Genomic DNA, 112,856 nt, shown 5'->3' on the forward strand with positions numbered 1-112,856 from the left:
TTCGGGATCTCCGCTTCCAGCGCCACATAGTTCCACGAACGGCCGCGGAAGATCTTGTCGAGTTCCAGGTCGTAGACGGACTGGTTCGTGTACACCCAGTCCGGGATGAAATGCAGGCCGTCTTCGGGCCAGCGGCAGTCGGCCAGGCCGGTGTCCTTGCGTCCCAGCTTGTGCTGGATCACCGCTTGTGTCTGGTACATGGGTGTTCCTTTCAGAGTGTGGTGAGGCTGGCGGTCCGGCCTGACGCTTCCGACTGCACATCGCGCACGAGCCGGCGCAGGGGCAGGGCGGTGTCGCACAGGCGGGCCAGGTGTGCTTCGACGGGCAGGCCGAACAGCGCGCGCAACTGGCGCAGATCGCCGCCCGCATTGACGGCGATCGCGTGGCGCAGGTGGCCGTCCAGCGTGCCGAGCAGCATGAATCTCGGGCTTGCCGCGTCGCCGGGCGGGCGTTCCCGCCACGCATAGCGGATGCCGGCATGGGCGGCGCCAAGTATCTGCACGTTGCAGCCGAACTGGTCGGTCCAGAACCACGGCGTGGCCGCGGGCGCGGCCTCCAGGCCGAGCATGGATGTCGCGGCAATGCGAGCCTGTTCATTGGCCGATTGCCACGATTCCAAACGCATCTCGGTGCCGAACAGCGGCTGGAACTGGCTCGCGCAATCCCCGGCGGCGTAGAGGTTCGGGGCGCTGGTGCGGCCCTGTTCGTCGATCCGGATGCCGCCATTTCCCGGGTGCAGCGCAAGCCCGGCGCTCGCGGCGAGTTCGGTGTTCGGGGTCAGGCCGATGGCGACCACGAGCACCGGTACCTGCCAGGCGGTGCCGTCGGCCAGCCGCACCCGCACGCCTTGCGACTGCGGTTCGATTGCCGCGATCCGGCAGCCGAGCCTCAGGTCCACGCCGCGCGCGCGGATGCGCTGCGCCAGCCAGTCCCCAAGCTCCGCAGGGGCGGCGCGGCCGAGCAGTGTGTCGGCGCTTTCCAGCACCGTGACCTTGAGGCCGAGATCCACTGCTGTAGAAGCCGTTTCCAGTCCCAGGAAGCCACCGCCGATCACCAGGATCTCGTCGGCGCGCTGCATGGCCTCGCGCAGGGCACCCGCGTCGTCCAGCGTGCGCAGGTAGTGCACATGGGGCGTGCCGGGTGGCAGCGCCGGCAGCGTGCGTGCGCTGCCACCCGTGGCGAGCAGGCAGGCGCCGAAATGGATCTCGCTGCCGTCCGCGCAGGCGGCGACGCTGCGCGCGGGGTCGATCGCGGTCACCGTGGTGCCAAGGCGCAGGTCGATCTCGCGTTCCGCGTAGAAGCTCGCGGGATGCACGCCGATCTGGCCTTGCTGGCTGGCATCGGCCAGCACCGCCTTGGAAAGCGGCGGACGCTCGTACGGCGCGTGCCGTTCGCCGCCGACCATGACGATGCGATCAGCGTGCCCCAGCTTGCGCAGCTCGGCCGCGGCCATTGCGCCGGCCTGGCCGGCACCGACGATCAGGATGGGCGCTTGCTGTGCCATGCCCGGCTCCGTCACAGCTCGACCCAGACCCGGCTGTCTTCGAACTTGACCGGGTAGGTGCGGATGTCAGTGGCGGCCGGCGCGCACATGGCCTTGCCGGTGCGGATGTCGAAGCGGGCCTGGTGCAGCGGGCATTCGATGCAGCCGTCTTCCAGGTAGCCGTCGGACAGCAGCGCGTACTGGTGCGTGCAGACGTTGTCGGTGACGAAGTATTCGCCGTCGCTGCGGTAGACGGCCAGCTGGCGCTCGCCCAGCGTGAGCGGCATCACTTCATCGTTCTGCAGCGTGCCGGCGTCGTTGATTTCAATCCATGCCATGAAGCTCTCCGTTGCTGATCTGTCAGTACACTGACTATAACAGTCAGTGTACTGATGTTTCTTGCACGAACTATCCTCGTTAACCCTGTCCGGAACCGGCGGCGCCGGTGCGGGCCGCGCCAGTGGCCGTGGCGACGGGCCGCGACACGGGGCGAACCCGCCAGCGCGCCTCGATCTCGCCCATGATGCCGCGCCGGAACGTGAGCACGCAGACCACGAAGATGAGTCCGGTGACCATGCTGACGGACTCGCCGAGCGCGTCGAACCAGGAGATGCCCGTCAGCGCGGCCAGGGCCGTGCCGGCATCACCGAGCTTGTTCTCCAGCGCGACGATGACGACGGCGCCAAGGATCGGCCCGGACAGCGTGCCCATGCCGCCCACCAGCGTCATCAGGATCACCGAGCCCGACATCATCCAGTGCACATCGGTCAGCGTGGCAAAGCCGAGCACGAGCGTCTTGAGCGCGCCGGCCAGCCCCGCGAGCGCGGAGGAGAGCACGAAGGCCAGCAGCTTGAAGCGGTCGGCGTCATAGCCGAGCGAGACCGCGCGCGGCTCGTTCTCCTTGATGGCGCGCAGGATCTGCCCGAACGGCGAGTTGACGATGCGCATGATGCCCAGGAACGCCGCCGCGGTGATGGCCAGCACCAGGTAGTACATGGTCATGTCGGGTTCCAGCGAGACCAGGCCGAAGAGGCTGCCGCGCGGTACCGCCTGAAGGCCGTCCTCGCCGCCGGTGACCGGTGCCTGCAGGCAGAAGAAGTAGAACATCTGCGCGAGCGCCAGCGTAATCATGGCGAAGTAGATACCCTGCCTGCGGATCGCCAGCGCGCCAAAGGCCAAGCCCAGCAGCGCGCCGAATGCCGTGCCGAACAGCAGGCCGACTTCCGGTGTGACGTGCAGCGACTTCATCGCATAGCCGCACGCATAGGCCGCGCCGCCAAAGAACGCGGCATGGCCGAACGACAGCAGGCCGGTGAAGCCGAGCAACAGGTTGAAGGCGCAGGCGAACAGCGCGAAGCACAGCAGCTTCATCACCAGCACCGGATAGGCGCCCAGGAACGGGGCGGCCGCCAGGACCGCCAGCAGCAGCCCGTAAGCGAACGTAGCGCGGTTGTCGCGTGCCGTCATCATGCTTCCTTTCCAAAGAGACCGGCCGGGCGTACCAGCAGCACGCAGACCATGGCCACGAACACAACCGTGGCCGACGCCTCGGGGTAGAACACCTTGGTCATGCCCTCGAACACGCCCAGGCCCAGGCCGGTGAAGATCGATCCGAGGATCGAACCCATGCCGCCGATCACCACCACCGCAAAGACCGTGATGATGAGGTTCTGGCCCATCAGCGGCGACACCTGCATCACCGGCGCCGCTAGCACGCCAGCCAATGCCGCAAGGCCCACGCCGAACGCGTAGGTCAGCGTCACCAGCAGCGGCACGTTGATGCCGAACGCCTCGACCATGCGCGGGTTTTCGGTGCCGGCCCGAAGGTAGGCGCCAAGCCGCGTCTTCTCGATCACGTACCAGGTGGCAAAGCAGACGCCCAGCGACGCCACCACCACCCAGGCGCGGTAGTTGGGCAGCACCATGAAACCAAGTCCGGTCACGCCGGTGAGTGCTTCCGGCGTCGGATAGGGCAGACCGGAGACCCCATAGGCCGATCGCAGCAGGCCTTCCAGCAGCAGGCAGATGCCAAGCGTCAGCAGCAGCCCGTAAAGATGGTCGAAGCGGTACAGGTGGCGCAGCATCGTGCGTTCGAGCACCACGCCGATGGCGCCGGTTACCAGCGGCGCCAGCAGCAGCATCAGCCAGTAGTTGATGCCCAGGTAGTTCAGCCCCATCCAGGCCAGCACCGCGCCAAGCATGAACAGTGCGCCGTGGGCAAAGTTGATCACGTTGAGCAGGCCGAAGATCACGGCCAGCCCGAGACTCAGGATCGCGTAGAACGACCCGTTCACCAGCCCCAGCAGGAGCTGGCTGAGCAGCGCCGGCAGGGGTACTCCGAACAATTCCATTGGAAACTCTCCTTACACGCCGAGCAGTGCGTTGAGCGTCGGCATCTTGTGTTCCAGTTCCGAAGATTCAAATGCCTCGACGACGGCGCCATGCTCCATGACGTAGAAGCGGTCGGCCAGCGGCGCGGCGAAGCGGAAGTTCTGCTCCACCATGACGACGGTGTAGCCGCGCCGGCGCAGCATCGTGATCATCTTCGCGAGCTTCTGCACGATCACCGGCGCCAGCCCTTCCGAGATCTCGTCGAGCAGCAGCACGCTGGCGCCGGTGCGCAGGATGCGCGCCACCGCCAGCATCTGCTGTTCCCCGCCCGACATGCGCGTGCCCTGGCTTTTGCGGCGTTCGAGCAGGTTGGGGAACATCTCGTAGATCTCGGCGACCGTCATCGGCTCGCGCAGGCCCACGGCGCCGGGGGCGCGCGGGAACTCGGGCGGCAGCAGCAGGTTCTCCTCGCATGACAGGCTCGAAAAGATCGCGCGCTCTTCCGGACAATAGCCCAGGCCGAGCGGCGCGATGCGGTGCGTTTTCATGGCGATGGTTTCCTGGCCATGCACGCGCACCGAGCCCTTGCGCTGGCCCACCAGGCCCATGATCGCGCGCAGCGTGGTGGTGCGCCCGGCGCCGTTGCGGCCGAGCAGCGTGACGACCTCGCCGGGGTTCACCGTCAGGTTCACGCCATGCAGGATGTGCGATTCGCCATACCACGCGTGCAAGTCGCGGATTTCCAGTGCGGGGGTAGTGGCCTGGGTCATGCGGCCTCCGCGCTGGCGTGGAGGTCAGCGGCCTCGTCTGTGGTCCCCATATAGGCTTCCTTCACTTGCGGATCGTTCGAGACTTCGTCGTAGCTGCCTTCGGCCAGGATCGCGCCGCGCTGGAGCACGGTGATGCGGTCGACGATCGACGACACCACGCTCATGTTGTGCTCGACCATCAGCACGGTGCGCCCGGCCGAGACACGCTTGATCAGCGCAGTGACTGTCTCCACGTCCTCATGGCCCATGCCCTGGGTGGGCTCGTCCAGCAGCATCAGCTCCGGGTCCATCGCCAGCGTGGTCGCGATCTCCAGCGCGCGCTTGCGGCCGTAGGCCAGCTCGGCGGTCGGCAGGTGCGCAAAGCTTGCCAGGCCGACCGCATCGAGCAGTTCCATGGCGCGGCTATCCAGCTTCGACAGGGACTGCCTGCCCCGCCAGAAGTGGTAGGCGGTGCCAAGCTTGCGCTGCAGCGCCACGCGCACGTTTTCCAGCACGCTCAGCTGCGGAAACACCGCCGAGATCTGGAACGACCGGATCACGCCCATGCGGGCGACGTGCGCGGGCCGCAGGGCGGTGATGTCGGTGCCGTTGAAGTGAATGGAGCCGGACGACGGCGCGTGGAACTTCGTCAGCAGGTTGAAGCACGTGGTCTTGCCCGCGCCGTTCGGGCCGATCAGCGCATGGATCGACCCGCGGCGCACACGCAGGCTGACATCGTTCACGGCCGTGAAGCCCTTGAAACTCTTGGTCAGGCCGCGGGTCTGCAGGATGACGTCAGTGTCTGGCATCGGCACGCTCACTTCTTCACCAGCGCGCACTCGCTCGCCGACAGCGGGCGGAATGCCTCGTCGCCAGGAATGGTGCCCAGGTACTTGACCAGGTCCCACGGCCCCTTGGATTCGGCAGGCGTCTTGGCCTGGGCCAGGTACATGTCGTGCACCATGCGGCCATCGGCGCGTACCTTGCCGTTGTGTACGAAGGCGTCGTTGACGGGCAGGGCGCGCATCTTGTCTGCCACGGCGGGGCCGTCGACGGTCTTGGCGGCTTCGACGGCCTTCAGGTAATGCAGTACGCCCGAGTAGACGCCGATCTGGCCGTGCGTCGGGTAGGCCTTGTGGCGCTTGTAGTAGCGCTCGACGAAGTCCTTCGACTTCGCGTCCAGGTCCAGGCGGAACGGGTCGACGTAGGTCAGGCCCTGCGCGGTGTTCAGGCCCAGGCTCTTGATGTCGGTGATGAAGGTGGACGGCGTGATCACGGTCTGTCCGGCCTTGACCAGGCCGAACTCGCCGGCGGCCTTGACGCCGTTGATCATGTCATTGCCCGCATTGGCCAGCACCACGACCTTGGCCTTGGAGGCCGACGCCGCAACCACCGGGCTGCTGAAATCGCTCGCGTTGAGCGGGTGCCTGGTGCTGCCCACGTTCTTGCCGCCGCTGACGTCGACGGCCTTGCGGAAATCGGCTTCCAGCGACTGGCCGAAGGCGTAGTCCACGGTGATGTAGTACCAGCTGTTGCGGCCCTGGTCGATCATGCGCTTGACCAGCGGATACGACACGGAATACGTGTCCCACGCCCAGTGGAAGCCCGTGGGCGAGCAGTTCTGGTTGGTCAGCGCCATCGCGCCGCCGGTCGAGACGATGTCGATCTTCTGCTTCTGCTTCGCGACTTCCTGCACAGCCAGGGCCGTCGACGAGTTGGGGAAATCGATCACCATGTCCACGCCGTCGGTGTCGAACCAGCGACGCGCCAGCGACGAGGCGATATCCGCCTTGTTCTGGTGGTCGGCCGACAACACCGTGACCGGCTTGCCGAGCGCCTTGCCGCCGAACTCTTCCACGGCCATCTGCGCGGCAAGCACCGAGCCCTTGCCTGAGAGGTCGGCGTACGAGCCGGACATATCGGTGATGACGCCGATCTTCACGCCATTGGCATCCGCCCAGGCGGGCGCGGCGGCGGCAAGGCCCAGCAGGGCCGACGACAGGGCAAGGGTGCGGAGGGTGCGAGGTTTGGACATGGGGGCTCCCGGTTGTCTTCGCGGATCGTTGGTTGGATTGCGATGGTTGTAGCTGCAGCGCTCCGGCCTCATCGCCGTACCGGGGCGCTTCGTCATGAATTCAGTATGCTGAAGATGGGGCGGTAAAGAGGGCGGATCACTCCGCCCTTCGCTATGCTTGCGCGGTTCAGGCCGACAGGTCGCGTCCGCGCGTCTCCGGCACGAACAGCATGCCGATCACGACGGCCACGCCGGCGATGATCACCGGGTACCAGAGCCCGTAGTAGACGTCGCCGCTCGACACGTTCATCGCGGTGACGACGAAGGACAGCATGCCGCCGACCCAGCCGGCGCCTAGGTGGAAGGGCAGCGACAGCGAGGTGTAGCGCACCCGGGCGGGGAACAGTTCCACCATGAACGCCGCCATCGGCCCATACACCATCGCCAGGAACAGGATAGGCACGAGCAGCAGCAGGAACAGCATGGGCAGGTTGATCCGCGCGGGGTCGGCACGCTCCGGCCAGCCCGCGGTGACCAGCGCCCGCTTGATGGCGTCGCGGTCGAAGCCCTGCAGCGTTTGCGAGCCGATGCGCACTACGGCTTGCGCCGCATCGGCGGCCGGCACGAAGGTGTAGCCCACGCCAAGATCGGTCAGGTAGCCGCGGATCTTGTCGCAGTCGGACACCGGGTCACCGAACAGGCGGGCCTTGCAGTTGCCCGCCGCCACTTCGATGGTTCCCTGCTGCTGGAAATGCTCAAGTGCGGGGTTGGCGTAATGCGTCAGGCCCTTGAAGATGGGCTGGATGGTCAGCGCCGCCAGCAGGCAGGCCGCCATCATGATGTACTTGCGGCCGATGCGGTCCGACAGCCAGCCGAAGAACAGGTAGCAAGGCGTAGCGACGACAAGCGCGATGGCGATCAGCATATGCACGGTTTCGATCGGCACGTGCAGCGTCTTGTTGACGAAGAACATGGTGTAGAAATGGCCCGTGCCGAAGATCGCGCCAAGACCCGCCGCCACGACGAAAAGCAGCAGCACGGACTTGAGGTTGTGCCATTGCGTGAAGCTCTCGCGGATCGGCGCCTTCGAGGTCGCGTTGCTGGCCTTCATGCGCGCGAACACCGGCGACTCGTGCAGCTTGCCGCGGATATACACCGAGATCACCAGCATCACGAACGACACGATGAACGGGATGCGCCAGCCCCAGGCGCGGAATTCCGCCTCGGTCAGGAAGGTCTTGAGCAGGTACACGACCAGCAGCGAAGACAGCAGCCCGAGGGTCGCCGTGGTCTGCAGCGAACTGGTGTACAGGCCGCGCTTGTGCACCGGCGAATGCTCGGCCACGTACGTCACCGCGCCGCCGACTTCGCCGCCGAGCGCCAGACCCTGCAGCAGGCGCAGCAGCACCAGCAGCACGGTGGCGGCAATGCCGATCTGCTCGTACGTGGGCAGCACGCCAACACCGACGGTGGCAATCCCCATCAGCAGGATGGTGACCAGGAAGGTGTACTTGCGGCCGATGATGTCGCCGAGCCGTCCGAACAGCAGCGCGCCGACGGGCCGGATCAGGAAGCCCGCGCCGAACGTCGCCAGGCTGGCGAGGAAGGCGGCGGTTTCATTGCCCTTGGGAAAGAACAGTGCGCCGAAGTAGACCGCCAGGGCGGCGTAGATATAAAAGTCGTACCACTCCATCAGCGCGCCGAAGGAGGAGGCAAGGATGACCTTGCGCTCCTCCGCGGTCATGCCGGAAGCGGGGGCGCGCGCTTCATCGCGGGTCAGGCTCATCGTCATGGCGGGGGTCCTATGGTGAAGCCGGTTGTCTCAATTGTCTTTTTTCTTCCCGGGTGCAGTCGGCGCGATTTCGGGGCTCTGATGGCCCCTTGCCATGCCGCTACGCCTGTTACCGGTGCATCAGTCAGTATGCTGATGAGAAGCGCAGTATGCTGAGCAAAATGCGGGCCAGACCACGGAAGCCGGAATGCCTGCAATGCCTGTTATTAAGTAGCTGGCTAATATTGTCAGCATACTGAGCATGTGGGGCAGTGTACTGAGCGTGTTGGGCCATCGTTATAGGTGTTAACCCTCCGGAAGCCGTCTGGACTTTTGGAATTTCGCTGACTAGAATCCGCAATTAGTCAGTGTACTGAGCAAATCGCATCGCACCTTCGTGCACGAACGCTACTGCTGCGCTGCAACCCGTCATCAGGAGCCCCCACAGCATGACAAGAGTGAAGAAGATCGCCCTGGAAGAGCATTTCATGACGCCAGGGTTCCAGGCTTATTCCAAGGCATTCACGCAATATATCGACCCGGCGGTGTTCGCCGACCTGGGTCGCCGCCTTGCCGATTTCGACGAGCTCCGGCTCGCGGAGATGGATCGCGCGGGTATCGATATCACGGTGCTTTCGCAGACCGGTCCCGGCGTGCAGGGCGAAGCTGATCCCGAATTGGCCGTGGCGCGTGCGCAGCGGAGCAACGACTTCCTGGCCGAACAGATCGCGCGCCATCCGACGCGCTTCGCCGGCTTTGCGGCACTGCCCATGCACGATCCCGAACAGGCGGGCAGGGAACTGGAACGCGCCGTGCGCGAACTCGGCTTCAAGGGTTCGCTTGTGAACGGCCACACGCACGGCCGCTACTACGACGATCCCGCGTACGACGCGTTTTGGGAGCGGATGCAATCGCTCGACGTGCCGCTGTACCTGCACCCGACCGACGCCTACGTGAAGCCGCAGGTGCTGGCCGGACATCCGGAACTGGACGGCGCCGCGTGGGGCTGGGGCGTGGAAACGGCATCGCACGCGCTGCGTCTGCTGTTCGGCGGCGTATTCGACCGCTTCCCGCGGCTGAAGATCATCCTTGGCCATATGGGCGAAGGGTTGCCGTTCCAGCGCTGGCGCTTCGACAGCCGCTTCGCGGTGTACTCGCACGGAGTACGCCTCGCGCGCGCACCGTCGGAATACATCGGCAGCAATATCGTGATCACCACGTCGGGCGTGTGCTCGCCCGGCGCGCTGTCCGGCGCGATTGCCGAAATGGGGCCCGAGGCCGTGATGTTCTCGGTCGACTATCCCTATGAATCGACGGAGGTCGCCGCGAAGTTCATCGAGGAAGCGCCGCTCGACGACGCGACGCGCGCGCTGGTCTGCCACGGCAACGCTCAACGCCTTCTCAAGCTGTAATCGCTGCAATTGCACCACGCAAGGACACCCATGCAAAAAGTCTTTCGCATCGGCCAGATCGTGCCGAGCTCCAACACCACGATGGAAACCGAGATCCCGGCCATGCTGAGCGCACGGCAGCAGATCCGCCCCGAACGGTTCACCTTCCATTCGAGCCGCATGCGCATGAAGAAGGTGGTCAAGGAAGAACTGGCCGCGATGGATGCCGAATCCGACCGCTGCGCCGTGGAGCTTTCCGATGCACGCGTGGACGTGCTCGGCTATGCCTGCCTGGTCGCGATCATGGCGATGGGCCACGGTTACCACCGCAAGTCGGAGCAGCGCCTGAAGGCCCACACCGTCGAGAACGGCGGCGATGCGCCGGTGATCACGAGCGCCGGTGCGCTGGTCGATGCACTGAAGGTAATCGGCGCGAAGCGCATCGCGGTGGTCGCGCCGTACATGAAGCCGCTGACCGAGCTGGTGGTTGATTACATCCGCAACGAGGGCTACGAAGTCGTCGACTACCGCGCGCTGGAAATTCCCGACAACCTCGAAGTGGGCCGCCACGACCCGGCGAAGCTTCCGGCCATCGTCGCGCAGATGAACATTGCCGATGTCGATGCCATCGTGCTGTCCGCCTGCGTGCAGATGCCGTCGCTGCCGGCGGTAGCGAAGGTCGAGGCGATGACCGGCAAGCCGGTGATCACGGCGGCCATCGCCACCACCTACGCGATGCTGCGCGCACTCGACCTGGAGCCGGTCGTGCCGGGCGCGGGCGCGCTGCTGTCCGGCGCCTACTGAGGGCCGCGCCATGAGCACTTTCCTCTATGGCGGCAACGTCCAGGCCAACGGCATCCGGCTGCACTACCTGCGCTACGGCGGCAACGATGGCGAAAGGGCATCGCGCGATTCCGTGATCATCGTGCCAGGCATCACGAGCCCGGCCATCACTTGGGGCTTTGTCGGCGAGCAGTTCGGCCAGCGCTTCGATACTTATGTGCTGGATGTGCGCGGCCGTGGCTTGTCGGAAGCGAGCGACACGCTGGACTACAGCCTCGACGCGCAAGCTGCCGACGTGATCGCGTTTGCGCAGGCACTGGGTCTGCAGCGCTATGCCATCGTTGGCCATTCGATGGGCGGACGCATCGGCGTTCGCGCTGCGCGCCAGCACCCGGCGGGCCTGACGCGCCTGGTGATGGTCGATCCGCCGGTCTCAGGCCCCGGCCGCCGCGCTTATCCCGCGCAACTGCCCTGGTACATCGATTCCATCCGCCTCGCGCGCGCTGGCATCGACGCCGAGGGCATGCGCCGTTTCTGCCAGACATGGACCGACGAACAACTGCGCCTGCGCGCCGAATGGCTGCACACCTGCGACGAGCGCGCGATCCTCGCGAGCTTCAACGGCTTCCATGAAGACGATATCCACGCCGACCTGCCGCACGTGTCGGTGCCGACGCTGCTGATGCGCGCGGGCCGCGGCGACGTGGTGCGCGATGAGGACGAGCAGGAAATCCGCACGCTGCTGCCGGGCCTGCTGGTGAGCCACGTTGCCGATGCCGGCCACATGATCCCGTGGGACGACGAGGCCGGTTTCTATCGCGCCTTCGGCGATTTCATCGGTGCGCGGCTGCCGCTATGAACGCCTGTCACCAACCCCGTCACGCAAGGAGCCGACATGCCCGTCAGTGACCACCAAATGATTGATGCCTGGACCCAGGTGCTCAAGCTCTCAAAGCTCGAACGAGGGCAGACGGTGACCATCCTCACCAGTGCCGCCACGCATCCGCAGACCCTCTCGACTGCGCTGATCGCCACGCAAGCGATGGGTGCGATCGTGAACCGGCTGGACCTGCCGCCCGTCAACGGCGAAAAAGCGCTGAGCCGGGACGCGCTGGCCTATCTCGGCACCACGCCGCTGACCGGCAACCGCGCCGCCATCTCGGCGCTGAAGGCGAGCGATCTTGTGCTCGACCTGATGACGCTGCTGTTCTCGCCCGAGCAGCATGACATCCTGAGCGGCGGGACGAAGATCCTCTTGGCCGTGGAGCCGCCCGAAGTGCTGGCGCGCATGGTCCCGACCGAAGCCGACCGCGAACGCGTCAAGGCGGCTACCGAGCGGCTGGGCCGCGCAAAGGAAATGCACGTGGTTTCGGCTGCTGGCACCGACCTGCGCTGCCCGCTGGGCGAGTTTCCGGCCATCAGCGAATATGGCTTCGTCGACGAGCCGGGGCGCTGGGACCACTGGCCCAGCGGCTTCGTGCTGACCTGGCCGAACGAGGGCGGCGCGAGCGGCACCATTGTGCTGGACCGCGGCGATATCCTGCTGCCGCAGAAGGCCTACGTCACCGAGCCCGTCACGCTTACGGTCGAGAACGGCTTTGCCACGCGCATCGAAGGCGGCCTGCATGCGGAACTGCTGAGCGAATACATGGCCTCCTTCAAAGACCCGGAAGCCTATGCGATTTCGCACGTCGGCTGGGGCCTGCAGCCGCGCGCGCACTGGTCGACGCTGGGCCTGTACGACCGCGAAGCGACCATCGGCATGGATGCGCGCGCGTTCGAGGGCAACTTCCTGTTCTCGCTCGGCCCGAACAACGAGGCCGGCGGGCAGCGCACCACCACCTGCCATATCGATATCCCGCTGCGCCGCTGCACCGTGCGGCTCGACGGCGTGGACATGGTGAACAAGGGCAAGGTCATGGATGGATTCCAGTATCCGAAGGAGTAGCAGCCCATGCACAAGGAAATCGGCGCGTACCAGCGCCAGGGTTTCGGCAACCAGCTTGAACTGGCACCGCCGTTTGGCCTGCTGATCGTCGACTTCGTCAACGGCTTCGCCGATCCGGCGGTGTTCGGCGGCGGCAATATCCGCGAAGCCATCGCCACCACGGTGCCGCTGCTCGCGGCGGCGCGCCGCGAAGGCTGGGCCATTGCGCATAGCCGCATTGTCTATGCCGACGATGGCGCGGACCACAACATCTTCTCGATGAAGGTGCCGAACATGCTGACGCTGAAGGAGCATGAGCGGAACAGTGCCATCGTGGAGGACCTGGCACCCGCGCCGGGCGAACTGGTGGTGCGCAAGACCGTGCCGTCGGCGTTCTTCGGCACCTCGCTGGCCGCATGGCTCACGCAGCGCGCGGTGAAAACGCTGGTGGTGGCAGGCGCCGTGACCAGCGGTTGCGTGCGCGCCAGCGTCGTGGATGCCATGCAGTACGGTTTCCGTCCGCTGGTGCTGTCCGATTGCGTGGGAGATCGCGCGCTCGGCCCGCATGAGGCCAACCTGTTCGACATGGAGCAGAAGTACGCCACCGTCATGCCCCGGTCGGCCGCGCTGGCCGCGATCGGTGTGCAGGAATGAGCGCAGGCATGGCGTTTGCGCCGCTTGCCATGCGGTGAAGCCGCAATTGACAGGCCGTGGCGGGGTTCTTTAGCATTTTTGCTCAGCATGCTGAGCAAGTCGGGACCCGCGGTGGGCGCATCGTCCGCCGTGGCCGCCGGCCAGAAGACAGGATATCGATGGAACCGAATCATTCGTTGGAAGGGCAGGGCCAGGGGGTGGGCGCCCGCGTGGCGCGCAAGGAAGATGCCCGGCACCTGCACGGCAAAGGCCGCTTCGTGGCGGACATCGCCATGCCGGATCTGCAAGAGGTGGCATTCCTGCGCAGCCCCGTTGCGCACGCCCGGCTGCTCGCGGTCACCAAGCCGCAGGCGCTGGCCGCCTCCGTGATCGTGCGCGAGGACATGCAGGGCGCGAAGGACATCGTCGCCGACTCGGCCTTTCCTTCATACAAGCCTTCCGCGCAGCCACCGCTGGCCAGCGGCAAGGTGCGCTTCGTCGGCGAGCCGGTAGCCATGGTCTTCGCGCCGACCCGCGCCGAGGCCGAGGACATTGCCGAACAGGTCGCGCTCGAACTGGACGAGCTGACGGCGCTGACCGAAGTCGCGCAGGCGCGCCAATTGGCAGGCGACGTCCGCGTGCATGAGCACTGGGCCGACAACACCTTCCTGACGCTGACGGCCGACAAGAACTTCGAAGCCCGACAGCGAGAGGCCACGGTCGTTGTAAGCCGCAAGATCGACCTGGCCCGCCAGTGCATGGTGCCGATGGAAGGCAAGGCCGTTCTGGCCTATTGGGACCACCAGTTCGATCAGTTGGTCGTGTACAGCGCCACGCAGGTGCCGCACATGATCCGCACCATCCTGAGCCATTGCCTCGGGCTGGAGCAGGAACGCGTGCGCGTGATCTCGCCCGATGTGGGCGGGGCGTTCGGCTACAAGTGCGTGCTGCAGCAGGAGGAGTTGTGCATCGCGTGGCTGGCCATGACGTACAAGCGGCCGTTCCGCTTTATCGAGGACCGGCGCGAGCACCTGACCGCCGGCGCCAACTCGCGCGAACACCACTACGAGCTGACCGCTTACGCCGATGCGCGTGGCAGGCTGCTGGCGCTGGACGCAAAGATCGCCATCGACGGCGGCGCCTATTCGGTGTGGCCGTTCACCATCGGCCTTGAACCGGGGCAGGCAATAGGCAACCTGCCGGGACCGTATGCGTTCGATGGCTATCGCTGCGAGACGGTCTGCGTGGCGACCAACAAGCCCGGCTTCGTGCCATACCGCGGCGTGGCCCGCACGGGTGTGTGCTTCGCAATGGAACTGCTGATGGACGCCATCGCACGCGAGGTCGGCCGCGAGCCGTGGGAAGTCCGCAGCGAGAACCTGGTGCCGCCGCAGGCCATGCCCTATGTCAACGTGACCAACAAGCACTTCGACGGCGGTGATTATCCGGCCAGCGTGCGCAAGGCGATGGAGATGATCAATGTGCCGGCGATTCGCGCGCGCCAGAAAGCGGGCCCGGAAGGTAGCCGTTATGTAGGCGTGGGTTTCGGCACCTACACCGAGCAATCGGCCCACGGCACGTCGGTGTTCGCGGCTTGGGGCACGCCGGTGATTCCTGGCTTCGACTCCGCCACCGTGCGCATCACGCCGGACGGCGGGCTGGAGGTGCGCGTCGGCGTGCATTCGCACGGGCAGGGCATGGAGACCACGTTCGCACAGATCGCGAACGAGATCCTCGGCATCGACGTCGCGCGGATCAAGGTCGTGCATGGCGATACCGGCCTGACGCCGTTCTCGACCGGCACGTATGCATCGCGTTCGCTGGTGATGTCGGGCGGTGCGGTCTCGCGCGCATGCAAGGCGCTGCTGCCGCGCCTGCTGAAGATCGGCGCGCACATGCTGGGCCAGCCGGACGAGTCCGCGCGCTTCGAGGCCGGCGTCGTGCGCGCCGGCGAAGGCAGTATCGCCGTCGACCGCATTGCCGATGCCTGGTACATCAACCCGCACCTGTTGCCGGCCGATGTCGACGCACAGGGCCTGGAAACCACCATGGGCTTCAAGCCGGCGGTCGATACGGGCAGCTTCACCTACGCCACGCATGCGGTCGCGGTGGAAGTCGATATCGATTCCGGGCACGTCGAGATCCTCGACTACGTCGTAGTCGAGGACTGCGGCACCATGATCAACCCGATGGTGGTGGAAGGGCAGACCTACGGCGGCGTGGCGCAGGGCATCGGCACGGCCATGTTCGAAGAGATGCGCTATGACGGCAATGGCCAGCCGCTCGCTTCGACGCTGGCCGACTACATGCTGCCGGGGCCGACCGAGATCCCGTCGATCCGCATCCATCATTTCGAGACGCCGTCGCCGCACACGGAGTTCGGCGCGAAGGGCATGGGCGAGGGCGGCGCCATCGCACCGCCGGCCGCCATTTTCAACGCGGTGAACGATGCACTGCGCGACTTCGGCGTCGAACTCAAGGAAACCCCGCTGACCCCAAGAAAGGTGCTGGAGGCGCTGGACGCCGCCGCGACCCAATCCCAAAGCAGGAAGGCTGCCTGACCGATGAAAGCCGTTGCCTTTACCTATCAAGCGCCCGGCTCGCTGGCCGATGCGCTGGCCCGCCTTGGCGCGGGCACCGATGTGGCCAAGACCATGGGCGGGGGCCAGTCGCTCGGCCCGATGCTGAACCTGCGCCTGACGCGCCCGGAGGCTGTCGTCGATGTCTCGCGGCTTCCGGAGCTGCGCGAGGTCACAGCCACGCCCGACTACGTCCGCATTGGCGCGTGCGTGACCCATGCACAGATCGAGGACGGCGTGTTCGAACCACTGCGCGGCACCATGCTTCAGGCCGTGGCGGGCGGCATCGCCTATCGCGCGATCCGCAACCGCGGCACGGTGGGCGGCAGCCTTGCCCATGCCGACCCTGCGGCGGACTGGGTGGTCACCATGACGACGCTGGGCGCGCAGATTGAGATCGCCTCGGCCGCGGGGACCCGCGTGGTGCCGATGGATGCCTTCATGCTTGGCGCCTACACCACGGTGCTGGAGGAAGGCGAGCTGATCGCCGCGGTGCGCGTGCCGCCGGCCGGCGACGATACGCGCTGGGGCTACCAGAAGCTGTGCCGCAAGACCGGCGAGTTCGCCGAGGCGAGCTGCGCGGCTTACTTCGACGCCAGGCGCCGTTTCGCGCGCATCGTGCTGGGCGCGCTCGACGGGCCGCCGGTGGTGCTGCGCGAGCTGACCCGAGCGGTCGCGGCGCAGGGTGCCGGGGCACTGACCGAGCAGGCCGTGGATGCGGCCATTGCCCAGGCCGCGCCGGACAAGGACGCGATCGACCGCAAGCTGTGCCGTACCGTCGTGACACGCTGCGTCATGCAAATGCTGAACTGAGGAGCCTCGTGCAAACCATCGCATTCACCGTCAATGGCCGGCAGGTATCCGGCGCATGCACGGACCGTACCCACCTGGGCGACTTCCTGCGCGATACCCATCGCCTCACCGGCACCCACCTTGGCTGCGAGCACGGCGTCTGCGGCGCGTGCACGGTGCTGGTCGATGACAAGCCTGTGCGCTCGTGCATCACCTTCGCGGCCGGTTGCCAGGGCGCGGACATCGTCACGGTCGAGGGCTACGAGGACGACGCCGTGATGGCCGATCTGCGTGTCGCCTTCAATCGCCATCATGCCTTGCAGTGTGGCTTCTGCACGCCGGGCATGCTTGCCACGGCGCGCGATATCGTGCTGCGCCTGCCGGATGCCGATGAGGCGACCATCCGCCATGAGCTATCGGGCAACCTGTGCCGCTGTACCGGCTATATGGGCATCGTTGCCGCGATCCGTTCGGTGCTGGATGCGCGCCGGTCGGCAAACGGAAGTGCGGTACGCGCGGCCGCCCCGGCCATCGCCAGGGCGTTCACTGGTTTTGCCGTTTCGGACGAGGCGCTTGGCGCGGAATCCACGCAAGCTGGCCCCGCGGCCAATGAGGCGGGACGCGCGGCCGATCGCAAGGGGTGGTCGCGTATCGAAGGCGGCTTCACTGTGCCCTATGCAGTCGATGCGGTCTGGGCGTTCATGGCGGACCTGCCCGCAGTGGCAGGCTGCCTGCCGGGTGCCGTGCTGACGGAAGTGGAGGGCGAGAAGGTCAAGGGACACATCGCCATCAAGTTCGGCCCGATGTCCGCACGTTTCGAAGGCGCGGCACGCCTGCAGCGCGACGATAGCCGGAAGCGCGGCGTGCTCAAGGGCGCGGGGCAGGATTCGCTGAGCAACTCCAAGGCCGCCGGCGATATCGCTTACCAGCTCACCGCGCGGTCTGGCAGCGAGACGGAAGTCGCGGTGGATTTGCAGTATTCGCTGCAAGGGCCGCTGGCGCAGTTCTCGCGTTCGGGGCTGGTGCGCGATTTCGTGCGGCGCATGATCGCCGACTTCGGCAAGTCGGTGGCGCGCAGGATGGATCCCACGCTGAGCGAAGCGGAGCGCATGAAGACCGTGCAGCTCAATCCGGTGGCGCTGTTCTTTAGCGTGCTCTGGGAACGCGTGAAGGGACTCATCGGCAAGCGCGAGCGCTAAGCGCGCCAGCCGCCCGTCGCTATGCCGGCGCGGGCCGGCGTACGCGCTGGTCGATCTGCCGCCGCATTTCATCGGCAAGCGGATGCAGGTCATTGGTCGAATCCGCGGCAACCAGGCTGTAGCCGAGCCCCTGGTCCGCCCAGGAATACCCCGCCACGCCGGCCTGGCGATGCGCTTTCATCGGCGTGTTCTGTTCCACTTTCATCGGCCGCACCAGCATCGCCACGCGCATGCCGTGTCCGTCGTCATACATGAAGAGCCCGGCCGGCCCGTGCTCGGTTGCCACCAGGCGTCCGCCCATGTAGCGGTAGCCGGAGCGCGTAAGGTCCGGCACGGCGACGGGGCGCTGCAGCCGTGCCGACACCCACCTGACGAGATCGGCGCTGTCGTGCGCGCTGATCTCCACGGGCCGGTTCGGGTCGGAGGCAAAGACCTGGTAGCTCGCCGTGGCCTCGCGCGCCAGCGCGGCAATGCCTCCCGTCGCCGGCTCGGTGGCGTCGCGTCCCATCCAGCCTGCCATGCCCCCCACGCACAGCGCGACAAAGACCGACGCGGCCAGGCGCCATGGCGCGGTGCCGCGTGGGCGGCGTGCGGCGACCATGTGGCGCAGGTTCAGCTCGGGCGGAATCGGCTCGCCAGCCACGGGCGCGAAGGCAGCGCGCAGCTGCTGGCGTTGTGCGATAAAGCCCTCGACGCGATGCGCGACTTCCGGGTGATCGCGCAGGTAGGCTTCGATCTCCTTGCGGCGCGCCTCGTCCAGCGCGTTGTCCACGTAGGCCTGCAGGTCTTCTTCCTGCACGGGCCGGTTCTCGTTCATTTGACCCTCCGCAATGCCGTCTTCTGTGCCGATCCCGATGCTGCCGCAGCACTGCCATCCATGACCTTCAGCAACCGCTCCCGCGCGCGCGACAGGCGCGACATCACGGTGCCGATGGGAATGTCGAGCACGCGTGCGGCGTCCGCGTACGACATGTCTTCGACCGACACCAGCAGCAGCACGCTGCGCTGGTCCGCCGGCAAGGTATCGAGCGCGCTCATCAGGTCGCGGTAGTGCAGGCCGTCTTCCTGCGTGGCGCGCGCGCTCAGCGACTCCGTCACGTCTTCGATGGCGATATGCAGGCTGCGCGAGCCCGCCTGGCGGCGCAGTGCCGTCATCGCCAGGTTATGCAGGATGGCGAACACCCAGCTGCGGGTGTCGCCCTGACCGCGACGGCTGTCCCAGTGCGTGATGATCTTCTCCAGGCAGTCCTGGACGAGATCGTCGGCGGCAGCCGGTTCGCGCATCAGCGCGCGCGCATAGCGCCGCAACGCCGGAATCATCGGCTCGACGTGCTGCAGCAGGTCTTTCACAGCCAGTCCTCTCCGGTAAGCGCGGACAACGTGGTCACGCCTACATCGCCTGCACTTGCACGGGTGCCGCAGGCTTGCCATTGACGGCCGGCGCGATCACAAGATAGCGCCGCGCGTCGGTGCCGGCAATGCCCTGCACGACCTGCCGGATCGGTCCGATCGCGTTGACGATGGCCCCGCCGGCGGGATTCGCCGTGAAGTTCGCCAGCGGTTCCAGCGGCCCGGTACCATCGGCCTGGCCAGCCAGGGCGAGCACATACGCCTGCTTCGGTTGCAGCCCCGTTGCGGAGGCTTGCAGCACCTGCAGCAGGCCCTGGTCGAACAGTGTCACGGTGGTGGGGGCGCTGTCGCCGGCGACCGGCTTGCCATTGGCCAGCGCGACCATCTTCAGCTGCGTGGTCTGGCCCGCCGCGCCAAGCGGCTGCAGCCCTTGGGTGCCTGCGCCCTCTGGCACGGCACGGGGAACGTAGACGATGGCCTGCGGGGCCTGGCCAACGGGCACGTTGGCCACGACCTGATTGGTGGCCGTATCGATGGCCGCGAGGCTGTCCGCGTTCTCCAGGCCCACGTAGATGCGGGTGCCGTCGCCGGACGGCCACAGGCCATGCGGCAAGGCGCCCACGGGGATGGTCGCGACCGGGCTGAAGTCGTCCGTGCGGAAGACCTTCACCTGGTTCAGCCCGCCGATGGTGACGTAGGCAAACGTGCCTGCCTTGGTATGCGCGAAGTTCACGTGGTTGGTGATCGCGCCGGTCTCAAGGGTTTTGAGCGGGCTGAATGGCGGGCGGGCATCGAACACCTGGGTCTTGCCGATATCCTTGAGCGTGAACCAGACCTGCTTGCCATCCGGCGTGGCGGCGATGTTCGGGCAGAACGGGCTGTCCTGCTTCACGCGTGCGACGACCTTGTGATCGGCCACGCTGACCACCGCGACTTCCGGGTTGAACGACGAGCAGATGTAGCCATACTTGCCGTCCGGCGAGAAGATCTGCATGCCGGGGCCCGCCGCGACGGTGATGCGGGTCTTCTCCGCGAAAGTTTTGGCGTCGATGACCGAGATGTAGTTCTCGCCGCGCACCGTCACCCAAACTTCCTTGCCATTGGGCGTGTAGAAGGCCTCATGCGGCGAACGTCCCACGTAGGTCACGTGCTTGACGGCATTGGTGGCCGTGTCGATGAACGACACCGAGTTGGAGCCGATCGACACCACCGCCAGCGTGCGCCCGTCGGGCGAGAAGCCCAGGCCATGGACGAGCAACTGGCCGCGGTAGAGCGGGCTGAGGTTGCCCGGCGTCGGATCTCCCAGGCGAATCACGCCCAGCAGCTTGTTTTCGGCCGGGTCGGTGACCGACACCGTGTTGGAGAACTGCTCGGCCGCGTAGATGCGGTCGCGATGGCTGACGGGCACGTCGGGCGCGCTCAGCGGGCCGGGGGCCTGGCCGGCCAGTGCGACGCCTGACAGGCCGAGCAGCAGCGCAAGGGAAAGGGCGGTCTTGACGATCTTGGCGGGGTTCCGTTTCATGGCTTGGTCTTCTTGTCAGTGGGCGTGCGTGGCGTGGCTGTGCCCGGCCGCTTGCGGCTCGGGCGCGTCGGCGCTGGCGGGCTGGGTCGGCGCGGGGGCGGAGGGTGGCAGCGGCTGGCCGAGCGCGAGCCGCATCGCGGCGATCTCCTGCAATTGCTCGACGACGATTTCCTGCGCAATGCGGCGCAGCTGTTCATTGCGCCCGTAGCGCAGCTCGGCCATGGCCATGTCGATGGCGCCCTGGTGATGCGGGATCATCATGGCGGCAAAATCCTGGTCGATATTGCCGCTGGGCGGCACGGCCATGCCGTCCATCATCCGCGTCATGGCGGCCTCGTTTTCGGCGGCGAACTTCTGCTGGTCGGTGGTGCTTTGGGCCTTGGCGGCAGCCGGGAGAAGGAAGGCCGTGGTCAATGCCAGGATGGCCCAGGCAGAGGCGGGGGATCGCGGTAAGCGCTGCGGGAGTGCCATGGTTCCTCGTCGTTCAGACGGTCCGGGGAAGCGGACCAATGCCGGGTAGACGCGCGAGGGGGCGGGTTTATTCCGCAGGGGACGGAATTTTTTCGTTTGTCGAGATCAGCGTCCTGGCAGGCGCCGCTGACTCTGACAATCTGCCTGGTGAGCCGCGTAGCAGCCGAAGGCGATGATGCGATATGGCGGGCAGTGTCGGACCACGGACAGTTTCGGGGCTCGTTCAATCATTGCCTGAGAGCCTGTCTGCGGTCGCGCTCCACGCGGCAGGCAGCCGGGCAGACTCTGAAGCTCATACCCGTACGAAATTCTTCGCACGCTACGATCAATATTCGTCCGTTAGGACAAGTAAACGCGTTTTTGGTCACTTTTTGTCGCTCGGACAAAAAGTGACTCGCCGGCTACGCCTGCGAAACAGCCGCGCCTGCCAAGAGCGACGAGCCAGTCATCACTAAAGCGCGCAGCTTAACGTAACCCCCATGCCCAAACTCAATCCGGCTTGATCTGCGCCCGCGCAATAATCGGCTTCCACCGCTGCTGTTCCTGCGCGATGAAATGCGCAAACTCCTGCGGCGTGCTGCCCACCACCAGCGCGGCATCGGCGCTAAGACGCTGCATTGACGCCGGGCTCTTCACCGCCTTGGCCGCGGCGTCGGCGAGCTTGTCCGTGGCCGGCTGCGGCAGGCTTGCCGGGGCCAGAAGACCGTACCACTGCGTCATCTCGAAGCCTGGATAACCCTGCTCCGCGACGGTTCCGACATCAGGCAGCTGTGGAATGCGCTGCGTCGTGCCCGTGGCGATGCAGCGCAGCTTGCCCGCCTTGATGAACGGCAGGATGGCCGGCGCGCCGACCGCTGCCGCGTCAAGCCTGCCGGAGAGCAGGTCGGTAATCTGCGGACCGCTGCCGCGGTACGGCACATGGGTAATGAAGGTGCCGCTGGCCGCCTTCAGGTACTCGAAGGCAAGATGCCCCGCGCTGCCATTGCCGGCCGACCCATAGTTGAGCTTGCCGGGCTTGCTCTTGGCCAGCGCGATGAACTCCTTCAGGTTCTTCGCCGGCACGTCCGGATGGATCACGTACAGGCTCGGCACCTTGGACAGCAGCGACACCGGACGGAAATCCTTGTTCGGGTCATAGGGCAGCTTGGCGAAGATATAGGGATTCACCGCGAGGGTGCCGATATGGCCGAGGATCAGCGTGTGCTGGTCGTCGGCGCGCGCCACTTCTCCCATGGCGACGTTGCCCGCGCCGCCGGGCTTGTTCTCCACGAATACCGACACGCCGAGCAGGCGGGTCAGTTCAGCGGCGGTCGAGCGGGCCACGATCTCCGAGCTGCCGCCCGGCGCGAACGGCACCACCAGGCGGATGGGCTTGGCGGGCCACGCCTGCGCTCGGGTAAGCGAAGGCGCAAGAGCACCGGCGCCTAGCGCGGCGGCGAGCTTCAGGATGTCGCGGCGGACGGGGTCGAACTGGGTCATACATTTCTCCGAGGATTCTTGATGGCACGGGGCGTGCATTGGGTGATGGGCTCTCACCTTATTCGGGCTTGACGTTGCCGTCCTTGATGACCTTGCCCCACAGGCGGGTCTGGTTGTCGATATAGCGGGCTGCTTCCGCGGGCGGCGCGGCCACGACCTCGCCGCCCAGCTCTGCGACGCGCTTGCGCACGTCGGGGCTGTTCATGACTTTCTGCAGGGCCTCGGACAGCTTGCCGGTAATGGGCTGCGGCGTGCCGGCCGGGACGAAGGCGGCATTCCACTCATAGACCTCGTAGCCGGCCACGCCGGCTTCCTCCATGGTCGGCACGGAGGGCAACGCCGGCGTGCGTGTGTGGCTGGTCACCGCAAGCGGCCTGAGCTTGCCGGCCTTGATGTGCTGCAGGCTCGATGCCACGTTGGCGAAGAACAGCGGCACCTGGCCCGCGATGACATCCGTCATGGCCGGGCCGCCACCCTTGTAAGGGACGTGCAGCAGGTCCACGCCGGCGCGCTGCTCGAACAGCACGCCGGACAGGTGCTGGGCCGAGCCGTTTCCCGACGAGGCGAAGGCCACCGTGCCCGGCTTCTGCTTCGCGATGGCCAGGACATCCTTGACCGAGTGCGCGGGGAACCCCGGCGTGGCAACCAGCACATTGGGATAGCGCGCCAGCACGCCAATGGCCGTGAAGGCCTTGGCCGGGTCATAGGGCAGTCGCGGATAGAGGCTCGGATTCACCGCGTAGGACGAGGCATCGACCATCAGCGTATAGCCGTCGGGCGCGGCCTTGGCAACGTACGACGCGCCGATCTGCCCGCCGGCCCCGGGCCGGTTCTCCACGATGACGGACTGGCCCAGTTCCCGGCCGAGCCCGGGTGCGATCAGCCGTGCCATCAGGTCGGCGCCGCCGCCGGGCGGGTAGGTCACGACAATGGTGATGGGCCGGCTCGGCCATTGCGCGGCTGATTCGGTGGCCTGCGCCAGGGCAGGCGTCAGCAGCACGGTGGCTGCGATCACAGCCCCGGCAAAGCGTGTCGTCGAAAGCGTCAAGCTGGTCTCCATTTCGATGGAAGTTTTGTCTTGATGGGTGGTCACCGGATGTCCGCCTGGTAGCGGAAGGCGTAGGCATCGCCCCGTGTCAGCCGGTATTCGGCACAGTGGCCTTGCAAGTCATAGGCCCGCCGCGTTACCAGCGCGCACGGATGGCCATGCGGCAAGTCCAGCAGTCCGGCCTCTTCGGTATCCAGCGTGCGGAAGGTCACCTCGTCCACGGCGCGATGGATCGTGACACCGCATTGCGAGCCCAGCAGCGGATAGAGCAGGTCGCCCCATTCGCTCTTGGGCAGGCGCTGCAAGGGCTCGCAACGCGGCAGCGGCAGCCAGATCGATTCGAGCAGGCGCGGCTTGTCATCGAGCCAGCGCCGGCGGGAGATCGCCAGCCCACGCGCGCCGGCATCGAGCCCGAACAAGGCGGCCATGCTTTTGTCCAGCCGCGCCGTGCGGCACGACAGGATCTCGGAACGCGGAATTTCCACGCCCAATACCCCCGCATCCGCACGGAAACGGAAGAACCGCATCATGCTTGCGCCCGTGAGCCCGTTGCGCACGAAGGTGCCTTTGCCCTGTACGCGTTCCAGCAGCCCTTCCTGCACCAGCACGGCAATGGCCTGCCGGATGGTGCCCAGCGCCGTGCCGAATTCGGCGGCAAGCGTGCTTTCCGCCGGGATCGCCGCGCCGGGCTGCCATTCGCCGTCAACGATCTTGCGCTGCAGTTGCGCCGCAATCCGGCCATAGCGGCTCACGCCCGGGGCAGTCGCGGCACTGTGCAGCGCGTCGTTGTCTTGCATCTGGAGTCCGTGTTAGATTTGTGTCCTCTAGAGGACTAGATTAGCCGCGGGTCGCCTGGTGCCATATAAGGGCTTACCCGCAGGCAAGGAATGGCTGACGATGAAGCGTAATGCGACGCCCCTGGTGGATTGCCACTTTCACCTGTTCGATGCCGGGGCCGGCATGCCGTCCGCCCGCTATCGGCCTGCCTACGCCGCGCGCATCGCGGACTGGCTGCAACTGCTGGCACCGATGGGGGATCCATACGGCGTGGTCGTCCAGACCAGTTTCCTTGGCACGGACAACTCGGCGCTGCTGGCGGCGCTGCGCGCCCTGCCGGGACGGCTGCGCGGCGTGGCCGTGGTGGACCCGTCGGTCTCGGACATTGCGCTGGCTGACATGCATGCGGCGGGCGTGCGCGGCATCCGGCTCAATCTGTTCGACGATCCGGACTGGGCGCGCATCGGCACGGCGCCATGGCGCGCGCTGTTCGCACGGGTTGCCGGGCTGGGCTGGCATGTGGAGTTGCACACCGGGAACGGGCAGGGCGGCGCTATGCTGGCCGAACTCGACGCCGCGCTCGGGGGTTGCCCAGTTCCCGTGGTGCTGGACCACTTTGGCCGGCCCGGCGAAGAGGGTCCTTGCGATGCCGTCTTCGATGTGGCCGCACAGGTGCTGGCGCGCCGGCAGGTATGGGTGAAGCTGAGTGCTCCGTATCGGCTGCCGCCTGGAGCCGACTGGCGTTCGCTCGCCATGGCATGGGGCCGGATGGTGGGACATGACCGGCTCTTGCTGGGGAGTGACTGGCCATGGACCAACCATGAATCCGCTGCCCGCGCCGATGAATGCGCGGCACTGTTCGGCTGGCCGTGCGAGCCAGGTGCCGGCGGTGACGGATCGGAGGATCGCGAGTTGGCCGAGTCGCTGCGCTGGCGGAACGCGGCGGCGCTCTATGGGTTTGATTTGTAGCGCCACGTCGAGGGATGTCGCGCGAAGTCGCAATGCATGCGGAGCGTTTCCGGCTTTCGCCTGCACGTTTTCAGGGGACTGGCGCGTTGCTTTGGCATGCATATAGATGCTCTCGAGATAGCCTATTTCGTGAACATCTATGTTCATAAGCGGCGGACCGCCCTGGCTCCCATGTATTCAATACGCTGCCTGACCAGGCATTCTGAAACCGCTGCTGAACGGAACGAACCTGCCGATTCCGGGTCAATCGTAATCGTTAAGTTACAATTGCTGTCCCGCAGCACGGCTGGTACTCGTTTGCAGAGTATGGTTTCCGGCCCTGCTGAACGCCCCCAACCATGCGATTTCTCTTCCTGCTGCTGACTGCCGTGTGCTTGTCGCTGCTCTCCTTTGGAGCGGCCGCGCACGCGCACGCGGATTTGCAGGGGAATATCGCGTCGGTAGCCGTCCAGGCGGCCGCCGTGCCCGACAAGGTCACCGAAGTCGCGGCCTTGCCGTCCGTCGACGAGATGGGCCGGGTGATCGCCCCCGGCGATGACGGCCTGCACGACGAAGACGCCATCGACGACCCGCCGCCCGGCTACTGCAATATCTGGTCGGCGGACCTGCTCGATCCGCTGGACCTGCTGGACGAGATCGAAGAGTCCAGCGCCTTGTTCGACCTGCCGACCGCGAAGCTTGTGCTGCCCGCAGAAGATTTCTGGCAGGCGCCTTCCGAGCGCACCGCGCCACCCGCCACGGCTTTCTTCAAGCCGCCGATTTCCCTCGCCTGATCGTCTTCGCGCCCGGTGCGCGGCATTGCCGCGTCCGGGGAGCGTCCCATTGCCTGGCCAGACTTCCCGGCGCGCGTTTGCGCTAGCCGGCTGAATCCGTTGCGGTCGTCCGCCTTTTTTCGCGTTGCGTGCGCGAGGGGCGGGGTCGCGGCGTGGCGCAGGCAGCCGCATCGCTTGCTTTCCCGACTCAATGACAAACACCAAGCTGACCCTGATCGCGTCGCTGTCGCTGGTGGCGTTCGCCGCCGTGCCGGCGCAGGCCAGCGACGACGTGCGCCCGCCGGCCGCTGTCGTCCTTGCCGCCAGTAACACCCAGCCCGCGCCTTCCGCAGCTCCCGCCGGGCCGTCTTACGGCCTGCAAGACTTGCTGGGCATGGCGCAATCCACCAACAAGGGCGTCGAGGCCGCGCAGGCCAATGTCGACGCCGCCAATGCCGCCATCACCAGCGCGCGCGCCTATCCGAACCCGCAGGTCGAAGTCATGTACGGCCGCCTGCAGGGCAAGCAGCCAGGCGTTACCAGCGGCAATGCGCCGACCTACGCCATTACGCAGAAGCTGGACTATCCGCACCAGCGCAGCCTGCGCGAAGACATGGCCACGCGCGGCCTGGAAGCGTCGCAGGCGCTGCGCCAGGGCTTTCGCGCCGAGCTTGCGGCGCGCGTGAAGACGGCCTACTTCGAAGTGCTGCGCCGCGAGAGCGAGCTGCAGGCAGCCTCCGAAGACCTGGCGATGACGCGTCAGATCCATTCCCGCGCCCGACTGCGCGTGGAGGTGGGCGAGGCGCCGCGCTATGAACTGATCAAGGCCGAGACCGAACTGCTGGCGGCACAGAAGAGCCAGCAGACCGCCGAGCTGCGCGTGAACCAGGCCAAGGCCGCACTGCGCCAGCAGGTCGGCGGCGCCATGCCCGCTCAGTTCGCGCTGGACGGCAGCCTGGGCCAGGCGCCCGAGGTGCCGCCGTTGCCGCAACTGCGCGGCACGATGAGCGCGAGCAATGCCGAACTGAACCAGCGCCGCATGGAACTCGAGCGCGCGCGGCTGGGCGTCGATTACCAGCGCTCGCTGCGCTGGCCGGAAGTGGCCGTGCGCGCGAGTACGGACCGCCAGCCGGACAACAATGTCTCGCAGATCGGCCTGGTGCTGACCATTCCGCTGTGGGACCGCCGCAGCGGTCCGGTGGGCGAGGCCACGGCCCAGGCCACGCAGGCCCGCAGCGCGCTGGAAGCGCGTGAATTCGAACTAGCCCAGGAACTGGAAACCGCTTACCGCCAGTACGAGATCACCCAGTCGCAGGTGACCGCGCTGGAGTCCGGCATCGTGCGCGAGGCCGAATCCGCGCTCAACGTGGCCGAGTCGGCGTACCGCTTCGGCGAGCGCGGCATCCTGGATTACCTGGACGCTCAGCGCGTGCTGCGCGGCGCGCGCAATGACCTGATCGCCGCCCAGTTCGACCTGCAGGTCGCTGCCATCCAGATCGAAAAGCTCATGTCGACGGCGCCGGGCACATCGCCCGTCTCGCCCGCGGGCCTGCCGTCCTCCACCATCCAGAACCGATAACCATGCGTCCCAATTCCCTGCTTTCGCTGACGGCCGCCGCCGTCATGGTGCTTGCCCTGGCGGGCTGCTCGAAGGAGCCTGTGCAGGCCATCGAAGCGCCCAAGCTGCCGCCTGGCGTGGTCAAGCCCGAAGCCAACCTGATGAAGACGCTGAAGGTGTCGCCCCTGGCCACGTCCCCGTTCAGCGAGATGCTGCGCGTGGCCGGCCGCATCGATTTCGACGAGCAGCGCGTGTCCCGCGTCGGCGCCAGCGTGACGGGGCGCGTGACCGACCTGTACGCAACCCTGGGCGAGGAGGTCAAGGCCGGACAGGTGCTGGCCCGCCTGCACAGCACCGAACTGGGCGCCGCGCAGATGGCCTTCCTGAAGAGCGAGGCGCAGCACGAACTGCAGGCGCGCAATGCCGAGCGCGCGCAGCAACTGTATGCCGCCGACGTGATTGGCCGCGGCGAACTGCAGCGCCGCCAGAGCGAGCTGTCGATTGCCTCGGCCGAGATGCGCGCCTATCGCGACCAGCTCCGCGTGCTGGGCATGTCGCCGGCCACCATTGCCGAGCTCGCCAAGAGCGGCAGCATCAACTCGCATTCGCCGGTGTATTCGGGCATCAGCGGCACGGTGGTGGAACGCAACGTGGCGCAGGGCCAGGTCGTGCAGCCGGCCGATGCGCTCTACACCGTGGCGGACCTGTCGCGCGTGTGGGTGGTGGCCGAAGTGCCCGAGCAGCAGGCCGCGCAGGTGGCCGAAGGGCAGAGCGTGGAAATCGAGGTGCCTTCGCTGGCCAACGGCAAGGGCGCGCAGACCATTACAGGCAAGCTGATCTATGTGGGCCGCACGGTGAATCCGCAATCGCGCACGGTGCTGGTCCGCACGGAACTCGACAACCGCGAGGGGCGCCTCAAGCCCGCCATGCTCGCCAGCATGCTGATCGCCAGCAAGCCTGCGGACCAGCTCGTGGTGCCGGCGTCGGCGGTAGTTCGCGAAGGCAATGACGAACTGGTCTACGTCGAAATGGCAGACGGCCAGTTCCGCCAGACGCGCGTCAAGCTGGGCGCGGAGAGCGATGGCATGCGCGTGGTGCTCAATGGCGTCAAGGCCGGCGACCGTGTCGTGGTGGATGGCGCATTCCATCTCGACAACGAGCGCAAGCGTCTCGAACAGGGCTGAGCACCATGATGAAATCCCTAGTTGAAGCGGCCATCAAGCAGCGCCTGGTGGTCTGCGTGCTGGCCGTGGTGCTGTTCTTCTTCGGCCTGCGCGCGGCCACCAGGCTGTCGGTCGATGCGTTCCCGGACGTGACCAATGTGCAGGTGCAGATCGCCACCGAGGCCACCGGGCGTTCGCCCGAAGAGGTCGAGCGCTTTGTCACCGTGCCGGTGGAAATGGCCATGACCGGCCTGCCCGGGCTGGAAGAGATGCGCTCGCTGAACAAGGCCGGCCTGTCGCTGATCACGCTAGTGTTTACCGATGCCACGGACGTCTACTTCGCGCGGCAGCTCGTCATGGAGCGCCTGATCGAGGTGTCCGGGCGCATGCCCGAAGGTGTGACGCCGGTACTCGGTCCGGTCTCGACCGGCCTTGGCGAGGTCTACCAGTACACACTGGACCGGTCCGACGATGGCAACCGCGAGTTGACGCAGGAAGAACTGGCCGAGCGCCGCATCGCGCAGGACTGGGTGGTGCGACCGCTGCTGCGTTCGATCCCCGGCGTGGCCGAGATCAACTCGCAGGGCGGCTACGTGCGCCAGTACCAGGCACTGGTCAACCCGGAGCGCATGCGCCACTACGATGTCTCGATCCAGCAGGTGTATCAGGCGCTGGCGCGCAACAACGCCAACTCCGGTGGCGGCGTGCTGCCGCACTACGCCGAGCAGTACCTGATCCGCGGCGTGGGTTTGGCCAAGGGCGTGGACGATCTTGGCAGCATCGTGCTGAAGGAAGTCGCCGGCACGCCGGTCTACCTGCGCGACGTGGCCACTGTCACCATCGGCCATGAGGTGCGTCAGGGCGCGCTCGTGAAGAACGGACAGACCGAGGCGGTCGGCGGCATCGTCATGATGATGCGCGGCGGCAATGCCAAGGAAGTGGTCAGCCGTGTGAAGGCGCGCGTCGCCGAGATCAACGCCAAGGGCATGCTGCCCGGCAAGCTGCAGATCGTGCCGTACTACGACCGCAGCGAACTGGTCGATGCCGCGCTGTGGACCGTCACCAAGGTGCTGCTGGAGGGCGTGGTGCTGGTCGTGATCGTGCTGTTCCTGTTCCTCGGGGACGTGCGCTCGTCGGTCATCGTGCTCGCCACGCTGGTGCTGACGCCATTGCTGACTTTCATCGTCATGAACCGGATGGGGCTGTCGGCCAACCTGATGTCGCTGGGCGGTCTGGCGATCGCGATCGGCCTGATGGTGGACGGCTCGGTGGTGGTGGTCGAGAACGCGTTCGAGCGGCTGGGCCACAAGGAACCGGGACTGACCAAGACCCAGATCCTGGTGAAGGCCGTGCAGGAAGTGGCCACGCCCGTGATCGTCGGCGTGGGCATCATCATCCTGGTGTTCCTGCCGCTGATGACGCTATCGGGCATGGAAGGCAAGATGTTCGCGCCGCTGGCGTTCACGATCTCGATCGCGCTGGCGATCTCGCTGTTCCTGTCGCTGACGTTGTCGCCGGTGCTGAGTTCGTACCTGCTAAGGGGCGGCGCAGAGCATGACACGAAGCTCATCGCCTTCATGAAGCGGCACTATCTGCGCCTGCTGCACTGGGCGCTGGGCAACAGCCGCAAGACCGTGATTGCAGCGGTGGGGGCTTTCGTGATGACGCTGGCCATCGTGCCGTTGCTGGGCACGTCCTTCATCCCGGAAATGAAGGAGGGCTCGATCGTGCCGGCCATCGACCGCGTGCCGAACATCTCGCTGGAAGAGTCGATCAAGCTGGAGAAAGAGGCCAACAAGCTGGTGCTGAGCGTGCCCGGCGTGAAGTCGGTGGTGTCCGGCGTGGGCCGCGGCGAAAGCCCGGCCGACCCGCAGGGCCAGAACGAATCGACGCCGATCGCCAGCCTCAAGGACCGCGACGAATGGCCCGATGGCTGGACGCAGGATGACATCGCCAACGCGATTCGCGACAAGCTCAAGGCCATCCCTGGCGTGCAGATCGTGATGGCGCAGCCGATTTCGGACCGCGTCGATGAAATGGTCAGCGGCGTGCGTTCGGACGTGGCGGTGAAGGTGTTCGGCGACGACCTCGACAAGCTGCGCGAACTCGCGGGCGAGATCGCGCGGGTCGCCGGCGGCATTCAAGGATCGCAGGACATCCGTATCGAACGCGTGTCGGGGCAGCAGTACCTGTCGATCGAGATCGACCGCCAGGCGATTGCGCGCTACGGGCTCAATGTGTCGGACATCCACGACATCATCGAGATCTCGATCGGCGGCAAGCGCGCCACGGACATCTTCGAAGGCGAACGCCGCTTTGCCGCGGCCGTGCGCCTGCCCGAGGAGTTCCGTGGCAATGTGCAGGCGATCCGCCAGTTGCTGGTGTCGACGCCCAATGGCATCCAGGTGCCGCTGCAGAGCGTGGCGAAGATCGAGGTCAACGACGGCCCCGCGCAGATCAGCCGCGAAATGGCCAAGCGCCGCGTGGTGGTGATGATCAACGTGAAGGATCGCGACCTCGGCGGCTTCGTGGCCGAACTGCAGCAGGCCACCGGCGCCAGGGTCAAGCTGCCGGAGGGCTATTACCTCGAGTGGGGCGGCCAGTTCCAGAACATGGAACGCGCCATGGGCCACCTGAAGATCATCGTGCCGGTGACCATCGCGGCGATTTTCTTCCTGCTGTTCCTGCTGTTCAACTCGCTGCGCTTTGCCACGCTGATCATCACGGTGCTGCCGTTCGCGTCGATCGGCGGCATTATCGGGCTGTTCGTCACCGGCGAATACCTGTCGGTGCCGGCGTCGGTGGGCTTTATCGCGCTGTGGGGCATGGCCGTGCTCAATGGCGTGGTGCTGGTGTCGTACATCCGCACGCTGCGCGATTCGGGGCTGTCAGTGCATGAAGCAGTAGTGCAGGGCGCGACCCAGCGTTTCCGGCCGGTGATGATGACGGCGACCATCGCCATGCTCGGCCTGGTGCCGTTCCTGTTCTCGAGCGGCCCCGGCTCGGAAGTGCAGCGCCCGCTGGCGGTGGTGGTGATCGGCGGATTGATCACGTCGACGTTGCTGACGCTGGTGATGGTGCCGACGTTGTACCGCTGGTTCGACGACCGCAAGACGGACCCGACCCGGGATGTGCCGGTCTGACGCGGTGATGCGGTGATGCGGTCGCGATGACCGGAAAAAAGGCGCTTCGCAGCTGATGCGAAGCGCCTTTTTCTTTGGCTGCTTGCCCGTGTGCTACGACACCGAAATCACCTTGATGTCTTCCCATTGCGGATGCAGCAGCCGCAGCGTGGCCACGATGGCCTTCGGGTCCTCGGCATGGCGCTCGGACAACGCAACGGCTTCCGTGGTGGTGATGACCGGCTTGCGGCCCTTCTGGCGATATTCGATCTCGACGCTCTTGGTGACAAATGACATGGCTGGCTTTCCGCGAAGTGGTTGCCTGGCCAAGGGGACGACGGTCAGGCAGGAACAATAACGGCAGGCCGGCGCCAGACTTTTGATGCGGGCAAATACGGAGTTTGTGTCAGGTCATTCCCCGGAAGGCGCCGGTTCAGGGCCGTTCGGTGGCGAAGTACAGCAAGGCCAGGATCGGCAACGTGACACCGATGCCACTGGCCAGCGGCCAGCCGCCGTGCACATACGCCCAGCCGCCAATTGCCGAGCCCAGCGCGCCGCCGACGAAGAACATGGCCATGAACACGCCGTTCAGCCGGCCGCGGTGCTCGGCGCTCAGCGAGAAAATCGCCCGCTGGCTGACCACCAGGCTGGCCGAGACACCGAAATCCAGCACGATGGCGGCGACGGTCAGCATGGCCAGTGCAAACATCGATCCAGGCGTGCCGGCCAGCCCGAGCAGGAACGATCCCGCGCCAAGCAGCAAGGCAAGGGCCGTCATGCGCCGCCCGCGACCGCGGTCCGCCAGCCGCCCGGCGATGGGGGCGGCGATGGCACCCGCCACGCCGGCCAGCGCGAACAGCGCAATGCCGCGCTGCGTCAGGCCGAAGGCTGGCCCGGAAAGGTAGAGCGGCACCGTGGTCCAGAACAGGCTGAAGGCCCCAAACATGCTGGCCTGGTACGCGGCGCGCCGGCGCAGGACCGGTTGCGTGCGCAACAGTTGCCACATCGAGGCCAGCAACTCGGTGTAGTGCACGCCGGGCGGCGGCGCGCGCCGGGGCAGGCGGCGCGACAGGATGAACGACAACAGCGCCATGACCACGGCCGACAAGGCAAAGATGGCATGCCAGCCCCAGAGGTCGGCCACGATGCTGGCGATCGGGCGGGCCAGCATGATGCCCAGCAGCAGGCCGCTCGTGACATTGCCCACCGCGCGTCCGCGCGCATGGTCGGGCGCAAGGTGGGCGGCAAACGGCACCAGCACCTGCACGGCCACGGAGCAAAGCCCGATCAGCCAGGCCGCCAGCAGGAAGGTGACCGCATGCGAAGCATAGGCCGCAGCGGCCAGCGCCACGGCATTGCCGGCCAGCAGCCGGCATACCAGGCGGCGGTTTTCCACCAGGTCGGCCAGCGGCACCAGCAACAGCAATCCGAGGCAGTAGCCGGCCTGGACCAGCGTGACGATCAGTCCGGCCGAGCCGGGCGACAGCTGAAGCGCCGCCGCAATCGGTCCCACCAGCGGCTGGGCGAAGTACAGGTTGGCGACGGTGATGCCGCAGGCAGCGGCGAGCAGCGGTATCACCCAGGCGGGGGCGGACTGCGGCGGCCCGATCGGGCGCGTGCCCGATGCGGTGGCCCCGCCGGTGGCGGATTGGACGGTCATGGCGATCTTCAACTGGGCGGCAGCGGGTGCCGGTTCTGGTGTGTCCGGCGCCCGTTCGACATGGCGCCGGCGCCACCTTTACATCCAGGGTTGGATGCAGGCGGCTAGTAGTGGGCGGCAGGTTAGCACTGATGCGGCCGCCGTGCAGGCGGCCAATCGCCACGGTTCCGGAGGGGGGATGGGACCAGGCGATGCGCGGGACGACCCGGGACTCGCGCGATGCGGACCATCCGGGGGGCCGGATGATCCGGCGAGCCCTGCCCGTCAGCGCCGCTTCAGCTCGCCCAGGTAGTAGTTGACCTCTGCCAGCAGCGTGGTGTGGAAGGTCTCGGGCAACTGGCGGTCGTCGGTCATGCACAGCAGGTCGTCGACGCGCCTGCGGAAGGCGCTTTCCACGCCGTCGCGGCGTTCCGCCGGCATGCCCGCGCACAGTGCGGCCAGGAACTCGCGCAGCACCAGCAGACGCGCGCCGTACTGCACCATGGCATCGCCCTGGGTCTTCAGGCTGCGCGAAAACTGGTCGGGAACGGCGTCCGGCGCGGCTGACTCGTGGGTCGGCACCGCGGCGTCTTCCGTGCAAGCCTGCAGCTTGCCGGTCAGCATGGATTTCCTGAACATGGCGGGCCTCCGTGAGAGCCACTAACGCCCGGCGCGCGCCAGACGACGGTAACGTGAATCTTGATGCCCGCGACAATGCCAGACTGTTCGCTAGCCGACACTGAATCTTCGGGGCGGCAAGGTTGTCCCTTGCGGTGCATCAACGATCCTGGCGCCAGTCATTACATCGGGCAATCCGCTGCCGTTAAGGCCCGAAAGACCGCGCCGCGCAATGTCCGCCAAGGCGCGCACCGTGCCCGCACAAGCAGGCGGGCCGGGAATATCGGGGGTTCAACCGAGCCGGCAATTCAAGTATCCGCCATGAGTCAGTTTATCCATACGATCAAGTTCAGGATCCTCCTGGTGTTCGGCGTCTGTATTGCGCTGATGCTGGGCATCGGGCTGTTCGCGCTGCAGACCATCGCCAGCCTGAACCGGAACATGCACAACGCCTACGAGCAGAACACCGTGGCCATCGGCCAGCTGGCGGAGGTACGCGTGGCGCAGCTCCATATCCGCCGCTTGCTGTGGAAAATCCGCGCGACATCCGAGGGCGCCACCAGCGAAGACATGGCGTCGGTCCAGGCGCATCGCGCGAAGATGCAGAAGGGCTGGCAGGATTACTATCCCGCCCGGGTCACGTCCGGGGACGAGCGACACGTCGCCGACGCGCTCGACGCCGCGCTGGGCCGTTTCGCGGACCTGGTCGCGCAGGAGGTGCGTCTACGCGAAAGCGGCGACGCCGCCGCGGCGTCCCGGCTGCAGGACAACGAACTCGGCGCGGCCGGCGACAAGGTCGGCGAGCTGATCACGCGCAGCGTGGAGGTCAATCTCGAACAGGCCGCGGACTATAACCGCAGCAGTCTTGCGCAATCGCATACGGCGCTTTGGACCACGGGCGTGTTGATCGCGCTCGGCCTGCTGGTAACGGTGGCGGCGTCCTACCAGCTCCAGCGAACGATCACGCGGCAACTGCGCCGTTCCGTGGAAATCGCCGACGAGATTGCCGCGGGACACCTCGACCAGCGGATCGAGATCCGTTCGCGCGACGAGTTCGGACTGTTGCTGGATGCGATGGCGCGCATGAGCCGCCAGCTCGCGCAAACCGTGCGCGGCATCCAGGTGTCGAGCGAAGCCGTGCGCGTGGCCTCGCGCGAAATCTCCAGCGGCAATATGGACCTGTCGGCGCGCACGGAGCAGCAGGCGGCTTCGCTGCAGGAAACCGCGGCCAGCATGACGGAAATTTCGCAGACGGTCCGCATGAATGCGGACAACGCGGCCCAGGCCAATACGCTGGCCGGCAATGCCCGGGACCTGGCCCATGCCGGCAATACGGCGGTGCAGGCCATGGTGCAGACCATGGCCCGCATCAGCGGCAGTTCTGACCGGATCTCGGACATCACCACACTGATCGAAGGCATCGCGTTCCAGACCAATATCCTGGCGCTGAATGCCGCGGTGGAAGCCGCGCGAGCGGGCGAGCAGGGGCGCGGCTTCGCCGTGGTGGCGGGCGAGGTGCGCGCGCTGGCACAGCGCTCGTCGGCCGCGGCCAAGGAGATCAAGGAGCTGATCGAATCCTCTGCCGGCATGGTCCAGGACGGATCGCGGCAGGCCGCAGAGGTCGGCCACACCGTGGGGCAGGTGATCCGCGCCATCCAGCAGGTCTCGGACATCATGGGCGAGATTTCCGTGGCATCCGGCGAGCAGAGCCAGGGCGTGGAGCAGGTGCATGTGGCCATCAGCCAGATCGACACGGGTACCCAGCAGAACGCCGCGCTGGTGGAGCAGTCGGCGGCCGCCGCGCAATCGCTGGAAGAGCAGGCCAATGCCATGGCCGATGCCGTTTCCGTGTTCCGGCTGGCCGGGGCGGGCGGGGCCATGGGAGGCCATGTGCCGCGCGTGCCGCAAGCCTCCGCCAGGGGCGCCGCAGAGGCCAGCCGGAGCCATGCGCCGGCGCTTGCGCGCCAGGGGGCGGCTGCACCCCGAGCAGCCCGGTCCGAAGATGCCGTCCAGGATGGCGATGACTGGCAGACCTTCTGACGGGGCACAATCGCTCAAATACGGCAGGACAGCGGCAACTATTCGAGGCTTTGCAGCGATGGCAGATCCCTAGAATCTCTGGCGTGGCATCTTGCTACACCCCCCGATTTCCAGCCCTCCTCGCGAGGGCTTTTTTTTCGTCCTTCATGGGCCAGGGCGGTACATAAAACCGGCACGTTGTTCCAAAAATGGAACACAGTGTGCAGCCGACGAAGCTTCTGGGGGCGTGGTGAAAACCGCATAATGCCGGGTCACAGCCATTGCATCCGCTTCGCCGCGATGCGGCCGCAGATCCCCAACCCCGCCACACCGCCATGGTTAGCCCCCTTGCATCGCCTTGCCTGCCCAGCCGCCGTTTCGCGCTGGCTGCCGTCGCCCTGACCGCCGCGTTGTCGAGCGGCTTGTCCCATGCCGGGACGTGGTTCGATCCAGTGCGGCTGGGCGCGGCCGCCGGGGCTGGCAATGATGCCGCCATGGCGCGGCTGGAAGCCCGCTGGAACCTGAAGCAAGACCTCTGGGCCACGTCGTCGCAGTCGTTGCGCTTGCGGCTCGGTGTGGAAGCGTCGGCGGGCGTCTGGAATCCGCATGGCGGCAGCGGCCATGCACTGGGGGACTTCGGCGTGACGCCGATCCTTCGCCTGCAGGGCGCAGGATCCAGTGGCGTCTTTGTCGAAGCCGGCGTGGGCATGCATGTCCTGTCGCGCACGCACCTTTCCGACGAAAAGGTCTTCTCCACGGCATTCCAGTTCGGCGACCGCGTGGCCGTCGGCTACCGCTTTGGCGACGCGCTGGACTCGGAGCTGGCGCTGCGCCTGCAGCATTATTCGAACGCCGGCATCAAGGAGCCCAACCCGGGCATCAACTTCTTCCTGCTCCAGTACTCGGCGCGCTTCTGAGCGCGCCGGCATGGTTTTCCTGATGGCAGCGGGGCGGGGCGCCGGCGCGTAGAATGTGGCGCTGCCCCCTGTCCAGGAAATCCCCATGACTTTCGTCTTGTCCCACCGAATCCGTGCAGCGCTTTTGGCGGCAGGCCTGTTGCTGGCTGCCGGCACGGCGCTGGCAGCCGATCTCGAAATGCCGCGGCCGCGCGGCAAGGACGAAGCCCCGGGGGCGCCGGTGGCCTGCAGGAAAACGGTGCGGGAAAAGCTGCCGAATCCTGACCACTTCAAATGGGATGGCAGTACCTATCGCAAGGTCGCCGAAGACGCCTACAGCGTGGTAGCCGATGTCGAGTACATCGGCACCGACGGCGCCCAGCGCAAAGCCAAGATCCAGTGCGACGTGATCCGGGCGCCGGGCGACCGGTTCGTGGTGACCAAGGTCCGCCTGCCCGAATAGAGTTGCGAAGCCTTGTCCCAGGCGAACCGAGTCACAGTACTGCACCACCGGGAAGCCCTCAAGCCACGGCGCTTACGAAGGCCTCGAACGCGCTGGCGTCCACCGCCGGACAGAAGAAGTGGCCTTGCCCGTAGTCGCAGCCGGCCGCCAGCAGGATGTCGCGCTGGGACTCGGTCTCGATACCTTCCGCAATCACGCGGATGCGCAAGGCATGCGCCATGCTGATGATGGCGCGGCACAAGGCCACGTCGTCCGGGCCCCGCGTCAGCGAGCGGATAAAGGACCGGTCGATCTTGATGTAGTCGATGTCCAGGTGCCGCAGGTACGACAAGGACGAGTAGCCGGTGCCGAAGTCGTCGAGGGCGATCTCGATGCCGGCCGCCTGGAAGCGCGAGAGCTGGTCCATGACATCGGCGTTCTGCTCCATCAGCGAGCCTTCGGTGATCTCGATGATCAGGCTGCCCACCGGCACGTTCCTGCGCTCGATCATGCTGGACCAGGACTCGGGCCCGTTCGCCGGCGCGCAGAACTCCATGGGCGATTTGTTGACCGAGAGCTGGAAGTCCTTGCCCAGCAGCAGCTGCCAGCGCGCCAGCTGGTCCAGCGCTTCGGTCAGCACCCAGCGGCCGATGTCGATAATGAGGCCGGATTCCTCCGCAACGGCAATGAAATCGGCCGGGTGGATCGGCCCGCGCGTCGGATGGTTCCAGCGAATCAGGGCCTCGGCCTTGCAGACCTTGCCCGTGCGCAGTTCGACAACGGGCTGGTAGTGCAGCGCGAACTGCCCGCTCGCCAGCGCTGTGCGCAGGTCCTGCGTGATGCGCAGGCGCTCCTTTTCCGCCTGCAGCAGCGCCGGGGTGAAGACCTTCCAGCGATTGCGCCCCTCTTGCTTGGCGGCGAGCATAGCCTGGTCGGCGCACACTTGCAGGGCCTCGGCGTTGTCTGCGTCCTTGGGGCAGGTGGCCACCCCGATGCTGGCCGACACCACCACCAGCTCGCCGGCCAGGTGGTATGGCGCGGCAATTCGCTCCAGGATCGCCTGGGCAATGCCCTCGGCAACGCCGGCATCGCCCACCGCGGGCAGGATCACGGTGAATTCATCGCCAGCCAGCCGCGCCACGGTATCTGACGCGCGCACCGATGCCGCAATGCGCCGCGCTGCCTCCAGCAGCAACAGGTCGCCCTGGTCGTGGCCGAGGGTATCGTTCACCTCCTTGAAGCGATCCAGATCGATGAACAGCAGCGCCAGCACATCGTGCGAGCCGCGCGAACGCTCGATCTCCTGCTCCAACCGTTGGAAGAACAGGCGGCGGTTGGGCAGATCCGTGAGCGCGTCGAAATTCGCCTGGTGCAGGATGACTTCCTGCGCCTGGCGCTTCTCGGTCATGTCATGGATCAGCGCGACGCGGCGGCGCTCGCCATACGCATGGGCCAGGTAGGTATCCACGGTCAGGTAGGCAGGAAACTCGCTGCCGTCCTTGCGGCGGATTGAGAGCTCGCCGCTCCATCTGCCCCTGGCCTCCACGGTTGCACGCAGGCGTTCGACCAGCCCCGCCGCATTGGCTTCGCCGCTGATGCTATAGCCCGAGCGTCCCTTGATCTCGTCGACCGTATAGCCGGTCGCGGCGGCAAAGGCCGGATTCACGTCGATGATGGTGCCATCGAGCGACGTCACCACCATGGCTTCGCTGCTGGACGAATAGACCAGCGAAGCCAGCCGCATCTCTTCCATATGGCGCCGTCGCTCGGCCATGGAGCGGCGCAGGCTGTAGTACAGCAGGCCCAGCAGCAGGGTGGAAGCCATGGCACCGGCCAGGGCAATGCGGCGATAGACCTGGTAGGGCGCCAGCACCAGGCCGACTGACTCGCCCACCACGAAATTGAGCCCGAATTCCGGCATGCGGTAATAGCCGAAGACCCGCTCCATGCCTTCGGAGCCCGATACCGCCCGATAGCTGCCGGACAGCGGCGAGTCGCTGGCGAGATACGGCCTGTTGCTGACTGCCCTGGCCAGCGAACCCTCCAGGGCCGGCACGCGCGCGATGACCTGGCCGGAATTCTTGATGACGGACGCCACTTCGCCGTCGCGGTTCGTGAACGTCTGCGCAAAGCTGGCGAACTGCTCCGGACTGACCGAGACCACGATCACGCCGTCGAAGCTGCCCTCGCGCAGGATGGGGCGCGTGAACTGGATCGACCATTTGCGCGAGACCTTGCCCTTCACCGGGTCGCTGATGAACAGCATGTCGCGCCCGCCCGCCCGCTGATGGACCCGGAAATGCTCGCGCCCGCTCAGGTCGACCTTCTCGCCGGGCGCGGGCGGGGCGATGGACGAGTAGACGAGCAGGCCATGCTTGTCGATCACCGCCACCTGGAACGACAGGTCCACCACCAGGTTCTCCCGCTCACGCACCATGTCGGTGAATCCCCTCGGGCCGGCCAGCCAACTGGCCCGCAGGTCGAGGAGAAACTCGGATAGCCGCAGGATGCCGGATTTCGAGTACGCGCTGAACGCCTGAGCCTCGGCCTGGGTGCGCTGTGCGGCGTCATGCAGCAAGCGGTCCCGCTCGCTGACGAGTTGAAACGCCACGAATGCCCAGGTTGCAATGAGCCACGCCGCTGCCCCCAGGTTCAAGGGGGAAAAGACCTGCCGCAGGCGCCGTCGCGCCTTGCCATATCGGGTGGTCGAGGGTTCCGGCATCAAATGGGGTTCGCCGCACAGCGAGGAGTCGACATCGATAGCAGGCTAGTCGAGGTCAGCGAACCCGACAAGAGCCAGCGGCGGTTCCGGGCTCGGTTTGACTATCGTTATATAGGCGTCTATATTGCGCTGCATGAACCATTCCCTGCTTCTGCTGGATGCCTTCGCCGTGCATCCGGGCCATCCGGTATCGCGGGCCTTGTCCGGCGTGCTGGAAAGCGCCGCCGCAGGATGTTTGCCGCGCTTTGCCCAGTGGCTGGGGCTGTCGCCCGGCGAGTTCCGGGGCATGCTCGATATCTGGTTCCCCGGGGCCGCTTCGGCCGGATGGGAGCCCGACGCGCCGCCGGTGGACCTCGCCATGCTGCCGTGCGAGTTCGGCGACATCGTGGAAATGCTGTGGGACGGCCGCTCGCAAGGGGCGGATGGCGCCCATGTCCGCTGGGCCGCGCACGCGCTTGCCTGCGGCTGCTTCGGCCGCACCCATCTCTGGCAGGACATGGGCCTCTCAGGCAGGGACGATGTATCGCGCCTGCTGCGGCAGACGTTCGAACCCGTCTTTCTTGCCAACACCACGGACATGAAGTGGAAGAAGTTCTTCTACCATCGCGTCTGCGAACGGCTGGACCTTCGTCCTTGTCCCGAGCCGTCCTGCGCGGGCTGCGACCAGTTCGCGAATTGCCACGGCGCCGAGATCCGCGTGGCCGTGCCAGCGGTGGCGGCTGTGCTGCCGCTCGGCAAGGCGGTCTGAGCCGTCCGCCCGGCGTCCGCCACAAGCTGCGGCCTGGCGCAGGCAGTTGCAGGAAGGCGTCGCTGAGGCGGGTGACGGAGGGAGGCTATTTGCAGGTCAGCAAGGGCGGCTCGGGGTACACCACGTGCAGGCCATGCCTGGCACCGCATCAAGATTGCACGGGCCACTCCATTCAACGCCTTGCATCCGCCATCATGGGGGATGGCTGCCCCGGCGCGGGCTCGGCCGAGCGATGCCCCAGGCGTCCAGCAGGGGCTGGAAGCTCGGACCGCCTTCGGCGCCGCGCGGGGGCACGCGACGCGCCGGAGGCAAGGCCCGGCCGGTCAGGCTGAACAGGCGCTCGGCCTGCGCCATGTCGTCAGCGGCCGGAAGGTGTTCGACGATGCCCATCTGCCGGGCAGATTTCAGTGCGCGTGTGAGTTCGGAAGCGGAAAGGCGGCACGCGCTGGCGAGGTGGTCGCGGCGCAGGGGGCCAGCATCCCGCAGGCAGGCCATCAGCGCAAGTACACAATCCCGGGTTGGTCGTTTCATGGTGGCTACGTCGGAAGAGCTTGCCCCGCGGCCCAATCCTTCGCTGGCCACGCCGCATCGAGCTACCCATTCTTCCGTAGCCCCAGCGCCTTGCCAATCGCATATCACAGTTGTTCACAATTGGCGCGCGCATCTGGCGACGATCGTCGCCGTGGCTGCCACGTTCAGGCCGCGGCGGCCAGAGCCGCCAATGGCTCGTCACGGGGGGCGCGCATCTCGCGCACCAACGCCTGTGGCGGCATCATTGCCGCCCATCTCGGCCGGCACGCCGACCTGGCGCGCGTGGAGGCCATCAGCATGCCGAAAACACGCGCGCTCAGTGACGGGTGGGTGGAATGTCCTGGGACGCAGCGCCCTGCGGCAGCAGGGTGCCATGCTTGCGCCAGCGGCGCTCCTGGGCGCGCTGCACTGCGGCGGCGATTTCATGGAGTTCCGCCAGGCGCGCTTCAAGTGCGTCGGGGTAGATGTCGTGCGGGCTGAACCTGAGGCGGAAGGGCATGGTGTTGTCTGTCGTATTGGATAGATGGTTCGGCTGCGACGCCGCCCGGCCTTGACCATTGTCCCCGGGGGATCGGGCGCGCTCGCCTTGCTGTTTCCAGTATGGACAGCACACAGGGCCGCGCGCCAGGCCATCGTTGGCCGATTGACCTGACTCAACGCATTTTGCGCAATGACCTGTTGCGCAGGTGCTGTCCCGCGGCGCGCCGTTCCAGCGGCATTCGATTTCCGCTGCCCTCTGACACCGTTGTAGGACGAATGCGGACTGCCCGCACGGTTTGCTGCTTGCTACGCTCAACTTAGCTGTCCGCGCCCTTTATTCCGTTGCGGGAATCCCCGCATCCACACGAAGCAAGGAGAATCGTCATGAGAAAGTTGTGCGCACTATTCGCCCTCGCCGGCATGCTGGTGATCACGGGCTGCAATACCATCCACGGTGCCGGCAAGGACATCGAACGCGGTGGCGAGAAGGTGCAGGGCGCCGCGGACAACACCAAGCAGAAAATGTAGCGCGGCCAGTCGGTCAACCATCCTCAGGGGGCCCTTTGCGGCCCCCTGGCTTATTTGCGAGTCGCGCTTGGGCAAGCGACGAACGGGTCACTGTGCCGTTGTGGCTTCCGGCGCTTGCGGCGCAGCGTCGATGCGATGGCGGCGCCAGCTTGCCGGCGGCAAGCCAAATTCGCGCTTGAACGCCCGGCAGAATGCCGCTTCGGAGTCATAGCCGGCAATGCCTGCGACTTCGCCGATCGACTGGCTGCCATTGCGCAACGCCGTGGCGGCAATACGCAGGCGCCAGTGCGCCAGGTACTGCATCGGCGGCTGGCCGAGCAGGTCGGTGAAACGCTGCGCGAGCGCCGAGCGCGACAGTCCCACGCTGCCCGCCAGTTCATCGACGGTCCACGGATACGCCGGGCGCGCGTGCATGCGTGACAGCGCGCGGCCGACGTAGCGGTCGCGCAGCGCCGCCAGCCAGCCGCGTTCGCTTTCCGGCATGCCGTCGATGCAACGCCGCACCGCCTGCACGAACAGCAGTTCCGACAATTTCGCCAGGACCGTGGCACTGCCGGCCCGGGGCTCGGCTGCTTCCGATGTGGCGAACGCCAGCGCCGAGACCAGCCATGCGGATTCCACGCCGCCGTCCAACCCCACCTTGAACAGGCGGGGCAAGGACGAGAGCAGCGGGTTGCCCAGCATATCGTCGAAGGCCAGGAAGCCGCACACCATGCGCGTGGGGGTGCCCGCGCCGCCATAACTCACTCGCATGACCTCGCCGGGATTGCTCTCCATCATCCCGGCAACCAGGGGCCCGGCCGGGATCGGACTCAGGTGGAGATCGCTGCCGAGCACATGGGGTTCGCCTTGGGGCACGACCAGCAGTTCGCCGGCATCGACGCGCAGACCTTGTCCGTCGCCGTCGGCCAGGCGGGCCCAGCAACTGCCTTCGGTGATGAGATGGTAGGACACGACCGGCCCCGTGCCAGGCAGGAAGGCGGCACGCAGGCTGTTGTCGGCTTCGGAGATCAGGCACCACGGCGCCTTGAAATCGCCGTTGAGAAAGACGGCACCACTCAGTTGCACCGCGCGCAGGAGATCGGACAGGGCATCCACGGTCACTCCTTTCGCAAATCCGGCCAGATCTGGCCAAGTCCGGCGTTTTGCGCAAGAAAGCCGGAGGCCCGGTCAATGAAGTGGGCTGGCCGGGCTCCGATACTAGCACCGTGCCTGTCGCCAAACAACGGCGCGGGTACCCCGGCAATTCCGCAGGAGACCTATGCCATGGAAACGATCACCGCCCCCGATGCCAGCGCAGGTGCGCAGTCTGACTGGCTCGCGCTTGCCGCCTCGCTCGGCCGCACCTTCGACGAACGCGCCCCGGCCATCGATGCCCGAGACGCCTTCGTCAGCGCCAACTACGACGATCTCAGGGCGCAACGTTTCCTGGCCGCGGCGGTGCCGCAGGAGTTCGGCGGCGCGGGCCTTTCCCATCAGGAACTGGGAGAGGTGCTGCGCGAGCTGGGCAAGTATTGCGGCTCGACTGCACTGGCCTTCGCCATGCACACGCATCCGGTAGCCACCGCGGCCTGGCGCTGGCGCAACCAGAAAGCGCCGGTGGAAGGGCTGCTCAAGCGCGTGGGCGCAGAGCAGATCGTGCTGCTTGGCAGCGGCGGATCCGACTGGCTGCAAGGCAGCGGCACGGCGACACGCGTGGACGGCGGCTTCCGCATCGACGCGCACAAGGTGTTCGCCAGCGGTGCGCCGGTGGCGGACCTGTTCATGACCTGCGCCGTCCATGATGATCCGCAGGCCGGCCCTACGGTGGTGCATTTTCCGCTGCCGATGAAGACGCCGGGCGTGCGCATCGTGCCCACCTGGCGCGCCATGGGCATGCGCGGCACTGGCTCGCATGATGTGGTGCTCGAAAACGTGCTGGTGCCGGACAGCTCCATTGCCGCGCGGCGCCCGCAAGGCGTATGGCACCCGATGATGCATACCGTGGCGATGATCGCCTTGCCGCTGATCTATGCAGTCTACGTCGGCATTGCCGAGGCCGCGCGCGATATCGCGCTGCGGTTGGCGAAGCAGCGCCGCCTCTCGCCGCATGTGGTCGAACTGGCCGGCCGGATTGGCAACGAATGGGATGTCGCACGGCTGGCGCTGGACGACATGTTCGCGGCCGCGGCCAGCCAGGCGCCGGGTGCCGTGACCACGAACCGGATCATGTGCGGACGCGCGCTGGCGGCGCGCGCTGTGCTGGCGACCGCCGACCTGGCCATGGAGCTGGCCGGTGGCGCGGGCTTCTATCGCGATGCCGGACTGGAACGGCGCTTCCGCGATGCCCAGGGCGCGCGCTTCCACCCGCTGCAGGCGGGCGCGCAACACGAGTACGCGGGCCGCATGGCCCTTGGCCTCGATATCGACGCGCCGCCCGGAGACGTGCGGGCGGCCGCGCAATGATGCCCGCGCTCGCGCCGCTGCCGTATGCCACCGAGGCCAGCAACGACAGTGGAGAGGAAGGCGAGGACGATGCCAGGCGCGGCGCGCACTCGGCGGACGCGGTGCACTCGGTGCGCCGCGCCCTGCGCCGCGCGCTGGGGCAGTTCGCCACCGGCGTGGCGGTGGTGACGGCAACCGGGTCCGATGGCCGGCCCGTTGGCGTCACCATCAATTCCCTGGCCTCGGTGTCGCTGTCGCCGCCGCTGCTGTTGTGGAGTCTGGCCCTGGGCTCGGGCAGCCTGGCCGCTTTCCGTGGGGCGCCTTGCTATGCGGTCAACGTGCTGGCGCACACGCAGCAAGCCTTGTGCGAACGGTTTGCCACCAGCGGCATCGATCGCTTCCAGGGTGTAGCGCTGTCGCCCGGGCCGTGCGGCACGGCGCTGATCGACAACGCGCTGGCGTGCTTTGTGTGCCGTCCGCGCAGCGCGCGCAAGGTCGGCGACCATGTGCTGTTCATTGCGGAGATCGTGTCCTACCGCATCAACGGGGGTGAGCCCCTGGTCTTTCACGACGGTGGCTTTGCGGGCCTCAACGCTGCTTGCCCGCGATGACCAGTGCGATGCCGCCGAGCACGGCGGCGGCGCTGACCGCGAGCCGCAGCGACATGGTTTCGCCGAGCAGCGCCAGGCCTCCTGCCGCCGCGATCACCGGCACGCTGAGCTGGACGGTCGCGGCGGTGGCGGCCCTCAACCGCGGCATGACTGCATACCAGACCACGTAGCCCAACCCGGAAGTCACGGCGCCCGACACCAGCGCACACGCCAGCCCGGCGCCATCCAAGCTGCGCTGCGCGTGCATCAGCAACGCCAGTGCAAGTGCCGGCGGCACGGCGCGCAAGAAATTGCCGGCGGTGGTGGCAATGGCATCCGCCGCGCCACGCCCGCGCAGCGAATAGATGCCCCAGGCGATGCCGGCCACGATCATCAGCAGCGAAGAGCCCGGCGGCGGTGCGGCCAGCCCTGGCAGCACCAGCCATGCCAACCCCCCCAGCGCCAGGGCCAGCCCCAGCCATTGCCCCGCGCGCAGCCGTTCGCCGACATAGAGCCCGTAGCCGGTCATGGTCGCCTGCACGGCCCCGAACAGCAGCAAGGCGCCCGTCCCCGCGGACAGGTGCAGGTATGCGTAAGAGAACGCCGCCGCGTAGGCGAACAGCGCCAGCGCCGATGGCCAGTTTCCGCCGCGGGCCAGCCGGCCCGGGCCATGGCGGACCAGCAGGATCAGCCACAACGCTGCCGCCGCGCTGACGACCCGGACCAGCGTGAAGCTGGCTGCGTCGATCGCTGTGCCTTTGAGCGCGAGTCGGCACAGGATCGAATTGCCGGCAAAAGCCAGCATGGTCACGACCGTCAGCAGGGCGACGCGGCCCTGCGGCATGGCGGTCGCCGCGGCAACCGGCTTAGCCTGCATGCGCATCGTCCAGCGAGAACGAGGAGAGATGTTCGATCGCCCGCACCAGCGCGGCATGGTCCCAGCCCGCGCCGCCCATGCCGACGCAGACATTGAACAGCTGCTGGCAAGAGGCCGTGGACGGCAGCCCGACCCCCAGCGTGCGCGCCGTGGACAGCGCAAGCGCCAGGTCCTTCTGGTGCAGGGCGATGCGGAAGCCCGGCTCGAACTTGCGCTGCAGCATGCGTTCGCCGTGGACTTCCAGGATGCGCGAACTGGCGAAGCCGCCCATCAGCGCCTCGCGCACGCGCGCCGGGTCAGCGCCGGCGCGCGCTGCCAGCACGAGCGCTTCGCTGACAGCCTCGATAGTCAGCGCGACGATGACCTGGTTCGCAACCTTCGCTACCTGGCCGTCGCCCGCCTCGCCAACCCGCGTGATGTTCTTGCCCATGAGCTGCAGCAGTGGCAGCACGCGGTCGAAGGCGTGCTGCCGCCCGCCCGCCATGATCGACAGCGTGGCGGCACGCGCGCCCACCTCGCCGCCCGATACCGGAGCATCGACATAGTCGGCGCCGAGCGCTTCGACCTTCCTGGCAAATTCGCGCGTGGCAATGGGCGAGATCGAACTCATGTCGACCACGGTCGCACCGCGGGACAGGCCGGCAGCCACGCCGTTCTGCCCGAACAACACGCGTTCCACGTCGGGCGTGTCGGGCAGCATCAGGATCACGACCTCCGACTGGCGCGCGACGTCGGTGCCATTGGCGCAGGCGTGCATGCCCGCATCCTGCAGCGCCTGCGGCACGCCGCTGCGGCTGTGCGCGAACAGGGTGTGGCCGCCTTGCAGCAGGTGCTGCGCCATGGGCGTGCCCATCACGCCCAGGCCGATAAAGCCGATCTTGCTCATGTTCTTGTCCGGTGGGTTGCCATGGCCCGGCTGCGCGGCCCGCGCCGCATGCAGCGTCGTGATTGATCATAGTCACTGCAGAGCCACCACAAACAGCCGGATCAGCGGGCGGCGCCAGCCGGTGCCGCAAGGATGGCGCGAATGCGCGCCAGGTACTGGTCGCCGACCGCGCGGTGCGTGCGCGCCGCTTCCTGGGCGAACTCCCGGCGCGAGGGCGGCCGGATGCCGAGGCTGCGGCAGATGGTGGACAGATAAGGCTTGCGGGCGCCTGCCAGCCGGCCCGCCGCGGACTGGAGCGCGGCATCGCCGATGCGCGCGCGCAGCCACGCCAGCACCTGGCGGTCATAGTCGTTCTGGACGCGGATCAGATGTTCCATGGGGCCTCCTGACACTGTTCATCCATACAGTTACTGTAAATATATACAGTAATCCGATGGAGGCAAGGAGAATGTTCGTATGCCGCCTGGAACGCCGGATCCACCGATCCTTAAAGTGCGGAGGGTTCCACCTCGATCAACGCGTCCACGACCACCACGCCATCGGCGTTCACCATCACCGGATTGAGGTCAACCGACCGGATCGCGCCGCCAGCCTTTTGAACCAGCTCTCCGACTTGCACTGCTAACCGGCACAGCGCGGCGATATCCACCGCCGGTTCGCCGCGCACGCCGTGCAGCAGTGGCGCGATGCGCAGCGTAGCCAGCGCCCGGGCCACGTCGGCCTGCTGGCAGGGCGCGAGCAGCACGGCGGTGTCGCGCAGCACCTCGACGTACTTGCCGCCGTCGCCCACCACCAGCACCGCGCCGAATACCGGGTCCCAGTGCGCGCCGATCATGCATTCGCGCTGGCCGCGCGACATGCGCGCGACCACCACGCCCTCGCAGGTGGCGCCCATGGCCTGCAGCGTGCGAGTCTGGACCGTGAAGGCGCTGGCCACCGCTTCCGGGTCGTTGCAGTGCAGGGCCACCAGCCCGTGCTCGCTCTTGTGCGGCACCTGCGGGGAACTTGCCTTGACTGCTACCGGGGCGCCGATGCGTTGCCAGGCTGCGAGCGCGGCATCCACATCATGGCAGACGTAGTGTTCGACCACCGGCATGCCGGCAGCGGCAAGACGGGCGAGACTGGCCGCCTCGCTCAGCGTCGTCACAGTCTCGACGCTTGCTTGCGGCACAGAGGCCGGCGGTGCGGGCTCGCCCTCGGCCGCGATTTGGCGAAGGCGATCCTGGTGCGATACCAGTTGCGAGAAGGCGGATAGCGCTTCGGTGGTGTTGGCGTAGGTCGGCAAGCCGGCTTCGCGGAATACATCGGCCACGGGCTGCTGCCAGACCGCGACCGCAATGGGCTTGCCGGCGGTGTTGGCAAACGCGGCGGCGTCGCGTGCAAAGCGCGGCACGTCGTAGCCCATGCCGGAGACGGGAATGTCGAGCAGGAACAGGTCGGCAGCGGGATCGCTTGCCACCACGGGCAGCACCTCGCCGAACAGCGCGCTGTTGGAGAGCAGCGCCGCGGTGACATCGACCGGGTTCGTGGTGGTGGCGAAGCCGGGCAGGCGTTCGTCGAGCGCGGCCCGAGTGGCGTCGGACAGCGGTGCCAGCGTCAGTCCGAACGTCTGCGTCGCGTCGGCAGCCATGACGCAGCTCGCGCCCGAGTTGCTCACCACCACCAGCCGGTGCCCGCCGGCATCCCAGCCACGCAGGTACAGCGGCGCGCAGCGCGCCAGTGCGTGCGCATCATTCACGCGCCAGATGCCGTGGCGGTCCAGGAAGGCGTCGACGGCGCGGTCTTCGTTGGCGATGGCGCCCGTGTGCGACGCCGCGGCGCGCTGGCCGTCCTGCGAGCGGCCGGCCTTGACCGCCACGATCGGCACGTTGCGGACCCGCGCCACGCGCGCGGCTTCGGCCAGCACCTCGGGATCGGTCAGGCTTTCCAGGTACAGCAGCACCAGCCGCACGCCGGGATCATGCGCGACGGACAGCGCCAGTTCGCTGACCGTGACGTCGGCCTGGTTGCCGGTGGCGTGCATATGGCGCACGCCGATGCCCTGGCCGCGCAGCAGCCCGTAGACCATGGCCGCCACGCCGCCGCTCTGGCTGACCACCGCCACCGGCCCGTCCCGCGGCGGCACCTCGATGAACATGGTGGAGAAACTCGCGATGGCGCCACTGCCAAAGTTGGCCAGCCCCTGGCTGTTCGGACCCACCAGCCGCAGGCCGCTGGCGCGCGCGGCGCGCACCATCTCGTCCTGCTGGCGGCGGCCTTCGGCGCCGGCCTCGCCGAAGCCGGATGCGATCACGATGGCCGCCGCCACGCCGAGCCGCGCGCAGTCACGCACGGCCTGCACCGCGGCCTCGCCGGCGACGATGATGATGGCCAGTTCGGGGACCTCCGGCAGCGCGTCGAGCGAGGGGTAGGCACGCAGGCCCTGGAGGGCATCGCGCTGCGGATTGACGGGATAGAGCGTGCCGGCGTAGCCGTGCGTTTTCATGTAGTGGATGGGCCGGCCGCCGATCTTGTGGATATTGTCGGAGGCGCCGATCACGGCAATCGAGCGTGGGGAGAGCAGGGACTGGAGTGGGGCAGTCATGAGCAAGGCGTAGGTGTGGAGAGAGTTCAGTCGATGGTGGCGCCCGAGGTCTTCACGACCCTGGCCCACTTGTCGATTTCCTGCCCGATAAAGCGGACGGTGGCCGGGGGATCGGTCCATTCGGCGGCGAAGCCCTGCGTGGCGAAGCGCGCGCGCACGTCCGGGTCCTGCAGGACGGCCTTGAGCGCGCCGTTGAGCGTGCCGAGGACGGCGGGCGGCGTGCCGGCCGGGGCCAGCAGCGCGTTCCATGCGCTGGCCTCGTAGCCGGGCAGGCCGGCCTGCGCGATGGTCGGCGTGTCGGGCGCGGCCGGCGAGCGCGTGGCGCCCGTGATGGCGAGCGCCTTGAGCTTGCCGTCGCGCACGAACGGCATGGCCGAAAGCATGGTGTCGAACATCACGGTGGCCTGGCCACCCATCACGTCGGTCAGCGCGGGGGCGCTGCCCTTGTACGGCACGTGCGTCATGTGGATGCCCGCCATGCTGTTGAACAGTTCCGCGGCGAGATGGGTGGACTGGCCGTTGCCGGAACTGGCAAACGTGACCTGGCCCGGCCTGGCTTTGGCCAGCGCGATCAGCTCGGCCACGTTGGTGGCGGGGGTGGCCGGTGCGGTCACCAGCACCAGCGGGCCCCGCGTGAGCAGGCTGACCGGCGCAAAGTCCTTGCGCGTGTCGTAGCCGGGCTTGCTGAATAGCGTCATGTTGATGGCGTGCGCGGTCGTGGCGACCAGCAGCGTGTAGCCGTCAGGCGCGGCCTTGGCCACCGCTTCGGCGCCGATATTGCCGCCGGCGCCGGGGCGGTTCTCCACCACCAGCGGCTGGCCCAGCTTCTCGGACAGCTTCTGTCCGACCACGCGGGCGACGATATCGGTCGGGCCGCCCGGCGGATAGGGCACCACCAGCCGGATCGGCTTGTTCGGGAACGACTGTGCCTGCGCGGCCGGCAAGGCCGTGGCGGACAGGGCCAGACAGGAAATCAGGGCGAGCGTGTGCCGCCGGGATCGATTCGGTGCCAAAGGTTACTCCGGTTGTGGATGCCGGCCGGGACGGACAGGCGCTGCCGGCAAGGCGCCAGAGACGGCGCTGGGTCGCTATTCGCGCCGGAAACGCAGCAGCGTGCCTTCGCCGAAGCGCAGGAAGCCGGCCCGCACCCGCTCGCCGATCGCTACGCCGGGCTCCGCGTGGCCCATCACGCGCGGGCCTTCGTCGAGCGTGGCCAGCACCAGCGTGTAAGGCGCTAGCGCACGGAACGCTTCGTCTGGCGCACGGCTGATCTCGGTCACGGCGTGGACTGTCGCCAGTCCCCCGGCATCGCGCCAGCGTAGGTGCAGCCCGCCGCAGGCACGGCATGCATGGCGCTCCAGCGGCTGCCATGCGCCGCAGTCGTCGCAGCACTGGTAGCGCACCACGCCGGCATCGAGGCCCGCTGTGTAGGGATGGGTCATGACATGGCCTCCAGCACCAGGCTGACGTGGGATGACAGCACGCCGCCATCGGCATGGAACAATGCGCGCCGGCGCGTGCCGGCCTGGCGCTCGCCGGCACGGCCGGCGAGCTGCCGCGCGGCTTCGGCCAGGTGCATCAGGCCACCGGCCACGCCCGAGTGCCCGAAGGCCAGCAAGCCGCCGTGCGTATTGAGCGCCAGCGGGCCGCCGCGTCCGAAATCGCCCGCACGCAGCCGCGCCTGCGCTTGCCCGCGTTCGGCCAGGCCGAGTTCTTCCAGCAACATGACCAGCGTGATGGTGAACGAGTCGTAGATCGCCAGGTAGTCGATGCTCTCCACGCCGCCGCCTGCCCCGGCAAACGCGCGCCGCGCAGCGTCGGCGGCGCCGGTCTGCATGACATCGTCGATGGCGCTCAGATGCTGGTGCCGGTGCGCTTGCCCCGCGCCCGCGATGCGCACCGGCGTGCCGGCTCCAGGCTCGGCGGACACGACCACGGCGACCGCGCCGTCGGAGATCGGGCAGCAATCCGACAGGCGCAGCGGTGTGGCAATCGCGCGCGCTGCACGGGCGTCAGCCAGCGACAGCGGTTCGCGCAAATGCGCATCCGGGTGGCTTGCGGCGTGTTCGCGCATCAGCACGGCAAAGCCCGACAGCGCATCGGCATCCATGCCAACTTCATGCAGGTAGCGCGAGGCCAGCAACGCGTAGTAGGCCGGCACCGAAGCGCCGTTGGGCACCTCGACGTGCGGTTCGCCGACCTGCGCCAGCGTCTGGATCGACTGGTCGCGGCTCTGGCCGCTGAGGCGGTTTTCGCCGGCCACGACGAGCACGTGGCGGCAGCGGCCAGCGCGCACCAGCTCATGCGCGAGCATCGCCATCACGCCGCCGGTGGCGCCGCCCGCGGCCACGCCGTGCGCGTAGGCGGGCGTGAGCGAGGCGTACTCGCAGAAGCGGTCGGCCAGCATCAGGTGCGGCAGCGTGGTGGCGTAACCGCACAACACGCCGTCGATGTCCGCGCGCGCCAGGCCGCTGTCGGCCAGCGCGGCATCGGCGGCCTGCGCCATCAGCGTCAGTGGAGTGCTGCCCTCCAGGCGGCCGAAACGCGTATTGCCGGTGCCGCATATGTAGCTTTTTCCGGTCATTGCGCGCCTATCAACGCTTGAGCAGCGGGCATTGCGACTTCGACACCGGCATGAAGGCCTGGTCGCCCGGCACCGTCGCCAGCACCTTGTAGTAGTCCCACGGATACTTGGACTCGGCCGGGCTCTTTACCTCGAACAGGTACATGTCGTGGATCATGCGGCCGTCTTCGCGGATGCGGCCGTTCTTCGCAAAGAAGTCGTTGATCGGCATGGACTTCATCTTCTTCATGACCGCGGCGGTTTCGTCGGTGCCGGCGGCCTGCACGGCTTTCAGGTAGTGCATGACCGACGAATAGGCGCCGGCCTGGCTCATGTTCGGCATCTTCTTCACTTTCTCGAAGTAGCGCCGCGACCAGGCCCGCGTGGCGTCGTTCATGTCCCAGTAGAAGGCCTCGGTCAGCACCAGCCCGGCCGCCGTCTTCAAGCCGATCGCGTGGATATCGTTGATGTAGAGCAGCAAGCCGGCCATGCGCTGCGCGCCGTTGCGGGTCAGGCCGAACTCCGACGCGGCCTTGATGGCGTTGACGGTGTCGCCGCCCGCATTGGCCAGGCCTACCACCTGGGCCTTGCTGGCCTGCGCCTGCAGCAGGTAGGACGCAAAATCGCTCGCGCCGATGGGGTGGCGCGCGGCGCCCAGCACCTTGCCGCCGGTTTCATTGATCACCGCGGTGGCCGAGTCCTGCAGCGTGTGGCCGAAAGCGTAGTCGGCCGTGAGGAAGAACCAGGTCTTGCCGCCACGCTGCACCATGGCGCGCGCGGTGGTGTTGGCAAGCGCATAGGTGTCGTAGGCGTAATGCACCGACACCGGCGTGCACAGGTCGTTGGTGATGCGCTCGCTGCCCGGGCCGGAGAACACCACGATATGGTTCTTCTGCTTGGCCACATCCAGCACGGCCAGCGCCGGCGCGGAGGCCGCCACGTCGAGGATGGCATCGACATGGCCGGTGTCGAACCATTCGCGTGCCTTGTTGGCGGCGATGTCGGCCTTGTTCTGGTGATCGACCACCACCAGTTCGATCTTCTTGCCCAGCACGTTGCCGCCGAAGTCGTCAATTGCCATCTGCGCCGCTGTCGCGCTGCCGCGGCCCGTGACATCGGCGTACAGGCCGCTCATGTCGAGCAGCATGCCGATCTTGACCACGTCGTCGGAGATCGCGGCCTTTGGCTGGGCCTGCACGGCGCCGCAGGCAAGCGCGGCGGCCACGGCGAGCGTGCCGGCGGCCTTGCGGAACATCGAATGGCGTTGCTTCATGGGGTCTCCCTGGCGTTTCGTGCGTTTCGTGCGTTTCGTGCGTGTCGTGCGCATCGTGCGCGTCGCGCGTTTCGTACGGTGTCGTGTGATGCGGTCAGACCGTGGCGATGGGCGTTACCGGCGAGCCCACCGCGCCAGGCAGGCGCAGCGGCGGGGCGGTGAGCTGGAAGCGCGTGCGGCCGTTGGCGCGCAGCCAGTCGGCCAGTTCGCGCAGGTACCACAGCTCGCCCAGCGGCAGGCCCAGCTTGAACAGGCAGTGGTGGTGCAGCGGCAGCAGCGGGTGGCGCTTGTCGCCATCGGGCGCGGGGCGGGCCGGATAGCGCTCGACGGCGTAGTTGTCGGCGACCAGCGCGGCAATGCCGCTATCGGTGATCCATTGCAGCAGCTTCTCGTCGCGCCCGTCCAGCGCGCAGCAGCTGTGGTGCAGCACCGCTTCGTCGGGCTCGCGCTGCATCGACAGCACGATTTCGGCAAAGCCGGTGCGCAGCAGCAGCATGTCGCCGGGCTCGACCTCGGCCTTGGTGGCGTCCATGGCATGCATCAGTTCGTCGTAGCCGACGTTGCGGAAATCCATGCCGAAGATGTGCGCCAGGTCCACCAGCACGCCGCGGCCCTGCATGCCGCTGACCGCGAAGTTCTCGATGCCCAGCGCCTGCGCGGCGCTGTGGTCGTGGCCGTGGCCGCACGGGTGGGCCGCGAAGTGGTCGTCCTCGGCATAGTCCATCGGGCCGACGATATGCTCGTTGGCGCGGTAGCCGTTGTAGTAGACGCGTTCGGGCCTGCCGTCGCCATCGGCATCGAACAGCGCGCCCACGTGCGCGAGCGAATCCCATTGCGTGCTGTACTGCAGGCACATCAGCACCTGGTCGTCGCTGAGTACGTCGATGGCGGCGGGGTCGACCTTTGCCAGCGGAAAGTTCACATAAGGAATATCGTCGCGGAACGTTGGCCGCAGCACCGGCGCGTGGCGGCGCGGGTTGAGCTTGTTGCCGCCCGGGTAGTCGAGCGGCAGCGACAGGCAGAAGCTGCGGCCGGCCTGCACCTCGCGCGCCCCCTTCAAGACCTGCTCAGGCCCGATCAGGTTGATGCGGCCCAACTGATCGTCGGGCCCGAAATCACCCCAGTTGGAACCTTGCGGACGTTGCTTCCAGCGCATGTCATGCCTCCTGTCGGGCGCGTGGCCGGGCGCCCGGCCGTTGTTGTTCGGTAGCGGGGACGGCGCTCGTGAGCGGGCGCCAGTTCTGCTGGATGGCCTCGGCCTCGCGCCGCAGCGCGCGCGCCATGGCGGCTTCGCGGTCGGTGATGCGTTCATTGAGCGCGGCGATGCTGATGGCGCCAAGCGGATAGCCGTCGGGGCCGGGCAGCGCGATGGCGATCCCGCCCATGCGCTCGACCACCACGTCCAGCAGCACCGCGTAGCCGCGTTCGCGCGTGGCCTCGATATGGCCGAGCAGCATGGGCCGGCTGAAACGCGGATAGCGGCGCATGGCCGGCGCGATGCCGTCGAGCACGGCCTCGACCTCCGCGTCGGGCAGGGTGGCCAGCAGCGCCAGGCTGCCGGCGCCGATGCCCAGCGGCCGGCGGCTGCCGATCTCCAGGTAATTGGCGCGGATCGGGAACGTGCCCAGCCGCAGTTCGATGCAGACCGACTCGCAGCCGCTGGGCACGGACAGGATGGCACTATCCTGGAATGCGTTCGCCAGCCGGATCAGCGCTGGCCGGACCAGCGGGCGCAGGTCGGTGCGCTGCACGGTAGTGGCATGCATCGTCAGCCATTCCGGGCCCGGTGTGAATACCTTGGTGGCAGGGTCGCGTTCCACCAGGCCTTCTGCCACCAGCGTTTCCAGCAGGCGCAATGCCGATGCCTTGTCGACGCCGGCGGCGTTGGCAAGGTCGGTCAGGCGGCTGTTACGGGCATCGGTCAGCGCGCGCAGCAGGCGGCAGGCCTTCTGCAGCGAAGTGCTGGGATTGGTCACGCGGGGTTGTCTCCTTGTCAGGCTTTCATTACGTGAAACCTGTAGGAGCGGTTATAGGCCAAGACACAAGGGCCGTCATTCTGCGACGCAGAAAAATTTCGCCCCTTGAAACTCTGGCCGGGTCATCGATGCAACGCGAGGGCGCCACGCCATAGGCAATTGTCCCGGCGTCAAATTGCATTTGACATTTTGTCAATCACCATTGGGATTGTATAGCCAGCTTATCGAGGCAGAATGCTAGGTTGACCTCATCCGGAGACGAGCATGACCAACGAAGCACCTGTCGTTCGCGCAGTTCGCCAAGGCGACGTGCTGGTGATCAGCCTGTGCAATCCGCCAGTCAATGCCTTGGGCGTTGCCGTGCGCCAGGGCCTGAAGCAGGCCATCGAGCAGGCGCAGGCCGATGCCGGCGTGCGCGCCGTGCTGGTCGTGGGCGAAGGCAAGACCTTCATCGCCGGGGCTGATATCCGCGAGTTCGGCAAGCCGCCGATGCCGCCGTCGCTGCCCGAGGTTTGCAATCAGATCGAAGCGAGCGGCAAGCTGGTGGTTGCCGCCATCCATGGCCCGGCGCTCGGCGGCGGGCTGGAAGTCGCCATGTCGGCGCACTATCGCCTGGCGCTGCCGGGTGCCAAGCTCGGGCTGCCCGAAGTCAACCCGGGCCTGTTGCCCGGTGCCGGCGGCACGCAGCGCGCGCCGCGCCTGATGGGCGCCAAGGCCGCCGCCGAACTGATGCTCGGCGGCAAGCACCTGTCGGCCAAGGCCGCGCAGGCCGCCGGCCTGGTCGATCGCCTCGCAGAAGGGGATGATCCCGTGGCGGCCGGCCTGGCCTATGTCAACGAACTTCTCGGGCAGGGCGCCGCGCCGCGCCGCACGCGCGACCTGGCCATTGCCGACAAGGCTGCCGCGCTGGCTGACCTTGACGCCCTGCAGGCCGAGACCGCGAAGAAGAGCCGCGGCCTGTTCTCGCCGCTGAAGATCATCGAATGCGTGCGCGCCGCCGTGGAACTGCCGTTCGACGAGGGCGTGGCGCGCGAGCGTGCGCTGTTCGTCGAATGCCTGAACAGCCCGCAGCGCGCGGGCCTGGTTCACGCCTTCTTTGCCGAACGCGAAACCGCCAAGGTACCCGAAGCGCGCGGCGCCGCGCCGCGCGCGCTCAACCGCGTCGCCGTGATCGGCGGCGGCACCATGGGTGCTGGCATCACCGTGGCCGCGCTGGACGCCGGCCTGCCGGTCGTGATGATCGAGCGCGATGCGGAGTCCATCGCGCGCGGCCAGGCCAATGTCGAGAAGGTCTACAACGGCCTGATCGCCAAGGGCCGCATGACCGAGGAAGGCAAGGCCGCGATCCTGTCGCGCTACACGCCCGGCACGTCGTATGAAGCGATTGCCGACGTCGACCTGGTGATCGAGGCCGTGTTCGAGGACATCGAAGTCAAGAAGGCCGTGTTCCAGGAGCTGGACCGCGTGTGCAAGCCGGGCGCTGTGCTGGCCACCAATACCTCGTATCTCGATATCGACGCGATTGCGGGCAGCATCTCGCGCCCGCAGGACGTGATCGGCCTGCACTTCTTCAGCCCGGCCAACATCATGAAGCTGCTGGAGATCGTGGTGCCGGCCAAGGTCAGCCCCGACGTGGTGGTGACCGCATTCGAGCTGGCCAGGCGCATGAAGAAGATTCCGGTGCGCGCGGGCGTGTGCGACGGCTTTATCGGCAACCGCATCCTGGCGGTCTACAAGCAGGCGGCCGACTACATCATGGAAGATGGCGCCAGTCCCTACGAAATTGACGAGGCCGTGCGTGGCTTCGGCTATCCGATGGGCCCGTTCCAGGTGACCGACCTGGCCGGCGGCGATATCGGCTGGGCCACGCGCAAGCGCCGCGCCGCCACGCGCGACCCGAAGGCGCGCTATGTCGAGGTTGCCGACCGCATCTGCGAGCGCGGCTGGTTCGGCCAGAAGACCGGCCGCGGTTTCTACCTCTACCCGCAAGGCGCGCGCGTCGGCCAGCCCGATCCGGAAGTGCTCGCCATCGTCGATGCCGAGCGCCAGAAGAAGGGCATCGTGCCGCGCAAGTTCACGGCCGAAGAAATCATGCGCCGCTATATGGCAGCGATGGTCAACGAAGGCGCCAAGGTGGTGGAAGAGGGCATCGCGCTGCGTCCGCTCGACGTCGACGTGACGTTCCTGTCCGGCTACGGCTTCCCGCGTTTCCGCGGCGGCCCGATGCAGTACGCCGACATGGTCGGCCTGCCGAAGATCCTGGAAGATATCCGGACCTTCGCCAAGGAAGACCCGCTGTTCTGGAAGCCCGCGCCGCTGCTGGAAAAGCTGGTGTCGGACGGCAAGGATTTCGCCAGCCTGAACAAGGCGCGCTGAGCCCTGCGCTGGCCACAGTAGTTCATTGCGACGCGGCCAACCTTGCCACGTCGCAGCCCATGGAGACGAGCAATGCAAACTACGACGGAACAATCCCAGGGCATCGACTTCCCGCTTGAAGGGGTCCGTGTGCTGGACCTGTCGCGCGTATTCGCGGGGCCGCTGTGCGGCCAGGTCCTGGCCGACTTCGGCGCCGAGGTAGTGAAGGTCGAACACCCGGGCCGCGGCGACGACACGCGCGACTGGGGCATGCGCATCGGCAAGACCGAGACCACGTACTACAACAGCATGAACCGCAACAAGCGGTCCGTCACGCTGGACCTGCAGAGCAAGGAAGGCGTGCAGATCGTCTACGACCTGTTGCCGCAGTTCGACGTGGTCATCCACAACTTCAAGACCGGCGGCGCCGAGAAGCTGGGCCTGGGCTATGAACAGCTCAAGGCCATCAAGCCCGAGCTGATCTACTGCGCGGTGTCCGGCTACAACACCAGCGGCCCCGAGGCCAAGCGCCCCGGCTACGACCTGGTGATCCAGGGCGAGGCCGGCCTGATGGCGCTCAACGGAGAAGCCGATACGCCTCCGCTGAAGTTCGGCGTGGCCGTGGTGGACCTGATGACCGGCATGTACGCCGCCCAGGCCGTGCTGGCGGCACTCTTCCGCCGCGAGCGCAAGGGCAAGGGCCAGCTCATCGAGATGGCGCTGTATGACTGTGGCCTGATGGTCACCGGCTACTACGGCCTGGACGCCATGCTGCTTGGGCGCGACCCGGCGCGCTACGGCAATGCCCATCCGTCCATCGTGCCGTACGGCATGTTCGAGTCCGCCGATGGTCCGCTGATCATCGCCGTAGGCAACAACAGCCAGTTCGACAAGTTCTGCCGCCAGGTCATCGATCGCCCGGACATCGTCGAGGACCCGCGCTATGCGACCAATGTCGAGCGAGCGAAGAACCGCGAGACGCTGACCCCGCTGATCACCGGCCTGATCCACAGCTTTGCGCGCGACCTCCTGCTCGAACGCATGACGGCCTGCGGCATCCCGTGCGGCAAGGTGGCCGGCCTGCACGAAGCCCTGACCAGCGAGCGGACCCGCCAGGGCGGCCTGCTGCGCGAAATGCCGCATCCGGTGGCGGGCAGCACGCATGTGTTCGCGCCGCCGTACCGCATCGACGGCCAGCGTTTGCCGATCCGCAGCGCGCCGCCCACGCTGGGCGAAGGCACGCGCGCCGTGCTGCAGAACCTGCTGCAACTGAGCGACGCGCAACTGCAGGACCTGCAGGCGCGCGGCGTGCTGACGCTGCCGGAAACGCCGGGCAATGCCTGATCATTCGGGCCACGCGGACGTCATGAGCGTCGGCGCGGCCAGGCCTGGCAAGGGGGCTCAATGGAGACCTTGCACTGACTCAAACTGGAAGAACAAAGTGCGCATTCAACATCTCACCCGTATGGTCCATTCCCGCCGCCGTGCCATCCTGGCACTGGCCGCAGCGCCGCTGCTGATCAGCAGCGCGTTCGCGCAGGCGTGGCCGGCCAAGCCGATCAAGCTCGTCGTGCCGTTCCCGCCGGGCGGCCCGACGGACACCGCGTCGCGCATCGTCGGCCTGAAGCTGGGCGAGGCGCTCAAGCAGCCCGTGATCGTGGAGAACCGCGCCGGCGCATCGGGTTCCATCGCGGCCGCGCAGGTGGCCAAGAGCGCTGCCGATGGCTACACGTTCATGATGCTGGCCACGCCGACGCTGCTGGCCCCGTACCTGTACAAGAAGGCCGGCTACGACACCACCAAGGACTTCACGCCGGTGGCCACGGTCTATGACCTGCCCATCGTGGTCGTGGTGAATCCCACGCTGCTGCCCAACGTGACCGACCTGTCGAAGCTGATCGCGCAGGCCAAGGCCCAGCCCGGCAAGCTCAACTACACCAGTTCGGGCGCCGGCAGCTTCGGTCACCTGAGCATGGAACTGCTCAAGCAGATGGGCGGCTTCGAAATGCAGCACGTGCCGTACAAGGGCGGCGTGCCTGCGATCAGCGACACCATTGGCGGCCAGGTCCCCATCATGTACGCCGACCTCGTCGCCGCGCTGCCGCACATCCAGGCGGGCAAGCTGCGCGCCATCGCCGTCGGTTCGCCGCAGCGCGTGGCCATGCTGCCGGATGTCAAGACGATCGCCGAGCAGGGCTTCAAGGGCTATGACGCGGTGTCGTGGGGCGGCCTGATGGCGCCTCCCGGAACGCCGAAGGATATCGTCGACCGTGTTTCGACCGAAGTCGGCAAGATCCTGGCGGACAAGGATGTCCAGGACAAGCTGCTGAAGGCTGGCGCCATCGCCAGCTATCAGAATCCGGCGCAGATGGGGCAGCGTATCCGCCAGGATTACGCCAAGTGGGGCAAGGTGATCCGCGAGAAGGGGATCGCGGTCGAGTAAGGGGTGTTGGGGGCGTCATTACCAACGCCCTTAAAATACCCGCATGTTTGCTCCCCTCTCCCACTGCGTGGGAGAGGGGAGCAACCCGTCAGCCTTCACCGCCCCGGCCCGCGCTCCAGAATCTTGTACAGATGCGAGCGCGAGATCCGCAGCTGCTCGGCCGCACGCTTCTTGTTGCCGCCATGTCGCGCAATCGCATCGACCACTGCCGCATAGGCAAGCTCACTCATTCCCCCAGTCGTCTCGCTCACCGGCAACGCGGCCGCTGAGGCAGGCACGCTGCCCGACTCAGACTCTTCATGCGGATACGCCCGCGCCAGCGGATGCACCGCCGCATCGCTCTCCACACCCACCAGCCCGCGCGCCGCTTCGCCGCGCGCAAAATCCACGACGCGCAGCGTGCGGCCGTCGCAGAACACCAGCGCTTCCTCGATGCGCTGGCGCAACTGCCGCACGTTGCCGGGCCAGGGCTGGCCCGCGAGATGCCGCGCCACATCGAGATCGATCTTCGGCAAAGGCACGCCGTTGCGCGCGCAGAACGCGCTGACGAAATGCTGCAGCAACGCGGGAATGTCCTCACGCCGCTGGCGTAATGCGGGAATGCGCAGCACCACGCCGCTGAGCCGATAGTAGAGATCGAGCCGGAATCGCCCCGCATCGATCAGCGCGGGCACATCGCGGTTGGTGGCCGAGATCAGCCGGAAATCCACCCGCTGCGCGCGGCGGCTGCCTAGCCGTTCGACCATATGGTCTTCCAGCACGCGCAGCAGCTTGACCTGCATCTCCATCGGGATGTCCGCGACCTCATCGAGGAAAACAGTCCCACCGGCCGCGAGTTCGAGCTTGCCGGCCTGTCCCTGGCGATGGCTTCCGGTGAAGGCGCCGGGCGCGTGGCCGAACAGTTCGGATTCGATCAGCGTGGCGGGCAGCGCCGCCAGGTTGAGGCTGACCAGCGGGCGTTCGCTCACCGGTTCGCGTCCCGCACCGTGGATGGCGTTTGCCACCAACTCCTTGCCCGTGCCGCTTTCGCCGAGGATCAGCACAGGCACGTCGAGCCGTGCCACGGTCTGGATCTCGCGGCGCAGGCGCTGCATCGGCGCGCTTTCGCCAATCAGGCCCAGCGCTGGCTGGGTGTCGCGCAGGCCATCCAGTTCGCGCTGATAGCGTGCGACCTGCGAGCGCAGTTCCGACAACTCGTCGTGCATGCGGACCATGGCCTCCGGACCCTTGAACAGGACCTGGCCGATGGCCCCGACCACCTCGCCGTCCTGCCGGATCGGAATGCGGTTGACCACGCGCGTGATGCCGTTCATCTGCTGCAGCTGCCCGATCTCCGCCTTGCCACTCGCCACCACCTGCGGCAGCCGCGAATTCGGGATGACGCTGGCGGCGGGGCGCCCGATGCCTTCACCGGCGTCCAGACCCAGGAACTTCTCGTGTACGGGACTGATGAAGCGCACGAGGCCGTCCCGGTCGGCCACGGTGATGGCCTGGTACGGGTCGGTCAGGAAGTGGTCGAGGATCGCGCTGGCGAAAGGCACCGTGCCAAGGAAGTCGAACAGCACCGCGTGCGTGTCCGCGCGGTGCAGCAGGATCAACTGGTGGGCACCGTCCTCCAGGCACAGGCCGATGTAGCGGTGTTCGCCGGCATCGACCGGAAACAGGCGGCGGCCATGAGCGCGGTCGGAAGCTTGGTCACAGGCGGCTTCGGCGGCATTGGCCGTGGCGGAGTCGGCACAGACCCCGACGGCGGCGATGCGTTTGCCATCTGATCGGCGAACCACGACGCCGAGCGGGGCGGCTGCACCGGTCGTTTGTGTTGCCGTTGAGGACACAGCAGGTCTCCATTGGTGTCCTGTATGCGGACACGCTCTGTCGTTATGGCGGACATCATAGACCGTGAGAAAAAAATCCTCAATGAAATCAAAGAGGATCCGAGTGTCTTCAACATGGCACGGCTTGTGCGGTATTGAATCCGACACATCATCCGACGACATCCGGAGACACGCCGTGACCTGGCAACCCGAAATCGACGAACTGGCCTACCGGCGGCGCCTTGCCGAGCGCATGGGCGGGGAAGACAAAGTGACGCGCCACCGCGAGGCCGGCAAGCTGACCGTGCGCGAGCGCATTGCGGGCATCGCCGATGCAGGATCCTTCCGCGAAGTCGGCGGCCTCAGCGGGAGCGGCCGCTATGACAGCAACGGCCGGTTGGTGGATCTGGTGCCTTCCAACCTGGTGATGGGCCGCGCGCAGGTCGGCGGACGGCCGGTCGTGCTGGTCGGCGACGACTTCACCGTGCGCGGCGGCGCCAATGACGGCGCGGTCGGCGACAAGCTGATCCACGCCGAGAAGATGGCGCACGACCTGCGCCTGCCGATGATCCGGCTGGTGGACGGCACCGGTGGCGGCGGCTCGGTGCGCAATATCGAGATCAAGGGCCATACGCTGATCCCCACCATGAAGGTGTGGCAGCACGTGGTGGAAAACATGTCCGTAGTGCCGGTGGTGTCGCTGGCGCTTGGATCGGTTGCGGGCATGGGCGCGGCGCGCGTCGCAGCGAGCCATTATTCGGTGATGGTCAGGGAGACCTCGCAGGTCTTCACGGAAGGCCCGCCCGTGGTGGCGCGCATCGGCCAGCAACTCACCAAGAGCGAACTGGGTGGCAGCCATATCCACACGCGCAACGGCGTGGTGGACGACGAAGTCGCCACCGAGCAGGAGGCCTTCGCACAAGCGCGCCGCTTCCTGTCCTACCTGCCCGCATCGGTGCACGAACTGCCGCCCCGCACCCCACCCACCGATGATCCCGCGCGCCGCGACGAGTGGCTGCTTGCCGCCATTCCGCGCGATGGCCGCGCCGTCTACAAGATCCGCCCCATCGTGCAGGCACTGGTGGACGACGGCTCCTTTTTCGAGACCGGCCGGCAGTGGGGCTGCGCCATCGTGACCGGTCTGGCGCGGCTGGACGGCTGGCCCGTGGCCGTGATCGCCAGCGACCCGTACTTCCACGGCGGTGGCTGGGACAGCGCCAGCGCCGAGAAATTCACGCGCTTCGTCGATCTGGCGCAGACCTTCCACCTTCCCGTGGTCAACCTGGTCGATACCGCCGGCTTCCAGATCGGCCTGGAAGCGGAGCAGGCCGGGACCATGCGCCATGGCGTGCGCGCGCTGGCCGCGGTGTACCAGGCGACCGTGCCGTGGTGCTCGGTGATTTTGCGCAGGGCGTATGGCATGTCGGCCGCCGCGCACCAGCATATGGGGCGCTTCAACTGCCGCTACGCCTGGCCTTCGGCCAACTGGGGCGCGATGCCGATCGAAGGCGGCCTTGAAGTCGCCTACAAGGCCGAGATCGAAGGCGCCGACGACCCGGTGCAGAAGCGCGCCGAGATCGAGCAGCGCGTGCGCAGCCTGACCTCGCCATTCCGCAGCGCGGAGGCCTTCGTCATCGAGGACATCATCGACCCGCGCGAGACCCGCACGCTGCTGTGCGAGTTCGCCAACCTGGCAGCGCCGCTGCGCGAAGCCGGCATCAGCCGGTTCGGCATCCGGCCCTGAACGAGATCCACACACACCGTTGGACTGGCCACGGAAGCCAGGCCGCAATCTGCACGAGGAGACTGAATTGAAAAAGCTGTTGATCGCCAACCGGGGCGAGATTGCACTGCGCGTCCTGCGCGCCGCACGTGACCTGGAGATCGCCACCGTCGCGGTGTATTCGCAGGACGATGCCAGCGCGCGGCACCGCATGCTGGCCGACGAGGCGATTGCCCTCGACGGCTCGGGGCCGGCCGCGTACATCGACATTGCGGGCATCATCGCCGCGGCGAAGGCTTCCGGTAGCGACGCGATCCATCCGGGCTACGGCTTCCTCAGCGAGCGCGCGGATTTCGCGCAGGCATGCATCGACGCTGGCATCACCTTTGTCGGGCCGACCATCGAGCAGCTTGCCCTGTTCGGCGACAAGGGCCGGGCACTCGAACTGGCGATGGACAGCGACGTCCCGGTCATGCCGGCAACGCGCGGCAGTGCATCGCTCGACGAGATCACCAGCTTCTTTGACGCGCAGGGCGACGCCGGCGTGGTCATCAAGGCGGTCGGCGGCGGCGGTGGCCGCGGCATGCGCGTGGTGCGGCGGCGCGAGGACCTGGCCGAAGCCTATGCACGCTGCCGGTCCGAGGCGGCCTCCGCGTTCGGTATCGATGCGCTCTATGCCGAGCGGCTGGTCAGCCGCGCGCGCCACATCGAAGTGCAGATTGCCGGCGACGGTGCCCATGTCATTGCGCTGGGCGAGCGCGACTGTACCTTGCAGCGCCGCTTCCAGAAGCTCGTGGAAATCGCGCCAAGCCCTGTCCTCCGGCCGCAGTTGCGCGAGGCCATCATCAAGGCCGCGCTGCGGCTCGCGCGCCGCGTGAACTACCGCAGCCTTGGCACCTTCGAGTTCCTGGTCGAGGAAACCGCAGCGGGCGAGCAGAAGGACTTTGTCTTCATCGAGGCCAATCCGCGCCTGCAAGTCGAGCACACGATCACCGAGCAGGTCACTGGCGTGGATCTCGTCGCGCTGCAGATCGGGCTGGCTGCGGGGCGCACGCTCGGCGAGCTTGGCCTCGACGCCGCTGCGCCACCTCAGCCGAAGGGCTATGCAATCCAGGTCCGCGTCAATGCGGAAATCACCGATGCACAGGGCCTGGCGCGGCCAGCGTATGGCCGGCTGGAACGCTTCGACCCGCCTTCCGGTCCCGACGTGCGCGTCGATTCGCATGGCTACACGGGCTACGAACCGTCGCCCAACTTCGATACCCTGCTGGCCAAGCTGATCGTGACCAGTGCGGCCCCGAAGTTCGATGCCGCAGTACGACGCCTGCAGCGCAGCCTCGCAGAGTTCCGGATCGTCGGCGTGCCGACCAATATCGACTTGCTACGCGCACTGGTGCAGCGCGATGATTTCCTTGCGCAAGACGTGCATACGCGGCACTTCGAAGCGATCTTGCCGGAACTGGCGGCATCGGCCGCGGCCATCGCGGACGCCGGGCGTGCGCAGGAGGCGATGCTTGGCGGCGCAGCGCGCCCATCGTCGCACACGCCCCGCGCATCGGAGCCCGAGGAAGAACTGGAAGATGGGCTGGTCGCGATCCGCGCGCCGTTGACCGGCCGCGTGGTGGAGATCTCCGTCGCAATCGATGAGATCGTCAAGCCCGGCCAGACCGTGGCGGTGCTCGATGCCATGAAGATGGAGCACGCGATTGCGGCCGAGTGCGGCGGGCGCGTGGTCGACCTGCGGCTGGAGAAAGGCGCGCTGGCGTCGGAAGCCCAGATCCTGATCGTGCTGGAGCAGGTCGAAGCCGATGGCGTATCGGTTGTAGCGGCTCAGAAGGTCGATCCGCTCGCGATCCGCGCGGACCTGCAGCGCGTGCTGGACCGGCATGCCATCCTCGAAGACGCGGCGCGGCCCGACGCTGTCGCCCGGCGCCGCTCGCGCGGCCAGCGCACCGCCCGCGAGAACGTGGCCGACCTGTGCGATGCGGATTCCTTCGTGGAATACGGCGCGCTGGCACTCGCGGCGCAATCGTCGCGCCGCACCAGAGAGGACCTGATCGCCAACACGCCCGCTGACGGCCTGATCACCGGCATTGGCAACATCAACGGAAGCCTCGTCGGCACGGACCGCGCGCGCAGCGCGGTGATGGCCTACGACGCGACAGTGCTCGCCGGCACGCAGGGCAAGCGCAATCACATCAAGACCGACCGCATTGTCGAGGTCGCGCTGCGCGATGAACTGCCGCTCGTGCTGTTTGCCGAAGGCGGTGGCGGCCGGCCCGGCGACGTGGATTTTCCCTCGGTGTCCGGCCTCTACCAGCCGTCGTTCGCCGCGTTCGCGGAGTTGAGCGGCGAGGTGCCGGTGGTCGGCATCGTGTCGGGACGGTGCTTCGCGGGCAATGCCGCATTCCTCGGCTGCTGCGATGTCATCATCGCCGACAAGTCCGCGAACATCGGCATGGCCGGGCCAGCGATGATCGAAGGCGGCGGTCTCGGCATCTTCCGTCCCGAAGAGGTAGGCCCCGCGCCCGTGCAGTTTGCCAATGGCGTGATCGACGTGCTGGTCGAGAACGAGGCCGAAGCCGTGCAGGTCGCCAGGCATTACCTGTCGATGTTCCAGGGACGCGTCGAACACTGGAGCGCGCCGGACCCGCTGGCGTTGCGCCATGTCGTGCCCGAGAACCGCCTGCGCGTGTACGACACCCGCAAGGCCATCGAAGGCATTGCCGACGCGGGCAGCGTGCTGATGCTGCGCGGCGGCTTTGGCGCCGGCATCCACACGGCGCTGGCGCGCGTGGAAGGGCGGCCCGTGGGCATCATGGCCAACAACCCCTATCACCTTGGCGGCGCCATCGATGCCGATGCGGCCGACAAGGCGTCGCGCTTCATGCAGCTGTGCGACGCGCACGGGCTGCCGATCGTCTCGCTGATCGACACGCCGGGATTCATGGTCGGCCCCGAGTGCGAGGCGCGTGCGCAGGTGCGCCATGTATCGCGCATGTTCCTGACGGCGGCCAAGCTGCGCGTCGCGCTGCTGGCGGTGACCTTGCGCAAGGGCTATGGCCTGGGCGCGATGGCCATGGCCGGCGGCGGCTTCCGCTCGGCGAACTTCACCGTGTCGTGGCCCACTGGCGAGTTTGGCCCGATGGGTCTGGAAGGCGCGGTCCGCCTCGGCTTCAAGAAGGAGCTGGAAGCGGTGCCCGACGGCCCCGAGCGCAAGGCGCTGTTCGAGCAACTGGTCGCGCAGTCGTATGAACGCGGCCACGCGATCAACACGGCCGCGGCGGTGGAGATCGATGCCGTGATCGACCCGGCCCAGACGCGCAAGTGGATCGCGCAGGGCATTGCGTCGGCCGAGGTGCGCAGCCGCCGCGAACGCCGCGGGTTCGTCGACGCGTGGTAAGCGCGATGGCTGCGGCATCACGGTATCCGTCCATCACAGCCAGGGAGTTTCCATGATCATGAAAGGACCTGACCCGGCGCAGCTCGCGCTGGGCGGGCTGCGCGTACTCGAAATCGGCACCGGTGCGGCGCTGGCGTACGCGGGCAAGCTGTTCTCCGACTTCGGCGCCGAAGTCATCAAGGTCGAAAGCCCGGCGGGCGACGCGTGGCGGCAGATGCCGCCGCTGGTCAGCGTGCCCGGCGCCGCCCAGCCGGAAAGCGCGCTGTTTGCATGGCTGAACACGAACAAGCGCAGCGTCACCGCCAATGCGGCAGACGCCGATGACAACGCATGGCTGGCACAGCTTGCGCGCACTTGCGACGTGGTGCTCGACGCGCGCGCCCTGGATGCAGGGCCGGGCATCGTTGCCACGCCGGTCTGGTCAGGCGCGGCCGGCGGCCATGAGCCGATCGAAGTCGTCCTCACCTGGTTCGGGGAGAGCGGCCCCTACAGCGGCTACGCGGGCGCGGAAGCCGTGTGCCGGGGCCTTGCCGGTGCGGTGCACGGCAGTGGTCCGTCAGACGGTCCGCCCCATATGCCGCATGACGTGCAGACCGCGATCGTGGCAGGCCTGGGCGCGTTCTCGGCGGCAGTCGCCGGTCTTGTCGGCAGCGCGCAGGGCAGCCGCCGATACGTGCTCAGTGAACACGAATGCGCCTTCAGCGTGGTCGAGATGGAGGCCGGCATGGTGCCCGACAAGCGCCACCCGTTGCGTCGCCTTGGCGTCAACCGCTTCTGCGGCACCCATCCGGCCGGCATCTTCGAGACCGCGCAGGGCTGGATCGGCATCTTCACGCACACGCTGCCGCAGTGGAAGGCGCTGTGCGACGCGATCGGGCGCCCCGAACTGGGCAGCGATCCGCGCTTCGCGAACGGCCAGGAACGCATGGCGCGCGCGGACGAGATCGACGATCTGCTGATTCCGGCATTCCGGACGCGCACGGCAAGGGAATGGTTCGAGATCCTCGGGGACAAGAAGCATCCGGCGGTCATCGTGCCGACGATGGACGAGTTGCTGCGCCAGGACGTGCATCGTCAGCGCCATGCGTTCGTGCCGGTCGAAGCCGCGGGCGTTACGTTTGAAGGCCCAGTCGTGCCGCTGCGTCTCGATGAAGCGGGCCCATTGCATGGGGGTCCGGTGGCAACGAAGGGCGCTCACGATGGCTTCTATCGGGCAGCCGGACTGGATCACCAACCGTACCGCACACTCGGGAGAACGTCGTCTTCGGAACTACCGCTGAAGGGCTTGCGCGTGATCGACCTGACGATGGGCTGGGCGGGTCCGCTGGCGTCGCGGACGCTGGCCGATTTCGGCGCGGAGATCATCAAGGTCGAGAGCACCGGCTATCCCGACTGGTGGCGCGGCGCCAACTTCACCGAGGAGTTCTATCGCGAACGGCTGTACGAGAAGAACACCAACTTCAACCTGATGAACCGCAACAAGCTCGGCATCACGCTGGACCTGACGCGGCCCGAGGGCAAGCAGTTGCTGCTCGACCTGGTGGCGGGCGCCGACGCCGCCATCGAAAACTACTCGGCCGAAGTCCTGCCGAAGCTCGGCCTGGACTATGAGGCGCTGCGTGCCGTCAACGAGCGCCTGGTCATGGTGTCGATGCCGGCCTTCGGGCTTGGCAACGCGTGGAGCAACACGCGCGCGTATGGCGGCACGCTGGAACAGGCCAGCGGGCTGCCGCTGCACACCGGGCACCCAGATGGACCGCCGGCCATGACGTCCTACGCCTACGGCGATCCGATCGGCGGACTGAACGCCGGCGCCGCGATGCTGCTCGCGCTGTTCGCGCAGCAGTCGACCGGCAAGGGCCGGCATCTCAACCTGTCGCAGGTCGAGGCCATGTTGCCGATGGCCGCACCGTTCATCATCGAGCAATCGGTCAGCGGCGCGGTCTCGCCGCGCCAGGGCAACCGCCATCCGTTGAACGTGCCGCACGGCTGCTTCCGCTGCGCGGGCGACGATGCGTGGATCGTCCTGACCGTCACAGATGCGGAATGGCGCGGCCTGTGCCGCGCCATCGGCAGGGACGATCTGGGTGCGGATGCGCAGCTTGCCCACGCAACCGGGCGCCGTGCGCAGCAGGACAGGATCGACGCAGCCATCGCGGCGTGGAGCGCGGGCCGCGATCCGGAGGACGCCATGCGCGTGCTGCAGCAGGGCGGGGTTGCCGCAGGCGTGGTTCGCCCCATGTCGCAGGTGCTGCAGGACGCTCACCTTCGCGCACGGGGCTTCTGGCATGCCCTGGAGCGTGCCCACAGCGGCACGTACACCGCCAGCACACCGTGGTTCCGCACCGGCCACGACGCCATGCCGGTCCGCAGCGTGTCGCCGACGCTGGGGCAGCACACCGAAGAGGTGCTCGCCCGCGTGCTGGGGTTCGGCGCGGCGCGGATCGCGGAACTCGAACGCATGGGCATCACGGGCAAGACGGCGCAGCCGAAGCCATCAGGCAAGGCCGCGTAGGTCGGCAAGGCATTCAGGAACACCCAGCAAGAACAGGAGACAAGCATGCAGGAACACAATTTTTCCACGCGCTGCCGCCGGGCATCAGGCCGCTTCAGAATGGCCGCTGCGGCGCTGGTCGCGTTGACTTGCACGATCGCAGGCCCGTCCGCTGCACAGAGTGCGAACTGGCCGAACAAGCCCATCCGGATGATCGTGCCGTTCCCCGCCGGATCGTTCACCGACACGGTGGCGCGCGTGCTGTCCGAGCACCTGAGCAAGTCGCTCGGCCAGCCGGTGATCGTCGACAACAAAGCCGGCGCGAACGGGCTGATCGGCGTGGCCGAGGCTGCCCGCGCGGCGCCGGATGGCTACACGCTGCTGGTCACCAATTCCAGCAGCATCACCATCAACCACCAGGTCTACAAGAAGAGCAACTACAAGCCGAAGGACTTCACGCCGGTCACGCTGGTGCTGGAAGCGCCGTTCATCCTCGTCACGAATCCGGAGTGGTCGAAGAAGAACGCAGTCGGCACGGTGCCGGAGCTGGTGAAGTTCGCCACGCAGAATCCGGGCAAGATCAGCTACGGCTCGGCGGGCCCCGGCAACATCGCGCACCTGAGCTTTGCGATGCTGAACAACCGCACGAAGATCAAGACCACGCATATCCCGTACAAGTCCGCGGCGCAGGCGGAGATGGCCGTCATGAGCGGCGAACTGGAGACGGCGTTCGACACCTGGAGCGCGCTGCCGCAGATCAAGGTCGGCAAGCTCAAGCCGCTCGCCGTCAGTTCGTCCACGCGCATGACGCAACTGCCGGATGTGCCGACGCTGGAGGAGCTTGGCATTGCGCCGTTCAACGTGACGTTCTGGATCGGCATGCTGGCGCCGGCCGGCACGCCGCCGCAGATTGTCCAGAAGCTCAATACCATCACGCACGGCCTGCTTGAAGACGGCAAGGCAAAGACGGCGCTGGGGCAGCAAGGCGAGGTGGTAATGCTCGACCCGGCAACGTTCGCGAAGCGCATCGAGAAAGAGGATGCGAGCTGGGGGACCGTGATCCAGCGCGAGGGGATTACGCTGGAGTGACCCCCGCACGGCAGTCAAGGCAGCGGCTCAAGGGCCGCTGCTGTCATATTGCCAAAGCGATTGCCTGAACTCTATCCAACTCCGATAATCATTCACCTCCCATCCAGATTCCCAGGCATGAGCCGCATCCGCACCCTGAGTTCCCTCGTCGCCGAGGCCGGCCTGCCGGCTCGCAGCAAAGCCAAGGCCGCGCTGGCGGAGGCTGCGCAACCGGCCGGCCCGCAGCAAAGCGAGACCGCGATGCGCATGCTGGAAATCGCGGAGCGGTTGTTTGCCGAACACGGCATCGAACAGGTGCCCCTGCGGCAGATCGTGGTCGAATCCGGCCAGCGCAACCGCTCGGCATTGCACTACCATTTCGGCTCGCGTGAAGCACTGGTTGCCCATCTGCTCAATATGCGGCTGGCCCATATCAACGTGCTGCGCAACGCCTATCTGGACGAGGTCGAGGCCGACGGCAAAGCGGGCGATGTCCGCGCGATCGTGTATGCGTCGATCAGCGCGCTGGCCGATACGGTCGTCAAGACGACGTGGGGAGGAAGCTACCTGCAGGTTGCCGCGCAGACCATGTTCAGCCCGACGCTGTTCAGCGCGGACCTGCTCGACAAGAACGCGCTGACCGGCCTGGTCCGCACGCGGAAAATGATCATGGCAGCATTGCCTGATGTGCCGGCGAAGGTGATGGACTACCGCCTGATGTGGTTCAACCACGGCACGGTCTTCTCGCTGGCGGACTGGTACCAGCGCACGCGCGGCGAACACCGCGCGCCGCCGGTCGACGAACTGGCCGACTATTGCACCGCGGGGCTCACCGGGCCCGTGACACGGACTTCCGGCGGCACCCGCCGCGGCGGCAAGGCGCGCACGGACTGAGCGGCGGCGGCGACCGCCGCCACGGTCTTTATGACACGCCGCTGACGCGCCGGATCGGCGGATAGGCGAAGGTCTTGTCCAGGTGCGACTGGCGCGGTACGTACAGCCGCAGCGTGACATAGAACGGCTCGGCGGGCGCCGGCAGCCAGTTGCCCCGCAGCGCCAGCGCATCCGGCGCGCGCTCGCCCAGGAACAGGCGCAGGCTCCCATCCGCTTCATGACGCAAGTCCGGCGAGCGGTCCCCCAGCGAATACCGGCACAGCGCGTTCTCCACCAGCATGCAGTCGGACTTGCGGTAAAGCGTGAGGGACCAGAACGCGTCCACCTGCGGCAGTCCGCTGGCAGGAAAAACCAGCTCGTAGTCGCAGCGGCCATCCAGTGGCTGCCCTTCGCCATCGCAATCCGCGATCAGGTACATCGCTTCGTCCATGCCCAGCGCGCCGATGTAGTTGCGCGCGACCAGCGCACGTTCCACGTAGCGTTCGCCGAATGTCGACAGCAACTCGACCGGCAGCGACCAGCCGCCGCCGAGGTCAGACGGAATCGGCGCACCCAGTTCGGCCTCGAGTTCGGATAAGGCAGCGGCCATTGCGCTGCGCTGTGCCTCATCGAGTTCCATCGCGTCGCAGTCTGCGCCGATGCCGACGGCTGCAAAGCGGGCCACGTGGTCCGCCTGGCTGGCCGGCGGCGGGTTGTCGCGCAGCATCCGGTTGACCACGGCGGCAAAGCGCAGCGGGTCGCCCACGCGCTCGCCGGGCTGCATGCCCACGTCGAACGCGCGCGCGGCCGGCGTGCCGTCGGGGCGCGTCAGGCTGACGGCATCCTGCAAATGATGCACGGCTGGCAGGTCCGCTTCGCCATCGACCAGCCAGCGGCCGATCATCCAGACCGCGTCGGTCGGGCACGCAAGCGGCTGCATGCCGGGCGGGATCTCGCCTTGCCAGCGCGGCCCGTGGAGCAGATAGCGGCCCGCGCCGGTGCCGGTGGTCCGGCTGCCGACCGCATCGAACGGGTTGGTGTAGGCGTCGAGCAGGCCGAGCACGTAATAGCGCCCGGCCGTGTCCGGCACGCTGAGGCAGACCGGTCCTTCGGACAGGTCGAGCCAGGCGTTGGTATAGAGCGTGTCGTTGTTCGGCGTGACCACCTGACGGTGCTGCGGCCCAAGCAGCACGCGCGTGTGGAAAAACTGGTTGACCCAGCGCAGCGGGGTGTCGGGGGTATCGCCGGCAAAGGCGCCGTCGGGGCCGCGGCGCGGGCACGTGGCGGCGCGCATGCGTGCCATCTCGTAAAGCGGATAGGTGTACACGACGGCATCGCGCAGCAGCGCGGCGCGATCGGAAGAGGGATGCGGGGCGTTCATGGCGATCAGGCTCTCAGGCGAATTAATCTATCGTATTAAACGGTTGCGGACAGCTTAGGCGTCGGGCGCTGATGCGGGCATTGGGGTTTCCACCATCCCGCTCCGCGCAATCGCTCTGCTACATTTTCCCTCAGTGATTAATGCATCGTATTAAAAAAAGGAGCGGCCCGGCACTGTCGGCGCTGCCCTGCCAGTGGAGACAGCATGACGATTCACAGCGCAGTCAGCGCCGTCCGGCGCCGTACCTTGTCGATGTCCATGCGCACGCTGGGGGCGGCGGCCCTGGCGCTGACGCTGCTACCGTGCGCGGGGCAGGCGATCGAAGCCGCCTATCCCGCCAAGCCGATCCGCATGGTGGTGCCGTATCCGCCCGGCGGGTTGACCGATACGCTCGCGCGCACGGTGGCCGACGGCTTGTCGCGCCGGCTGGGCCAGCCCGTGGTGGTCGAGAACCGAGCGGGGGCAGGCGGCGGCATCGGCACCGATTACGTGGCCAAGTCGGCACCGGACGGCTACACCTTGCTGATGACGATTCCGGGGCCCATCACGGCCAATATCGTGCTCTACAAGCGGCTGCCCTATGACCCGCGCACCGACTTGCGGCCGATTTCCGACGTGGCCGTCGCGCGCACGGTGATGGCGGTGAACGCATCGGTGCCGGTGAAGACGGTGGCCGAACTGATTGCCTATGCTAAGGCGCACCCGGGCAAGCTGGTGATGGGTTCCTGGGGGCCGGGCACCCAACCGCATACGATCCAGGCGTATCTCGGCAAGACTTACGGGATCGACGTGCTGCATGTGCCGTACCGGGGCGAGGGACCCATGATCACGGACCTGCTCGGCGGCCAGGTGAACCTGACGGTGGGCTCGGTCACTTCGCTGAAGCAGCACATTGCCGATGGCCGGCTGCGGGCGCTGGCGGTAGTAGGCACCAGCCGTGCGCGCGCGCTGCCGGACGTGCCGACTTTTGCCGAGGCCGGCTACAAGGACAGTGCGTTCGCGCTGGTCGGCCCCGTGACCCTGATGGCGCCTGCGAAAACACCCGATGCGCTGATCGAGCGACTGGGCCGCGAGGTCAGCGCGCTGGTCAGGAGCGCCGCGGTGAGCAAGAAGATCGACGAGATGGGGGCGGAGCCGCTGGGCAACTTGCCCGGGGAAGCGGTGAGCGCCTACAAGGCATATTTGCCGGTGGTTCTGAAGCTGACGGCGGACACGGGAGTGTCGCTGGAGTGATTCGCGTGCCGGCGCACAGCATGCGCCGGCGATTGCCCGCCCCTTATTTGCGCGCCCTGGCGCGCACGGCTTTCTTCACCACGCCGGCGCGCGGCGCTTCCTTGACCGCCACGGCGGCGCCGCCGCCATGCATCTGTTCCAGCCACGTCAGCGCATCGACATAAGACAGGAACTGCTCGAAATATGCGGGCGACATCTCGCGCATCAGCGTCAGCGAGCGATGCACGAGATGGCTGGAATTGAGCGGCCCCGCATGCTCGGGCACCCGCTCCAGCGATTGCTGCAACTGTTGGCTCGCACTCACGCGCGTCCAGGTATCCCGGAAGTAATCGATCAGCTTCGGCTCGGCGCGCAATGCGTCGCGCGGAGCGCTGCGCGGCGCTGCGCCAGGAGCTGGGGCAGCATCTGGCAGCGTGGCCTGGCTCGCGATGTAGTCGACTACCTCCGCCAGCGCGCCGCGCGTGGGCAGGCGTGGTCGAGGTGCATCGCCGGCGTCCCGGGATGCCGCGCGTTCCACGGCCTCCCCGTATGCGCTGACCAGTTCGGACAGCCGGCCCTCGAGCAGGCCGCGCGCATCGCCACTGTGGCCAGCCGCGCGCCGTGCCATCGCTTCGATCAGGCGAAAGCGGACCGGATCGACGCGGTCGGCGCCGCGCTCGCGCCAGGCGGCCAGCGTGTCGAGCACGGCGTCGCTAGCCATGCGGCTTCCCTGTGCCCATGGACACGCGCGGAACGGGGGCGATCTCCACGCGCCGGTTGCGGGCGCGGCCGGCCTCGTCGGCGTTCGACGTTACCGGCTGCTCGGCGCCGAACGCGGCCGAGAACACGGACGCGGCCGGGATGCCGGCATCGATCAGCGCGCGCGTCACCGTCAAGGCGCGCTGGGCGGACAGTTCCCAGTTGTCGGCAAACCGGCGGTTGCGTTCGCGCACCTGCTGGTCGTCGGTGAAGCCGCTCACCATCAGGATCTCGTCGCGCGAGCGCAGGTAGGCCGACAGCGGCCCCGCCAGGCTCTTCAGCACGTCACGGCCCTGCGGCTGGAGCTGGTCCGAGTTGAGCGCGAACAGCACGCTGCCATTGATGCCGATGCGGCCGTTCACCAGCGTCACGCGTCCGGCGGCCAGCGGTGCCGCCAGCGCCTTTTCCAGGCTTTCGCGGCGCTGCATTTCTTCCTGGCGCTGCTTCGCTTCCTTCTCCAGCCTGGACGTGAGCTCCATTTGCGCGCCGATGACGCCCAGCAGGATCAGCACGAATGCCCCCAGCACCACCGACATCAGGTCGCCAAAGACGGCCCAGGCCGGTACGGACGGCTCGACGCCTGCGTCGATGTCGTCGTCTCTCATGCCGCCTCGGTGTTGGATGCCTGTTGCCCGGCAAGCTGCTGCAGGTCGTCAAGCACCTGCTTCTGCGACCGCATGCTGAGGTCGACGACCTCGCGCGCCTGCGCCACGTAGTAGGCCAGCTGCTCGTCGCTGCGCGCCATGGATTTGTCGAGCGCGGTCTCGATGCGCTCCAGGTGCGCCATCAGCTTGTCGTTGGACTCGCTGAACATCTGCACGGCCACGCCCAGCGCCTCGCCAAGGCTGGCCACTTCGACGGCGCTGCCCGTGACCTGCGCAGCCACGGTGGCGAGCTTGCCGGTTTCCGATTCGACCTGGTCGTGGAAGCGCGTGCCGACACGGTCGAGCAGGTCGGCCGTGGTGGCAACGAGGCTGTCGACGGCCACGCGCTGCTCGGTGGAAGCATGGTTGACCGCATCGAGCAGCGTGCCAAGCGTTTCGAGCAGACGGCCGCGCTCTTCGAGCATCGTGTTGTCGCGCGCCATGCTGTCGGCGAGCTTCTGGCGCAGTTCGGCGATGACCTCGGCCGCGGCCTTGGGCGCTTCGGTGGCGGCCTGCACCAGGCGCGAGACCTCGGCGATGGTGTGGCTGGCCTGTGCCTGCGTCTGGGCCGAGATGTCGCGCGTGGTCTGGGCCAGCGTGTTGCAGAGTTCCTGCTGGCGGTTGGTCGTGTGCGTCGTGGTCTGCTCCCATTCCTGTCGCAGCGACGCGGCCATGCTGCCGAGCGTCTCGGTCCAGGCGGTCATGCGCTGCTCGTCGCGCGCGGCCATTTCGGCCTGCAAGGCCACGGCGGCCTTCGGGGCCTGCTCGGCGGCCTGCACGAGGCGGTCGATTTCGGCGATGGTGGTGCTGGCGTGCGTGCGCGCTTCGGCCGAAATATCGCGTGCCGTCTGGGCCAGTGCGTCGGTGATGGCCTGTTGGCGGCCAGCGGATTGCGCGCTCTCCTGTTCGATCTGGGCGCGCAGCGTTGCGGCCATGCCGGCTAGTGCCTCGGTCCATGCGGCAAGGCGCTGCTGGTCGCGCGAAGCCAGTTCTTCCTGGAGCGCGACGGCAGCCTTCGGGGCCAACTCGGCGGCCTGCACGAGGCGGTCGATTTCAGCGATGGTGCTGCTGGCGTGCGTGCGCGCCTCGGCGGACATAGCGCGTGCGGTTTGCGCCAGCGTTTCGGTGATCTGTTGCTGATGGCTGGCGGCGTTCGCGCTGGCCTGCTCCATCTGCGCGCGCAGCGTCGAGGCCATGCCAGCCAGTGCCGCGGTCCATGCGGCCAGGCGCTGCTGGTCGCGAGACGCCAGTTCTTCCTGCAGCGCGACGGCAGCCTTCGGGGCCAACTCGGCGGCCTGCACGAGGCGGTCGATCTCTGCGATGGTACTGCTGGCGTGCGTGCGCGCCTCGGCGGACATGGCGCGCGCGGTCTGCGCCAGCGTTTCGGTGATCTGCTGCTGGTGGCCGGCGGCGTTGGCGCTGGCCTGCTCCATCTGCGTGCGCAGCGTCGCAGCCATGCCGGCCAGTGCCTCGGTCCATGCGGCCAGGCGCTGCTGATCGCGAGCGGCCAGTTCTTCCTGCAGGGCAACGGCAGCCTTGGGGGCCTGCTCGGCGGCTTGCACCAGGCGCTCGATCTCGGCGACGGTGTTGCTGGCATGCGCGCGGACTTCCGCCGACATGTCGCGCGTGGTCTGCGCCAGTGCGTCGGCGATTTCCTGATGGCGGCTCGCGGTGTGCGCGCTAGCCTGTTCCATTTCGCTGCGCAGGTTGGTGGCGATGGCGCTGAGCGTTTGCGCCCAGGCCTGCAGCCGCTGTGCATCCTGTGCCGACAGTTCCTGCTTCAGTTCGGCATGCGAGCCGGCCAGGGCCTGCACCATCGAGGCCGCGTGCTGCTCGAACGTTGCCGCCGCGCTGGCGATGGCTTGCTGGCTGTCGCTGGCCATCTTCTCGCCGATGCGCGCTTGCTGCGCCAGCGCATCATTCCAGGTTCCGGCGGCGCTGGCCGCCGTGGCGTCCAGGCGGGCGGCCACGTTTTCCAGCAGGGCCGCGGAGCGTTGATCGAAGGTCTGCGTGAAGCCTTCGAGCGTGGCGCGCAGGTCGCCGGCCTGTGCTTCGCAGGTGCGCTGATGCCCCGCCAGCGCCTGCTTCCACAAATCCGCGACGGTCGCCGTGCTGTCCTCGAAGCGGCTCGACAGGCCATCGAGCTGTTGCTTCACGGCGTCCGTGACCGTGGTGTGCAGGGCCGCCGTTTCGCGTGCGATGCCCGCCATGGTGAATTCGACGGCAGGCTGGATGGCCGCGCTGGCGGTGCGTGCGCTGTCGGCGATGCTCTGCGTCAGCGATTGCTGCACGGCATCGGCCAGCCGGCCGTAGGCGGCGTCGGTGCGGTCATGGAAAGCGGCCTGGCTGGTGGCCAGCCGTTCGGACATGGCCTGGTGCTGCTGCGCCATGGTGGTCATCATGGCCTGCAGCCGGTCGACCAGCGTGGGCATCACGTCCGCCTGCCGCTGCAGCAGCCGGAATGCCTCTTCGCGCTGATGGGTGCGCGAAAACGGGCGCAGCGTGGTCGCGATGCGGGCGTCGAGCGCCTGCGCGGCCTCGATGCGCTCGCGCCGGCACAACGTGGAAAGCAGCCCCAGCATCGCCGAGGTGGCGACCCCGGCCACGGACGTGCCGAACGCAAAGCCCAGTCCCTTGACCGGCGCGGCGAGCGAGGCGCGGATGGCATCGAGGTCCGAAGCGCCTTCCAGCGCGATGCCGGTGCCGCGCAGCGTCGCCACCATGCCCAGGAACGTGCCGAACATGCCCAGCAGGACCAGCAGGCCCACCAGATACGGCGTCAGGGCCGGGCCGGGCAGGGCGGCGCGCTCGCCTTCGACGCGCAGGCGCACGGCATTGCGCAGCCCCGGCGGCAGCAGATCGACCCATGCGCCAAGGCTGGCGGGGGCTTCGGACAGTCCCGCAACGGCCTGGGCCAGCGTGCCCGTGGCCTGGTGGTAGCGCTTCAGTTCGAACGCACCGGCCAGGTAGAAGCCGCCGATCAGCAGCGTAACGGCCAGCGCCAGCACGTTGGTGCCCGCGTAGCCGGCGCCAATCCAGCCCACGACGGCCAGGCCTGCCAGGAAAACGACGATTTGGGTAAGGGTTCTGGTCATAGTGGTTGGGTTAGCTGTCACGCAGCGCCGCCAGCAAGGCTTCGACGGGTTGGTAACGGATGTCCAGCTCGGCGCGCAGCACGCTCTGCATATCGTTCTGGAAGACGGTGAGCCAGGCACCGGGCGTTACGGGCGCCGGGACGCCCGTCGGCCGCGCGCCGGCCAGCGCGGCTTCCTCGGCCTTGCGCAGGCGCGTGAAGTGCGCTTCGAGCATGCCCGGAATGGTTCCCAGCAGCGCCTGTTCGCGCGCCCCCAGCACGCGTTCCATGACGCCATCGACCATCGCCAGCCGTGCCAGGCCGGAGGATTGCGACGCCAGCACCGTGCGCAGGCGGCCGCGCAGGCTGGCGATTTCCGTTTCCATGGTCTGCTGCGAAGTGACGTATCGCTGGCGGAACGCTGCATAGTCGATGACGGTGCCTGCCGGCTCTGGCAGGGCCTGGCGCGGGCGTCCGCGTGGCCGGCTGCCGGCCGCCTTGTCATCGGCAATGGCCGTGGCCAGCGCGGTGCGCACGCGGGCGCACTCGGCTGCCTCGGCCCCGGCCGCGTGCGTTCCCGCCGAGGCCGGCGGATTGCCGTTCAGCGCCGCGGACAGGGCGATCGCCTCCGTCCAGCCGAGCCATTGGCTGAGCTGGGCCGAGAGCGACTGGCCGGATTCGGGGGCGTCATTGCCTGTCAGGCGAACCAGCAGGCGGATCAGCGTCGGACCGCTGAAGCCTGCGCGCCGTGGTGCTTGGAGCATATCGCCAGAGCGAAAAATCCAGCATTTTACTCGGACACGGGTGCGATTTCGCCGCATTTGTGGTCAGACCAGACTGGCTTGGCCCAAAGCGGCGATTTGATGGCGCGGTTCACGCGGGCTTTGCCTTCGCCCGCCCCGCGAAAACAAGCGCGAATCCGCCGCGAAATGCGCAGCGCAGGTTAGCCGAACGTGAATGCGTAAGCCTGTGCGCCGGGGTCCAGGAAGCGGATTTCGAACGTATGCTCGCCCACTTCGCCGGCCTGCCGCACCAGTTGGTAGAGCCGCGTCTGCGTGACGGCGCCGTTGCCGCCCGCATCGGTATCGGCGCCATGGCTCGCGCCGGGCGGCTTGCCGTCGATCGTCACGATAAAGCGGACCGCCCGGCCATTGGCCGCCGGCCCCAGTACCAGGTGGAGGTCGCGCGCGTGGAAGCGGTAGCGGATGCCGCCGTCGGCGCGATCGAGCGTGGCTTGCTCGGGGCCGATGGTCCATTGGCCTGACAGGCCCCACTCGTTCAGGAGCAGCTTGCCCACGGTGTACTGCCGCGATGCGTCTTGCCGCATTTCGCCCGGCGAGGCGAAATTCACCGCCTGGCTGTAGCCGATATAGGTTTCGTCGGAGCGGACATTGCGCAGGTCCGGCGCAGCCTGTGCGCCGCCTGCGGGGGGCGCGACGACGTCGCCTGCCACGGCGCGGTGGCCGGCTTCGGCCAGCAGGGTCTGGATGACCCGTTCCGATGTTGCGTAGTCGCCCTCGCCGAACTGGTGGTGGCGGATATTGCCGCGCGCGTCGACAAAGTAGGCGGCCGGCCAGTAATTGTTATGGAACGCGCGCCAGATGCGGTAATCGCTGTCCACGGCCACGGGGAAGCCGATGCGGAAGTCCGCCACCGCGCGACGCACGTTGTCCGGCGACTTCTCGAACGCGAACTCGGGCGTATGCACGCCGACCACCGTCAGGCCCTGGTCCTTGTACTTGTCAGCCCATGCGCGCAGGTAAGGCAGCGTGCGGATGCAGTTGATGCAGGAATAAGTCCAGAAGTAGACCAGCGTGACCTTGCCCTGCAGCTGTTCGCGCGACAACGGCGGCGAATTGAGCCATTGCGTGGCGCCGTCGAGCGCAGGCAACCGGCCTTCGACGCGCAAGGAGGCGGGGAAGCCCGCGCTCGTGTCATTGGCGGCGAGCAGTACGCCATTGCCGCGGTCGGGGCCGGCGGTGTCGTTGGCAGCGTGCGTTGCGAGGCGCTCCTTGTGCAGGGCATCGACCAGCGCCTGTTCGAGCCGCACCGGGCCGCTTGCCGACAACTGTGCCAGCAGGCCGGTATCCGCGCCGAGTCCGATCGCCAGCACGCCGCCGAGCACACCGGCACCCAGCCCCTGCCGCAGCCACTGGCTCGCGCCCACGGTTCGCTTCATCAGCGCGAAGACGCGTCCGCCGAGGCCCAGCGCCGCCGCTAGCGAGGTCGCCGCGCCAGCGGCATAGGCCGCGAGCGACAGGGACGTCGAGACACTGGCGCCATTGAGCGCGGCTCCGGTCAGCACCAGGCCGAGAATCGGCCCGGCGCAAGGGGCCCACAGCAGCCCGGTGGCAATGCCGAGCAGCAGCGATCCCCAGGGCGAGTCGGAGGCCGGCCCCGACGCACTGCCGCCGGCTAGCCGGTTGCCGAGCGCCACGACGGGGCGCGCGAGCATCTCCGCCACACGGGGCAGCAGCAGCGACAGCCCGAACACGGCCAGCAGCGCCAGCGCGCCGATGCGGCCATAGGCATTGGCGCGCACGGCCCACGCGCCACCGGCCGACGCCAGCGAGGCCACCGCGGCAAAGGTCAGCGCCATGCCCGCCAGCAACGGGAGCCGGCTGCGCAAGAAAGGCTGCCCGGCCCGGCTGAGGACAAAGGGCAGGACGGGCAGGATGCAGGGGCTCAGGATGGTGAGGACTCCACCCAGGTAGGCAAGGATCAGCAAGGTCATGACGGGTGTCCTTTCGCTCGGGATTGGCTTGGTCCCTATCAGACCGGGCCGGCGTCGCCGCCATGTGTCGCCATGGCGCGGTTTTGTACCGCTTTGTGCGGCCGCAGCCGCCAGATACATGGCGATACACGCAAGACGGGCCACCCTCATACAATGCTGGCAAAGCAGGTTGCCCGATCCCTTCCACTTTTGCCGAGGCCACAACGATGGACGCACACGTCGACCACATCCTGATCGTCGATGACGACCGGGAGATCCGCGAACTGGTCTCCACCTATCTGACCAAGAACGGCCTGCGCACGACGGTCGCGCCGGACGGGCGGCATATGCGGGCGTTCCTGGAGGCCAACACCGTCGACCTGATCGTGCTGGACGTGATGATGCCCGGCGACGACGGGCTGGTGCTGTGCCGCGAGCTGCGGGCGGGCAAGCACAAGGCTACGCCGATCCTGATGCTGACGGCCCGCGACGACGAGACCGACCGCATCATCGGGCTCGAGATGGGCGCCGACGACTACCTGGCCAAGCCGTTCGCGGCGCGCGAGCTGCTCGCGCGCATCAAGGCGGTGCTGCGCCGCACACGCATGTTGCCGCCCAACCTGCAGATCACCGAGGCCGCGGAAATCCTCGCGTTCGGCGACTGGCAGCTCGATACCACCGCGCGCCACCTGATCGACCACGAGGGCACCATCGTCGCGCTGAGCGGGGCGGAGTACCGGCTGCTGCGCGTGTTTGTCGACCACCCCCAGCGCGTGCTGAACCGCGACCAACTACTCAACCTCACGCAGGGCCGCGAGGCCGAGATGTTCGAGCGCTCGATCGACCTGCTGGTCAGCCGCCTGCGCCAGCGCCTCAATGACGATGCGCGCGAGCCCAGGCACATCAAGACCGTGCGCAACGAGGGCTATGTGTTCGCCGTGCCCGTCGAGATCCGGGAGGCACGCCAGTGACGTTGCCCGCGCGCCACTGGGCGTGGCCCCGCACGATGGGGGCGCGGCTGTTCCTGATCCTGTTCGCCGGGCTGCTGATCGCCCACGGCCTGTCGTTTGCCGTGCTGTTTTCGGAACGCTATATCTCGGCGCGCCAGGTGATGCTGGGCACGCTGGAAACCGACGTCTCCACGTCCATTGCCATTCTGGACCGGCTGCCGGCCAACGAGCGGCCGCAGTGGCTGCCTCGCCTGAACCGGGGCAACTATCAGTACATCCTTGGGCCGGGCCAGCCCGGCATGCCTGAGATGTCCCAGCGCGGCCAGGATATTGCCGACCGGATCATGGAGGCAAGCGGAGGCCGCTTTTCGGTCAGGGTCGAGTCCATTCCCGGCGACGGCAAGCAATTGCAGGCCCACCTGACGCTCAGCGACGGCAGCCCGCTGACCATCGACGTGCATCCGCGCATGACACCGATCGCGCAATGGCTGCCCTATGTGCTGTTGATCCAGCTGTTGCTGCTGGTGCTGTGCTGCTGGTTCGCGGTGCGGCTGTCGATCCGCCCGCTGGTGCAGTTGGCGGAGGCCGCCGATGCGCTCGACCCGAACGCGAAGACGGCGCCGCTCGACGAGAGCGGCCCGACCGAGCTGGCGCGCGCGGCGCGCGCGTTCAATGCCATGCGCGAGCGCATCGCAACGTTCGTGGAAGAACGCGTGCAGATCCTTGCCGCGATCTCCCATGACTTGCAGACGCCCATCACGCGCATGAAGCTGCGTGCCGAGATGGCCGAGGAGTCCGAGGAGAAGCGCAAGATGGTGAGCGACCTGGCGGAGATCCAGACGCTGGTGCGCGAAGGGCTTGCCTATGCGCGCTCGGCGCACGGCGGCGGCGAGAAGACTTCGCGCATCGACCTCGGGTCGTTTGTCGAGAGCCTGGTCTATGACTACCAGGACACCGGCAAGGCGGTCACGGTGCAGCAGAGCATCGGCTGTGCCATCGAAACGCGCCCACAGGCGCTGCGCCGCATCCTGACCAACCTGATCGACAACGCGATCAAGTTCGGCGGGGCGGCGGAACTGAATGTGCGCCGCGACCAGGATGCCGTGGTCATCGAAGTGCTGGATCGCGGCGCCGGCATTCCGGAAGACAAGCTGGACGCGGTCTTGCAGCCGTTTGTCCGGCTGGAGAATTCACGCAGCCGCGAGACCGGCGGCACCGGGCTGGGCCTGGCCATTGCGCAGCAGCTCGCGGTGGCGATCGGCGGATCGCTGCGGCTGCGCAATCGGGAAGGCGGGGGGCTGGCGGCGGAAGTCAGGCTGGGCTGAACAGGCGTCGGGAGACGCGCAAGGCCTGTTTGCGCCGGGGCCTTTGTATGCGCCTGTATCACAGCCGCGCGGCGATACGCGAGCACATGCACCAGGCCGCTACGCAACAAGCGCGCGATACATCGGTCGACTTCAATGGAGGTGTGCCAGCGCGATGGACGCGCCGGCCACATTGCCCAACGACCAGAGAGCGCGACCGGCGTCGCGTCCCAGCCCAATCATGCGCACCTTCCTTCGCGCCGCCATGGCAGCGGCCCTCCTCATTGCCATCTATGTCTTCAGCACCGGATTCAGTGCCTCCGCCGGTCCGGCCGTCGCGGACCGGGGCAAGGCACCCGAGTTCACGGACATCGACCACTGGCTGAATTCCCCACCGTTGTCGATGCGCGAGCTGCGCGGCAAGGTCGTGCTGGTCGACTTCTGGACCTACTCGTGCATCAACTGCATCCACACGCTGCCCTACGTGAAGCAGTGGCATGAGAAGTACAAGGACCAGGGGCTGGTCGTGGTCGGCGTGCACACGCCGGAGTTCGCCTTCGAGAAATCGACGGCCAATGTGCAGGAGGCCATCCAGCGCTTCGGCATCCGCTATCCGGTTGCGCAGGACAACGCGTATGCCACATGGTCGGCATTCCGCAACCAGTATTGGCCCGCCACGTACCTGATCGATGCGCAGGGCCGCATCGTCTACCACCACTATGGCGAAGGCAACTATGCCGAAACCGAGGCGGTGATCCAGAAGCTGCTGGCGCAGCGCACGTCACCGCCCGAGGATGCAAAGTCGAAATCGGTCGTTGGGTCGGGGGCCGATCGTTCATAGACTTCAGGCAGGGCCGGCGGATTCACCGTGCGGCCGTTGCAAGGAGTCTGCGTGGCGGATCTGCTCGACTGGATTACCGTGATCGGCGCGGCCGTTGTCGTGTATGCGGCCCTGCGCTACCCGATTTATCCGCCTGGCTTCTACGACGACGAGCCTTCCCGGTCGAAGTCGCGGCAATCGCATTGAGGCCGGAAAGCGGATAGCGCCTGGCACGGGGAAGTGCGTCAGGCGCTTTCCGCTTTATCACTGCATCAAGGCGCCACCCATCAACGCACCTTGCCGAGAATGCCCTGCATTTCGTCGGCATTGAACGCGCGCAGCGTTTGCGTGCGCACATTGCCCTGCGCGCCGACCGACATGCCGAAGGCGGTGATCGCCGCGTCATCCGATGCTTCCAGTACCAGCGCGATGTCATAGGCGCCGAGCGTCCAGTAGATGTCTTTCACCTGCACGCCGAATTGCGCCCCCATTTCGCGCACCGCGGCGGCGCGCTTGGTGGTTTCCTTCACGGTACGGATGCCCTGGTCGGTGAAGGTTGCCAGTACGAGATATCGGTTCATGATGTGTCTCCGGCAAGATGGATCGGCGCCGTCGGCGCGGCTGGCGTTGACGGTGGCTCGGGGCTTTGGGGCATAGAGCGATGAAGCCATCGCGCCTCGCGTGATAAGGCCCCCTCGCACCTGAGCAATCCCGGCATCACGCAAGTTGCAAGCCACTCGCCGTACCAGGCGGCTTTCCGGTATCCAGGGCTGGCGCGCAGCACGGTTTGCGGCACGCGCCGTTGCACACGCGATACGGCGGGTCAGTCGCTTTCCGCGTCTACCGCGCCGGTGTCGAGTCCCTGCATGTTGTCAAGCAGCTTGAGCAGGTAATGCAGCGTGTGCGTCAGGTCGTTCGTGGAAAAGCCCTCTAGCGCGCGCTCGTAGTAGTCGCGAATCTTCGGCTGCGCCTGGTGCAGCCACACCTCGCGTCCCGTTTCGCTCATCCGCACCAGCCTGGACCGCCGGTCGCGCCCGTCGGGCGCCAGGCTCACGTGGCCGTCCCGCTCCATGCGGCTGACCAGCCCGGACAGGTTCTGGCGGCTCACCATCAGGTAGCGCGCCAGGTCGCCCACGCTCATGCCGTTGGCGGCCTCCGGCCGCGACAGCGCCCCCAGGACCGCCCACTGCTGCGTGGTCAGCCCCTCCGCTTCCACGGCGCGCGAACCGGTCTTATGCAACATGTTTGCGCATTGATAGAGGCGGAAGAACAGCCGATTGGCGAGTTCCATCCGCGCGTCTGGGGCGATTGCGTCGCCAAATTCCGGGTTAACCATGATGCTATCCAGTGATCGAGAGCCTTGCGCACTGAAGCGACACCACCTAGTATAGGTCAATATATTTACCTAATTCAGTGACGATGCGTGATGCGATGGCGGCACGATAGCACTGGAGACCTCGTGGGAGAAAGCTGTGCAAGGACTCAAGGGCAAGACGGTCATCGTGACCGGAGGTGGCGGCGGTATCGGCGGCGCAACGTGTTTGCGCTTTGCGCGGGAAGGCGCGGCAGTGGGCGTGCTGGATCTCAGCGCGGATGCGGCACGGAAGGTGGCGGCGCGCATTACCGAAGCCGGCGCGCGCGCGCTCGCAATCTCTTGCGACATTACCGACCGCGCCAGTGTGGATGCTGCCGTGGCGGCGGTGCAGCAGGAACTCGGTCCCGTCGACGTGCTGGTCAACAACGCGGGCTGGGATGTGTTCAAGCCCTTTACGCGAACCGAACCGGCGCAATGGGAGCGCCTGATCGCCATCAACCTGACCGGCGCGCTGCATATGCATCACGCGGTGCTGCCCGGCATGGTGGAGCGCAAGCAGGGACGCATCATCAACATCGCCTCGGACGCGGCGCGCGTGGGGTCTTCCGGCGAAGCGGTCTATGCCGCGTGCAAGGGCGGGCTGGTGTCGTTCTCCAAGACGATTGCGCGCGAGCATGCGCGCCACGGCATCACGGTCAACGTGGTGTGCCCGGGGCCGACGCAGACCGCGCTGTTCGAAGACTACAAGCAGGGCGCCGGCAACCCCGAGAAGCTGGTGGAAGCGTTCACGCGATCGATCCCGCTCGGCCGCATCGGCCAACCGGACGACCTGCCCGGTGCGATCGCCTTTTTTGCCAGCGATGACGCCGCATTCATCACCGGACAGGTACTCAGCGTGTCTGGCGGCCTGACCATGAACGGCTGATTGCCGGCGCTACACAAAGCATCCGACAGGAGACAGAACATCATGCAATACGAAGACATCCTCTATGAAGTCCGCAACGGCGCGGCGTGGATCATCATCAACCGCCCCGAGAAGATGAACGCGTTCCGCGGCCGCACCTGCGACGAGCTCATCCACGCGATCAACCGCGCCGGCTACGACCGCGAGATCGGCGCGATCGTGCTCGCTGGCGCCGGCGAAAAGGCCTTCTGCACCGGCGGCGACCAGTCCGCGCATGAAGGCCAGTATGACGGCCGCGGCACCATCGGCCTGCCGATGGAGGAACTGCATAACGCCATCCGCGACGTGCCCAAGCCCGTCATCGCGCGCGTGCAGGGCTATGCCGTGGGCGGCGGCAACGTGCTGTGCACGATCTGCGATTTCACCATTGCCTCCGAAAAGGCCGTGTTCGGGCAGGTCGGGCCGAAGGTCGGCTCGGTCGACCCGGGCTATGGCACGGCCTTCCTGGCTCGCGTCGTCGGCGAGAAGAAGGCGCGCGAGATCTGGTACCTGTGCCGCCGCTATCCCGCGGCCGAGGCGCTGGCGATGGGGCTGATCAACGCCGTGGTGCCGCACGAGCAGCTCGATGCCGAGGTGCAGAAGTGGTGCGACGAGATCATGGAGAAGAGCCCGACTGCCATCGCCATCGCCAAGCGCTCGTTCAACATGGACACGGCCCACCAGAGCGGTATCGCCGGCATGGGCATGTATGCGCTGAAGCTCTACTACGACACCGAGGAATCGCGCGAGGGCGTCCGGGCCTTCCAGGAAAAGCGCAAGCCCGAGTTCCGCAAGTACGCGAAGTAATTCACCGGCAGGCAGACCGAGGAGACACCATGAATCCCTACCTCAATGAAGACCTGCAGGCGCTGGCGGAGCATGCGCGCCGGTTCGCGGATGAGCGCATCGCGCCTGGTTTCCTGGAGCGCGACAAGACGCGAGTACTTGACCGCACGCTGATGCGGCAGATGGGCGAGATGGGCTTTATCGGCCCCGAGCTGCCGGAGGATTGCGGCGGGCAGGGCATGGGTTGCCTGGCCGCAGGGGTGATCCACGAAGCCGTCGCGCGCGCTGACCTGAGCATGTCGTATGTCAACCTGCTGGCCTCGCTCAACGGGCAGATCCTCGCGCAGCATGCGTTGCCCGGGGTGGGGAAGCCCTGGCTGCAGCGGCTCACGCGCGGCGAGGCTCTGCTGGCGATCGCGCTGACCGAGCCGCGCGGCGGGTCGGACGCGGCGAGCCTGCGCCTGCGCATGGAGCGCGTGGGCGACAGCTTTGTGCTCAATGGCGAGAAGACGTCGATTTCCGCGGCGGACCAGGCCGATGCGGCCGTGGTCTTTGCGCGTACCGGCAGTGTCGAGGATGGCGCGCGCGGCATCTCGGCCGTGCTGGTGCCAATGGACCTGCCGGGGGTCGCGCGCAGCCGCTTCGATTGCCATGGCCAGCGTGCGATCGGGCGCGGCTCGATCTTCTTCGAGAACGTACGCGTGCCGGCGAACCACTTGCTGGGCAGCGAAGGCCAGGGTTTTGTCCAGGTGATGCAGGGCTTCGATTTCTCGCGCGCGCTGATCGGCCTGCAGGTGCTCGCGGTGGCTCAGGCGGCGCTCGACGAAACCTGGGAGTACGTGGCGGAGCGCCAGGCCTTTGGCAAACCGCTGTCCGCGTTCCAGGGCGTATCGCATCCGCTCGCGGATTTCGAGACGCAGGTCACGGCAGCGCGCCTGCTGTGCCTGCAGACGCTGTGGCTCAAGGACCAGGGGCTGCCGCATACGGCCGAAGCGGCCATGTGCAAGTGGTGGGCGCCGCGGCTGGCCTACGACGTGGTGCACCAGTGCCTGCTGTCGTTCGGGCATGGCGGCTATGACCGCGGCGTGATGGAGCAGCGCCTGCGCGATGTGCTGGGCTTCCAGATTGGCGACGGCACGGCCCAGATCATGAAGACCATCATCGCGCGCGGCCGTGCCGGGCGTGCCGCGGTGCCGGCCTGAATCGGCGGGCAGGCCGGGCTATCCAGACAAGAACAGAGGAGACAAGCCATGGATTTCGACACGGTACTGATTGCGCCACGCCGCGCGGCGAGCGTGGCGGCGGGGCTGTGGCACGACCGCACCATCAACGACTATTTCGATGCCAGCGTGGCGCGGTCGCCGGACGGGGCCGCGTTGATGTCGCTGCAGGTGGAAAGTGGCACGATCAGGCGCTTCACGTGGCGACAGCTCGATGCGGTGGTCGCGCGTATCGCCGTCGGGCTGAGCCGGCTTGGGATTGGGCGCAATGACGTGGTGTCTTGCCAGTTGCCCAATCGCTGGGAAGTCTCGGCGCTGTACCTGGCTTGCGCGCGCATCGGCGCGGTGCTCAATCCGCTGATGCCGATCTTCCGCGAGCGCGAGCTGGCGTTCATGCTGGCGCACGCGGGCAGCAAGGTCGTGGTCGTGCCACAGCGGTTTCGTGGCTTTGACCATGCGGCGATGCTGGAGGGGTTGCGCGCCTCGTTGCCGGACTTGCGGCATGTGGTGGTGACCGGGAGTGATGGCGCCGACGGGTTTGAGGCCATGCTGTGCGGGCCCGATCGCGAGGAAGACCCCGACGCGCGCGCCATCCTGACGCGCCATCGTCCGGGCCCGGACGACGTCACGCAGCTGATCTATACGTCCGGCACCACGGGGGAGCCCAAGGGCGTGATGCATACGGCCAACACGCTGCTGTCGAACATCCTTCCGTATGCGGAGCGGCTGCACCTGGGGGCCGGCGACGCGGTGCTGATGGCTTCGCCGATGGCACACCAGACCGGCTTCATGTATGGCCTGATGATGCCGGTGGTGCTTGGCGCGCAAGCGGTGTTGCAGGACATCTGGGACCCGGTGCAAGCGGCACGGCTGATCCGCGAAGCCGGTGTCACCTTCACCATGGGATCGACGCCGTTCCTGACCGATCTGGCCAGCACGGTGGCGCAAGGCGAACCCGTGTCGAGCCTGCGTACCTTCCTGTGCGCGGGGGCGCCGATTCCCGGTGCGCTGGTCGAGCGCGCCCGCGCGGCGCTGGGCGCCAGCATCGTCTCGGCCTGGGGCATGACCGAGAACGGCGCGGTGACGACCACGCTGCCCGATGATGACGAAGCGCGCGCGTCGACGACCGATGGCGTGCCGTTGCCGGGCGTCGAGGTGAAGGTGGTGGACGGGCTCGATGCTGCGTTGCCTGCTGGCGAAATCGGGCGGTTGCTGGTGCGGGCTTGCTCGAATTTCGGCGGTTATCTCAAGCGGTCCCGGTTGAACGCCACGGATGCCGAGGGCTGGTTCGACACCGGCGACCTCGCGCGCATCGATGCGCAAGGCTATGTGCGCATCGCGGGGCGCAGCAAGGACGTGATCATCCGCGGCGGCGAGAACATTCCGGTGGTGGAGATCGAAACGCTGCTGTATCGGCATCCCGCCGTGTCGCAGGTGGCCATCGTCGCGTATCCGGACGAACGGCTGGGCGAGCGTGCCTGTGCCGTGGTCGTGCCCAGGGAAGGGCAGGGTTTCGACAAGCAGGCGATGGTGGATTTCCTGAAGGCGCAGAAGGTGGCGTTGCAGTACATCCCGGAGCGATTGCTGGTGTGCGACGCGTTGCCGGCGACGCCTTCGGGCAAGGTCCAGAAGTTCAAGCTACGCGAAATGCTCCAGGCGCCGACGATAGAAGGTCAATAAAGCAATTAACCGACAAGAAATCCACCCATCTGCACGAGCGGGGCGACGCAATGCGTCGTCCCGCCAGCCGGCGCTAGCGACCAGTGGGGAAAGGTTGGACCAGCCCTAGCAGGCGCCTGAAGCGGCTGCGCCAGGTGCTTCCCGTCGTGGCGCCCGATCGGCAGCGCGTCACGCGCAAGGTGGCCGGGGTGACGGCGTAGAGCTCCACGCGGCTGGCTTCGGGCAGCGTAAAGCTCTCGCTGGCGGCCAGCGAGGTATCTTTCGGATCGCCGTCGCGGATGAGCCACAGTTCGCCTTCGGTGCAGCGCACCGCGACGCGTTCGCCCGCATCCGCCACCACGCGCAGCGACGCGCGAGCGGGCAGGGTGGCTGTCATGTCGTTGCTGACCAGGAACATGTCGGTTCTCCCGTGTTCACTGCAAAGCCAGGTCCGGCCGCGCCAGCCCGGGTACAGGATGCTCGGCGGCCGGCCGGAGGAAGCTGGCGATGCGGGCGATGACACTGGCGTCCTGCAGGATGCGCCGGTGCCCCAGGCCTTCCGTCGTCACCAGTTGCGATTGCGGCCACGCCCCGGCAATGGCGGCGCCGTCCTCCCAGCGCACTTCTCGGTCGTGCCGGTCATGGACGATCAGTGTTGGCGGCACGGGCCGGGTTCGGCCCACCTCCGGCACGTTGAAGGCGGACCAGGGCATGCCCAGCCATTGCTCGCTGTCGCACTGCATGCGCGCGAGCACGCCTGGACCGATACCGAGCCGCCAGGCCATGGCCGCACAGGCAGCCTGCATATCGGCCGGGGGCCCCACCATGACGGCGGCGCGCACGGGCAGGCCTTCGCGAATCGCCAGCGCGGCGGCGGCACTGCCGAGCGAATGCGAAACCACCGCATGCACCGGGCCCGCGTGCCACGCTGCCGCCAGCAGTGAGCGCGACATCTCCACCACGGAAGTCTGTGTGCTGCCGCGCACGCCGGCATCCGAGGCGCCGTGCGACAGCGCATCGAATGCCACCACGCGCATGCCGGCTGCCAGCAGCCCATCGACAACGGCATGCCACTGGCCTGCATGGCCGCCCCAGCCGTGAGCCAGCAGCACGACAGGGCCCTTGTTGCCCCAGCGGTAGACGCGCACGCGCCGGCTCGGCCCGTGGCCAACGACCAACGCCCAGTCGGCACGCGCGCGCGCGACTACGCGCAGCGCGGCGCCGTTCGGGACCGCATGCCGGGGGCCAAACCACAGCTTTTCCAACGCTCGCGCGGTGCCGATTGGGTTGAGCAGGCTGCCGGCCTGCCAGCGCAGGCGTGTCAGTGCGTCGGCTGCCCGCTGAGCCGGAGCCGTGATCTTCACGGCGGAGCCTGACGTCGATGATGAAAGTCCCTGCCTCACAACACACCTCCAACGGATTGGGCGCGCGGATCGGTCCGGATCAGGCGGTGCATGCCTGGTGGCGTCTGCGCTGTCATAAAGAACGACCAGTCGTGCTTTTTTTTGGAAAATCGCGCGGCCTCGTCCAGGTTCCTTCGTGGTAGTCAGTTTGCCGTCGACGTCCGCGGACGGGCGCGTTCAAGCAGGCCGGCAAATGCGCGCCGCGCCATGGCTTCGGCGTCGGCGCGGCCCAGCAGCTTGAACGATTGCTGGAACGACATGCCGATGCCCACCATGTCGAAAGCGAACTGGCGAGCGTCGACATCCGGCGCCAGCTGGCCTTCCTCGACGCCATCCGTTACCACGCGGGCGATGGTGCTGTGCCAGTCCTTCAGCGCCTGCACCACCTGGTCGCGGATCGCGCCCGGCTTGTCGCGGTATTCCTGGCCAAGCGCCATGAACAGGCAGCGCCCCTGGGTCACCGTGCCGCCCAGCCATTCCAGGTAGCCCTCGAAGAGCGCCTCCAGCCGCGGCACGCCGCGGGGGTGGCGCATGGCGGGTCGCGCGACCATCGCGGCGAAACGTTCCGTGGCCAGCTCCAGCACGGCCTGCTGCAGCGCTTCCTTCGACTTGAAGTGCGCGTAGAGCCCGCTCTTGGACATATTCGTGTCCGCCGCCAGGCTCGCCAGCGACAATTGTTCGAATCCGACCCGGGCGGCGGTGTCGAGCGCCTGCGCGATGATGGCGTTGCGCGTAAGTTGGCCTTTTTGCATGGACTGCAGAATAGCACGACCGGTCGGTTTGTCAATGATGGTTCCCCTGCTTTCGCGGGGGCCGGTCACGTTCCCAGTCTTTTGCGTCAACGCAATCTGCACATTGTCGTTACTGTCAGGGCGGTGCGACGATTCAGTGCAGTATCCGGCCCATAAATAGCGGGCTTTGGCCCCGGAAAACCTCGTTGCAAGAAATCTGCACAAAGTGTTTCGGCAGTTACATACGGAATGCTTTGCGTGCTCTATACTCGAATGCACGTCCGCGCACTTTTTTTTCACTGGTGACTGGAGACCGACATGAACAGTACAGCCGTGCCAAGAGGCGCTAGCGAACCGTTCCGGCAACTGCGGGCGTTGCGTCGAGCGCGCAAGCTGAAGCAGGAAGACGTTGCCCGCAAGGCGGGGATTTCGCGAGAAGCCTACCTGCGTGCAGAGTCTGGCCAGGCCGATCCGCGCATGTCGACCTTCCTGGCCGCATGCGAAGCCCTCGGGCTCGAAGTCGTCCTGGCGCCGCAGCATCTTGCTGCCGACGTAAACGCATTCATCGCCAGCCGCAATGGCGGCGTCACGGCAGCCTCGATGGCCGGCCAGCCGGCCGCCGCGAGTGCACCGGCGACCGCAGCCAGCCCGGCTACCGGTGGCTTCGGCTCCGGTACAGGCGAGGGGCACTAGCCAGCCTTCTGATGACCCTGCCTGACCGGCCACGTTCCAGACGTGGCTGGCGGAAGCAGGGGAACGCCGGAAAGGGGGCAGCAACCGGCACAGTGCGAGTTGGACTGTGCCGGTTGCTGTTGTCTGGATTTCAGCGTTTTTTCGTTCCTGAACACGATCCCCATATCAGGCGGCAGCCTGCCGCTGCCGGTATCGCCTCGCCTCAGGCCGCCATGCGGCTCGCAATTGCCTCCGCCACGCTGGGCCATTGGTCATTTTTCCTGAAGTGACTCGACCGCCGCGCCTGCGAAGCCGCAGCGCTTGGTACTCCAAAAACCCCGCATCGCCCATTTCCCCACTAGAACATCCTTGAGGCCGTCTTTTCGGCAACGGTTTGACACGTCCGTTGCCGACGATTACGATATGGTAAATGCATTACGCATTCCGTAATTTCGCCTGAGGAGTCCTGCAAGGACAAAACTCCCAGGCCCGCGGCACAGCCGGATACCGGCGTGACCTGGAGACACCGTGGACACCAGCTCCCAGCCCCGTACCTTCGCGTACCAGCCTTGCGCCGAACAGCGCATGCCGCTGGAAGGGCGCGGTTTGCCTGTGTCGCATCCTGTTGCGATCGTGGGTGCGGGTCCGGTCGGGTTGGCCACGGCGATCGATCTCGCGCAGCGGGGCGTGCCGGTGGTCTTGCTGGACGACGATTGCACGCTGGCCAGCGGTTCACGCGCGATCTGTTTCGCCAAGCGCACGCTCGATATCCTGGATCGTCTCGGTTGTGGCGAAGGCATTGCCGCAAAGGGCGTCAGCTGGCATGTCGGCAAGGTGTTCTTCGACGCGTCGCTGGTGTACCAGTTCGACCTCCTGCCGGAAAGCGGACACCGGCGGCCCGCCTTCGTCAATCTTCAGCAGTACTACCTGGAAGGCTTCCTGGTCGACCGCGCCGCGGAACTGCCGGGCATCGACCTGCGCTGGCGGCACCGCGTCTGCGGCGTGGAGCAGGACCTGGATGGCGTCTGGCTGACCGTCGAGACGCCGGATGGCCGCTACCGGTTGCACGCGCGTTACGTGGTGGCCGCCGACGGCGCGCACAGCGCCGTGCGGGCGCTGATGGGACTCGAAAGCAAGGGCCGCGTCTTTCGCGACCGCTTCCTGATTGCCGACGTGAAGATGTCGGCGCCATTCCCCGCCGAACGCTGGTTCTGGTTCAACCCGCCTTTCAACCGCGGCCAGTCGGCGCTGCTGCACCGCCAGCCCGACGACGTCTGGCGTATCGATTTCCAGCTTGGCTGGGACGCGGACCCCGACACGGAGAAGCAGCCGGAGCGCGTCATGCCGCGTATCCGCGCGATGCTGGGCGACGATGTCGATGTCACGCTTGAGTGGGTCAGCGTCTACACGTTCTGCTGCCAGCGCATGGACGCCTTTCGCCATGGCCGCGTGCTGTTTGCCGGCGACGCCGCGCACCGTGTGTCGCCATTCGGCGCGCGCGGCGCCAACAGCGGCGTGCAGGATGCGGAGAACCTGGCGTGGAAGCTGGCGCTGGTCCTGCAAGCCGGTGCTCCTGACGCGCTGCTGGACACCTACGCCAGCGAACGCGAGGCCGCGGCCGACGAGAACATCCGGCATGCAACGCGGTCGACCGATTTCATCACGCCCAAGAGCGCGGTGAGCCGCACGTTCCGCGATGCCGTGCTGCGGCTTGCCCGCCATCATGCGTTCGCACGGCAACTGGTCAACAGCGGCCGGCTGTCACAGCCAACGGTGCTGGATGGCTCGCCGCTCAATACGCCCGACGCCGACAGCTTTGCCGGCGCCATGGTGCCGGGCACTGCCTGTGCCGATGCGCCAGTCGCCGCCGGCACGCCCGCCCGGGCAGCGTGGCTGCTTGGCGAAATGGGCGCTGGCTTTACCTTGATGGTGTTCGGCAACGGGCAGGGCGTTTCGCTGGAAGCGCTTGCCGCCACGCCGGTGCCATTGGCTGTGCTGTGCGTCGTCCCCGCCGGCGCGCACTGCACGGACCCGACAGGCCTGCATGCCGTGACCGATACCGAAGGCCTGGCCGCGCGTCGCTATGACGCCCGCCCGGGCACCTGTTACCTGCTGCGCCCTGACCAGCACGTCTGTGCGCGCTGGCGCCGTTTCTCCGCGGATGCCGTGCTCCGCGCCCTGCAACAGGCGATCGGCATGCCGACCGCCGACCATGACCCTGCCACGGCCTAGCACGGCATGCCTCCCGACTCCGCCACGAACCTCCCGACCCCCGACGCTGATCCGACCATGAACCTCACGCACACCCAGCTGGCCGAACACGGCTACATGTCCGGCTTTGCCAACGAATTCGCCACCGAGGCGCTGCCGGGCGCACTGCCCGTGGGCCAGAACTCGCCGCAGCGCGCGCCGTATGGCCTGTATGCCGAGCAGCTGTCCGGCACGGCCTTCACCGCGCCGCGCGCCCATAACCGACGTTCGTGGCTGTATCGCATCCGTCCCGGCGCCGTGCACAAGCCGTTCACGATGGTGGAGCAGTCGCGCTTCCTGAGCCGCTTCGACGAAATCCCGGCATCGCCGAACCAGATGCGCTGGAGCCCGCCGGCCATGCCGGCCACACCGACGGATTTCATCGACGGCATCGTCACCATGGCCGGCAACGGCGGCCCGGAAGCCATGACCGGCTGCGGCATCCACCTGTACCTGGCCAACCAGTCGATGCAGGACCGCTTCTTCTACAACGCCGACGGCGAAATGCTGGTCGTGCCGCAAGAGGGCCGCGTGCGCTTCCTGACGGAAATGGGCAAGCTCGATGTCGAGCCTCAGGAAATCGTGGTGATCCCGCGCGGCGTGCGCTTCCGCGTGGAACTGCTGGATGGCACGGCGCGTGGCTATATCTGCGAGAACTACGGCGCGCTGTTCAAGCTGCCGGACCTGGGCGTGATCGGCTCCAACGGCCTGGCCAACCCGCGCGACTTCATGACGCCGGTGGCCGCCTACGAGGACCGCGAAGGCGATTTCGAACTGGTCGCCAAATTCCAGGGCAACCTGTGGCGCGCCGATATCGGCCATTCGCCGCTCGACGTGGTGGCATGGCACGGCAACTTCGCGCCTTACAAGTACGACCTGCGCCGCTTCAACACCATCGGCTCGATCAGCTTCGATCATCCGGACCCGTCGATCTTCCTGGTGCTGCAGTCGCCGTCGGACACGCCTGGCGTGGATACCATCGACTTCGTCATCTTCGGGCCGCGCTGGCTGGCGATGCAGAACTCGTTCCGCCCGCCCTGGTTCCACCGCAATATCGCCAGCGAATTCATGGGCCTGATCACCGGCGTGTACGACGCCAAGGCCGATGGCTTCGCACCGGGCGGCGCCAGCCTGCACAACTGCATGAGCGGCCACGGCCCCGACGCGGATACGTTCGCCAAGGCGACCTCGGCCGATACGTCCACGCCGCATCACATCACCGACACCATGGCGTTCATGTTCGAGACGCCGGGCGTGATCCGGCCGACGCCTTACGCGGAGCGCTCGGCATCGCTGCAGCAGGACTACTACACCTGCTGGCAAGGGCTGAAGAAGCATTTCAATCCGAACGAGCGCTGAGCAGGCCAGGCGCCACATACCTAAAACGAACAACGGCAGGCGGCAGCGTCCGCTTGCCACAGACATTTCCGGAGTACCTCATGACCGCCCCGACCACCAGCTGGATTGAATCCGCCAACGACGGCAAGACCCATTTCCCCCTGCAGAACCTGCCGTTCGGCATCTTCTCCGTAAAAGGCCAGCCCGCACGCGTTGGCGTGGCAATCGGCAATGTTGTGCTGGATCTCGCCGCGCTCGACGAAGCCGGCCTGCTGCCCGCGGCAGCCAAGGGCAGCTTTGCCGCCGCCAGCCTGAACCGCTTTATCGCGCTGGGCAAGCCGGTGTGGTCGGCAACCCGCCAGCGCCTGACGGCGCTGCTGTCGGACGCCGACGCCGCCCTGCGCGACAACGCCGCGCTGCGCGATCGCGCGCTCGTGCCGATGGATCAGGTCACGTTGCACCTGCCCGTCGAAATCCCGGGCTATACCGACTTCTATTCGTCCAAAGAGCACGCCACCAACGTTGGCCGCATGTTCCGCGACCCGGAAAACGCGCTGTTGCCGAACTGGCTGGAAATCCCCATCGGCTATAACGGCCGCGCCAGTTCCGTGGTGGTGAGCGGTACCGACCTGCGCCGTCCGAACGGCCAGATCAAGCTGCCGAACGAGGCGCGCCCCATCTTCGGGCCGTGCCGCAAGCTGGACTTCGAACTCGAAGTCGGCTTTATCGTCGGCAAGGAATCCGCGCTGGGCGAGCCGGTCAGCACCGCCGATGCGCCGGACCACATGTTCGGCATGGTGCTGCTCAACGACTGGAGCGCGCGCGACATCCAGCAGTGGGAATACGTGCCGCTCGGACCGTTCAACTCCAAGGGCTTCGGTACCTCGATTTCGCCGTGGGTGGTGACCATGGAAGCGCTGGAGCCGTTCCGCCGCGACAATCCCGCGCAGTCGCCGGAGCCGCTGCCGTACCTGCAGCAGCACAGCAAGAACGCCTACGACATCGCGCTGGAAGTGGCCCTGCGCCCGCAAGGCGCCGGCGCGCCGAGCACGATCTGCCGCACCAACTTCAAGGCGATGTACTGGACCATGGCGCAGCAGCTGGCGCACCACACGGTGTCGGGCTGCAATGTGCGCGTGGGCGACCTGATGGGCTCGGGCACGATCAGCGGCACCACGCCTGATTCCTACGGCAGCCTGCTGGAACTGACGCGCAACGGCGCCGAGCCGCTCCAGCTGGCCGACGGCAGCAGCCGCGCCTTCCTCGAGGACGGCGACGAAATCATCATGAGCGGGTTTGCACAGGGCAACGGCTTTGTCGTGGGCTTTGGCGAGGTCTCGGGCAAGATCCTGCCTGCGCCCAAGGCCTAAGGCGGATCCGGCGGATCAGGCGGCGCCGGGCAGCGCCACATCGAGAATGACCGCCGCCCGGCCGGAAAGCAATCGCTTGCCGCCACCGCTGACTTCAAACGTGTAAAGCACGTTGGCGCCTTCGCCGCTGACGCGATGCGCTTCGATGGTCAGCGGTCCGTCAATGTCGTCGAGCCGTTCGACGTCCAGCACCAGCTTGCGAACGCTGGCCAGGTAGCCCATGCGCGGCCGCTGCGCGCCTTGCTGCAGCACTGCGCCATGCACGGCCATGGCCTGCGCCGCGTATTCCACGCCGCACACGGCGGCCAGCCGGCCATGCGCGCGCAGCGGATTGTCGGCGCTGCGGTGGCTCGTGGCCTCGCAGCGGATGAAGTCCGCGTTCCAGTCGAGCACACTGTCGAGCAGGCACATGCTGCCCTGATGAGGGATTCGGGCCGCGATCCAGGCGTGGTCCAGCGGCGTGTGCGGCGTTGGCACGTTATCCGCCAGTTCCAGGCCGCGCCGGTGGTTGCACGGCGACTTGCAGCTGCAGGTCTTCCAGATAATCGATCACGACCGTGCACGCGGACTGCAGGGCGACAGCGCTCAGCAACGGCAGCGCGCGCGCAGTCGGTATCGAGCGGCGCAGGTTCTCCAGCGCGGCATCGTCCATCGGCGTCACGGGGGCGTGCGCCAATCCCACTTCAATCCGTGCCAGCGATCGTTCCGACGCGCGCGGCGACAACAGCAGCGCCACGCCGAACGGCGCGGCAATGGGCCGCAGCGTGCGCAGCGGTTCCGGGTAATCGGAGTCGTAGGCGATCAGCAGGCACGGCTCCTGGTCGGCCGACACCTGGGCGGCCGCTTCCAGCAGGCCGGCGGCGAAGCTGGCATCCAGCGCGCTCAGCACATTGGCCGGGCGCATGGCGCGCGTGGCAATTGACCAGTACCCGGCCGCGACGTTGTGGACCGAGTTGTGGAAGCGCGTGGGCGACATCAGCGGCTCGGGCTGCGCCAGCGCTTCGCAGATCGCGTGGAAGTTATGGCCGTCCGCGCTCGACGACGTGATCACCGTGGGCAGGTCCGCAGCATCCATGCCGCCAGCGTCCACGGCCTGTTGCCCGATGCCAAGCGCCAGCCTGACGGCGGTACCACTGCGGCGGCGCTCGGCCGGCGGCAGGATGTCCGGCGGCGCCAGTTCGGTCGGCGCGGGCCGGTAGGGCTCGCGGACGGCGAGCACATCGCCGGCCTGTGCCCAGTTGCCGAGCCCCGGGCCCAGCACGCCGATGCCCTCGATAAAGGCGAGAAGTGGTGCGCCCATGGTCATTGCCCGCCGGTTGCGCGCCCGAGCAGCAGGCTGCAGTTGGAGCCGCCAAAACCGAACGCGTTGCTCAGCACATGCCGCAGCGGCTGTTCGCGGCTGGCGAGGCGGTAGTCGAGCGCCAGCGCCGGATCCACCTGCGTGGTGTTGATGCCCCCCGGCAGCAGCCCATGGCGCAGCGCCAGCGCACAAATCACCGCTTCGAGTGCGCCCGCGGCGCCGAGCGTATGTCCGGTGGCGCCTTTGGTAGAACTGCACGGCGTACCCGGCAACAGCGCGTTGAGCGCGCGCGCCTCGGCGGCGTCATTGGCACGCGTGGCGGTGCCGTGCAGGTTGACGTAGTCGACCTGTGCCGGTGCGACGCCGGCACTGGCCAGCGCCTGCGCCATGGCCATGCGCGCGCCCAGCCCCTCGGGATGCGGCGCGGACATGTGGTGGGCGTCGCTCGATTCACCGATGCCAAGCAGCAGGACGGCGCCTTCCGGTGCCTGTTCCGATTCCGGCGCGCGCTCGACCAGCACGAATGCCGCGGCTTCGCCGATCGAGATGCCGTTGCGGTCGGCGTCGGACGGCCGGCACGGCTGGTCCGACAGCAGTTCCAGCGAATCGAATCCATACAGCGTGGTGTGGCACAGCGAGTCCACGCCGCCGACCACGGCCGCGTCGATCAGTCCCGCTTCCATCAGGCGGCGTGCCGAGGCAAACACCTTCGCCCCCGACGAGCATGCCGACGACACCGCGGCGGCCGGGCCTTTCAGCCCGAAATACGCGCGCACGAAGCCGGGCAGCGAATACGGGCTGTGGGTGCCGGCATAGCTGAACCCAGCGGGCAGTGCGCCGGTCTGCGGGTCGCGCTGGCGGTAGGCCAGCTCGGTCTGCAGCACGCCGGCCGTACTGGTGCCGAGGAACACCCCGATACGGTCCGCGCCATACCGCGCCACGGCTTCCCTGACACGGTCGGCGAAACCGTCCTGTTCCAGCGCGAGCAACGCGAGGCGATTGTTGCGGCATTCAAAGTCCGCCAGCGCAGGGGGAAGGGTGACAGCCTCTACGCCCGGGACTTCTCCGATCCAGGTATCGAGGCGGACGTCTGCGAACCGGCAGGGCGCCAGGCCGCCGCGCTGTTCGCGCAGGGCGCTCAGCGTGTCGTCAAGCCCGGTGCCGATGCAGCTGGTGGCAGTGAAATGCGAGAGATGGAGCGGCGACACTGGGTCCGTGGTGTGGGTGCGCGGGGGTGAATGGATTGTATCAAGCCGTGCGCGGTGCCTCCGCTGCCATGCCGGCGGGCAGTGTCACGCACTGCAGGCCGGCGTTGGCAATGGCCGCTAGCAGTCCTGGCAGAACCGTCGTGCAGTGCGGCCTGCCGGAAGCGTCGACGCCGCTGTTGCCATCGTGCAGCAGCAGCACATCGCCGGCGCCCAGGTTGCGCGTGAGTAGCCGGGCGACGCTGGCCGCGCGGTCGCCGTTGCGTGTGTCAAAGCCGCGACGGGTCCACGCGGCAAGCCGCAGGCCTTCGGCGCACAGCAGCGGTTCCAGTAGCGGGTTGCGCAGGCCGGCAGGGGCACGGAAGAAGCGCGGCGCTTGTCCGGTGATATCGGCCAGCAGTTGCTGCGCCTCGCGGATCTCCCGCCGCATGCGCCATGGCCCGAACAGCGAGAAATCGAGCCGGTGATGCATGCTGTGGTTTTCCACCGTGTGACCCCTGCGCACGATTTCGCGCACCATTCCCGGATAGCGTGCCGCGCGTTCGCCGACGCAGAAGAAAGTGGCGTGCGCCCCGTGGACGTCGAGCAGGTCGAGCACGCGTGGCGTCATTTCCGGATGCGGGCCGTCGTCAAAGGTCAGGGCGACGCTGCGGCCCGCCGTGCGCGGCAGGCGCAGCACGTTTGGACCCAGCCAGGTGCTGCGCGGCCACAGTCCCACCGCCGCCAGCGTGGCATGTGTGGCGCCGACACCGGCCGCGGCCCATCCCAGCGTGGAAGGATCGGCCAGCACCGCGGCCGCGGCCCCCACATGCACCAGGCCTGCGCCGTACAGCAGCATGCCCGGCCTCCATTGGCGCGTGGGGACTGGCCGCTGATTGTGTGCCGGGACAGGCGGGTGGGTTGCAGGATTCATCTCAAACGTCTTGTGGTTGTCCGGCCCTGGCGCGGCGGCGGTTCGCCGGCGCGCGCGCCAGGATGGCCGAGAAGCACAGCGCCAGTACCGCCCCGGGCCCGACGGTCAGCCCGAATGCCTTCAGCAGTGGCAGGTCCGACCAGGCCAGCAACCCGAAGGCGGCTACGGTGGTCAGGTTTGCCAGCAGCAGCGATACCAGTGTATGCGCCGAAATGGCCGTCGTCGGCCCCGTACTGGCCGCGCCATTGAAGAACAGCGCGTAGTTCGATCCCACCGCCACGAGCAGCAGCAGACCCACCAGGTGCAGCAGGTTGAGCGGTTGGCCCAGCGCAGCCAGCCCGCCCATGACAGCCAGGGCCGCGGCGGCAAGCGGCAGTACGGTCGCCAGCACGCGCCTGGGCGAACGCAGCGCTACCGACAGCAGCACCAGGATGGCGAGCACGCCACCCAGCGACAGGTGCAGCGCCTCTCGCATGTAGCCGCCGTAGAGCTGGTCCGATTCGCGCTTGAGGTCGACAAAGAGCGCATGGCTGACGCCGGCGCGGTCCAATGCCGCGCGTATCGGCTGGCTGTCCAGCACGTCGGTGGCTTTGGCCGACGCTGGCGCGCGCAGGGGCAGGGTGGCATTCCACTGGTCGCCATGCCGCGTGAGCAGGGCATCGATGGCCAGCGCCATCGAGGTGCCTTTCAGGTCTTCGCGCCGCAACGGCGCAGCGGTGCGGGCCTGGCCGGCCTCGGCCAGGAACGGGGCGAACAGCTCCCGGCGCACCGGTTGCTGCGCGACCGCCGCATTCAGGCGCCGCGCCAGTTCGTCAGGCGGCGGCAGGCTGGCCTGGCGCGCGCGCTGCGTGGCGGCGCTGGGCAGGTAGCGCGCGGGGCTCTCATAGCCGCCGATGACGCCGGAAGCGACCAGCGGATCCAGTTGCCGCGCCACGCGCTCGGCGCCTTGCAGCACGGATTCCTGGTCAGGGCCGGACAGCACCACCAGGTAGCGCACATCGGGCGCGCCGAGATCGGCGCGCAGCGAGGCGTCGAGCGCCTGTTCGGCCGCCGGCACGGGGCTCAGCGCCGACAGTTCGCGCCCCCACAAGGTGTCGTGGCGAGCCCACAGCACGGCACAGGCGGCGATGGCGATCACCGCGACCAGCCAGCGCAGCCGGCCGGCACGGGCCAGCAGCGCGGCCAGGCGCGTACCGAGCGGCGTGACGTCGCGCAGGTGCAGGGTGGCCGGAACCAGGTGCGGCAGCACGAAGCGCGTGACCAGCGCGGCCGTGGCCAGGCCAGATATCGAATACAGGCCCAGTTGCGCCAGCCCCGGAAAGCCCGACAGCAGCAGCGAGGCAAAGCCGCACACCGAGGTCAGCACGCCGAGCCGCACGGTCGGCCAGAAGCCGGCAATCCAGGCGCGGTTGTCGCGCTGCCCGCCACGCGTGTACTGCGCCGACTGGACAAACAGGTAGATGGAGTAGTCCACGGCCTCGCCGATCAGCGTGGTGCCGAAGCCGAGCGTCAGCCCGTGCACCATGCCGCCAAAGCCGAGGCTGACCGCCGCCACGCCGGCCAGCGCGCCGGACAGCACCGGAACCAGCCCGAGCACGAGCAGCGGCACCGACCGGTACACCACCAGCAGCAGCGTGACGATGATCGCAACGCCGATGGCAGACAGCCGTTCCACGTCGTGCCGGATCGTGTCGCGCGCCTTGACCGAGAACACGCCGGGCCCCGTCATCACGAGCCGGTAAGGCGCCGCCTTGGCTGCGTCGGCGAAGGCCTCGCGGATGGCGCCGATGGCCCTGGCCTGGCCATCGGTATCGGAACCCGCGCTGGCCGTCTGCGCGAGCAGCACGGCACGCCTGCCATCGCGAGAGGCCCAGGCGCCGCCATGCATCGGCACGCGCTGCTGTGCGTCGAGCTGCGACATCACCGACATCACCTCGCCCGTGGGGTCGCGCGGCAACAGCGATTTGGTGAAGAGCCCGGCAGGGGAGGCCAGCAGGTCGAAGGTGTCCGCGACGGCCGCCGTGAGCCCCTGCTGCGAGAACCGTTCGGGCGTGACCGTCGGGCTCAGCAGGTAGCGGTGGTTGTAGAGATAGCGCTGGTCGGCCGCCTGGTTGACGGGCTCGCCGTTGCTGATGGCGGAGAAGCGCGCATCCTTGCGCAGGTGCGCGGCCATGGTGCGCGAGACGGCCGCGCGCCCGTCGGCATCGCCGCCTTCCACCCCAACCAGGATCAGGCGCGAGACCAGCCCTTCGCGCAACTGGTCGACCAGCAACTGCTGTTCGGCGCTCGGCATGCGCGGCAGGAAAGCCGACAGGTCGGCGGTAAAGCTGGTGCGCGTGACGACGGCGGCGCAGGCCAGCAGCCACGCCAGCCAGAGGATCACGGCCAGGCGCGCGGCCGGCAGGGCGGTTGGACGCGGCCCGCCGCGCGGCGCGGGCATCATGGCCTGGTGGCGGGGCGGATCTTCATGACCGAGCGGTCGCCGTCGGCCTGGCGGATTTCCACGCTGTCCAGCGCGTCATGGGCGCCCTCGATGCGTACCTGGGTGATGATGGCCGCCATGCGCGAATCCGCCGGCGTCAGGGTCAGCGTCCAGCGATTCGCGCGGCCCTCCACGCCAAGCTTGTAGTAACGCTCCAGCGAGGAACGGTTGCCCGCCAGCGTGCCGCGGATGCTTTCGATAAAGGCGGCGATTTCCGGGTAGTTCTGCAGCGGCATGGTGAAACGCTTGCCGCCGCGCTCCACGGTCATCATGTCGCCATCGAGCACCAGGTTTTCAGGCTTGGGGGCGACTGTGCGCTTCTCCAGGTGGTCCGGCGCGACGAAGACGAGTTCGCCGCTCGATTCCACCGGGCGCTCCAGGATGGCCAGGTACTTCTTCTCGGTGAACAGCACGCGGCCGGACTTGCGTTGCGCGAGCGCGGACATGAGCTGGTCGACGCCCCAGGCTGCCGAGCCGCTGTCAGCGGCGAACGCCGGAATGGCCATGCCGGGCCACAGCGCAACACCCAGCACCAGGGCTGGCAGGATCAGGCGGATTCGGCGCATGGGGTCAGGGCTCGTTGCCGGGGGGCGGCTGCTCGGACAGCGGGGGGCCGGCGTGCCAGAAGTCGTAGAAGTTGAACCAGTTATAGGGCGCGCTGCGGCAGAACTGTTCGAGCAGCGCGACGTAGCGCTGCAGCGCACCCTGTAACTCGGCCTCGCGGCGTCCGCGCGGAACCTGCGAGAAATCGGCCAGCCGCACGAAGTGCACATCATAGCGATTGCCGCCGCGATACAGCCCCGTGATAAAGAACACGGGCCGGCGCAGCATCGCCGCCATGCGCAGCGGCCCGGTCGGGAAACCCGTCGGTGCGCCGAGGAAATCGCACTGCTGGACCGGGTCGGTGGCGCGCTGCGACAGCGTGCGGTCGGCCAGCATGCCGATCATGTAGCCGCGGTCGAGGTAGTCGCGCACCTTGAGCATGGCGTCGACCTTGCCGAGCGTGATCATGTCGCGCCGCATGGCCGGGTTGATCGACTGCAGCACGTCGTTGAGCTTGTGGGCGTTCTCTTCGTACATGGTGATCGCGACGCGCATGTCCGGATGCTGGCGGCCCATCGCGCGGATCACTTCGAAGCTGCCCAGGTGCGCGCCGAGCAGGAACGCGCCCTGGCCGCGCGCAATGGTCTCTTCGAGCTGCTTCTCGCCGTGCAGGCGGATGTCGAACAGGTCGAAGCGTCCGTTGAGCAGGTAGATGCGGTCGTGGATCGTCGACGCGAACGTGAAGACGTGGCGGAAGCCGTCGATCCAGCCGGCCTTGCGGCCGAGCGCGCGGTCCATGTAGGCGCGCGATGCATGGCGCGCCGCCGGCGAGCACAGCGTGAAATAGGCCGCGATCAGCCGCAGCACCACGCGTCCGACCGGACGGCCGAGCGCCAGCGAGATCCACGTCATGATGCGCAACAGCGTGACGTTGCTGCGTTCCTCGCGGCTGGACCAGTTGGCGTCCAGCGGCTGTGCCTTGCGCAACCAGGTCAGCATGGCGATGCCTCCTGTCGGCCCTGGGCGGCCTGCATGGTCAGCGTGCCGCTGGCCACATCGCGCCCGCTCGCGCTCAGTGTAAAGCGGAGGGAGGCCGGGCTGGCGCCGGACGCTTCGGCTTGCCACTGGTGATCGACCTCGACGCGTTCACCGGGCCGGACCGGGCTGAGGAACTTGACCGTGCCGACCTGGCTGACCGCCACCGGGCGCCCCACCGCCGCGCCGATCTGCAGGATGGCATGGTCCAGCAGCACGACGCCGGGCACCACGGGGTTGCCCGGGAAGTGGCCGGCCAATGCCGGGTGCCCGGCATCGATCACAAAACCCGGTGCATGGCGTTGCGCAAGCTGGGCCGCGACCAGCGGCGCCAGCGCTTCGCGCGGCAGCTTGCCCGCGGCGTTGCGCGGCAGCTGGTCGACCAGGCAAAGCGGGCGGGGCAGGAAGGCGGCATCGATGCGCCCGCGCAGCGCCTGCAGGATCCTTGCGGGCGCCACGCCAGGGGCCACGGCCAGCGCCACCAGGCGCACCACGCGGCCGGCGGCCTCGTCTTCGTGGACATCATCGGGCAGGAAGAAGGTACCGTCCTGCACGCCTTCGATGCTCGTGAGCTGCTGGTTCAGGTAGGCAAGCGAGGTGCGCTTGCCCGCGATCTTGATCATGTCGGCCTTGCGGCCATGGAGCCGGAAACGCGTGGCGTCGATCGGTTCGATGGCATCGCCGAGCGCGACGGGCTGGTCGATGTGGCCGCCCGCGGCCCACGTCACGATTGCGGAACCGGTGTCGGCGGACGGTTCGGGACGGTGGTCCAGCGTGATGCCCGGCAGCAGCGTCCAGGTCTCGGTGTCGGCCGTCGCGCGCGTGGCAAGCGCACCGGTCTCGGTACTGCCATAGATCTCCAGCACAGGTGCTGCCAGGCCGGTCCGCGCCTGTTGCGCCAGGGCACGGCCCAGCGGCGCAGTGGCGCAGAGCACCAGGTCCGCCGCCGGCAGATCGCCGGCTGCCTGCAGCAGCGCGCGCAGGTGCACCGGCGAGGTCACCAGCGCGCGTGGCCGCGGCACGGCATGCAGGGCGGTGCGGATATCGGCCGGATAGAAGGCCCGTGCCGAAGCCAGTGCCGCGCCGCCTTGCAGCGCCAGCATGACGGTCGCTTCCAGACCGAACATGTGCTGCGGCGGCAGCGTACCGACCAAGGTCCAGGCGCGGCCATCGAGCAGCCCGAGGCGCTGCGCCGTGGCGCGGGCACCGCGTACCATCGCGCCCCAGGTCTTGGCGTGCGCGACGGGCTGGCCGGTCGAGCCGGACGTGAACACGTAGGCCATCAGGCGATCGCCGGGGATCTCGGGGATGGCCGGTTGCGTAGCAGATGGCGTGCGGTCGTCCGCGGCGGCATAGAAGAAGCGGGGCAGCGCCACATCGCAATCGGCGTCGTCATGCAGGCAGAACACGTCAGGCGCGAAGGCCGCCAGCTGTCGCACCATGTCCGGCGTCTGCGACGGCGGCAGCAGGCTGACCTTGCCGCACAGCAGCGCGGCGCAGAGGCCGACCGCGAAGCGGTAGCGGTCGGCGCACGCATTGAAGACATGATGGCCGGCAGGCAACCGTGCGGCCAGCGCGTTGACGTCTGCCAGGAACCGGCTGGCCGAGACGGCCTGCCCGTCTGTTCGGGCGACGACGCTGTCCGGTGAGGGGTGCGAAAGCATTGGGAACGTGGTCATGGGCAACCCGCGTTCAGTGCGACGCGCCGCCACGGCTGGCGCGCTCGGCCATGACGGCCCGGTAGCCGCGCACGGCATCGAGCACGCCGGTATGCTTCGCCGCCGGGAGCAAGGCGCGGCGGCACGCGGCCTCGGCCACGAACATCAGCGCGACCAGCAAGGGCGTGCCGAGGTTGGCGAAGGTCGACCAGGCGGGCATCGGCGCCAGGGCGAACAGGAGCAGCGATACGGCCGCAGTCAGCGCGAAAAACAGCGTCCAGGCCTGCGTGACACGCCTCGTGTAATGCCGCATGTCGGGCGACAGCGGCCCATGCACGGCCGCCGCGAACTCGGTGCACAGTGGCGTGCCGCCGCGGCGCAGCGTACGGCCGAACATCGCGGCGAGCGCCAGGTTCGCGCCAACGTGCTGCAGGAAGTAAGTCCAGCCGAAATGGGCGGCCAATGGCATGCGGGCGACCCACAGGGCGATGCCGCAAGCGGCCAGAAGGATCAGCCAGGGCAGGCGCCGGGCACAACGCCACGCGGCGACCAGGGCAATCAGCCCGAATGGCGCCAGGCCCAGCATCAGCGCCCCGACTTCGGCGCCCGGCGTGTGCGCGGCGTGATGAAGAGCCGACTCATAGGCCAGGAAACCCGCGGGCGCGGCAATCCAGCCGACGCGCTGCGTCAGCGGCGTGGCGTCGCAAGACGTTGCTGCGGGGTGGGGAAGGTGGCTCGAAGGCATTGAGGGGTTATTGTGGTGCAAAATACTCTTTTTCTGCCACCGAACCGGCACTTCGGGTAGTTTCCGGCGCGCCCGGACGGCGAGGCGAACGTTTTATACCTTAAAAGACCCGGCGGGCGCAGGGATGTTTCAGCAAAGTCGCTCCAATGTTGTTACTAAACTTCTCGTAGGTAGTGCGATGTGCCGCGCTTTGGTAGCATCGCCCCGCCATCTTCCGGCGCCTTTCTTGTGGTGCGGAAGAAGACCCTGACAAACATGAACGAACTCCAAACGGAACTCGCCAGCCTGATCATCGGCGAACTCGATATCGCGGACCTTAAACTGGATGAAGTCACGGCCGAAACGCCGCTGTATGGCGAAGGCTTCGGCCTCGATTCCATCGACATCCTCGAAATTGCGCTGCTGGTGTCCCGCAAGTACGGCGTGGAATTGCGCTCGGACAATCCGGACAACAAGACGATCTTCGCTTCGCTGGGCAGCCTGGCCGACTATGTCGCGGCCAACCGCGCGCGCTGAGCGCGGCGCAACTGGAAATCCGCCAGAAAGGGGAGCAGCACATGGCGCAGCAAGGCACGCCGCAGGTCATGCGCAGGCTGGCGCTGGTCACCGGCGCGAGCGGTGCCATCGGCAGCGCCGTCAGCCAGGCGCTGGCGAACGCCGGACATGAGGTCTGGGTGCACGCCAACCGCAACCTGGACCAGGCGGAAGCCGTGGCGGCCACCATCCGCGCCGCGGGCGGTACCGCCACCGCCATTGCCTTCGACGTGACCGACGCCGACGCCACCGAGGCGGCGTTGCAGGGCATCCTCGCCCACGGAACCGTCCAGATCCTGGTCAACAACGCCGGCATCCATGACGATGCGCCGTTGCTCGGCATGAGCCGCGAACAGTGGCGCCGCGTGATCGATGTCTCGCTGCATGGCTTTTTCCATGTTACCCAGCCGCTGCTGATGCCGATGATGCGCACGCGCTGGGGCCGCATCATCAATATGGCCTCGGTGGCGGGCGTGATGGGCAACCGCGGGCAAGCCAACTATGCCGCGGCCAAGGCCGGCCTGATCGGCGCCACACGTTCGCTGGCAATGGAGATGGCGTCGCGCGGCGTGACGGTCAATGCCGTGGCGCCGGGCGTGATCGAATCTCCCATGACGGCGCTGGCGTTCCCCGCCGAGCGTATCCGCCAGCTGGTACCCGCCGGCCGCGCGGGCACGCCGGACGATGTGGCAGGCATGGTCGCCTACCTCGCTTCCGATGCCGCCGCCTACGTGACCGGTCAGGTGCTGTCGGTCAATGGCGGCATGGCCTGAATATCTCGCAATCATGGCCGTGCCGTCTCCCACCCATCTGGTCCTGATCCCGAGCTACAACCCGGGCGCCATGCTGCGGCAGACGCTGCGCGCGGCGCGCGAGGCCTGGTGTCCGGTCTGGGTGGTGGTGGATGGCAGCACCGACGACAGCGTCGCGTGGTTGCAGGAGCAGGCCCGGAACGATTCCAGCCTGCGCGTGCTGGTCTTGCCGGAAAACCAGGGCAAGGGCGCCGCGGTGATGCACGGCATCGAGGCCGCCGCCGCGGAGGGCTTCACCCATGTGCTGGTGATGGACTCCGATGGCCAGCACCCGGCGCACCTGATCGGCGAGTTCATGGCGGTGTCGATGCGCGAGCCCGACGCGATGGTGCTTGGCCGGCCGGTATTCGACGCAAGCGCGCCGGTCGAACGTGTGTACTGGCGCCGCCTGTCCAACCTCTGGGCGGACATGGAGACGCTGTGGGCAGGCGTCGGCGACTCGCTGTACGGCTTCCGCGTCTACCCGATCGCGCCGCTGCGCGCCGTGATGCGGGAAAGCCGCTGGATGCGCCGCTTCGACTTCGACCCGGAAGTCGCCGTGCGCCTGTGCTGGCGCGGCGTGCGGCCCGTCAACCTCGACGCGCCGGTGCGCTACTTTGACCGGAGCGCGGGCGGCGTTTCCCATTTCCGCTACCTGCGCGACAACCTGCTGCTGGCCTGGATGCACCTGCGGCTGACGGCGGGCTGCCTGGTGCGCCTGCCGCGGCTGGTCTGGCGGCGCCTGCATGCGCCGGCGGGCGGCAACAACTCGCATCCGCCGAACCGGGCCGCCTGACAGGGCCTGCCCGAACTGTTGCCGGTTGCGTCGGCATCGTCCTTCTGCACTACGATGGTCTCAGGCACTGCCCGGGGTGGCGATGCGGCTGCCATGCCGCGCGTGGCGGGTGCCAATGCAAGAAGGAGAAGACCATGAAAGCGCATTCTTCGGACCATCGGTTGCAGCTTGCGTGGCTGGCGGCAGCGGCGCTCGCGTCATCGCTTGCGGCCGGGCTGGCCAGCGCCCAGGAGCCGGCCGCAGCCGGCATGGAGATGATCAATCCCGGCACGGTGAAATGGGGCGAGGCGCCGCCTTCGCTGCCCAAGGGCGCGAAGCTTGCCGTGCTCTATGGCGACCCGGGCAAGGACGGCCCGTTCGTGGTCCGGCTCAAGACGCCGGCCGGATACAAGGTGCCGCCCCACTGGCATAGCCAGGCCGAGAACCTGACGGTGATCTCCGGGACGCTCTACCTGGGCGCCGGGGACAAGATGGACATGGGCCATGCCCACGCCCTGAAAACGGGTGGCTTCCACTACCTGCCCGCAAAGGCCCATCACTACGCGTTCAGCAAGACCGAGACGGTCGTGCAGATCCACGGCACCGGCCCGCTGGACATCAACTATCTGGACCCAAAGGACGATCCTGCCGGCAAGTGACACCGGCTTCCCGCGCCGATAGCCGAGCCGATACCAAGGGCTAGGGCCGCGCGCTGGCTACGGCACCGGCCAGCCGGCCGAGCGTGGCCAGCGCGGTTTCGGCGCGCTTGTCCCATTCATGCCCGTAGTTGAGCCGCATGCAATTGCGGAAGCCGGCCCGCGCCGAAAAGATCGGCCCCGGCGCAATGCTGATGCCGTGCGACAGCGCGAGCTGATGGAGGGCCAGCGTATCGGTGCCTTCGGGCAGTTCGATCCACAGGAAGTAGCCGCCCGCCGGCCGCGTGGCGCGCGTACCGGGCGGAAAGTGGCGCGCCACGGCCTGCGCCACGGCGTCCTGCCGCAGCATCAGCGCGTGCCGCAGCTGGCGCAGGTGGCGGTCATAGCCACCCTTTTCCAGGTAGGCGGCAATGGCAGCCTGCGCGGGCGCGGAGCCGGCCAGCGTAGTGGTCAGCTTGAGCCGTGCAACGTCGCGCGCAAAGCGGCCCGGCGCCGCCCAGCCCACGCGGTAGCCCGGTGCCAGGCATTTTGAAAACGACGCGCAGTGCATGACCAGGCCGGCCTTGTCGAACGCCTTGGCCGGAGTCGGGCGGCGCGTGCCGAAGTAAAGCTCGCCATACACATCGTCCTCGATCAGCGGCACCTCGTAGCGCGCCAGCAGTTCCACGAGCGCCTGCTTTTTGGCATCCGGCATCAGCGAGCCGAGCGGGTTCTGGAAATTGGTCATCAGCCAGCACGCCTTGGGGCGGTGGCGCTGCAGCGCGTGCTCCAGCGCGCCCAGATCCATGCCCTCGCGCGGATGCGTGGGCACCTCGATCGCGGACAGGCCGCAGCGCTCCAGCGCCTGCAGTGCCGCGTAGAACGTGGGGCTTTCGATCACCACCGCATCGCCGGGGCGCGTGACGGCCATCAGGCACAGGTTCAGCGCTTCGAGCGCGCCGTTGGTGACGACGATCTCGTCGGCCTGCACGGTCAGGCCATCGGCCAGGTAGCGCAGCGCGATCTGGCGGCGCAGGCTCGCATTGCCGGGCGTCAGGTCATCTACGCTGCTCCACGGGTCGAGCTTCTGCACGGTTGCCGCCATGGTCTTGGCCAGCCGCTGCAGCGGAAAGAGCAGGGGACTGGGGAAGGCCGAGCCGAACGGCACCACGTCGCGCCGCATGGTTGATTCGAGCACCTTGAAGACCAGTTCGCTGACATCGATCGGTCCGGACTCCTCGGCCGGTGCGGACGGTGTCTCCGCTTCAGGCGCCAGCTGGCGCGAGCCCGTGGCGACGTAATACCCGGAACGCTCGCGCGCCCGGATCAGGCCCCGCGCCTCGAGCAGGTAATAGGCCTGGAACACGGTCGACTGGCTCACGCCGCGGCCTGCGCTGGCCTGGCGCACCGACGGCAGGCGGTCGCCCAGCCGCAGTACGCCGGCATGGATCGACTGGGCGATGTCCTCGGCCAGTTCTTCATAGCGTGTCATCGGGCGCGCGCCGGTGGTCATCTGATCTTGTCCTTTTTGCAATTGGGTCAACTGTAATGGACGCTGAGAGCAAGTACCAGATTGTGTTCTGGCCCGCCATGCCGCTCCTGAGTCGAAGTGACGCAACTGCGACAAACGGTCGCGCCTCGGAATCCGCTGCTCCGGTCATTTCCGACAGTTTTGCTTCTGTTGCACTGGTGGCAACGCCTCTAGCATTGGCCGGCCAATTCCCGGATGCGGCCCGCCACGGACCGCGCCTGTCTCGCCCCCAAAGCCATGGACCCCACCAGCCTGCTGCTGCTTACCTTCCTGCTGTCGATCGGCGGCCTGTTCGCCTTTATCTGGTCCCTGAGGAAAGGCCTGTTCGACCTGG

101 protein-coding genes (2 of these 101 running past the window's edge) are annotated in these 112,856 nt (G+C 67.4%); 46 read left to right on the plus strand and 55 right to left on the minus strand.

What is annotated here, in order from left to right; translation table 11 throughout:
• From AC3FKH_RS16385 to AC3FKH_RS16425, 9 genes are all read right to left on the minus strand, one after another.
• On the minus strand, positions 1–200 hold the 5' end (the start) of the coding sequence (locus AC3FKH_RS16385) for an aromatic ring-hydroxylating dioxygenase subunit alpha (protein ID WP_488676921.1). The gene continues 1,090 nt to the left of window position 1, outside the view; only the first 200 of its 1,290 coding nucleotides appear in the window; it begins with the start codon at positions 198–200; the stop codon falls past the left edge of the window.
• An 11-nt stretch (positions 201–211) separates the two neighbouring features.
• Entirely contained in the window at positions 212–1,504 is a 1,293-nt protein-coding gene (locus tag AC3FKH_RS16390; protein WP_488676922.1) for an NAD(P)/FAD-dependent oxidoreductase, read from the minus strand.
• Between the two features lie 11 nt (positions 1,505–1,515).
• Entirely contained in the window at positions 1,516–1,821 is a 306-nt protein-coding gene (locus AC3FKH_RS16395; protein WP_488676923.1) for a non-heme iron oxygenase ferredoxin subunit, read from the minus strand.
• 79 nt (positions 1,822–1,900) lie between these two features.
• Positions 1,901–2,950 (minus strand): branched-chain amino acid ABC transporter permease, encoded by a 1,050-nt coding sequence (locus AC3FKH_RS16400; RefSeq protein ID WP_488677054.1) that lies wholly within the window; start codon positions 2,948–2,950, stop codon positions 1,901–1,903.
• The gene (locus AC3FKH_RS16405) at positions 2,950–3,834 is read right to left on the minus strand and encodes a branched-chain amino acid ABC transporter permease (RefSeq protein ID WP_488676924.1); all 885 of its coding nucleotides are present in this window, start codon (positions 3,832–3,834) and stop codon (positions 2,950–2,952) included. The genes AC3FKH_RS16400 and AC3FKH_RS16405 overlap by 1 nt, the downstream gene beginning before the upstream one ends.
• A gap of 12 nt (positions 3,835–3,846) precedes the next feature.
• On the minus strand, positions 3,847–4,584 hold the full coding sequence (locus tag AC3FKH_RS16410) for an ABC transporter ATP-binding protein (RefSeq protein ID WP_488676925.1): 738 nt from the start codon (positions 4,582–4,584) through the stop codon (positions 3,847–3,849).
• On the minus strand, positions 4,581–5,372 hold the full coding sequence (locus AC3FKH_RS16415; RefSeq protein ID WP_488676926.1) for an ABC transporter ATP-binding protein: 792 nt from the start codon (positions 5,370–5,372) through the stop codon (positions 4,581–4,583). Before AC3FKH_RS16415 ends, AC3FKH_RS16410 begins: the two co-directional genes overlap by 4 nt.
• Positions 5,373–5,380: 8 nt before the next feature.
• Entirely contained in the window at positions 5,381–6,598 is a 1,218-nt protein-coding gene (locus tag AC3FKH_RS16420; protein WP_488676927.1) for an ABC transporter substrate-binding protein, read from the minus strand.
• Positions 6,599–6,764: 166 nt separating this feature from the next.
• Positions 6,765–8,369 carry an MFS transporter gene (locus tag AC3FKH_RS16425; protein ID WP_488676928.1) on the minus strand — a complete coding sequence of 535 codons (1,605 nt, stop codon included), beginning with the start codon at positions 8,367–8,369 and terminating at the stop codon, positions 6,765–6,767.
• Positions 8,370–8,797: 428 nt separating this feature from the next.
• Here AC3FKH_RS16425 and AC3FKH_RS16430 point away from each other — a divergent pair, with 428 nt between their 5' ends.
• From AC3FKH_RS16430 to AC3FKH_RS16465, 8 genes are all read left to right on the plus strand, one after another.
• Positions 8,798–9,760 carry an amidohydrolase family protein gene (locus tag AC3FKH_RS16430; protein WP_488676929.1) on the plus strand — a complete coding sequence of 321 codons (963 nt, stop codon included), beginning with the start codon at positions 8,798–8,800 and terminating at the stop codon, positions 9,758–9,760.
• Positions 9,761–9,790: 30 nt separating this feature from the next.
• On the plus strand, positions 9,791–10,543 hold the full coding sequence (locus tag AC3FKH_RS16435) for a maleate cis-trans isomerase family protein (protein ID WP_483710783.1): 753 nt from the start codon (positions 9,791–9,793) through the stop codon (positions 10,541–10,543).
• 10 nt (positions 10,544–10,553) lie between these two features.
• The gene (locus tag AC3FKH_RS16440; protein WP_488676930.1) at positions 10,554–11,381 is read left to right on the plus strand and encodes an alpha/beta fold hydrolase; all 828 of its coding nucleotides are present in this window, start codon (positions 10,554–10,556) and stop codon (positions 11,379–11,381) included.
• A 36-nt stretch (positions 11,382–11,417) separates the two neighbouring features.
• Positions 11,418–12,470 carry a 2,5-dihydroxypyridine 5,6-dioxygenase NicX family protein gene (locus AC3FKH_RS16445; RefSeq protein ID WP_488676931.1) on the plus strand — a complete coding sequence of 351 codons (1,053 nt, stop codon included), beginning with the start codon at positions 11,418–11,420 and terminating at the stop codon, positions 12,468–12,470.
• Positions 12,471–12,476: 6 nt separating this feature from the next.
• Positions 12,477–13,103 (plus strand): N-carbamoylsarcosine amidohydrolase, encoded by a 627-nt coding sequence (locus AC3FKH_RS16450; protein ID WP_488676932.1) that lies wholly within the window; start codon positions 12,477–12,479, stop codon positions 13,101–13,103.
• 158 nt (positions 13,104–13,261) lie between these two features.
• Entirely contained in the window at positions 13,262–15,643 is a 2,382-nt protein-coding gene (locus AC3FKH_RS16455) for a xanthine dehydrogenase family protein molybdopterin-binding subunit (protein WP_488676933.1), read from the plus strand.
• A 3-nt stretch (positions 15,644–15,646) separates the two neighbouring features.
• The gene (locus AC3FKH_RS16460) at positions 15,647–16,474 is read left to right on the plus strand and encodes an FAD binding domain-containing protein (RefSeq protein WP_488676934.1); all 828 of its coding nucleotides are present in this window, start codon (positions 15,647–15,649) and stop codon (positions 16,472–16,474) included.
• A gap of 8 nt (positions 16,475–16,482) precedes the next feature.
• Complete coding sequence (locus tag AC3FKH_RS16465; RefSeq protein ID WP_488676935.1) at positions 16,483–17,652, plus strand: xanthine dehydrogenase family Fe-S subunit; 1,170 nt, start codon at positions 16,483–16,485, stop codon at positions 17,650–17,652.
• Positions 17,653–17,671: 19 nt separating this feature from the next.
• Here AC3FKH_RS16465 and AC3FKH_RS16470 read toward each other — a convergent pair whose 3' ends face one another.
• The 7 genes from AC3FKH_RS16470 to AC3FKH_RS16500 all read right to left on the minus strand — a co-directional run bounded on the left by AC3FKH_RS16470 (position 17,672) and on the right by AC3FKH_RS16500 (position 24,319).
• Positions 17,672–18,469 carry an anti-sigma factor family protein gene (locus AC3FKH_RS16470; RefSeq protein WP_488676936.1) on the minus strand — a complete coding sequence of 266 codons (798 nt, stop codon included), beginning with the start codon at positions 18,467–18,469 and terminating at the stop codon, positions 17,672–17,674.
• Positions 18,466–19,002, minus strand: a complete 537-nt coding sequence (locus tag AC3FKH_RS16475; RefSeq protein ID WP_488676937.1) for an RNA polymerase sigma factor — start codon at positions 19,000–19,002, stop codon at positions 18,466–18,468. The genes AC3FKH_RS16470 and AC3FKH_RS16475 overlap by 4 nt, the downstream gene beginning before the upstream one ends.
• A 40-nt stretch (positions 19,003–19,042) precedes the next feature.
• Positions 19,043–20,524 carry a YncE family protein gene (locus tag AC3FKH_RS16480; RefSeq protein WP_488676938.1) on the minus strand — a complete coding sequence of 494 codons (1,482 nt, stop codon included), beginning with the start codon at positions 20,522–20,524 and terminating at the stop codon, positions 19,043–19,045.
• A gap of 15 nt (positions 20,525–20,539) precedes the next feature.
• Positions 20,540–20,995 (minus strand): DUF305 domain-containing protein, encoded by a 456-nt coding sequence (locus AC3FKH_RS16485; RefSeq protein WP_488676939.1) that lies wholly within the window; start codon positions 20,993–20,995, stop codon positions 20,540–20,542.
• A gap of 489 nt (positions 20,996–21,484) precedes the next feature.
• Positions 21,485–22,474 carry a Bug family tripartite tricarboxylate transporter substrate binding protein gene (locus tag AC3FKH_RS16490; protein ID WP_488676940.1) on the minus strand — a complete coding sequence of 330 codons (990 nt, stop codon included), beginning with the start codon at positions 22,472–22,474 and terminating at the stop codon, positions 21,485–21,487.
• 58 nt (positions 22,475–22,532) lie between these two features.
• On the minus strand, positions 22,533–23,534 hold the full coding sequence (locus AC3FKH_RS16495; protein ID WP_488677055.1) for a tripartite tricarboxylate transporter substrate binding protein: 1,002 nt from the start codon (positions 23,532–23,534) through the stop codon (positions 22,533–22,535).
• 29 nt (positions 23,535–23,563) lie between these two features.
• Positions 23,564–24,319 (minus strand): GntR family transcriptional regulator, encoded by a 756-nt coding sequence (locus tag AC3FKH_RS16500; RefSeq protein WP_488676941.1) that lies wholly within the window; start codon positions 24,317–24,319, stop codon positions 23,564–23,566.
• Positions 24,320–24,419: 100 nt separating this feature from the next.
• Between AC3FKH_RS16500 and AC3FKH_RS16505 the strand changes: the two genes are divergently transcribed.
• The 5 genes from AC3FKH_RS16505 (at position 24,420) to AC3FKH_RS16525 (ending at position 31,884) form a co-directional block, all read left to right on the plus strand.
• Entirely contained in the window at positions 24,420–25,268 is an 849-nt protein-coding gene (locus AC3FKH_RS16505; RefSeq protein WP_488676942.1) for an amidohydrolase family protein, read from the plus strand.
• Positions 25,269–25,606: 338 nt separating this feature from the next.
• A complete protein-coding gene (locus AC3FKH_RS16510) occupies positions 25,607–26,041 on the plus strand; it encodes a cobalt-zinc-cadmium resistance protein (protein WP_488676943.1) in 435 nt (144 codons plus the stop codon).
• 190 nt (positions 26,042–26,231) lie between these two features.
• A complete protein-coding gene (locus AC3FKH_RS16515) occupies positions 26,232–27,599 on the plus strand; it encodes a TolC family protein (RefSeq protein ID WP_488676944.1) in 1,368 nt (455 codons plus the stop codon).
• Positions 27,600–27,601: 2 nt separating this feature from the next.
• The gene (locus AC3FKH_RS16520; protein ID WP_488676945.1) at positions 27,602–28,762 is read left to right on the plus strand and encodes an efflux RND transporter periplasmic adaptor subunit; all 1,161 of its coding nucleotides are present in this window, start codon (positions 27,602–27,604) and stop codon (positions 28,760–28,762) included.
• Positions 28,763–28,767: 5 nt separating this feature from the next.
• A complete protein-coding gene (locus AC3FKH_RS16525) occupies positions 28,768–31,884 on the plus strand; it encodes an efflux RND transporter permease subunit (RefSeq protein ID WP_488676946.1) in 3,117 nt (1,038 codons plus the stop codon).
• Positions 31,885–31,977: 93 nt separating this feature from the next.
• On the opposite strand, the gene AC3FKH_RS16530 is transcribed toward AC3FKH_RS16525, so the two are convergent.
• From AC3FKH_RS16530 to AC3FKH_RS16540, 3 genes are all read right to left on the minus strand, one after another.
• The gene (locus tag AC3FKH_RS16530; RefSeq protein ID WP_488676947.1) at positions 31,978–32,160 is read right to left on the minus strand and encodes a hypothetical protein; all 183 of its coding nucleotides are present in this window, start codon (positions 32,158–32,160) and stop codon (positions 31,978–31,980) included.
• A gap of 136 nt (positions 32,161–32,296) precedes the next feature.
• Positions 32,297–33,523, minus strand: a complete 1,227-nt coding sequence (locus AC3FKH_RS16535) for an MFS transporter (RefSeq protein ID WP_488676948.1) — start codon at positions 33,521–33,523, stop codon at positions 32,297–32,299.
• 264 nt (positions 33,524–33,787) lie between these two features.
• Positions 33,788–34,141 (minus strand): hypothetical protein, encoded by a 354-nt coding sequence (locus tag AC3FKH_RS16540; protein WP_488676949.1) that lies wholly within the window; start codon positions 34,139–34,141, stop codon positions 33,788–33,790.
• A gap of 300 nt (positions 34,142–34,441) precedes the next feature.
• On the opposite strand from AC3FKH_RS16540, the gene AC3FKH_RS16545 reads away from it, so the two are divergent.
• The 3 genes from AC3FKH_RS16545 (at position 34,442) to AC3FKH_RS16555 (ending at position 37,498) form a co-directional block, all read left to right on the plus strand.
• Positions 34,442–36,160 (plus strand): methyl-accepting chemotaxis protein, encoded by a 1,719-nt coding sequence (locus AC3FKH_RS16545; protein WP_488676950.1) that lies wholly within the window; start codon positions 34,442–34,444, stop codon positions 36,158–36,160.
• A 314-nt stretch (positions 36,161–36,474) separates the two neighbouring features.
• Positions 36,475–37,056: an acyloxyacyl hydrolase gene (locus tag AC3FKH_RS16550; RefSeq protein ID WP_488676951.1), complete on the plus strand. Its 582-nt coding sequence runs from the start codon at positions 36,475–36,477 to the stop codon at positions 37,054–37,056.
• Positions 37,057–37,141: 85 nt separating this feature from the next.
• Entirely contained in the window at positions 37,142–37,498 is a 357-nt protein-coding gene (locus tag AC3FKH_RS16555) for a DUF2880 domain-containing protein (protein ID WP_488676952.1), read from the plus strand.
• Between the two features lie 58 nt (positions 37,499–37,556).
• On the opposite strand, the gene AC3FKH_RS16560 is transcribed toward AC3FKH_RS16555, so the two are convergent.
• Complete coding sequence (locus AC3FKH_RS16560; RefSeq protein ID WP_488676953.1) at positions 37,557–40,199, minus strand: bifunctional diguanylate cyclase/phosphodiesterase; 2,643 nt, start codon at positions 40,197–40,199, stop codon at positions 37,557–37,559.
• Positions 40,200–40,332: 133 nt separating this feature from the next.
• On the opposite strand from AC3FKH_RS16560, the gene AC3FKH_RS16565 reads away from it, so the two are divergent.
• The gene (locus tag AC3FKH_RS16565; RefSeq protein ID WP_488676954.1) at positions 40,333–40,947 is read left to right on the plus strand and encodes a nitrogen fixation protein NifQ; all 615 of its coding nucleotides are present in this window, start codon (positions 40,333–40,335) and stop codon (positions 40,945–40,947) included.
• Positions 40,948–41,139: 192 nt separating this feature from the next.
• Here AC3FKH_RS16565 and AC3FKH_RS16570 read toward each other — a convergent pair whose 3' ends face one another.
• Entirely contained in the window at positions 41,140–41,478 is a 339-nt protein-coding gene (locus AC3FKH_RS16570) for a hypothetical protein (RefSeq protein ID WP_488676955.1), read from the minus strand.
• Between the two features lie 316 nt (positions 41,479–41,794).
• Positions 41,795–41,977 carry a hypothetical protein gene (locus AC3FKH_RS16575; protein ID WP_483711887.1) on the minus strand — a complete coding sequence of 61 codons (183 nt, stop codon included), beginning with the start codon at positions 41,975–41,977 and terminating at the stop codon, positions 41,795–41,797.
• Positions 41,978–42,342: 365 nt separating this feature from the next.
• Here AC3FKH_RS16575 and AC3FKH_RS16580 point away from each other — a divergent pair, with 365 nt between their 5' ends.
• Positions 42,343–42,486 (plus strand): entericidin A/B family lipoprotein, encoded by a 144-nt coding sequence (locus AC3FKH_RS16580; protein ID WP_483711886.1) that lies wholly within the window; start codon positions 42,343–42,345, stop codon positions 42,484–42,486.
• Between the two features lie 87 nt (positions 42,487–42,573).
• On the opposite strand, the gene AC3FKH_RS16585 is transcribed toward AC3FKH_RS16580, so the two are convergent.
• A complete protein-coding gene (locus tag AC3FKH_RS16585) occupies positions 42,574–43,584 on the minus strand; it encodes an AraC family transcriptional regulator (protein WP_488676956.1) in 1,011 nt (336 codons plus the stop codon).
• Between the two features lie 168 nt (positions 43,585–43,752).
• Here AC3FKH_RS16585 and AC3FKH_RS16590 point away from each other — a divergent pair, with 168 nt between their 5' ends.
• Both AC3FKH_RS16590 and AC3FKH_RS16595 read left to right on the plus strand, forming a co-directional pair.
• On the plus strand, positions 43,753–44,931 hold the full coding sequence (locus AC3FKH_RS16590; RefSeq protein ID WP_488676957.1) for an acyl-CoA dehydrogenase family protein: 1,179 nt from the start codon (positions 43,753–43,755) through the stop codon (positions 44,929–44,931).
• The gene (locus AC3FKH_RS16595) at positions 44,928–45,521 is read left to right on the plus strand and encodes a flavin reductase family protein (protein ID WP_488676958.1); all 594 of its coding nucleotides are present in this window, start codon (positions 44,928–44,930) and stop codon (positions 45,519–45,521) included. Before AC3FKH_RS16590 ends, AC3FKH_RS16595 begins: the two co-directional genes overlap by 4 nt.
• Here AC3FKH_RS16595 and AC3FKH_RS16600 read toward each other — a convergent pair.
• From AC3FKH_RS16600 to AC3FKH_RS16645, 10 genes are all read right to left on the minus strand, one after another.
• The gene (locus tag AC3FKH_RS16600; protein WP_488677056.1) at positions 45,499–46,344 is read right to left on the minus strand and encodes an EamA family transporter; all 846 of its coding nucleotides are present in this window, start codon (positions 46,342–46,344) and stop codon (positions 45,499–45,501) included. The two genes, AC3FKH_RS16595 and AC3FKH_RS16600, sit on opposite strands and share 23 nt — an antisense overlap.
• 22 nt (positions 46,345–46,366) lie before the next feature.
• On the minus strand, positions 46,367–47,263 hold the full coding sequence (locus tag AC3FKH_RS16605) for a 2-hydroxy-3-oxopropionate reductase (RefSeq protein ID WP_483732524.1): 897 nt from the start codon (positions 47,261–47,263) through the stop codon (positions 46,367–46,369).
• Positions 47,264–47,364: 101 nt separating this feature from the next.
• Entirely contained in the window at positions 47,365–47,640 is a 276-nt protein-coding gene (locus tag AC3FKH_RS16610) for a CppA family protein (RefSeq protein ID WP_483732523.1), read from the minus strand.
• Between the two features lie 110 nt (positions 47,641–47,750).
• Positions 47,751–49,847: an acetate--CoA ligase family protein gene (locus tag AC3FKH_RS16615; RefSeq protein WP_488676959.1), complete on the minus strand. Its 2,097-nt coding sequence runs from the start codon at positions 49,845–49,847 to the stop codon at positions 47,751–47,753.
• Between the two features lie 26 nt (positions 49,848–49,873).
• Entirely contained in the window at positions 49,874–50,860 is a 987-nt protein-coding gene (locus tag AC3FKH_RS16620; protein WP_488676960.1) for a tripartite tricarboxylate transporter substrate binding protein, read from the minus strand.
• 75 nt (positions 50,861–50,935) lie between these two features.
• Positions 50,936–51,289: a Zn-ribbon domain-containing OB-fold protein gene (locus AC3FKH_RS16625; protein WP_483711878.1), complete on the minus strand. Its 354-nt coding sequence runs from the start codon at positions 51,287–51,289 to the stop codon at positions 50,936–50,938.
• The gene (locus tag AC3FKH_RS16630; protein ID WP_488676961.1) at positions 51,286–52,431 is read right to left on the minus strand and encodes a thiolase family protein; all 1,146 of its coding nucleotides are present in this window, start codon (positions 52,429–52,431) and stop codon (positions 51,286–51,288) included. The genes AC3FKH_RS16625 and AC3FKH_RS16630 overlap by 4 nt, the downstream gene beginning before the upstream one ends.
• A 10-nt stretch (positions 52,432–52,441) precedes the next feature.
• Complete coding sequence (locus AC3FKH_RS16635) at positions 52,442–53,683, minus strand: ABC transporter substrate-binding protein (protein WP_488676962.1); 1,242 nt, start codon at positions 53,681–53,683, stop codon at positions 52,442–52,444.
• Between the two features lie 94 nt (positions 53,684–53,777).
• Positions 53,778–54,839 carry a cyclase family protein gene (locus AC3FKH_RS16640; protein WP_488676963.1) on the minus strand — a complete coding sequence of 354 codons (1,062 nt, stop codon included), beginning with the start codon at positions 54,837–54,839 and terminating at the stop codon, positions 53,778–53,780.
• A 1-nt stretch (position 54,840) separates the two neighbouring features.
• Positions 54,841–55,659 (minus strand): IclR family transcriptional regulator, encoded by an 819-nt coding sequence (locus AC3FKH_RS16645; RefSeq protein WP_488676964.1) that lies wholly within the window; start codon positions 55,657–55,659, stop codon positions 54,841–54,843.
• A 264-nt stretch (positions 55,660–55,923) separates the two neighbouring features.
• Here AC3FKH_RS16645 and AC3FKH_RS16650 point away from each other — a divergent pair, with 264 nt between their 5' ends.
• The 3 genes from AC3FKH_RS16650 to AC3FKH_RS16660 all read left to right on the plus strand — a co-directional run bounded on the left by AC3FKH_RS16650 (position 55,924) and on the right by AC3FKH_RS16660 (position 60,457).
• On the plus strand, positions 55,924–58,035 hold the full coding sequence (locus tag AC3FKH_RS16650) for a 3-hydroxyacyl-CoA dehydrogenase NAD-binding domain-containing protein (protein WP_488676965.1): 2,112 nt from the start codon (positions 55,924–55,926) through the stop codon (positions 58,033–58,035).
• Positions 58,036–58,107: 72 nt separating this feature from the next.
• Entirely contained in the window at positions 58,108–59,358 is a 1,251-nt protein-coding gene (locus tag AC3FKH_RS16655; protein ID WP_488676966.1) for a CaiB/BaiF CoA transferase family protein, read from the plus strand.
• Between the two features lie 121 nt (positions 59,359–59,479).
• A complete protein-coding gene (locus AC3FKH_RS16660; protein ID WP_488676967.1) occupies positions 59,480–60,457 on the plus strand; it encodes a Bug family tripartite tricarboxylate transporter substrate binding protein in 978 nt (325 codons plus the stop codon).
• 95 nt (positions 60,458–60,552) lie between these two features.
• Here the strand turns inward: AC3FKH_RS16660 and AC3FKH_RS16665 are convergent, their stop codons facing one another.
• Positions 60,553–62,292, minus strand: coding sequence for a sigma-54 interaction domain-containing protein (locus AC3FKH_RS16665; RefSeq protein ID WP_488676968.1), 1,740 nt, complete (start codon positions 62,290–62,292; stop codon positions 60,553–60,555).
• A gap of 175 nt (positions 62,293–62,467) precedes the next feature.
• Here AC3FKH_RS16665 and AC3FKH_RS16670 point away from each other — a divergent pair, with 175 nt between their 5' ends.
• The 5 genes from AC3FKH_RS16670 to AC3FKH_RS16690 all read left to right on the plus strand — a co-directional run bounded on the left by AC3FKH_RS16670 (position 62,468) and on the right by AC3FKH_RS16690 (position 71,853).
• Positions 62,468–64,015: an acyl-CoA carboxylase subunit beta gene (locus tag AC3FKH_RS16670; RefSeq protein ID WP_488676969.1), complete on the plus strand. Its 1,548-nt coding sequence runs from the start codon at positions 62,468–62,470 to the stop codon at positions 64,013–64,015.
• Between the two features lie 67 nt (positions 64,016–64,082).
• Entirely contained in the window at positions 64,083–67,397 is a 3,315-nt protein-coding gene (locus AC3FKH_RS16675; RefSeq protein WP_488676970.1) for an acetyl-CoA carboxylase family protein, read from the plus strand.
• Between the two features lie 52 nt (positions 67,398–67,449).
• Complete coding sequence (locus tag AC3FKH_RS16680; RefSeq protein WP_488676971.1) at positions 67,450–69,912, plus strand: CaiB/BaiF CoA-transferase family protein; 2,463 nt, start codon at positions 67,450–67,452, stop codon at positions 69,910–69,912.
• 45 nt (positions 69,913–69,957) lie between these two features.
• Positions 69,958–70,980 (plus strand): Bug family tripartite tricarboxylate transporter substrate binding protein, encoded by a 1,023-nt coding sequence (locus AC3FKH_RS16685; protein ID WP_488676972.1) that lies wholly within the window; start codon positions 69,958–69,960, stop codon positions 70,978–70,980.
• 117 nt (positions 70,981–71,097) lie between these two features.
• A complete protein-coding gene (locus AC3FKH_RS16690; RefSeq protein WP_488676973.1) occupies positions 71,098–71,853 on the plus strand; it encodes a TetR/AcrR family transcriptional regulator in 756 nt (251 codons plus the stop codon).
• A 28-nt stretch (positions 71,854–71,881) separates the two neighbouring features.
• Here the strand turns inward: AC3FKH_RS16690 and AC3FKH_RS16695 are convergent, their stop codons facing one another.
• Complete coding sequence (locus tag AC3FKH_RS16695) at positions 71,882–73,213, minus strand: DUF1254 domain-containing protein (RefSeq protein ID WP_488676974.1); 1,332 nt, start codon at positions 73,211–73,213, stop codon at positions 71,882–71,884.
• A gap of 252 nt (positions 73,214–73,465) precedes the next feature.
• Here AC3FKH_RS16695 and AC3FKH_RS16700 point away from each other — a divergent pair, with 252 nt between their 5' ends.
• Positions 73,466–74,446, plus strand: coding sequence for a Bug family tripartite tricarboxylate transporter substrate binding protein (locus tag AC3FKH_RS16700; protein WP_488677057.1), 981 nt, complete (start codon positions 73,466–73,468; stop codon positions 74,444–74,446).
• 43 nt (positions 74,447–74,489) lie between these two features.
• On the opposite strand, the gene AC3FKH_RS16705 is transcribed toward AC3FKH_RS16700, so the two are convergent.
• The 5 genes from AC3FKH_RS16705 to AC3FKH_RS16725 all read right to left on the minus strand — a co-directional run bounded on the left by AC3FKH_RS16705 (position 74,490) and on the right by AC3FKH_RS16725 (position 81,635).
• Positions 74,490–75,146, minus strand: coding sequence for a DUF2894 domain-containing protein (locus AC3FKH_RS16705; protein ID WP_488676975.1), 657 nt, complete (start codon positions 75,144–75,146; stop codon positions 74,490–74,492).
• Positions 75,139–75,789, minus strand: a complete 651-nt coding sequence (locus AC3FKH_RS16710) for an OmpA family protein (RefSeq protein ID WP_488676976.1) — start codon at positions 75,787–75,789, stop codon at positions 75,139–75,141. The genes AC3FKH_RS16705 and AC3FKH_RS16710 overlap by 8 nt, the downstream gene beginning before the upstream one ends.
• Positions 75,786–78,923 (minus strand): DUF802 domain-containing protein, encoded by a 3,138-nt coding sequence (locus AC3FKH_RS16715; RefSeq protein WP_488676977.1) that lies wholly within the window; start codon positions 78,921–78,923, stop codon positions 75,786–75,788. The genes AC3FKH_RS16710 and AC3FKH_RS16715 overlap by 4 nt, the downstream gene beginning before the upstream one ends.
• Positions 78,924–78,933: 10 nt before the next feature.
• Entirely contained in the window at positions 78,934–79,665 is a 732-nt protein-coding gene (locus tag AC3FKH_RS16720; protein ID WP_488676978.1) for a DUF3348 domain-containing protein, read from the minus strand.
• Between the two features lie 179 nt (positions 79,666–79,844).
• Positions 79,845–81,635 carry a cytochrome c biogenesis protein DipZ gene (locus AC3FKH_RS16725; protein ID WP_488676979.1) on the minus strand — a complete coding sequence of 597 codons (1,791 nt, stop codon included), beginning with the start codon at positions 81,633–81,635 and terminating at the stop codon, positions 79,845–79,847.
• A gap of 206 nt (positions 81,636–81,841) precedes the next feature.
• Between AC3FKH_RS16725 and AC3FKH_RS16730 the strand changes: the two genes are divergently transcribed.
• The 4 genes from AC3FKH_RS16730 to AC3FKH_RS16745 all read left to right on the plus strand — a co-directional run bounded on the left by AC3FKH_RS16730 (position 81,842) and on the right by AC3FKH_RS16745 (position 84,895).
• Positions 81,842–82,585, plus strand: coding sequence for a response regulator (locus tag AC3FKH_RS16730; RefSeq protein WP_488676980.1), 744 nt, complete (start codon positions 81,842–81,844; stop codon positions 82,583–82,585).
• Positions 82,586–82,620: 35 nt separating this feature from the next.
• Positions 82,621–83,889 carry an ATP-binding protein gene (locus tag AC3FKH_RS16735; RefSeq protein ID WP_488677058.1) on the plus strand — a complete coding sequence of 423 codons (1,269 nt, stop codon included), beginning with the start codon at positions 82,621–82,623 and terminating at the stop codon, positions 83,887–83,889.
• Positions 83,890–84,109: 220 nt separating this feature from the next.
• On the plus strand, positions 84,110–84,709 hold the full coding sequence (locus tag AC3FKH_RS16740; protein ID WP_488676981.1) for a thioredoxin family protein: 600 nt from the start codon (positions 84,110–84,112) through the stop codon (positions 84,707–84,709).
• Positions 84,710–84,760: 51 nt separating this feature from the next.
• A complete protein-coding gene (locus tag AC3FKH_RS16745) occupies positions 84,761–84,895 on the plus strand; it encodes a hypothetical protein (protein WP_488676982.1) in 135 nt (44 codons plus the stop codon).
• Between the two features lie 80 nt (positions 84,896–84,975).
• Here AC3FKH_RS16745 and AC3FKH_RS16750 read toward each other — a convergent pair whose 3' ends face one another.
• Both AC3FKH_RS16750 and AC3FKH_RS16755 read right to left on the minus strand, forming a co-directional pair.
• Entirely contained in the window at positions 84,976–85,269 is a 294-nt protein-coding gene (locus AC3FKH_RS16750; protein ID WP_488676983.1) for a GYD domain-containing protein, read from the minus strand.
• Between the two features lie 242 nt (positions 85,270–85,511).
• Positions 85,512–86,024 carry a MarR family winged helix-turn-helix transcriptional regulator gene (locus AC3FKH_RS16755; RefSeq protein ID WP_488676984.1) on the minus strand — a complete coding sequence of 171 codons (513 nt, stop codon included), beginning with the start codon at positions 86,022–86,024 and terminating at the stop codon, positions 85,512–85,514.
• Positions 86,025–86,160: 136 nt separating this feature from the next.
• On the opposite strand from AC3FKH_RS16755, the gene badH reads away from it, so the two are divergent.
• Genes badH through aliA form a run of 4 tightly spaced genes read left to right on the plus strand, consistent with a single transcriptional unit; the run spans position 86,161 to position 90,632 of the window.
• Positions 86,161–86,928 carry a 2-hydroxycyclohexanecarboxyl-CoA dehydrogenase gene (gene badH / locus AC3FKH_RS16760; RefSeq protein WP_488676985.1) on the plus strand — a complete coding sequence of 256 codons (768 nt, stop codon included), beginning with the start codon at positions 86,161–86,163 and terminating at the stop codon, positions 86,926–86,928.
• A gap of 42 nt (positions 86,929–86,970) precedes the next feature.
• Complete coding sequence (badI, locus tag AC3FKH_RS16765; RefSeq protein ID WP_488676986.1) at positions 86,971–87,753, plus strand: 2-ketocyclohexanecarboxyl-CoA hydrolase; 783 nt, start codon at positions 86,971–86,973, stop codon at positions 87,751–87,753.
• A 29-nt stretch (positions 87,754–87,782) separates the two neighbouring features.
• A complete protein-coding gene (gene aliB, locus AC3FKH_RS16770; RefSeq protein WP_488676987.1) occupies positions 87,783–88,934 on the plus strand; it encodes a cyclohexanecarboxyl-CoA dehydrogenase in 1,152 nt (383 codons plus the stop codon).
• Positions 88,935–88,982: 48 nt separating this feature from the next.
• Positions 88,983–90,632, plus strand: a complete 1,650-nt coding sequence (gene aliA / locus AC3FKH_RS16775) for a cyclohexanecarboxylate-CoA ligase (RefSeq protein WP_488676988.1) — start codon at positions 88,983–88,985, stop codon at positions 90,630–90,632.
• A 73-nt stretch (positions 90,633–90,705) separates the two neighbouring features.
• Here aliA and AC3FKH_RS16780 read toward each other — a convergent pair whose 3' ends face one another.
• From AC3FKH_RS16780 to AC3FKH_RS16790, 3 genes are all read right to left on the minus strand, one after another.
• Positions 90,706–91,029, minus strand: coding sequence for a DUF2917 domain-containing protein (locus AC3FKH_RS16780; protein ID WP_488676989.1), 324 nt, complete (start codon positions 91,027–91,029; stop codon positions 90,706–90,708).
• A gap of 16 nt (positions 91,030–91,045) precedes the next feature.
• Positions 91,046–91,975: an alpha/beta fold hydrolase gene (locus AC3FKH_RS16785; RefSeq protein ID WP_488676990.1), complete on the minus strand. Its 930-nt coding sequence runs from the start codon at positions 91,973–91,975 to the stop codon at positions 91,046–91,048.
• 182 nt (positions 91,976–92,157) lie between these two features.
• The gene (locus tag AC3FKH_RS16790; protein WP_488676991.1) at positions 92,158–92,766 is read right to left on the minus strand and encodes a TetR/AcrR family transcriptional regulator; all 609 of its coding nucleotides are present in this window, start codon (positions 92,764–92,766) and stop codon (positions 92,158–92,160) included.
• A 297-nt stretch (positions 92,767–93,063) separates the two neighbouring features.
• Here AC3FKH_RS16790 and AC3FKH_RS16795 point away from each other — a divergent pair, with 297 nt between their 5' ends.
• From AC3FKH_RS16795 to fahA, 4 genes are all read left to right on the plus strand, one after another.
• Entirely contained in the window at positions 93,064–93,438 is a 375-nt protein-coding gene (locus tag AC3FKH_RS16795; RefSeq protein WP_211946536.1) for a helix-turn-helix domain-containing protein, read from the plus strand.
• Between the two features lie 507 nt (positions 93,439–93,945).
• A complete protein-coding gene (locus tag AC3FKH_RS16800; RefSeq protein WP_488676992.1) occupies positions 93,946–95,649 on the plus strand; it encodes an FAD-dependent oxidoreductase in 1,704 nt (567 codons plus the stop codon).
• A 57-nt stretch (positions 95,650–95,706) separates the two neighbouring features.
• Positions 95,707–97,026, plus strand: coding sequence for a homogentisate 1,2-dioxygenase (gene hmgA, locus AC3FKH_RS16805; protein WP_488676993.1), 1,320 nt, complete (start codon positions 95,707–95,709; stop codon positions 97,024–97,026).
• Between the two features lie 80 nt (positions 97,027–97,106).
• Positions 97,107–98,375 carry a fumarylacetoacetase gene (gene fahA, locus AC3FKH_RS16810; RefSeq protein WP_488676994.1) on the plus strand — a complete coding sequence of 423 codons (1,269 nt, stop codon included), beginning with the start codon at positions 97,107–97,109 and terminating at the stop codon, positions 98,373–98,375.
• Between the two features lie 15 nt (positions 98,376–98,390).
• On the opposite strand, the gene AC3FKH_RS16815 is transcribed toward fahA, so the two are convergent.
• The 9 genes from AC3FKH_RS16815 to AC3FKH_RS16855 form a co-directional block, all read right to left on the minus strand.
• Positions 98,391–98,786, minus strand: a complete 396-nt coding sequence (locus AC3FKH_RS16815; protein ID WP_488677059.1) for an ApeP family dehydratase — start codon at positions 98,784–98,786, stop codon at positions 98,391–98,393.
• A 67-nt stretch (positions 98,787–98,853) separates the two neighbouring features.
• Positions 98,854–99,681, minus strand: a complete 828-nt coding sequence (locus AC3FKH_RS16820; protein ID WP_488676995.1) for a beta-ketoacyl synthase chain length factor — start codon at positions 99,679–99,681, stop codon at positions 98,854–98,856.
• Positions 99,678–100,883 (minus strand): beta-ketoacyl-[acyl-carrier-protein] synthase family protein, encoded by a 1,206-nt coding sequence (locus AC3FKH_RS16825; protein ID WP_488676996.1) that lies wholly within the window; start codon positions 100,881–100,883, stop codon positions 99,678–99,680. Before AC3FKH_RS16825 ends, AC3FKH_RS16820 begins: the two co-directional genes overlap by 4 nt.
• Positions 100,884–100,923: 40 nt before the next feature.
• A complete protein-coding gene (locus AC3FKH_RS16830; protein WP_488676997.1) occupies positions 100,924–101,793 on the minus strand; it encodes a polysaccharide deacetylase family protein in 870 nt (289 codons plus the stop codon).
• A 1-nt stretch (position 101,794) separates the two neighbouring features.
• Entirely contained in the window at positions 101,795–104,236 is a 2,442-nt protein-coding gene (locus AC3FKH_RS16835) for an MMPL family transporter (RefSeq protein WP_488676998.1), read from the minus strand.
• Positions 104,233–104,841, minus strand: a complete 609-nt coding sequence (locus tag AC3FKH_RS16840; protein ID WP_488676999.1) for a LolA-related protein — start codon at positions 104,839–104,841, stop codon at positions 104,233–104,235. The genes AC3FKH_RS16835 and AC3FKH_RS16840 overlap by 4 nt, the downstream gene beginning before the upstream one ends.
• Before the next feature lie 4 nt (positions 104,842–104,845).
• A complete protein-coding gene (locus AC3FKH_RS16845) occupies positions 104,846–105,817 on the minus strand; it encodes a lysophospholipid acyltransferase family protein (RefSeq protein ID WP_488677000.1) in 972 nt (323 codons plus the stop codon).
• On the minus strand, positions 105,811–107,532 hold the full coding sequence (locus AC3FKH_RS16850; protein WP_488677001.1) for an AMP-binding protein: 1,722 nt from the start codon (positions 107,530–107,532) through the stop codon (positions 105,811–105,813). Before AC3FKH_RS16850 ends, AC3FKH_RS16845 begins: the two co-directional genes overlap by 7 nt.
• Positions 107,533–107,545: 13 nt before the next feature.
• Entirely contained in the window at positions 107,546–108,256 is a 711-nt protein-coding gene (locus AC3FKH_RS16855; protein ID WP_488677002.1) for a COG4648 family protein, read from the minus strand.
• A gap of 255 nt (positions 108,257–108,511) precedes the next feature.
• Between AC3FKH_RS16855 and AC3FKH_RS16860 the strand changes: the two genes are divergently transcribed.
• The 4 genes from AC3FKH_RS16860 to AC3FKH_RS16875 all read left to right on the plus strand — a co-directional run bounded on the left by AC3FKH_RS16860 (position 108,512) and on the right by AC3FKH_RS16875 (position 111,015).
• Complete coding sequence (locus tag AC3FKH_RS16860; RefSeq protein ID WP_488677003.1) at positions 108,512–108,772, plus strand: phosphopantetheine-binding protein; 261 nt, start codon at positions 108,512–108,514, stop codon at positions 108,770–108,772.
• A 41-nt stretch (positions 108,773–108,813) separates the two neighbouring features.
• Positions 108,814–109,563, plus strand: coding sequence for a 3-oxoacyl-ACP reductase FabG (fabG, locus tag AC3FKH_RS16865; protein ID WP_488677004.1), 750 nt, complete (start codon positions 108,814–108,816; stop codon positions 109,561–109,563).
• Between the two features lie 13 nt (positions 109,564–109,576).
• Complete coding sequence (locus tag AC3FKH_RS16870) at positions 109,577–110,377, plus strand: glycosyltransferase family 2 protein (RefSeq protein WP_488677060.1); 801 nt, start codon at positions 109,577–109,579, stop codon at positions 110,375–110,377.
• Positions 110,378–110,511: 134 nt separating this feature from the next.
• A complete protein-coding gene (locus AC3FKH_RS16875; protein ID WP_483711835.1) occupies positions 110,512–111,015 on the plus strand; it encodes a cupin domain-containing protein in 504 nt (167 codons plus the stop codon).
• A gap of 40 nt (positions 111,016–111,055) precedes the next feature.
• Here the strand turns inward: AC3FKH_RS16875 and AC3FKH_RS16880 are convergent, their stop codons facing one another.
• Positions 111,056–112,483 (minus strand): aminotransferase-like domain-containing protein, encoded by a 1,428-nt coding sequence (locus AC3FKH_RS16880; protein ID WP_488677061.1) that lies wholly within the window; start codon positions 112,481–112,483, stop codon positions 111,056–111,058.
• A gap of 276 nt (positions 112,484–112,759) precedes the next feature.
• Between AC3FKH_RS16880 and AC3FKH_RS16885 the strand changes: the two genes are divergently transcribed.
• Positions 112,760–112,856, plus strand: partial view of a cbb3-type cytochrome c oxidase subunit I gene (locus tag AC3FKH_RS16885; protein WP_488677005.1) — the beginning only. 1,496 nt of this gene lie beyond the right edge of the window; 97 of the gene's 1,593 nt are visible here — the first part of the coding sequence; the start codon lies at positions 112,760–112,762; its stop codon lies beyond the right edge, outside the window.

This window comes from Cupriavidus sp. 21MJTG02-4 (genome assembly GCF_057798975.1).

Bases quoted from the DNA above. Each gene is read 5' to 3' on its own strand.
- AC3FKH_RS16390 (WP_488676922.1), bottom strand. From the start codon at position 1,504: ATGGCACAGCAAGCGCCCATCCTGATCGTCGGTGCCGGCCAGGCCGGC.
- AC3FKH_RS16395 (WP_488676923.1), bottom strand. From the start codon at position 1,821: ATGGCATGGATTGAAATCAACGACGCCGGCACGCTGCAGAACGATGAA.
- AC3FKH_RS16400 (WP_488677054.1), bottom strand. From the start codon at position 2,950: ATGACGGCACGCGACAACCGCGCTACGTTCGCTTACGGGCTGCTGCTG.
- AC3FKH_RS16405 (WP_488676924.1), bottom strand. From the start codon at position 3,834: ATGGAATTGTTCGGAGTACCCCTGCCGGCGCTGCTCAGCCAGCTCCTG.
- AC3FKH_RS16410 (WP_488676925.1), bottom strand. From the start codon at position 4,584: ATGACCCAGGCCACTACCCCCGCACTGGAAATCCGCGACTTGCACGCG.
- AC3FKH_RS16415 (WP_488676926.1), bottom strand. From the start codon at position 5,372: ATGCCAGACACTGACGTCATCCTGCAGACCCGCGGCCTGACCAAGAGT.
- AC3FKH_RS16420 (WP_488676927.1), bottom strand. From the start codon at position 6,598: ATGTCCAAACCTCGCACCCTCCGCACCCTTGCCCTGTCGTCGGCCCTG.
- AC3FKH_RS16425 (WP_488676928.1), bottom strand. From the start codon at position 8,369: ATGACGATGAGCCTGACCCGCGATGAAGCGCGCGCCCCCGCTTCCGGC.
- AC3FKH_RS16430 (WP_488676929.1), top strand. From the start codon at position 8,798: ATGACAAGAGTGAAGAAGATCGCCCTGGAAGAGCATTTCATGACGCCA.
- AC3FKH_RS16435 (WP_483710783.1), top strand. From the start codon at position 9,791: ATGCAAAAAGTCTTTCGCATCGGCCAGATCGTGCCGAGCTCCAACACC.
- AC3FKH_RS16440 (WP_488676930.1), top strand. From the start codon at position 10,554: ATGAGCACTTTCCTCTATGGCGGCAACGTCCAGGCCAACGGCATCCGG.
- AC3FKH_RS16445 (WP_488676931.1), top strand. From the start codon at position 11,418: ATGCCCGTCAGTGACCACCAAATGATTGATGCCTGGACCCAGGTGCTC.
- AC3FKH_RS16450 (WP_488676932.1), top strand. From the start codon at position 12,477: ATGCACAAGGAAATCGGCGCGTACCAGCGCCAGGGTTTCGGCAACCAG.
- AC3FKH_RS16455 (WP_488676933.1), top strand. From the start codon at position 13,262: ATGGAACCGAATCATTCGTTGGAAGGGCAGGGCCAGGGGGTGGGCGCC.
- AC3FKH_RS16460 (WP_488676934.1), top strand. From the start codon at position 15,647: ATGAAAGCCGTTGCCTTTACCTATCAAGCGCCCGGCTCGCTGGCCGAT.
- AC3FKH_RS16470 (WP_488676936.1), bottom strand. From the start codon at position 18,469: ATGAACGAGAACCGGCCCGTGCAGGAAGAAGACCTGCAGGCCTACGTG.
- AC3FKH_RS16480 (WP_488676938.1), bottom strand. From the start codon at position 20,524: ATGAAACGGAACCCCGCCAAGATCGTCAAGACCGCCCTTTCCCTTGCG.
- AC3FKH_RS16485 (WP_488676939.1), bottom strand. From the start codon at position 20,995: ATGGCACTCCCGCAGCGCTTACCGCGATCCCCCGCCTCTGCCTGGGCC.
- AC3FKH_RS16490 (WP_488676940.1), bottom strand. From the start codon at position 22,474: ATGACCCAGTTCGACCCCGTCCGCCGCGACATCCTGAAGCTCGCCGCC.
- AC3FKH_RS16495 (WP_488677055.1), bottom strand. From the start codon at position 23,534: ATGGAGACCAGCTTGACGCTTTCGACGACACGCTTTGCCGGGGCTGTG.
- AC3FKH_RS16500 (WP_488676941.1), bottom strand. From the start codon at position 24,319: ATGCAAGACAACGACGCGCTGCACAGTGCCGCGACTGCCCCGGGCGTG.
- AC3FKH_RS16505 (WP_488676942.1), top strand. From the start codon at position 24,420: ATGAAGCGTAATGCGACGCCCCTGGTGGATTGCCACTTTCACCTGTTC.
- AC3FKH_RS16510 (WP_488676943.1), top strand. From the start codon at position 25,607: ATGCGATTTCTCTTCCTGCTGCTGACTGCCGTGTGCTTGTCGCTGCTC.
- AC3FKH_RS16515 (WP_488676944.1), top strand. From the start codon at position 26,232: ATGACAAACACCAAGCTGACCCTGATCGCGTCGCTGTCGCTGGTGGCG.
- AC3FKH_RS16520 (WP_488676945.1), top strand. From the start codon at position 27,602: ATGCGTCCCAATTCCCTGCTTTCGCTGACGGCCGCCGCCGTCATGGTG.
- AC3FKH_RS16525 (WP_488676946.1), top strand. From the start codon at position 28,768: ATGATGAAATCCCTAGTTGAAGCGGCCATCAAGCAGCGCCTGGTGGTC.
- AC3FKH_RS16530 (WP_488676947.1), bottom strand. From the start codon at position 32,160: ATGTCATTTGTCACCAAGAGCGTCGAGATCGAATATCGCCAGAAGGGC.
- AC3FKH_RS16535 (WP_488676948.1), bottom strand. From the start codon at position 33,523: ATGACCGTCCAATCCGCCACCGGCGGGGCCACCGCATCGGGCACGCGC.
- AC3FKH_RS16540 (WP_488676949.1), bottom strand. From the start codon at position 34,141: ATGTTCAGGAAATCCATGCTGACCGGCAAGCTGCAGGCTTGCACGGAA.
- AC3FKH_RS16545 (WP_488676950.1), top strand. From the start codon at position 34,442: ATGAGTCAGTTTATCCATACGATCAAGTTCAGGATCCTCCTGGTGTTC.
- AC3FKH_RS16550 (WP_488676951.1), top strand. From the start codon at position 36,475: ATGGTTAGCCCCCTTGCATCGCCTTGCCTGCCCAGCCGCCGTTTCGCG.
- AC3FKH_RS16555 (WP_488676952.1), top strand. From the start codon at position 37,142: ATGACTTTCGTCTTGTCCCACCGAATCCGTGCAGCGCTTTTGGCGGCA.
- AC3FKH_RS16560 (WP_488676953.1), bottom strand. From the start codon at position 40,199: ATGCCGGAACCCTCGACCACCCGATATGGCAAGGCGCGACGGCGCCTG.
- AC3FKH_RS16565 (WP_488676954.1), top strand. From the start codon at position 40,333: ATGAACCATTCCCTGCTTCTGCTGGATGCCTTCGCCGTGCATCCGGGC.
- AC3FKH_RS16570 (WP_488676955.1), bottom strand. From the start codon at position 41,478: ATGAAACGACCAACCCGGGATTGTGTACTTGCGCTGATGGCCTGCCTG.
- AC3FKH_RS16575 (WP_483711887.1), bottom strand. From the start codon at position 41,977: ATGCCCTTCCGCCTCAGGTTCAGCCCGCACGACATCTACCCCGACGCA.
- AC3FKH_RS16580 (WP_483711886.1), top strand. From the start codon at position 42,343: ATGAGAAAGTTGTGCGCACTATTCGCCCTCGCCGGCATGCTGGTGATC.
- AC3FKH_RS16590 (WP_488676957.1), top strand. From the start codon at position 43,753: ATGGAAACGATCACCGCCCCCGATGCCAGCGCAGGTGCGCAGTCTGAC.
- AC3FKH_RS16595 (WP_488676958.1), top strand. From the start codon at position 44,928: ATGATGCCCGCGCTCGCGCCGCTGCCGTATGCCACCGAGGCCAGCAAC.
- AC3FKH_RS16600 (WP_488677056.1), bottom strand. From the start codon at position 46,344: ATGCCGCAGGGCCGCGTCGCCCTGCTGACGGTCGTGACCATGCTGGCT.
- AC3FKH_RS16605 (WP_483732524.1), bottom strand. From the start codon at position 47,263: ATGAGCAAGATCGGCTTTATCGGCCTGGGCGTGATGGGCACGCCCATG.
- AC3FKH_RS16610 (WP_483732523.1), bottom strand. From the start codon at position 47,640: ATGGAACATCTGATCCGCGTCCAGAACGACTATGACCGCCAGGTGCTG.
- AC3FKH_RS16615 (WP_488676959.1), bottom strand. From the start codon at position 49,847: ATGACTGCCCCACTCCAGTCCCTGCTCTCCCCACGCTCGATTGCCGTG.
- AC3FKH_RS16625 (WP_483711878.1), bottom strand. From the start codon at position 51,289: ATGACCCATCCCTACACAGCGGGCCTCGATGCCGGCGTGGTGCGCTAC.
- AC3FKH_RS16630 (WP_488676961.1), bottom strand. From the start codon at position 52,431: ATGACCGGAAAAAGCTACATATGCGGCACCGGCAATACGCGTTTCGGC.
- AC3FKH_RS16635 (WP_488676962.1), bottom strand. From the start codon at position 53,683: ATGAAGCAACGCCATTCGATGTTCCGCAAGGCCGCCGGCACGCTCGCC.
- AC3FKH_RS16640 (WP_488676963.1), bottom strand. From the start codon at position 54,839: ATGCGCTGGAAGCAACGTCCGCAAGGTTCCAACTGGGGTGATTTCGGG.
- AC3FKH_RS16650 (WP_488676965.1), top strand. From the start codon at position 55,924: ATGACCAACGAAGCACCTGTCGTTCGCGCAGTTCGCCAAGGCGACGTG.
- AC3FKH_RS16655 (WP_488676966.1), top strand. From the start codon at position 58,108: ATGCAAACTACGACGGAACAATCCCAGGGCATCGACTTCCCGCTTGAA.
- AC3FKH_RS16660 (WP_488676967.1), top strand. From the start codon at position 59,480: ATGGTCCATTCCCGCCGCCGTGCCATCCTGGCACTGGCCGCAGCGCCG.
- AC3FKH_RS16680 (WP_488676971.1), top strand. From the start codon at position 67,450: ATGATCATGAAAGGACCTGACCCGGCGCAGCTCGCGCTGGGCGGGCTG.
- AC3FKH_RS16685 (WP_488676972.1), top strand. From the start codon at position 69,958: ATGCAGGAACACAATTTTTCCACGCGCTGCCGCCGGGCATCAGGCCGC.
- AC3FKH_RS16690 (WP_488676973.1), top strand. From the start codon at position 71,098: ATGAGCCGCATCCGCACCCTGAGTTCCCTCGTCGCCGAGGCCGGCCTG.
- AC3FKH_RS16695 (WP_488676974.1), bottom strand. From the start codon at position 73,213: ATGAACGCCCCGCATCCCTCTTCCGATCGCGCCGCGCTGCTGCGCGAT.
- AC3FKH_RS16700 (WP_488677057.1), top strand. From the start codon at position 73,466: ATGTCCATGCGCACGCTGGGGGCGGCGGCCCTGGCGCTGACGCTGCTA.
- AC3FKH_RS16705 (WP_488676975.1), bottom strand. From the start codon at position 75,146: ATGGCTAGCGACGCCGTGCTCGACACGCTGGCCGCCTGGCGCGAGCGC.
- AC3FKH_RS16710 (WP_488676976.1), bottom strand. From the start codon at position 75,789: ATGAGAGACGACGACATCGACGCAGGCGTCGAGCCGTCCGTACCGGCC.
- AC3FKH_RS16715 (WP_488676977.1), bottom strand. From the start codon at position 78,923: ATGACCAGAACCCTTACCCAAATCGTCGTTTTCCTGGCAGGCCTGGCC.
- AC3FKH_RS16720 (WP_488676978.1), bottom strand. From the start codon at position 79,665: ATGCTCCAAGCACCACGGCGCGCAGGCTTCAGCGGTCCGACGCTGATC.
- AC3FKH_RS16725 (WP_488676979.1), bottom strand. From the start codon at position 81,635: ATGACCTTGCTGATCCTTGCCTACCTGGGTGGAGTCCTCACCATCCTG.
- AC3FKH_RS16730 (WP_488676980.1), top strand. From the start codon at position 81,842: ATGGACGCACACGTCGACCACATCCTGATCGTCGATGACGACCGGGAG.
- AC3FKH_RS16735 (WP_488677058.1), top strand. From the start codon at position 82,621: ATGGGGGCGCGGCTGTTCCTGATCCTGTTCGCCGGGCTGCTGATCGCC.
- AC3FKH_RS16740 (WP_488676981.1), top strand. From the start codon at position 84,110: ATGCGCACCTTCCTTCGCGCCGCCATGGCAGCGGCCCTCCTCATTGCC.
- AC3FKH_RS16750 (WP_488676983.1), bottom strand. From the start codon at position 85,269: ATGAACCGATATCTCGTACTGGCAACCTTCACCGACCAGGGCATCCGT.
- AC3FKH_RS16755 (WP_488676984.1), bottom strand. From the start codon at position 86,024: ATGGTTAACCCGGAATTTGGCGACGCAATCGCCCCAGACGCGCGGATG.
- badI (WP_488676986.1), top strand. From the start codon at position 86,971: ATGCAATACGAAGACATCCTCTATGAAGTCCGCAACGGCGCGGCGTGG.
- aliB (WP_488676987.1), top strand. From the start codon at position 87,783: ATGAATCCCTACCTCAATGAAGACCTGCAGGCGCTGGCGGAGCATGCG.
- aliA (WP_488676988.1), top strand. From the start codon at position 88,983: ATGGATTTCGACACGGTACTGATTGCGCCACGCCGCGCGGCGAGCGTG.
- AC3FKH_RS16780 (WP_488676989.1), bottom strand. From the start codon at position 91,029: ATGTTCCTGGTCAGCAACGACATGACAGCCACCCTGCCCGCTCGCGCG.
- AC3FKH_RS16790 (WP_488676991.1), bottom strand. From the start codon at position 92,766: ATGCAAAAAGGCCAACTTACGCGCAACGCCATCATCGCGCAGGCGCTC.
- AC3FKH_RS16795 (WP_211946536.1), top strand. From the start codon at position 93,064: ATGAACAGTACAGCCGTGCCAAGAGGCGCTAGCGAACCGTTCCGGCAA.
- hmgA (WP_488676993.1), top strand. From the start codon at position 95,707: ATGAACCTCACGCACACCCAGCTGGCCGAACACGGCTACATGTCCGGC.
- fahA (WP_488676994.1), top strand. From the start codon at position 97,107: ATGACCGCCCCGACCACCAGCTGGATTGAATCCGCCAACGACGGCAAG.
- AC3FKH_RS16815 (WP_488677059.1), bottom strand. From the start codon at position 98,786: ATGTGCCTGCTCGACAGTGTGCTCGACTGGAACGCGGACTTCATCCGC.
- AC3FKH_RS16820 (WP_488676995.1), bottom strand. From the start codon at position 99,681: ATGACCATGGGCGCACCACTTCTCGCCTTTATCGAGGGCATCGGCGTG.
- AC3FKH_RS16830 (WP_488676997.1), bottom strand. From the start codon at position 101,793: ATGAATCCTGCAACCCACCCGCCTGTCCCGGCACACAATCAGCGGCCA.
- AC3FKH_RS16835 (WP_488676998.1), bottom strand. From the start codon at position 104,236: ATGATGCCCGCGCCGCGCGGCGGGCCGCGTCCAACCGCCCTGCCGGCC.
- AC3FKH_RS16840 (WP_488676999.1), bottom strand. From the start codon at position 104,841: ATGCGCCGAATCCGCCTGATCCTGCCAGCCCTGGTGCTGGGTGTTGCG.
- AC3FKH_RS16845 (WP_488677000.1), bottom strand. From the start codon at position 105,817: ATGCTGACCTGGTTGCGCAAGGCACAGCCGCTGGACGCCAACTGGTCC.
- AC3FKH_RS16850 (WP_488677001.1), bottom strand. From the start codon at position 107,532: ATGACCACGTTCCCAATGCTTTCGCACCCCTCACCGGACAGCGTCGTC.
- AC3FKH_RS16855 (WP_488677002.1), bottom strand. From the start codon at position 108,256: ATGCCTTCGAGCCACCTTCCCCACCCCGCAGCAACGTCTTGCGACGCC.
- AC3FKH_RS16860 (WP_488677003.1), top strand. From the start codon at position 108,512: ATGAACGAACTCCAAACGGAACTCGCCAGCCTGATCATCGGCGAACTC.
- fabG (WP_488677004.1), top strand. From the start codon at position 108,814: ATGGCGCAGCAAGGCACGCCGCAGGTCATGCGCAGGCTGGCGCTGGTC.
- AC3FKH_RS16870 (WP_488677060.1), top strand. From the start codon at position 109,577: ATGGCCGTGCCGTCTCCCACCCATCTGGTCCTGATCCCGAGCTACAAC.
- AC3FKH_RS16875 (WP_483711835.1), top strand. From the start codon at position 110,512: ATGAAAGCGCATTCTTCGGACCATCGGTTGCAGCTTGCGTGGCTGGCG.
- AC3FKH_RS16880 (WP_488677061.1), bottom strand. From the start codon at position 112,483: ATGACACGCTATGAAGAACTGGCCGAGGACATCGCCCAGTCGATCCAT.